General features: G+C 65.1%; 114 protein-coding genes (2 of these 114 only partly in view). 44 read left to right on the forward strand and 70 right to left on the reverse strand.

Annotated features, from left to right (window positions below):
* On the forward strand, window positions 1-53 hold the 3' portion of the coding sequence (locus tag A9513_RS26715) for a DUF4893 domain-containing protein (RefSeq protein ID WP_065086067.1). 556 nt of this gene lie to the left of the window's left edge; the window shows 53 of its 609 coding nt (coding positions 557-609); its start codon lies beyond the left edge, outside the window; it ends in the stop codon at window positions 51-53.
* A 22-nt stretch (window positions 54-75) separates the two neighbouring features.
* On the opposite strand, the gene A9513_RS26720 is transcribed toward A9513_RS26715, so the two are convergent.
* Window positions 76-699, reverse strand: a complete 624-nt coding sequence (locus A9513_RS26720; protein WP_024765954.1) for a hypothetical protein — start codon at window positions 697-699, stop codon at window positions 76-78.
* A 104-nt stretch (window positions 700-803) separates the two neighbouring features.
* Between A9513_RS26720 and A9513_RS26725 the strand changes: the two genes are divergently transcribed.
* Both A9513_RS26725 and A9513_RS26730 read left to right on the forward strand, forming a co-directional pair.
* On the forward strand, window positions 804-1526 hold the full coding sequence (locus A9513_RS26725; RefSeq protein ID WP_024765953.1) for an RNA pseudouridine synthase: 723 nt from the start codon (window positions 804-806) through the stop codon (window positions 1524-1526).
* A gap of 248 nt (window positions 1527-1774) precedes the next feature.
* Window positions 1775-2041: a hypothetical protein gene (locus A9513_RS26730; RefSeq protein WP_024765952.1), complete on the forward strand. Its 267-nt coding sequence runs from the start codon at window positions 1775-1777 to the stop codon at window positions 2039-2041.
* Window positions 2042-2060: 19 nt separating this feature from the next.
* Here the strand turns inward: A9513_RS26730 and A9513_RS26735 are convergent, their stop codons facing one another.
* The 3 genes from A9513_RS26735 to A9513_RS26745 form a co-directional block, all read right to left on the reverse strand.
* Window positions 2061-2885 (reverse strand): enoyl-CoA hydratase/isomerase family protein, encoded by an 825-nt coding sequence (locus A9513_RS26735; protein ID WP_065086068.1) that lies wholly within the window; start codon window positions 2883-2885, stop codon window positions 2061-2063.
* An 83-nt stretch (window positions 2886-2968) separates the two neighbouring features.
* Window positions 2969-4783, reverse strand: a complete 1815-nt coding sequence (locus tag A9513_RS26740) for a monovalent cation:proton antiporter-2 (CPA2) family protein (RefSeq protein ID WP_037007441.1) — start codon at window positions 4781-4783, stop codon at window positions 2969-2971.
* A 58-nt stretch (window positions 4784-4841) separates the two neighbouring features.
* The gene (locus A9513_RS26745) at window positions 4842-5555 is read right to left on the reverse strand and encodes a lipoate--protein ligase family protein (protein ID WP_065086069.1); all 714 of its coding nucleotides are present in this window, start codon (window positions 5553-5555) and stop codon (window positions 4842-4844) included.
* Between the two features lie 221 nt (window positions 5556-5776).
* Here A9513_RS26745 and A9513_RS26750 point away from each other — a divergent pair, with 221 nt between their 5' ends.
* The gene (locus A9513_RS26750; protein ID WP_065086070.1) at window positions 5777-6979 is read left to right on the forward strand and encodes a GGDEF domain-containing protein; all 1203 of its coding nucleotides are present in this window, start codon (window positions 5777-5779) and stop codon (window positions 6977-6979) included.
* Window positions 6980-7088: 109 nt separating this feature from the next.
* Here the strand turns inward: A9513_RS26750 and A9513_RS26755 are convergent, their stop codons facing one another.
* From A9513_RS26755 to ccmA, 10 genes are all read right to left on the reverse strand, one after another.
* Window positions 7089-7493, reverse strand: a complete 405-nt coding sequence (locus tag A9513_RS26755) for a hypothetical protein (protein ID WP_065086071.1) — start codon at window positions 7491-7493, stop codon at window positions 7089-7091.
* A gap of 23 nt (window positions 7494-7516) precedes the next feature.
* Window positions 7517-8728, reverse strand: coding sequence for a c-type cytochrome biogenesis protein CcmI (ccmI, locus tag A9513_RS26760; protein WP_065086072.1), 1212 nt, complete (start codon window positions 8726-8728; stop codon window positions 7517-7519).
* Window positions 8725-9195 (reverse strand): cytochrome c-type biogenesis protein, encoded by a 471-nt coding sequence (locus A9513_RS26765; protein WP_065086073.1) that lies wholly within the window; start codon window positions 9193-9195, stop codon window positions 8725-8727. The genes ccmI and A9513_RS26765 overlap by 4 nt, the downstream gene beginning before the upstream one ends.
* Window positions 9192-9734 (reverse strand): thiol:disulfide interchange protein DsbE, encoded by a 543-nt coding sequence (gene dsbE, locus A9513_RS26770; RefSeq protein ID WP_037013469.1) that lies wholly within the window; start codon window positions 9732-9734, stop codon window positions 9192-9194. Before dsbE ends, A9513_RS26765 begins: the two co-directional genes overlap by 4 nt.
* A gap of 2 nt (window positions 9735-9736) precedes the next feature.
* Window positions 9737-11710, reverse strand: coding sequence for a heme lyase CcmF/NrfE family subunit (locus tag A9513_RS26775; RefSeq protein ID WP_065086074.1), 1974 nt, complete (start codon window positions 11708-11710; stop codon window positions 9737-9739).
* A 2-nt stretch (window positions 11711-11712) separates the two neighbouring features.
* Window positions 11713-12198 carry a cytochrome c maturation protein CcmE gene (gene ccmE / locus A9513_RS26780; protein WP_024765946.1) on the reverse strand — a complete coding sequence of 162 codons (486 nt, stop codon included), beginning with the start codon at window positions 12196-12198 and terminating at the stop codon, window positions 11713-11715.
* Window positions 12195-12371 (reverse strand): heme exporter protein CcmD, encoded by a 177-nt coding sequence (ccmD, locus tag A9513_RS26785; protein WP_024765945.1) that lies wholly within the window; start codon window positions 12369-12371, stop codon window positions 12195-12197. Before ccmD ends, ccmE begins: the two co-directional genes overlap by 4 nt.
* On the reverse strand, window positions 12368-13114 hold the full coding sequence (locus tag A9513_RS26790) for a heme ABC transporter permease (protein WP_089285719.1): 747 nt from the start codon (window positions 13112-13114) through the stop codon (window positions 12368-12370). The genes ccmD and A9513_RS26790 overlap by 4 nt, the downstream gene beginning before the upstream one ends.
* A gap of 65 nt (window positions 13115-13179) precedes the next feature.
* A complete protein-coding gene (gene ccmB, locus A9513_RS26795; protein ID WP_037007440.1) occupies window positions 13180-13851 on the reverse strand; it encodes a heme exporter protein CcmB in 672 nt (223 codons plus the stop codon).
* Window positions 13848-14501, reverse strand: a complete 654-nt coding sequence (gene ccmA / locus A9513_RS26800) for a cytochrome c biogenesis heme-transporting ATPase CcmA (RefSeq protein ID WP_065086075.1) — start codon at window positions 14499-14501, stop codon at window positions 13848-13850. Before ccmA ends, ccmB begins: the two co-directional genes overlap by 4 nt.
* A 260-nt stretch (window positions 14502-14761) precedes the next feature.
* Here ccmA and A9513_RS26805 point away from each other — a divergent pair, with 260 nt between their 5' ends.
* Both A9513_RS26805 and A9513_RS26810 read left to right on the forward strand, forming a co-directional pair.
* Complete coding sequence (locus tag A9513_RS26805) at window positions 14762-16372, forward strand: flagellar hook-length control protein FliK (protein WP_065086076.1); 1611 nt, start codon at window positions 14762-14764, stop codon at window positions 16370-16372.
* Complete coding sequence (locus A9513_RS26810; RefSeq protein ID WP_065086077.1) at window positions 16369-16710, forward strand: EscU/YscU/HrcU family type III secretion system export apparatus switch protein; 342 nt, start codon at window positions 16369-16371, stop codon at window positions 16708-16710. The genes A9513_RS26805 and A9513_RS26810 overlap by 4 nt, the downstream gene beginning before the upstream one ends.
* Window positions 16711-16716: 6 nt before the next feature.
* On the opposite strand, the gene A9513_RS26815 is transcribed toward A9513_RS26810, so the two are convergent.
* A complete protein-coding gene (locus A9513_RS26815; protein ID WP_024765938.1) occupies window positions 16717-17214 on the reverse strand; it encodes a hypothetical protein in 498 nt (165 codons plus the stop codon).
* Between the two features lie 441 nt (window positions 17215-17655).
* On the opposite strand from A9513_RS26815, the gene A9513_RS26820 reads away from it, so the two are divergent.
* Entirely contained in the window at window positions 17656-19056 is a 1401-nt protein-coding gene (locus tag A9513_RS26820) for an amino acid permease (RefSeq protein WP_065086120.1), read from the forward strand.
* Between the two features lie 66 nt (window positions 19057-19122).
* Here A9513_RS26820 and A9513_RS26825 read toward each other — a convergent pair whose 3' ends face one another.
* From A9513_RS26825 to A9513_RS26915, 19 genes are all read right to left on the reverse strand, one after another.
* Window positions 19123-19530: a DUF2802 domain-containing protein gene (locus tag A9513_RS26825; protein WP_065086078.1), complete on the reverse strand. Its 408-nt coding sequence runs from the start codon at window positions 19528-19530 to the stop codon at window positions 19123-19125.
* 1 nt (window position 19531) lies between these two features.
* Window positions 19532-20011 (reverse strand): chemotaxis protein CheW, encoded by a 480-nt coding sequence (locus A9513_RS26830; protein ID WP_015476565.1) that lies wholly within the window; start codon window positions 20009-20011, stop codon window positions 19532-19534.
* 80 nt (window positions 20012-20091) lie between these two features.
* Window positions 20092-21036, reverse strand: a complete 945-nt coding sequence (locus A9513_RS26835) for a CheW domain-containing protein (RefSeq protein WP_024765936.1) — start codon at window positions 21034-21036, stop codon at window positions 20092-20094.
* A gap of 97 nt (window positions 21037-21133) precedes the next feature.
* Window positions 21134-21922 carry a ParA family protein gene (locus tag A9513_RS26840; RefSeq protein WP_024765935.1) on the reverse strand — a complete coding sequence of 263 codons (789 nt, stop codon included), beginning with the start codon at window positions 21920-21922 and terminating at the stop codon, window positions 21134-21136.
* Window positions 21923-21974: 52 nt separating this feature from the next.
* Window positions 21975-22859, reverse strand: coding sequence for a flagellar motor protein MotD (motD, locus tag A9513_RS26845; protein WP_024765934.1), 885 nt, complete (start codon window positions 22857-22859; stop codon window positions 21975-21977).
* 177 nt (window positions 22860-23036) lie between these two features.
* The gene (locus tag A9513_RS26850; protein WP_024765933.1) at window positions 23037-23777 is read right to left on the reverse strand and encodes a flagellar motor protein; all 741 of its coding nucleotides are present in this window, start codon (window positions 23775-23777) and stop codon (window positions 23037-23039) included.
* Entirely contained in the window at window positions 23777-24895 is a 1119-nt protein-coding gene (locus tag A9513_RS26855) for a chemotaxis response regulator protein-glutamate methylesterase (protein WP_065086079.1), read from the reverse strand. The genes A9513_RS26850 and A9513_RS26855 overlap by 1 nt, the downstream gene beginning before the upstream one ends.
* Window positions 24896-24957: 62 nt before the next feature.
* The gene (locus tag A9513_RS26860; protein WP_065086080.1) at window positions 24958-27177 is read right to left on the reverse strand and encodes a chemotaxis protein CheA; all 2220 of its coding nucleotides are present in this window, start codon (window positions 27175-27177) and stop codon (window positions 24958-24960) included.
* A gap of 31 nt (window positions 27178-27208) precedes the next feature.
* The gene (locus A9513_RS26865; protein WP_065086081.1) at window positions 27209-27991 is read right to left on the reverse strand and encodes a protein phosphatase CheZ; all 783 of its coding nucleotides are present in this window, start codon (window positions 27989-27991) and stop codon (window positions 27209-27211) included.
* Between the two features lie 19 nt (window positions 27992-28010).
* Window positions 28011-28385, reverse strand: a complete 375-nt coding sequence (locus tag A9513_RS26870) for a chemotaxis response regulator CheY (RefSeq protein ID WP_085988857.1) — start codon at window positions 28383-28385, stop codon at window positions 28011-28013.
* A gap of 197 nt (window positions 28386-28582) precedes the next feature.
* Window positions 28583-29332 carry an RNA polymerase sigma factor FliA gene (gene fliA / locus A9513_RS26875; protein WP_024764971.1) on the reverse strand — a complete coding sequence of 250 codons (750 nt, stop codon included), beginning with the start codon at window positions 29330-29332 and terminating at the stop codon, window positions 28583-28585.
* The gene (fleN, locus tag A9513_RS26880; protein WP_017520297.1) at window positions 29329-30156 is read right to left on the reverse strand and encodes a flagellar synthesis regulator FleN; all 828 of its coding nucleotides are present in this window, start codon (window positions 30154-30156) and stop codon (window positions 29329-29331) included. Before fleN ends, fliA begins: the two co-directional genes overlap by 4 nt.
* A gap of 164 nt (window positions 30157-30320) precedes the next feature.
* Complete coding sequence (flhF, locus tag A9513_RS26885; protein WP_065086082.1) at window positions 30321-31631, reverse strand: flagellar biosynthesis protein FlhF; 1311 nt, start codon at window positions 31629-31631, stop codon at window positions 30321-30323.
* A 15-nt stretch (window positions 31632-31646) separates the two neighbouring features.
* Window positions 31647-33770 carry a flagellar biosynthesis protein FlhA gene (gene flhA / locus A9513_RS26890; RefSeq protein WP_065086083.1) on the reverse strand — a complete coding sequence of 708 codons (2124 nt, stop codon included), beginning with the start codon at window positions 33768-33770 and terminating at the stop codon, window positions 31647-31649.
* A gap of 141 nt (window positions 33771-33911) precedes the next feature.
* A complete protein-coding gene (locus A9513_RS26895; RefSeq protein ID WP_065086084.1) occupies window positions 33912-35186 on the reverse strand; it encodes a YgcG family protein in 1275 nt (424 codons plus the stop codon).
* On the reverse strand, window positions 35186-35617 hold the full coding sequence (locus tag A9513_RS26900; RefSeq protein WP_065086085.1) for a hypothetical protein: 432 nt from the start codon (window positions 35615-35617) through the stop codon (window positions 35186-35188). The genes A9513_RS26895 and A9513_RS26900 overlap by 1 nt, the downstream gene beginning before the upstream one ends.
* A 39-nt stretch (window positions 35618-35656) precedes the next feature.
* Entirely contained in the window at window positions 35657-36805 is a 1149-nt protein-coding gene (locus A9513_RS26905; RefSeq protein ID WP_255302901.1) for a YgcG family protein, read from the reverse strand.
* A gap of 407 nt (window positions 36806-37212) precedes the next feature.
* Complete coding sequence (locus A9513_RS26910) at window positions 37213-38151, reverse strand: p-hydroxyphenylacetate 3-hydroxylase reductase component (RefSeq protein WP_065086086.1); 939 nt, start codon at window positions 38149-38151, stop codon at window positions 37213-37215.
* 100 nt (window positions 38152-38251) lie between these two features.
* Window positions 38252-39424, reverse strand: a complete 1173-nt coding sequence (locus tag A9513_RS26915) for a p-hydroxyphenylacetate 3-hydroxylase oxygenase component (RefSeq protein ID WP_065086087.1) — start codon at window positions 39422-39424, stop codon at window positions 38252-38254.
* Between the two features lie 710 nt (window positions 39425-40134).
* On the opposite strand from A9513_RS26915, the gene A9513_RS26920 reads away from it, so the two are divergent.
* Window positions 40135-41397: an OprD family porin gene (locus tag A9513_RS26920; RefSeq protein WP_083196236.1), complete on the forward strand. Its 1263-nt coding sequence runs from the start codon at window positions 40135-40137 to the stop codon at window positions 41395-41397.
* Window positions 41398-41464: 67 nt separating this feature from the next.
* Here the strand turns inward: A9513_RS26920 and hpaA are convergent, their stop codons facing one another.
* Together hpaA and hpaR are read right to left on the reverse strand one after the other, a co-directional pair.
* Window positions 41465-42382 carry a 4-hydroxyphenylacetate catabolism regulatory protein HpaA gene (hpaA, locus tag A9513_RS26925; protein ID WP_065086088.1) on the reverse strand — a complete coding sequence of 306 codons (918 nt, stop codon included), beginning with the start codon at window positions 42380-42382 and terminating at the stop codon, window positions 41465-41467.
* Window positions 42383-42415: 33 nt separating this feature from the next.
* Entirely contained in the window at window positions 42416-42838 is a 423-nt protein-coding gene (hpaR, locus tag A9513_RS26930) for a homoprotocatechuate degradation operon regulator HpaR (protein ID WP_065086089.1), read from the reverse strand.
* A gap of 270 nt (window positions 42839-43108) precedes the next feature.
* On the opposite strand from hpaR, the gene A9513_RS26935 reads away from it, so the two are divergent.
* The 8 genes from A9513_RS26935 (at window position 43109) to hpaI (ending at window position 50450) form a co-directional block, all read left to right on the forward strand.
* Window positions 43109-43774, forward strand: coding sequence for a fumarylacetoacetate hydrolase family protein (locus tag A9513_RS26935; RefSeq protein WP_065086090.1), 666 nt, complete (start codon window positions 43109-43111; stop codon window positions 43772-43774).
* A 1-nt stretch (window position 43775) separates the two neighbouring features.
* Window positions 43776-44546 (forward strand): fumarylacetoacetate hydrolase family protein, encoded by a 771-nt coding sequence (locus tag A9513_RS26940; protein ID WP_065086091.1) that lies wholly within the window; start codon window positions 43776-43778, stop codon window positions 44544-44546.
* 19 nt (window positions 44547-44565) lie between these two features.
* Window positions 44566-46026: a 5-carboxymethyl-2-hydroxymuconate semialdehyde dehydrogenase gene (hpaE, locus tag A9513_RS26945; RefSeq protein WP_065086092.1), complete on the forward strand. Its 1461-nt coding sequence runs from the start codon at window positions 44566-44568 to the stop codon at window positions 46024-46026.
* A 115-nt stretch (window positions 46027-46141) separates the two neighbouring features.
* Window positions 46142-47065: a 3,4-dihydroxyphenylacetate 2,3-dioxygenase gene (gene hpaD, locus A9513_RS26950; protein WP_065086093.1), complete on the forward strand. Its 924-nt coding sequence runs from the start codon at window positions 46142-46144 to the stop codon at window positions 47063-47065.
* Window positions 47066-47076: 11 nt separating this feature from the next.
* Window positions 47077-47469: a 5-carboxymethyl-2-hydroxymuconate Delta-isomerase gene (locus A9513_RS26955; RefSeq protein WP_065086094.1), complete on the forward strand. Its 393-nt coding sequence runs from the start codon at window positions 47077-47079 to the stop codon at window positions 47467-47469.
* 44 nt (window positions 47470-47513) lie between these two features.
* Entirely contained in the window at window positions 47514-48821 is a 1308-nt protein-coding gene (locus tag A9513_RS26960; protein ID WP_065086095.1) for an MFS transporter, read from the forward strand.
* Window positions 48822-48832: 11 nt separating this feature from the next.
* Window positions 48833-49636, forward strand: a complete 804-nt coding sequence (gene hpaH, locus A9513_RS26965; protein ID WP_065086096.1) for a 2-oxo-hept-4-ene-1,7-dioate hydratase — start codon at window positions 48833-48835, stop codon at window positions 49634-49636.
* A gap of 10 nt (window positions 49637-49646) precedes the next feature.
* Window positions 49647-50450 carry a 4-hydroxy-2-oxoheptanedioate aldolase gene (gene hpaI / locus A9513_RS26970; RefSeq protein WP_065086097.1) on the forward strand — a complete coding sequence of 268 codons (804 nt, stop codon included), beginning with the start codon at window positions 49647-49649 and terminating at the stop codon, window positions 50448-50450.
* 57 nt (window positions 50451-50507) lie between these two features.
* Here the strand turns inward: hpaI and flhB (A9513_RS26975) are convergent, their stop codons facing one another.
* The 12 genes from flhB (A9513_RS26975) to A9513_RS27030 form a co-directional block, all read right to left on the reverse strand.
* A complete protein-coding gene (gene flhB, locus A9513_RS26975; RefSeq protein WP_024764965.1) occupies window positions 50508-51644 on the reverse strand; it encodes a flagellar biosynthesis protein FlhB in 1137 nt (378 codons plus the stop codon).
* Complete coding sequence (fliR, locus tag A9513_RS26980; protein ID WP_024764964.1) at window positions 51644-52420, reverse strand: flagellar biosynthetic protein FliR; 777 nt, start codon at window positions 52418-52420, stop codon at window positions 51644-51646. Before fliR (A9513_RS26980) ends, flhB (A9513_RS26975) begins: the two co-directional genes overlap by 1 nt.
* On the reverse strand, window positions 52420-52689 hold the full coding sequence (gene fliQ, locus A9513_RS26985; protein ID WP_024764963.1) for a flagellar biosynthesis protein FliQ: 270 nt from the start codon (window positions 52687-52689) through the stop codon (window positions 52420-52422). Before fliQ ends, fliR (A9513_RS26980) begins: the two co-directional genes overlap by 1 nt.
* Window positions 52690-52723: 34 nt before the next feature.
* On the reverse strand, window positions 52724-53452 hold the full coding sequence (fliP, locus tag A9513_RS26990; RefSeq protein WP_231387635.1) for a flagellar type III secretion system pore protein FliP: 729 nt from the start codon (window positions 53450-53452) through the stop codon (window positions 52724-52726).
* A 59-nt stretch (window positions 53453-53511) separates the two neighbouring features.
* Entirely contained in the window at window positions 53512-53991 is a 480-nt protein-coding gene (fliO, locus tag A9513_RS26995; protein ID WP_024764961.1) for a flagellar biosynthetic protein FliO, read from the reverse strand.
* Between the two features lies 1 nt (window position 53992).
* A complete protein-coding gene (gene fliN / locus A9513_RS27000) occupies window positions 53993-54460 on the reverse strand; it encodes a flagellar motor switch protein FliN (protein WP_024764960.1) in 468 nt (155 codons plus the stop codon).
* Window positions 54461-54482: 22 nt separating this feature from the next.
* Window positions 54483-55454: a flagellar motor switch protein FliM gene (gene fliM, locus A9513_RS27005; RefSeq protein ID WP_024764959.1), complete on the reverse strand. Its 972-nt coding sequence runs from the start codon at window positions 55452-55454 to the stop codon at window positions 54483-54485.
* Window positions 55455-55463: 9 nt separating this feature from the next.
* A complete protein-coding gene (gene fliL / locus A9513_RS27010) occupies window positions 55464-55982 on the reverse strand; it encodes a flagellar basal body-associated protein FliL (RefSeq protein WP_024764958.1) in 519 nt (172 codons plus the stop codon).
* A gap of 368 nt (window positions 55983-56350) precedes the next feature.
* The gene (locus A9513_RS27015) at window positions 56351-57658 is read right to left on the reverse strand and encodes a flagellar hook-length control protein FliK (protein WP_065086098.1); all 1308 of its coding nucleotides are present in this window, start codon (window positions 57656-57658) and stop codon (window positions 56351-56353) included.
* A 65-nt stretch (window positions 57659-57723) separates the two neighbouring features.
* Complete coding sequence (locus A9513_RS27020; RefSeq protein WP_065086099.1) at window positions 57724-58065, reverse strand: Hpt domain-containing protein; 342 nt, start codon at window positions 58063-58065, stop codon at window positions 57724-57726.
* 57 nt (window positions 58066-58122) lie between these two features.
* The gene (locus A9513_RS27025) at window positions 58123-59820 is read right to left on the reverse strand and encodes a SpoIIE family protein phosphatase (RefSeq protein ID WP_065086100.1); all 1698 of its coding nucleotides are present in this window, start codon (window positions 59818-59820) and stop codon (window positions 58123-58125) included.
* 28 nt (window positions 59821-59848) lie between these two features.
* Window positions 59849-60154: an STAS domain-containing protein gene (locus A9513_RS27030; protein ID WP_024764954.1), complete on the reverse strand. Its 306-nt coding sequence runs from the start codon at window positions 60152-60154 to the stop codon at window positions 59849-59851.
* A 249-nt stretch (window positions 60155-60403) separates the two neighbouring features.
* Between A9513_RS27030 and A9513_RS27035 the strand changes: the two genes are divergently transcribed.
* The 3 genes from A9513_RS27035 (at window position 60404) to A9513_RS27045 (ending at window position 62899) form a co-directional block, all read left to right on the forward strand.
* Window positions 60404-61120 carry a TorF family putative porin gene (locus A9513_RS27035; protein WP_024764953.1) on the forward strand — a complete coding sequence of 239 codons (717 nt, stop codon included), beginning with the start codon at window positions 60404-60406 and terminating at the stop codon, window positions 61118-61120.
* A 305-nt stretch (window positions 61121-61425) separates the two neighbouring features.
* Complete coding sequence (locus A9513_RS27040) at window positions 61426-62229, forward strand: AraC family transcriptional regulator (RefSeq protein WP_052239105.1); 804 nt, start codon at window positions 61426-61428, stop codon at window positions 62227-62229.
* Between the two features lie 49 nt (window positions 62230-62278).
* Window positions 62279-62899: a LysE family translocator gene (locus A9513_RS27045; RefSeq protein WP_024764952.1), complete on the forward strand. Its 621-nt coding sequence runs from the start codon at window positions 62279-62281 to the stop codon at window positions 62897-62899.
* On the opposite strand, the gene A9513_RS27050 is transcribed toward A9513_RS27045, so the two are convergent.
* The 18 genes from A9513_RS27050 to A9513_RS27135 all read right to left on the reverse strand — a co-directional run bounded on the left by A9513_RS27050 (window position 62896) and on the right by A9513_RS27135 (window position 80153).
* The gene (locus tag A9513_RS27050; protein WP_196912671.1) at window positions 62896-63549 is read right to left on the reverse strand and encodes a DUF1345 domain-containing protein; all 654 of its coding nucleotides are present in this window, start codon (window positions 63547-63549) and stop codon (window positions 62896-62898) included. The two genes, A9513_RS27045 and A9513_RS27050, sit on opposite strands and share 4 nt — an antisense overlap.
* Entirely contained in the window at window positions 63537-64373 is an 837-nt protein-coding gene (locus A9513_RS27055; RefSeq protein ID WP_037007210.1) for an aminoglycoside phosphotransferase family protein, read from the reverse strand. The genes A9513_RS27050 and A9513_RS27055 overlap by 13 nt, the downstream gene beginning before the upstream one ends.
* Window positions 64374-64419: 46 nt before the next feature.
* Window positions 64420-64755 carry a Rieske 2Fe-2S domain-containing protein gene (locus tag A9513_RS27060; RefSeq protein WP_024764949.1) on the reverse strand — a complete coding sequence of 112 codons (336 nt, stop codon included), beginning with the start codon at window positions 64753-64755 and terminating at the stop codon, window positions 64420-64422.
* Window positions 64752-65066, reverse strand: a complete 315-nt coding sequence (locus A9513_RS27065) for a YciI family protein (protein ID WP_024764948.1) — start codon at window positions 65064-65066, stop codon at window positions 64752-64754. Before A9513_RS27065 ends, A9513_RS27060 begins: the two co-directional genes overlap by 4 nt.
* Window positions 65063-65935, reverse strand: coding sequence for a dioxygenase (locus A9513_RS27070; RefSeq protein WP_024764947.1), 873 nt, complete (start codon window positions 65933-65935; stop codon window positions 65063-65065). Before A9513_RS27070 ends, A9513_RS27065 begins: the two co-directional genes overlap by 4 nt.
* A 39-nt stretch (window positions 65936-65974) precedes the next feature.
* A complete protein-coding gene (locus A9513_RS27075) occupies window positions 65975-67042 on the reverse strand; it encodes a maleylacetate reductase (RefSeq protein ID WP_024764946.1) in 1068 nt (355 codons plus the stop codon).
* Window positions 67043-67050: 8 nt separating this feature from the next.
* On the reverse strand, window positions 67051-68514 hold the full coding sequence (locus tag A9513_RS27080; RefSeq protein ID WP_024764945.1) for an aldehyde dehydrogenase family protein: 1464 nt from the start codon (window positions 68512-68514) through the stop codon (window positions 67051-67053).
* A gap of 99 nt (window positions 68515-68613) precedes the next feature.
* Window positions 68614-69633 (reverse strand): hypothetical protein, encoded by a 1020-nt coding sequence (locus tag A9513_RS27085; RefSeq protein WP_024764944.1) that lies wholly within the window; start codon window positions 69631-69633, stop codon window positions 68614-68616.
* 41 nt (window positions 69634-69674) lie between these two features.
* A complete protein-coding gene (locus A9513_RS27090) occupies window positions 69675-70169 on the reverse strand; it encodes a hypothetical protein (protein WP_024764943.1) in 495 nt (164 codons plus the stop codon).
* A gap of 134 nt (window positions 70170-70303) precedes the next feature.
* Window positions 70304-71242: a LysR family transcriptional regulator gene (locus tag A9513_RS27095; RefSeq protein ID WP_024764942.1), complete on the reverse strand. Its 939-nt coding sequence runs from the start codon at window positions 71240-71242 to the stop codon at window positions 70304-70306.
* Between the two features lie 264 nt (window positions 71243-71506).
* Window positions 71507-72844 (reverse strand): outer membrane beta-barrel protein, encoded by a 1338-nt coding sequence (locus A9513_RS27100; protein WP_024764941.1) that lies wholly within the window; start codon window positions 72842-72844, stop codon window positions 71507-71509.
* Between the two features lie 192 nt (window positions 72845-73036).
* The gene (gene fliJ, locus A9513_RS27105; RefSeq protein ID WP_024764940.1) at window positions 73037-73480 is read right to left on the reverse strand and encodes a flagellar export protein FliJ; all 444 of its coding nucleotides are present in this window, start codon (window positions 73478-73480) and stop codon (window positions 73037-73039) included.
* A 136-nt stretch (window positions 73481-73616) separates the two neighbouring features.
* Window positions 73617-74954, reverse strand: a complete 1338-nt coding sequence (gene fliI, locus A9513_RS27110) for a flagellar protein export ATPase FliI (RefSeq protein ID WP_065086101.1) — start codon at window positions 74952-74954, stop codon at window positions 73617-73619.
* 1 nt (window position 74955) lies between these two features.
* Window positions 74956-75654, reverse strand: coding sequence for a flagellar assembly protein FliH (gene fliH, locus A9513_RS27115; RefSeq protein ID WP_024766277.1), 699 nt, complete (start codon window positions 75652-75654; stop codon window positions 74956-74958).
* 6 nt (window positions 75655-75660) lie between these two features.
* Window positions 75661-76701: a FliG C-terminal domain-containing protein gene (locus A9513_RS27120; protein ID WP_024766276.1), complete on the reverse strand. Its 1041-nt coding sequence runs from the start codon at window positions 76699-76701 to the stop codon at window positions 75661-75663.
* A complete protein-coding gene (gene fliF, locus A9513_RS27125; protein WP_065086102.1) occupies window positions 76679-78370 on the reverse strand; it encodes a flagellar basal-body MS-ring/collar protein FliF in 1692 nt (563 codons plus the stop codon). The genes A9513_RS27120 and fliF overlap by 23 nt, the downstream gene beginning before the upstream one ends.
* A gap of 9 nt (window positions 78371-78379) precedes the next feature.
* Window positions 78380-78727: a flagellar hook-basal body complex protein FliE gene (locus tag A9513_RS27130; protein ID WP_024766274.1), complete on the reverse strand. Its 348-nt coding sequence runs from the start codon at window positions 78725-78727 to the stop codon at window positions 78380-78382.
* Between the two features lie 25 nt (window positions 78728-78752).
* On the reverse strand, window positions 78753-80153 hold the full coding sequence (locus tag A9513_RS27135) for a sigma-54 dependent transcriptional regulator (protein ID WP_141678535.1): 1401 nt from the start codon (window positions 80151-80153) through the stop codon (window positions 78753-78755).
* 451 nt (window positions 80154-80604) lie between these two features.
* Between A9513_RS27135 and A9513_RS27140 the strand changes: the two genes are divergently transcribed.
* The 7 genes from A9513_RS27140 to A9513_RS27170 are packed head-to-tail and all read left to right on the forward strand — an operon-like array spanning window position 80605 to window position 86904.
* On the forward strand, window positions 80605-81444 hold the full coding sequence (locus A9513_RS27140) for a flagellar motor switch protein FliM (protein WP_065086103.1): 840 nt from the start codon (window positions 80605-80607) through the stop codon (window positions 81442-81444).
* Entirely contained in the window at window positions 81441-81812 is a 372-nt protein-coding gene (locus A9513_RS27145) for a FliM/FliN family flagellar motor switch protein (RefSeq protein ID WP_024767369.1), read from the forward strand. The genes A9513_RS27140 and A9513_RS27145 overlap by 4 nt, the downstream gene beginning before the upstream one ends.
* Window positions 81813-81814: 2 nt before the next feature.
* Window positions 81815-82582 (forward strand): flagellar type III secretion system pore protein FliP, encoded by a 768-nt coding sequence (gene fliP / locus A9513_RS27150; RefSeq protein WP_141678536.1) that lies wholly within the window; start codon window positions 81815-81817, stop codon window positions 82580-82582.
* Between the two features lie 19 nt (window positions 82583-82601).
* A complete protein-coding gene (locus A9513_RS27155; protein WP_045213351.1) occupies window positions 82602-82874 on the forward strand; it encodes a flagellar biosynthetic protein FliQ in 273 nt (90 codons plus the stop codon).
* Window positions 82875-82878: 4 nt separating this feature from the next.
* Window positions 82879-83679, forward strand: a complete 801-nt coding sequence (fliR, locus tag A9513_RS27160) for a flagellar biosynthetic protein FliR (protein ID WP_065086104.1) — start codon at window positions 82879-82881, stop codon at window positions 83677-83679.
* Window positions 83672-84805 carry a flagellar biosynthesis protein FlhB gene (gene flhB / locus A9513_RS27165; RefSeq protein WP_065086105.1) on the forward strand — a complete coding sequence of 378 codons (1134 nt, stop codon included), beginning with the start codon at window positions 83672-83674 and terminating at the stop codon, window positions 84803-84805. The genes fliR (A9513_RS27160) and flhB (A9513_RS27165) overlap by 8 nt, the downstream gene beginning before the upstream one ends.
* A 2-nt stretch (window positions 84806-84807) precedes the next feature.
* Window positions 84808-86904: a flagellar biosynthesis protein FlhA gene (locus A9513_RS27170; RefSeq protein ID WP_065086106.1), complete on the forward strand. Its 2097-nt coding sequence runs from the start codon at window positions 84808-84810 to the stop codon at window positions 86902-86904.
* 226 nt (window positions 86905-87130) lie between these two features.
* Here the strand turns inward: A9513_RS27170 and A9513_RS27175 are convergent, their stop codons facing one another.
* Window positions 87131-87493: a PilZ domain-containing protein gene (locus tag A9513_RS27175; protein WP_024767259.1), complete on the reverse strand. Its 363-nt coding sequence runs from the start codon at window positions 87491-87493 to the stop codon at window positions 87131-87133.
* Window positions 87494-87848: 355 nt separating this feature from the next.
* Between A9513_RS27175 and A9513_RS27180 the strand changes: the two genes are divergently transcribed.
* From A9513_RS27180 to A9513_RS27215, 8 genes are all read left to right on the forward strand, one after another.
* On the forward strand, window positions 87849-88970 hold the full coding sequence (locus tag A9513_RS27180) for a PAS domain-containing protein (RefSeq protein ID WP_024767258.1): 1122 nt from the start codon (window positions 87849-87851) through the stop codon (window positions 88968-88970).
* 10 nt (window positions 88971-88980) lie between these two features.
* On the forward strand, window positions 88981-90417 hold the full coding sequence (locus tag A9513_RS27185) for a sigma-54-dependent Fis family transcriptional regulator (RefSeq protein WP_065086107.1): 1437 nt from the start codon (window positions 88981-88983) through the stop codon (window positions 90415-90417).
* Between the two features lie 523 nt (window positions 90418-90940).
* Window positions 90941-91540 (forward strand): dimethylamine monooxygenase subunit DmmA family protein, encoded by a 600-nt coding sequence (locus A9513_RS27190; RefSeq protein ID WP_024767257.1) that lies wholly within the window; start codon window positions 90941-90943, stop codon window positions 91538-91540.
* Window positions 91537-92505 carry a PDR/VanB family oxidoreductase gene (locus tag A9513_RS27195; protein ID WP_065086108.1) on the forward strand — a complete coding sequence of 323 codons (969 nt, stop codon included), beginning with the start codon at window positions 91537-91539 and terminating at the stop codon, window positions 92503-92505. Before A9513_RS27190 ends, A9513_RS27195 begins: the two co-directional genes overlap by 4 nt.
* Before the next feature lie 14 nt (window positions 92506-92519).
* On the forward strand, window positions 92520-93536 hold the full coding sequence (locus A9513_RS27200) for a DUF3445 domain-containing protein (RefSeq protein ID WP_037014248.1): 1017 nt from the start codon (window positions 92520-92522) through the stop codon (window positions 93534-93536).
* A gap of 122 nt (window positions 93537-93658) precedes the next feature.
* The gene (locus A9513_RS27205) at window positions 93659-95188 is read left to right on the forward strand and encodes an APC family permease (protein WP_065086109.1); all 1530 of its coding nucleotides are present in this window, start codon (window positions 93659-93661) and stop codon (window positions 95186-95188) included.
* A gap of 460 nt (window positions 95189-95648) precedes the next feature.
* Window positions 95649-97796: an adenosylcobalamin-dependent ribonucleoside-diphosphate reductase gene (locus tag A9513_RS27210; protein WP_065086110.1), complete on the forward strand. Its 2148-nt coding sequence runs from the start codon at window positions 95649-95651 to the stop codon at window positions 97794-97796.
* A 17-nt stretch (window positions 97797-97813) separates the two neighbouring features.
* The gene (locus A9513_RS27215) at window positions 97814-98500 is read left to right on the forward strand and encodes an NrdJb (RefSeq protein WP_038803760.1); all 687 of its coding nucleotides are present in this window, start codon (window positions 97814-97816) and stop codon (window positions 98498-98500) included.
* A gap of 283 nt (window positions 98501-98783) precedes the next feature.
* Here A9513_RS27215 and A9513_RS27220 read toward each other — a convergent pair whose 3' ends face one another.
* Together A9513_RS27220 and A9513_RS27225 are read right to left on the reverse strand one after the other, a co-directional pair.
* Entirely contained in the window at window positions 98784-99734 is a 951-nt protein-coding gene (locus A9513_RS27220; RefSeq protein ID WP_065086111.1) for a homoserine kinase, read from the reverse strand.
* A 34-nt stretch (window positions 99735-99768) separates the two neighbouring features.
* The gene (locus A9513_RS27225) at window positions 99769-100056 is read right to left on the reverse strand and encodes a DUF2782 domain-containing protein (protein WP_024766803.1); all 288 of its coding nucleotides are present in this window, start codon (window positions 100054-100056) and stop codon (window positions 99769-99771) included.
* Window positions 100057-100130: 74 nt separating this feature from the next.
* Between A9513_RS27225 and polA the strand changes: the two genes are divergently transcribed.
* Window positions 100131-102881: a DNA polymerase I gene (gene polA / locus A9513_RS27230; RefSeq protein WP_065086112.1), complete on the forward strand. Its 2751-nt coding sequence runs from the start codon at window positions 100131-100133 to the stop codon at window positions 102879-102881.
* Between the two features lie 278 nt (window positions 102882-103159).
* On the opposite strand, the gene yihA is transcribed toward polA, so the two are convergent.
* Window positions 103160-103822, reverse strand: a complete 663-nt coding sequence (gene yihA, locus A9513_RS27235) for a ribosome biogenesis GTP-binding protein YihA/YsxC (protein ID WP_065086113.1) — start codon at window positions 103820-103822, stop codon at window positions 103160-103162.
* A 180-nt stretch (window positions 103823-104002) separates the two neighbouring features.
* Between yihA and A9513_RS27240 the strand changes: the two genes are divergently transcribed.
* From A9513_RS27240 to A9513_RS27280, 9 genes are all read left to right on the forward strand, one after another.
* Window positions 104003-104293 carry a cytochrome c5 family protein gene (locus A9513_RS27240; protein WP_024766806.1) on the forward strand — a complete coding sequence of 97 codons (291 nt, stop codon included), beginning with the start codon at window positions 104003-104005 and terminating at the stop codon, window positions 104291-104293.
* A 47-nt stretch (window positions 104294-104340) separates the two neighbouring features.
* Entirely contained in the window at window positions 104341-104946 is a 606-nt protein-coding gene (locus tag A9513_RS27245; protein ID WP_017521245.1) for a cytochrome c, read from the forward strand.
* Between the two features lie 179 nt (window positions 104947-105125).
* Window positions 105126-105767, forward strand: coding sequence for a thiol:disulfide interchange protein DsbA/DsbL (locus A9513_RS27250; protein WP_024766808.1), 642 nt, complete (start codon window positions 105126-105128; stop codon window positions 105765-105767).
* Window positions 105768-105779: 12 nt separating this feature from the next.
* Window positions 105780-106652: an endonuclease/exonuclease/phosphatase family protein gene (locus A9513_RS27255; protein ID WP_038803481.1), complete on the forward strand. Its 873-nt coding sequence runs from the start codon at window positions 105780-105782 to the stop codon at window positions 106650-106652.
* Complete coding sequence (locus A9513_RS27260; RefSeq protein WP_065086114.1) at window positions 106649-108685, forward strand: GGDEF domain-containing protein; 2037 nt, start codon at window positions 106649-106651, stop codon at window positions 108683-108685. The genes A9513_RS27255 and A9513_RS27260 overlap by 4 nt, the downstream gene beginning before the upstream one ends.
* 180 nt (window positions 108686-108865) lie before the next feature.
* On the forward strand, window positions 108866-109636 hold the full coding sequence (locus A9513_RS27265; protein ID WP_024766810.1) for a DeoR/GlpR family DNA-binding transcription regulator: 771 nt from the start codon (window positions 108866-108868) through the stop codon (window positions 109634-109636).
* A 12-nt stretch (window positions 109637-109648) separates the two neighbouring features.
* Complete coding sequence (glmS, locus tag A9513_RS27270) at window positions 109649-111484, forward strand: glutamine--fructose-6-phosphate transaminase (isomerizing) (RefSeq protein ID WP_065086115.1); 1836 nt, start codon at window positions 109649-109651, stop codon at window positions 111482-111484.
* A 145-nt stretch (window positions 111485-111629) separates the two neighbouring features.
* Window positions 111630-112457: a heteromeric transposase endonuclease subunit TnsA gene (locus tag A9513_RS27275; protein ID WP_044864179.1), complete on the forward strand. Its 828-nt coding sequence runs from the start codon at window positions 111630-111632 to the stop codon at window positions 112455-112457.
* A gap of 13 nt (window positions 112458-112470) precedes the next feature.
* Window positions 112471-112980, forward strand: the 5' end (the start) of a protein-coding gene (locus A9513_RS27280) for a Mu transposase C-terminal domain-containing protein (protein WP_013984538.1). The gene runs 1551 nt beyond the window's last position; only the first 510 of its 2061 coding nucleotides appear in the window; its start codon is at window positions 112471-112473; the stop codon falls past the right edge of the window.

Raw genomic sequence — 112980 nt, forward strand, 5'->3', positions numbered from 1 at the left:
TGCTGGTGCCCGAGCAACTGGGTGGCTACAACCTGTTCCGCTTCACTCGCTGAACCCTGCCACACCAGCAAAGGCCTAGAGCAGCGCCACCATTTCCTTGAGCGTCACCGCCCAGGTACCTTTCGCGTTGAGGTAGCGATAACCGAAGCGCGAGCCATTGGCCTGGGTGGTGAGCACCGCGTTCCAGGCCAGCCCGCGCTGCAGGTCGTGCGCCGGGTCGAGAAGGAAGAAGGCGTCGTCGCTCATCCCCACCGCCAGGCACCAGTGGCGGATATCGCTGTCCTTGCGGCCGTGGAAGCCCAGCACCACCGGGATGTTCTCGTCGAGGTGCCGCCGGGTCAGCTCGACCATCCGCGTACCGTTGCCGCGTTCGACGCGGTATTCCTTGTCGCTGATGACCTTGAGCAGCTCCAGCAGATCCGCGCCGGTGGTGCCAACGCGCACCAGGGTCTCGTGCGCGTTCAACGCCTCCATCAGCCGCCCGTAGCGGGTGCGCGAATCCACCGGCGCCAGGCCCTTGGCCGCGCGCCGGCCGAGCTGGTTGCGCGCCAGCATCGCCATCACCAGGCAGTACGGGCCGCACGCGCCGTCCATGTCGCCCTGGCGCAGGTGCACCTTCTCGCCACGCTTGTTGATCAGGCCGCCGCTGCCGTGTTCGTCCAGGTCCCAGCCCAGGCCGTCGATCAGGGTGATCCGCATCGCGCTTCCTCATTGCTTGCTCTGCAGTTGTGACCGGAAGCCGCGCGGATCATTCCGCCGGCTTGCGGTTACAATGATCGCTTTCCCCTGCCTGGTTACCCGAAATGTCCGAAGCCATCCGCCTGTCCAAGCGCCTCGCCGAGCTGCTGCCCTGTTCGCGCCGCGAAGCCGAGCTGTACATCGAGGGCGGCTGGGTCACGGTGGACGGCCAGCGCGTGGAAGAACCGCAATTCAAGGTCGACGCCCAGCGGATCGAACTGCTGCCGGGTGCCTCCGCCGACCCGATTCCGCCGGTGACCATCCTGGTGCACAAGCCGGTCGGCCTGGGCAGCGGCAACGGCGCCAACTCCGCCCAGCAACTGCTGACGCCGGACAAGCGCTGGGCCGAGGACAACCTGCAGCAGCGCCTGCTGCGCAAGCACTTCGGCCACCAGTTCAACACCACGGTGCTGGAGACCGACGCCAGCGGCCTGCTCGTCTACACCCAGAGCCGCGGCGTGCAGCGCCGGCTGGTGGACGAGGCGGACAACATCGAACACGAGTACGTGGTCGAGGTCAGCGGGCAGATTGCCGACAATGGCCTGAAGCGCCTGTGCCGTGGCCTGGTCATCGACGGCCGCGAGCTGCCGTCGCTGAAGGTCAGCTGGCAGAGCGAAAACCGCCTGCGCTTCGCCGGCAAGCAGTTCCGCCCTGGGCAGATCGGCGCCATGTGCCGGGCCGTCGGTCTGCATGCCCTGTCGATCCGCCGCCTGCGCCTGGGCGGCGTGGCCATGGGCAAGCTGCCGGTTGGCCAATGGCGCTTCCTGCAGCCGGGCGAGAAGTTCTGAGCGTCTACGAGACCAAGGTCGCAGGCGCCCGAAAATAACCTGGGCGCCTCTCTAAACTGAGGCTTCCAGCCGTTATCGATAACGTCGATAGTCACCAGTCGGCGCATTCAGTTCTCTTGATAGTCCGTGCGCGGCATCTTTGCCCCATCAACTCGCTGGCAGGAGATTCGCCGGCCCCGCAGTCGGGCCGCAGGGGCGAACGAGCTACTCGCGAGACGCCCCCAACGGATCGTCAAGAGGACACCACCATGCAAGTCATTCTCGATTTCCTGCTGCTCGTTGGCTCCCTGGTGGAGCTGCTGCTGTATGTCGCCCTGGCCAGCATCGTGCTCGCCGCCGTGGTGCTGCTCAGCGTCATTGCCGTGCTGACCCTGCGCTCGCCGGGCTCGGCCGTGGTCATCCCCGACCGTCGCCCCTCGGTCAGCCGCCAGCCGCGTCCGGCGGTCAAGCATCAATTGGCCCGGCCGATACTGGTCGCCGTGGCGAACGAGCCGATCCTGGCGAAGACCGCGTGACGCCGTCCTCGCCAGCGGTTCAGGCCGGGTAGCGCCCGAGCGCTGCCCCCAGTTCGCGTTCGAGTTCCCCGTCCTGCTGGCCACCGTTGTCCATCATCCAGCGCACCCGCTCCACCGTCGCGGGTGCGGACATGTCACCGACGAAGCGCTGCGATTCATCCACCAGCGCCGCCTGGTCCGCTGCTGTCACCTGATCCACCACCGCCTTCACATGGACGATGCCTGCCGCCGGGAAGGCCGCGATCCGTCGCGCCAGGGCCTCGCAGAATCCTTCCAGTTCCGCATCCGCCAGTGCCCGGTTGATCCAGCCGTAGCGCTCTGCCGTGTCCGCATCGAAGTCCTCGCCACCCAGGCAGACTTCCAGCGCCCTGCCCCGCCCGAGCATCTGTGCCAGGCGAACCGTACCGCCCGCGCCAGGCAACAGGCCGACCGCCACTTCCGGCTGGCCAAGCAGCGCGCGTTCACGGGAGGCGAAGCGCATATCCAGCGCCAGGAGGAATTCGCTGCCGGCGCCACGCGCGCGGCCGCGCAGTTCACCAATGGTCACCTGCGGCAACCGGCTGAAACGGCTGAGCAGCGCGCTGAGCGGGCTGGCCATGCCGGCGGGCAGCTTCATCGGCGGCGCGTCCAGCTGGCTGCCGAGATCGTAGTGGGCAAGGAAGAAGTCCGGGTTGCTGCTACGGAACAACACCACACGGATATCGGCGTTGCGCTCGAGCTCATCGGCCAGATGCAGCAGGTCAATGACCATGGCGCGGTCGATCAGGTTGATCGGCGGATGACGGAAGCTCACCACGGCTACGCCGTCGCGGTCCTCCCGGGTAAAGGTGCGGTAGTCGCTCATCGATGGGGCCTCCATTGCGAAGACCCGAGGATGCGCCGGGGCGGGCAGCCCACCCCAGCACTATCGATGCGCGGAATGGCCCGTCAGTGGTGGCCGATACCCTGGTCTTCCAGGTGGTCAGCCTCGAACAGGGTTTCCAGTTCCTTGCGTGCCTCGCGTGCAGTCTGGACCACGGCTTTCTCGTCGTCGTAGACGCGGTACTGGGCCATCAGCACCGCCTCGTCGTGACGCTTGAAGCGGCGGATGCGTGCGCCGACCTGCTCTTCGTTCAGGCCCAGGCCGGTGAGCAGCAGGCGGCTCATTTCCAGGCTCGAGTGGAAGGTTTCGCGCACCGGCGTCGCGTCGGCGTCCAGCAGGTGATAGACGTGCTGGCGGTTGCGCGCCCGGCCGATGACCTTGATGTGCGGGTAGAGCTTGCGCACCAGGCGCGCGGTCTCGATGTTGGTCTGCGGATCGTCGGTGGCGACGACGAAGAACTCGGCCTTCTCCACCTGGGCGGCGCGGAGGATCTCCGGGCGCAGCGGGTCGCCGTAGAAGATCGGGATATTGCCATAGCTGCGGGTCAGCTCGATGGTATCCACCGAGGTGTCCAGCGCGACGAAGGGCACGCCCTGGGCGCGCATGATACGGGCGACCACCTGGCCCATCCGGCCCATGCCGGCGATCACCACGCGCGGCGCGTCGTCCGGCAGTTGGCGGTATTCCGGCGGCGGTTCGCGCAGTACCGCGGGCTTGGGTTTGATGCTACGTGCAAGGGCCAGCACCATCAGCGGCGTCATCGCCATGGACAGCGTGATGCCCAGCACCAGCAGTGAATGCATGTCGGCGTCCATCAGTCCCTGCGCCGCCGCCAGCTTGAACACCACGAAGGCGAATTCGCCGCCGGCGCCGAGCAGCACGCCCAGGCGCAGCGCCGATACCTTGTCCAGGCCACCGGCCAGACGGCCGATGACGAACAGCAGCGGCAGCTTGATCGCCACCAGCAGCAGGGTCAGGCCAATGACACGGAACGGCTCGTTCTTGAGCAGGCCGAGGTCAGCGCTCATGCCCACGCTGATGAAGAACAGCCCCAACAACAGGCCCTTGAAGGGCTCGATCTGCGCTTCCAGTTCATGGCGGTACTCGGAATCCGCCAGCAGCAGGCCGGCGAGGAAGGCGCCCAGCCCCATGGATACGCCGGCCTCCTCCATCAACCACGCCGTACCGACCACCACCAGCAAGGCAGTGGCGGTGGACAGGTCCGCCTGGCCGGTGCGCGCCACCGAGCGGAACACCGGGCGCAGCAGGAAGCGCCCGCCGATCACCACCACGGCGATGCTGCCCACCACTTCGATCACATGGGCGACATCGCCACCGGGCGCGAGGGTGTCGGCGCGGGCGCCCAGCAGCGGGATCATGGCGATCAGCGGGATCGCGGCGATGTCCTGGAACAACAGGATGGCGAACGCCAGGCGTCCATAGGGACTGTTGAGTTCCTTGCGCTCCGCGAGGATCTGCAGGCCGAAGGCGGTGGACGACAGCGCCAGGCCGCCACCGATCACCACGGCGGTATTCACCGGCAGCTCGAACACCAGCACGGCGAGGCTGCCCAGTGCCAGGGCAGTCAGCAGCACCTGCGCCAGGCCCACACCGAATACCTGCTTGCGCATCACCCAGAGGCGCTTGGGCGACAGCTCCAGCCCGATGATGAAGAGCAGCAGCACCACGCCAAGCTCGGAAAGACTGGCGACGCTTTCCGGGTTGTCGATCAGGCCCAGCAGGTATGGCCCGATGATCACCCCGGCCAGCAGGTAGCCCAGCACAGCACCGAGCTGCAGGCGCTTGGCCAACGGCACCATGAACACCGCGGCGATCAGGAAGACCACCGTGGATTGCAGGTAATTCGTCCCATGTTCCATGTATCAAGACTCCTTGGAAGGGTTGGGGCGAAGCGAAGATCCACCCACGTCGTTCGTATCACACATCCAGCGCCACACCCTCGGCCAGCAAGTGCCGCTGGAACTGCCCGGCCAGGGCGTCAACCTGGTCCCAGGGCTGTTCGTACAACTCATCCAACGCCACGTGGCTGGTGGCGCGCACGCGGGCGTCGAGCCCACAATTCTCGTAGAAGGCGTTCACCGCATCGACCATCGGCTCGCGCTGGTTTTCCATCAGGATCGCGCCGTGGGCCAGGACCACATAACGCCCGTCGCTGGGCCGGCGACGCCAGCGCTGGGCGGTGCCCACCAGCTTGCGACCGCCCAGGTTGACGTTGTAGCGGCCATCGCAGAAGGCGCCCTCCACTTCCCCCAGGCCCGGATCGAGGCCGAGGGCGGCCAACCAGTCGCACAGCGGCTGGCACAGGCGCAGGTAGGCGGTTTCGATACGCGTCTGCTCGTTATCGCCCGGCGGGATCGCATAGACCAGTGCGACATTGAGCACGCCAGGGGACTGCGGTACCGGTTCGCCACCGGTGTCGCGCAGGGCAATTGGCCACCCCAGCCCGGCACACGCGGCCTCGGCGGCAGAAAAGCCTTCCAGTCGGCTCAGCCGGCGCGGCATCACCAGGGACTGCTCCAGTGGGCGCCAGAGCAGCAGGCCGCTGTCACGCTGGCCGGCAAAGGTGGCGTCCAGCAGCGTGCGCTCAGCATCCAGGCCCTGCTCCGTCGGCAGTCTTTGCACTCTATTCATGACGCATATCCTTGAGCGAACCGGGTTGCGGACTATGCCCGCAGAGGGCTTATCCGACAATGTTCCAGGCCAATTCGTTGCCAGGGTCGGAAAATTATCGATAGCGGTCTGTGACTCCCTCAATGCGAGGCCAGGTCACGTCAGCCTCGATCGCCACGACAGCGTGGCAGCGGCTGACTATTCTGCAACTGCCCGACACTTTGCGCAGGAGGCCAGAGCCCGTGTCCAGGACGTTGCTCCAGCGACTGCACCACGCCATCGCGGTCAACGACGCGCTGGCGCTGCCGATCGCCCGGGAAAACCTCAGGCGGCTGTATCTGTCGGCACCGCTGGCCGTGCTGTTCGATCTGATCCACATCATCGTGTTCAAGCTCAATCTGCAAGGGGCGAGCGCGGCGCACGACGGCTGGAGGATGGACATCATCCGCGTGCATGCCACGGTCGCGGTGCTCTTCTCCCTGCTCGGGCTGCTGGCATGGCTCGCCTTACCCCCCAGGCGCAGCGCGCCGCTGTGGTACATGCAACTGCTGACCATCCTGGGCAGCGCCTTGTTGCTGGGCTTCGGCGTCGCCATAACCGGCGCAGACCAACAGGTCACCAGCAGCATCACGCCCTTCCTGATGGCCTCGGTGGCCGCCGCCCTGATCCTGCTGATGCGCCCCCGACTGGCGGTCACCCTCTACATTCTCGCCTTCGCCGCCTTCGAACTGACGATCGGCCTGACCCAGGCTGATCCGCAGCTGCGCCTGTCCAACCAGATGGGCGGGCTGACCATCTGTGGCATCGGCGTGATCCTTTCGCTGATCCTCTGGCACGGCCATGTGCGCAACCTGCGCCAGCGCGAGTTCCTCCGCCAACAGCGGCTGGAACTGGAGGAAAAGAACCGCCAGCTGGAATACCTCGCCGGCCACGACCCGCTGACCGGGTTGTTCAACCGCCGCCAGTTCGACCAGCTGGTGAGCATGGAACTGTCCCGCGCCGCGCGCCAGCCGGCGCCCATCAGCCTGCTCATGGTGGACCTGGATCATTTCAAGTTCATCAACGACCGCTATGGCCATCCACTGGGCGATGAAGTCATCCGCCATACCGCCACGCTCCTGCGCAACTACACACGCACCGGCGACAGCGTGGCGCGCCTGGGCGGCGAGGAGTTCCTGCTGCTGTTGCCCGACACCTCGCAGCCGCAGGCGCGCACCATCGCCGAAAAGGTGCGCCGCCTGCTGGAGGAAACCCCGTTGCCGATGAAGGACGGCCTGCTCTACCTCACCGCCAGCTTCGGCATTGCCTGCCTGGAAGCGGGCGTTCCCGGCACCTACGAGGGACTTTACGCAGCAGCGGACAAGGCGATGTACAAGGCCAAGGCGAGCGGACGGAATCGGGTGGAAGTGATCGAACTGGGGACGGAGATGGGGACGTTCGATTGAGCGCCGCCTCGGTGGAACCTGTAGGAGCGAGCTTGCTCGCGAACGAGACTCCCGGCGACACCGGCGTCAAGCGGTTCGCGAGCACGCTCGCTCCTACGAAAAGTCCGCGTTATGGCGCGTACTTGCGCGTCAGCCCCGGCGGCACGCCGCTGCTGTCGGTTTCGGTCCATGGGCCTTGCGGGCCGACGCTCCAGTACCAGCCGTTGTCCCAGTGGTAATAGGTACGCTGGCGGTAGTAGAGGTCCTTCTGACCCTGGATCACGTAGACGCCCAGGCTGGCATCCCAGCGCCCCTTGCCACCGGGCGGCGGGGCGAACTGGGTCGGGCGCTTGGCAGCCGGTGCGGAGCTCGGCTGCGGGGTGATCGGCGAAGACGACTGCTTGGGCGGCGGTGTCGGGGTAGTCGGATGCGCAGGCGGAGACGTCTGTTGTGGCGGCTGCTCAGGTTGCTGCGGCTGCACCACGCAACCACCCAGTACCAGCATGGCGCCCAGCGCCAGCACTCTGCCCTTCATCGCTCAACCCTCTCTTGTTCGTCTTACTTCTGATCCGGGCTGTCGATGGTGATGCTCTGCTCGCCCGCATTGGCAGTAGACAACGCTTCGCTGCGTCCGATCCATTCGCCAGTGATGGCATTGCCGGCGCGGGAGATGCGGGCGACCAGTTGCACCTGCGGGTGCTGCGACAGCTTGAGCTGCGGCATCATCGCGTCGGCGTCGCTGAGCGACACCTCGGTGGGCAGGTCGGCGACGGTCAGGCGCTTCACCGCCAGCGGCATCGGCGGGCCGCTCACTGCGCGGGCGAAGACGAACACGCTGTCGTCCGGCTTGACCTGGCCCTTCACGGCAGCGGTCAGGTCGACCTTCACTTTCAGGGTCACGCCGGCAGTCTGCGCAGCGGCAGGAGCCTCCGGCGGGATCTCGCCCTTCTCGACCATGCGCTGGCGGGCGCGCTCGATGCCACCGGCAATGGCGCTGCGGGACGGATCGTCCTGCGGCAGCACGGCAACCAGGCGGCCCCAGTAGTCGATGGCGTCGGCGTACTTCTCGTCCTCGAAGGCGGCGATGCCGAGCAGACCGAGGGTGGTGACTTCCTGCGGGTCCTTCTTCAGGGCTTCGTCGGCCAGCTCGCGGACCTGCTGGGTCAGCGCCTTGTCACCGGCGAAATACAGCGCCTGGGCCCACTGGCCGAGCACTTCCGGCTGGCGCCCGGAGAGGCGCGCGGCCTGCTCGAAAGCCTTGGCAGCGTCGCCGGCGCGGTTCTGGGTCATGTAGGTGCGGCCGAGGAAGTACCAGCCCTCGGCGGAATCCGGCTGGGCCTGCACAGCGCGCTCCAGGCGAGTAGTCATTTCTTCCATGGAATGCGGCGCGGTGGCAAATTCGCGGGCCAGGGCGACCTTGTCGCTGGCGCCCCAGTGCAGATACAGGCCCAGGGCGAGGAATGGCAGGACCAGCGCGACGATCATCGGCGCCGCACGGCCCAGGCGCGAGCGACGGTCCTCGCTGGCACCGTCGGTATCGGAGAGCAGCTCGCGGGCCGCTTCGGCGCGGCCGGCTTCGAGCTGAGCGTCGTCGAGGGTCCCAGCGTCACGCTGGGCGGTCAGCTCTGCCAGACGTTCCTGGTACAGGGCGACGTTGAGGGCGGTGCGGTCTTCCTCGGCCTGGGCCTTGCGGCCACGCAGCAGAGGGACGAGGAGAAATGCCAGGGCTACCAGCAACAGCAGGCCGGCAGCGAGCCAGAAATCGATCATTTGTCTTGGTTATCCAGCAATTGGTCGAGACGCGCCTGCTCCTCGGCGGACAGCGTGGTGGAAGTGGCAGCGGCCGGGCGACGGCGGCGCACGACGATGGCGCCGATGATGATCACGCCCAGCCCCAGCAGCGCGGCGGGGCCGAACCAGAGCAGCCAGGTGCGCTCGCTGACTTCGGGCTTGTAGCGCACGAACTCGCCGTAGCGGTCGACCATGTAGTCGACGATCTGCTGATTGCTCTTGCCGGCCGCCATCTGGGTGTAGATCTGCTTGCGCAGGTCGGCGGCGATCGGCGCGTTGGAGTCGGCGATGTCCTGGTTCTGGCACTTGGGGCAACGCAGTTCGGTGGTCAGGTCGCGGAAACGTTCACGCTCGGCGTCGTTGGCGAACTCGTAGGTGTCGATGGCCGCGTGGGCGATACCAGTGAGAGCGAGGCCCAGCGCTACGGCGGCAAGAAGTCGCTTCATTTGCCTTGCGCCTCGTCGACCAGCCCCTGGTAGATCGGCGCCAACTGCTCGCGCCAGACCTTCTCGTCGACGGCACCTACCAGCTTGTGGCGAATGATGCCGTCCTTGTCGATGATGTAGGTCTCCGGCGCGCCGTAGACGCCCAGGTCCAGGCCGAGGGTGCCCTGTGCGTCGGCGATGTTCAACAGGTAGGGGTTGTGCAGCTCCTTGAGCCACTTCTGCGCGGCGGCGCCGTCATCCTTGTAGTTGATACCGTAGATCACCACGCCCTTGGCGGCGAGGTCGGTCAGCACCGGATGCTCGAAGCGGCAGGTCGGGCACCAGGTGCCCCAGACGTTGACCAGCGCCGGCTTGCCCTTGATATCGGCCTCGGTGTAGGTCTTGCCCGGCTCGGTGACGCTGGGCAGGGAGAACGCCGGGAACGGCTTGCCGATCAGCGCCGAGGGCAGCTCGCTGGGGTCCAGCCACAGGCCACGGAAGAGGAATACCGCGACGACCAGGAAGATCGCCAGGGGCAACAGCAGGATCGCACGCTTCACACTCAGGCTCCCTGTCCGGCGAGGCCCAGGGCCTCGCGTACACGCGTTTTCACTTTCAGCCGGTAGCGACGGTCGAGCGCCGCCAGCACGCCGCCCAGGGCCATCAGCAGGCCACCGAGCCAGATGAAGCGCACGAAGGGCTTGATGTGCACGCGCACGGCCCAGGCGCCGTTATCCAGCGGCTCACCCAGGGCGACATAGAGGTCGCGGGTCAGGCTGCCGTGGATGCCGGCCTCGGTCATCATCGAGTTCTGCACGCTGTACAGGCGCTTCTCCGGGTGCAGCGTGGCGACTTCCGAACCATTGCGGGTCACGACGATGGTGCCCTTGTCGGAGGTGAAGTTCGGCCCTTCGAAGTGATGGGTGCCCTCGAAGCGGAACTGGTAGCCGGCCAGCTCGACCGACTCGCCCGGCGCCATGCGCAGGTCGCGCTGGGCGCTGAACTGGCTGGTGAGCACCACGCCGATGGCGCAGATGGCGATACCGAAGTGCGCCAGCTGCATGCCCCAGTAGCTGCGGTTCAGGCCCGCGGCACCGGCGATCACGCCCTTGTGGCGGACCTTGTCGAAGAAGTCACGCACACCGGCCAGCACCACCCAGGCCGCCAGCATGAACACGGCGAGCACTTCCCAGTGCAGCTCGCCATACAGGAAGCTGCCGAGGCCACCCAGCACCACGGTGCCGATCAGCACCGGGGTGAGCATGTTGCGCAGCCAGCGGGTCGGAGTGTCCTTCCAGCGCACCAGCACACCGACCGCCAGGGCCAGCATGAGGATGGCGATCAGCGGCACGAACAGGGCGTTGAAGTACGGCGGGCCGACCGACAGCTTGGCGCCGCTGATGGCGTCGAGCACCAGCGGGTAGAGGGTGCCCAGCAGGATCATCGAGGCGGTGACCACCAGGATCAGGTTGTTCAGCAGCAGCAGGGTCTCGCGGGACCACAGGGCGAAGCCGACCTGGCTCTTGACCACCGGCGCGCGCAGGGCGAACAGCGTCAGCGAGCCACCGACCACCACCAGCAGGAAGGCCAGGATGAACACGCCACGCTCGGGGTCCGAGGCGAAGGCGTGTACCGAGGTCAGTACACCGGAACGGACCAGGAAGGTGCCCAGCAGGCTCAGCGAGAAGGCCGCGATGGCCAGCAGCACGGTCCAGCTCTTGAACACGCCGCGCTTCTCGGTCACCGCCAGCGAGTGGATCAGCGCGGTGCCCACCAGCCAGGGCATGAACGAGGCGTTTTCCACCGGGTCCCAGAACCACCAGCCGCCCCAGCCCAGTTCGTAGTAGGCCCACCAGGAGCCCAGCACGATACCGACGCCGAGGAAGGTCCAGGCCACCAGCGTCCAGGGCCGCGACCAGCGCGCCCAGGCGGCGTCGAGTCGACCGCCGAGCAGCGCGGCAATAGCGAAGGCGAAGGCCACCGAGAAGCCCACGTAGCCCATGTAGAGCATCGGCGGGTGGATGATCAGGCCCGGGTCCTGCAGCAGCGGGTTGAGGTCGTTGCCGTCGGCCGGCACCTGCGGCAGCAGGCGGCTGAAGGGGTTGGAGGTGATGATCAGGAACAGCAGGAAACCGGTGCTGATCATGCCCATCACGGCCAGCACGCGGGCCAGCATCACTTCCGGCAACTGGCGGGAGAACACCGAGACAGCGAAGGTCCAGCCGCCGAGGATCAGCGCCCAGAGCAGCAGCGAGCCTTCGTGGGCGCCCCACACGGCGCTGAACTTGTAGTACCAGGGCAGCGCGCTGTTGGAGTTGCTGGCGACGTAGGCCACCGAGAAATCATCGTGGAGGAAGGCCCAGGTCAGGCAGCCGAAGGAGAACAGCAGGAAGGCGAACTGCCCCCAGGCTGCCGGGCGCGCCAGGCTCATCCACTGGCGATCGCCGCGCCAGGCGCCGATCAGCGGGAAGAACGACATCACCAGCGCCATGCACAGCGCGAGGATCAGCGAGAGGTGGCCGAGTTCGGGGACCATCGTCAGTTGCTCCCTTGTTGCGGCGCGGCATTGCCGTTCTGGCTGGCTTCGTAGTGCTCCAGCTTGCCGCTGTCCTTGAGTGCCTTGGTGACTTCCGGCGGCATGTATTTCTCGTCGTGCTTGGCCAGCACTTCATCGGCGGTCAGCACGCCGGCCTCGTTGATCTTGCCGAGGGCGACGATGCCCTGCCCTTCACGGAACAGATCAGGAAGGATGCCGCGGTACTTCACCGTGACTTCCTTGGCGAAGTCGGTGACCACGAACTCCACGTCCAGCGAATCCGCCGAACGCTTGAGCGAGCCCTTCTCCACCATGCCGCCGGCGCGGATACGCGTGTCGTGCGGCGCTTCGCCGTTGGCGATCTGGGTCGGGGTGTAGAACAGGTTGATATTTTCCTGCAGGGCCGACAGCGCCAGGCTGACGGCGACACCGACACCGGCAACGATGGCGAGAACGATGTACAGACGCTTCTTGCGGACCGGATTCACTTGCTGGCCTCCCGGCGCAGACGACGCGCCTCTTCTTGCAGGTAACGCCGGCGCGCCACGATGGGCGAGACGACGTTGATCGCCAGGACCACCGCGCAGATGGCGTAGGCGGACCACACGTAAGGGCCATGGTGCCCCATGGCGAGGAAATCGGAGAAAGACTCGAAACTCATAGCACGCGCTCCACCTCGGCCTTCACCCAGCTCGCGCGGGCTTCGCGCTTGAGCACTTCCAGGCGCATGCGCATCAACAGCACCACGGCGAAGAAGCAGTAGAAACCGGCGACCATCATCAGCAGCGGAATCCACATCTCCGGCGGCATTGGCGGCTTTTCGGTCAGGGTGAAGGTGGCCGGCTGGTGCAGGGTGTTCCACCAGTCCACCGAGTACTTGATGATCGGGATGTTCACCACGCCGACGATCGCCAGCACGGCGCAGGCCTTGGCGGCGCTGTCGCGGTTGGTGATGGCCTGGCCCAGGGCGATGATGCCGAAATACAGGAACAGCAGGATCAGCATCGAGGTCAGGCGTGCGTCCCAGACCCACCAGGCGCCCCAGGTCGGCTTGCCCCAGATGGCCCCGGTGACCAGCGCGACGAAGGTCATCCAGGCACCGATGGGCGCGGCGCACTGCACAGCGACGTCGGCGATCTTCATTTTCCAGATCAGGCCGATGGCGCCGGCCACGGCGAGCATGACGTAGCAGGACTGGGCGAGGAACGCCGCCGGTACGTGGATATAGATGATCCGGAAGCTGTTGCCCTGCTGGTAGTCCGGCGGTGCGAAGGCCAGGCCCCAGACGGTGCCGGCAGCCATCAGCACGATTGCAGCGACGGCGAACCACGGCAGCCAGCGTCCGCTGATCTCGTAGAACCACTTGGGCGAGCCAAGTTTGTGAAACCAAGTCCAGTTCATCATCAGGCTCTGTATTTCAAAGCTCTAGTCTGCCGCCGGTGCCGCTTCCCAGCCCGGCGATCGTTCGTTCACTCGCCGACGCTGATCTTCAGCCCGGCGGCGATGGCAAAGGGCGTCAGCGTCAATGCTAACGCCGTCAGGCTGGCCAGCCACAACAGGTGCCCGGCGGTGGGCAGCCCCTGCAGCGACGCCTGAAGCGCTCCGCTGCCCAGGATCAGCACCGGAATGTAGAGCGGCAGAATCAGCAAGGCCAGCAGCAGGCCGCCACGCTTGAGCCCGACGGTGAGTGCAGCGCCAACGGCGCCCAGCAGGCTCAGCACCGGCGTACCCAGCAGCAGCGACAGCAGCAGGTCCGCCAGGCAGCGCGCCGGCAGGCCCAGCATCAGGGCGAACAGCGGCGACAACAGCACCAGGGCCAGCCCTGAAACCAGCCAGTGTGCCAGCACTTTGGCCAGGACCAGTAGTGGCAGGGGGTGCGGCGAAAGGACCCACTGCTCCAGGGAACCATCCTCGAAATCGCTGCGGAACAGGCCGTCCAGCGACAGCAGCACCGCCAGCAATGCCGCGACCCAGACGAGGCCGGGCGAAAGGTTCTTGAGCATTTCCGATTCGGGGCCGACCGCCAGCGGGAACAGCGCGATGACGATGGCGAAGAACACCAAAGGATTAGCCAGCTCCGCCGGACGGCGGAACAGCAGGCGCGCTTCGCGGGCGAGCAGCAGGGTGAAGACGTTGCTCATCGCGCCGCCTCCCGTGCGTGCTGACCCAGGTCGAGGGCGCGATAGCCTGAAGGCATACGCTCCAGGGTGTGGTGGGTGGTCAGCACCACCAGGCCACCGCGCTCGCAATGGCCGGCGAGGTGTTCTTCGAGCTGCGCCACGCCCTGTTTGTCCAGGGCCGTGAAGGGTTCGTCGAGGATCCACAGCGGCGGCGCGTCGAGGTAAAGACGCGCCAGGGCCACGCGGCGCTGCTGGCCGGCGGACAGGGTATGGCAGGGAACGTCCTCGAAACCGCGCAGGCCGACGGCCTCCAGCGCTTGCCAGATGGCATCGCGGTTGGCCGGCTGGTGCAGCGCACAGAGCCAGGCGAGATTCTCTTCGGCGGTGAGCAGGCCCTTGATGCCGGCGGCGTGGCCGATCCACAACAGCAGCCGGGCCAGCTCGTGGCGTTGCTCGGCGAGCGGCTTGCCGTTGAGCAGCACCTCACCGGCGGTGGGCTGCATCAGCCCGCTGAGCAGGCGTAGCAGGCTGGTCTTGCCGCTGCCGTTGGGGCCGACGATCTGTAGCATCTCGCCCGCGCCCAGTCGCAAATCGAGACGCTCGAACAGCATGCGCCAGTCCCGCTCGCAGGCGAGCGCCACGGTTTCGAGGAGGGGATGGTTCAAGGGCATCGGCAACCGTCGGGCAGAAAACAGTCAGTGGTGCAAAAAAGCGGCCATACCGTCCGGACCGCCAAGCGCAGCCTCGGGCGGCGCATTATACACAGCCGTTCCTAAGCCCGACGTCAGGTTTTTCGACAGGGTGTAACGTCAAATCAGCGCACCCTGCCAGCCTCAAGCGCCCTGCCCCGCGGCCGCCGGACGGTCTAAAGTCCCTGCAATCGCCGCCGATACACTGGGCGTAATCCCGTCACGCCGCCTACAGGTCCCCGATGCCAAGCGAAATTGGCGCTTCCCGTCCGCTACCGCCTACGCCGTCGCTGCGCAGCACGCAGAACGCCGCCGAGCTGACGCTCAAGCTCGCGCAAAGCCTGGGCGATCTGCTGCCGCCGGGGGAAAAGGCCCATGCGGAAGTGCTGGCGGTACGTGACGGGCAGGTGAGTTTCCAGTTGCTGCTGCGCCTGACCATGGCCAGCGGCCAGCAGGCGCTGGTGGTGGCGGAAAGCTCCCAAGCGCTGCCCAAGGGCAGCACCCTTCAGCTGTCGACTCTGAACCAGACCAGCCTCGCCGCCACCCTGCTGACCCAACCAAGCCTGGGCTCGCTGGGCCTGGGCGGCGCCAGCCAGACACCGCTGGGAAGCCTCGACCTCGACGTATTGCCGGTCGGCACGCTGATCCAGGGCAAGGTCGATGCCAGCCAGTTGGTCGCCCTCGGCAAGGCCGAACAGGTGGTTTACAAGGTCCTGGTGACGCTGCTCAACACTCCGCTGGCCGGGCGCCAGCTGAGCATCGAATCGCCCAACCCGCTACCGCTCAACAGCCTGCTCAGCGCCCGTGTGCAGGACCAGCAGGCCTTGCAGTTCCTGCCGATGAATGCCCGCCTGGAACAGCTCGACCTGAGCCTGCAACTCAGCGCCCAGCAGAGCCGCCAGGGCCCGCTGGACGGACTGCTCAAGGCGCTGCAGGGCGCTGGCAGCAACCCGGACATCAGCCCAGAACTGCGCCAGTCAGTGGATAAGTTACTGGGGGCGCTGCCGGACGTGCGCCAGCTCAGTGACGCCAAGGGCGTGGCCCAGGCCTTCCAGCAGAGCGGCGCGTTCCTCGAAGGTCAGATGCTGCGCGGTGTCGAAAGCCTTCCCCTGGACCTCAAGGCCAACCTGCTACGGCTGATCGCCCAGTTGCTGCCTGCCGTGCAAGGCGGCACGGCGGCGGCCGTGCTGAACAATCTGCCGGGCAACGCCATGGCCGGTGCCAGCAATCTGGCGCAGGCCATGCCGGCCTTCGTGCGCAACGCCCTGGGTGTCATCGGCCAGACCAGCGGGCGCACGCCGTCAGCGATCAGCTTTCCGCTCCCCAGCCGGCTTGCCAGTGAACTGGAGCAGGAGGGTGATCTCGAATCGCTGCTCAAGCTCGCCGCGGCCGCGGTTTCGCGCCTGCAGACACACCAGTTGGGCAGCCTGGCGCAAAGCGACGTTCTCCCCGACGGTACGGTGGTGAATACCTGGCAGCTGGAAATCCCCCTGCGCCATCAACATCAGATGGTGCCGATCCAGGTGCGTATCCAGCAGGAAGAAAAGGACAGCCCGGCCAGCGAGCGCGAGCAGCAGACCCGCGACATGCTCTGGCGCGTCGACCTGGCATTCGACCTGGACAGCCTCGGCCCGCTGCAGGTCCAGGCCACCCTGGCCCACGGCAGCATCGGCACCCAGCTGTGGGCCGAGCGCGACACCACCGCCAACCTCATCGATGGCGAACTGGGCACCCTGCGCCAACGCCTGAGCGACGCCGGCCTGACCGTGGGCGAGCTGAGCTGCCGCCAGGGCAAGCCGCCCCAGGGGGCGCGGACGGCCGTGGAACAGCGCTGGGTGGATGAGACCGCATGAAGAAGGCCAGGAAAGCCCCACACCAGGTGATCGCGCTCAACTATGACGGGCAGAGCGCGCCGACCCTCACTGCCAAGGGTGACGACGAACTGGCGGAAACCATCCTCGCCATCGCCCGCCACCATGAGGTGCCGATCTACGAGAATGGTGAACTGGTGCGCCTGCTGGCGCGCCTGGAGCTGGGCGACGCGATTCCCGAGGCGCTCTACCGCACCATCGCCGAAATCATCGCCTTCGCCTGGTATCTCAAGGGCAAGAGCCCGCTGAACGACACGCCAGGGGCGCCGCCGGACGCGATGCCCCTGTTGCTGGAAGGACCGGACTTCCGGCGCCAGTGACCAGCCTCAGCTGCGACACTCGCAGCCGAGCTGGGCCGGCGGATGATCGCCTGCCGGGGCGAAATCGCAGAACTCGCGAACCGATTGACGGATTGGCTGCCGGTCCTCGCTGTGATAGAGCACCATGCCGCTGGTCACTTCGCGCAACTGCGCCAGCGACAGCGGCTTGTCCAGCACATCCAGCAGCGGTACGCGGTTGGCCCAGGCCCATTGCATCAGCCCGCGCTTTTCCTCGGCACTGTAGTGCCCGACCAGCAGGAACTGGCGGAAGGTATTGCTCTGACTCAGCGCCTTGAGGCTCAGCAGCTCGCCGGGCCCCGGGCGGAAGTCGTCATGGATGAACAGGCTGTAGCGTTGCCGGGTGGCGAGCGCCTTGCGTACTTCATCCAGGTTCAGGCACAGGCTCAGGTGATAGAACTCCAGACGATTGAGCAGCACGCTGTAGTTCAGCAGCCGACCGGGATGCGAGCACAGCACCATGGCACGTCGGGAAATGGTCGCCATATCGATGGCCTCGGGAGAAGTTTTGACGAGGCCAATTTAGCGACGATTTGACGCCTTTCTTATCAGATAAATCCGAATCACCCGTCAGCTTAATCCCACAAAATCCTGATCAGATGGATGGTAGTCCGCCGCTATCGCCCAACATCGGCACGGAACTGCCCCCCAGCTTTCGCCATCCATGCAGTCCGGATCGGAATATGGAACCTGTTCAACTTTGAGAGCCAGCCCGGCGACAGGTGGGCAAAAGCACATGAAGTCGCCGTTCTCTTCGGCTACACACAACCGTCAAGCTGTGCAGTGACCGGAACCGAACCGGCAGTCACCAGTGTCAATTGGACGACGGGGCGCCGGAAGGACGAGTTCTCGGTGATTCGATTGGCAAGCACCTCCATCCGTTCATGCCGTCCACCGTGCGGCAAGGGAAGTCTGATTTTGAGCAAGATGAATGATCTGGCCAGCGAGGCCCCCAGCACCGAACTCAAAGGCGGCCTGAAGTCCCGCCATCTGACCATGATGTCCATCGCAGGAGTGATCGGCGCGGCGCTTTTCGTCGGCTCCGGTAAGACCATCGCCATGGCGGGGCCGGCTGCGGTACTAGCCTACCTGGGCGGCGGCATTCTGGTGGTGCTGGTCATGCGGATGCTCGGCGAAATGGCCGTCTCGCAGCCCGATACCGGATCGTTCTCCACCTACGCCGACCGCGCCATCGGACGCTGGGCCGGTTTCACAATCGGCTGGCTGTACTGGTACTTCTGGGCTCTCCTGATGGGCTGGGAGGCCTTCGTCGCCGGCACCATCCTCAACAGCTGGTTCCCGATGATTCCGGGCTGGAGCTTCGCCCTGATCGTCACGCTGGCGTTGATGCTGGTGAACTTCATGAACGTGCGCAACTACGGCGAATTCGAGTTCTGGTTCGCCCTGATCAAGGTCGTTGCCATTGTCCTATTCATCTGCATCGGCGGCTTGGCGATCGCCCACCTGTGGCCATGGGGGAACACCAGCGGATGGTCGAACCTGACCGCCGTCGGTGGCTTCATGCCCAATGGCGGGCAGGCCGTGGTGGTAGCCCTGCTAGGCGTGATGTTCGCATTCCTCGGCGCCGAGATCGTCACCGTAGCCGCAGCCGAGTCGGCCAATCCCGGCAAGGAAATCATCAAGACGACTAGATCGGTGGTCTGGCGCATCTGCCTGTTCTACATCGGCTCGATCTTCATCGTGGTGGCCCTTGTGCCCTGGAACAACCCGCACCTTGGCGATCCGACCTGGGGTTCGTATCGCGTCACCCTGGATATGCTGGGTATTCCCCACACCGGTCTGATCGTCAATTTCATCGTCCTGACCTCGGTGTGCAGCTGCTTCAACTCGGCGCTCTACACGGCCTCGCGCATGCTCTACTCGCTGTCGCGACGCGGCGATGCCCATCGCATCATGCAGATCACCGGGCGCAGCACCGGCACCCCCTACGTGGGCGTGATGATCTCCAGCATCTTCGCCCTGGTGGCGATATTCCTGTCGGCCATGCACTGGATGGACGTGTATGACGTGCTGATGCAGGCCACCGGCACCATCGCCCTGTTGGTCTACCTCGTCATTGCGTTCTCCCAGTTGCGCATGCGCCGAAAGCTGGAAGCCGAGGGCCGGGACATCCAGCTCAAGGTCTGGCTGTTCCCGTGGCTGACCTATGCAGTGATCGTGTTCATCATCGGCGCCTTCATCATCATGGTCTGGGAAGGAACCTACTTCTACGAAGTCGTCTACACCCTGCTGCTGGCAACAGTCATCGTCGTCATGGGCATCGTCGCGCAGACGTTCAACATCGGCACGAACAGTCGCAAGCACTGAGTACGGCGACAATCACCACGCCCCACTTCCGGGGCCTGATTCATTTTCGGGCTAGATGCCCGGCACTCAGTCGCGCACCTTGCCCTGATGCAGGCGGGCGACCAGCTCGGCCTCGGCCTGGGACAGGCCGCAGCTCTGGGTCAGGTCTTCGGGGCTGGCGCCCATGCCGACCAGGCGCGCGGCCTGGCTGAAGGACAGGCTGGTGGGGTCGCGCTGCTCGATGCGCACCAGGCGCTCCGGCAGCGGCGCGACCTGTTTGGCCAGCTCGCGCAGCTCTTCGCCCATGCGGATATTGATCTGCTGGTACGACTCGATGCGCTTGCCCTGCTCTTTCAGGCGCTGCTCGAACACTGCCAGCTGCTTGGCCAGTTCGGCGGCCTGCGCCTGCTGTTCGCGCTGCCGGCCGGACAGCCAGACGCAGGCCAGCGCCAAACCGGCGCAGACGATACCGAGTACCACCAGGGCGATCAGCACCTCAGATGCTCTCCAGCTCCGACCACTCTTCCTCGGTCATCATCTTGTCCAACTCGACCAGGATCAGCAGCTCGCCGTTCTTGTTGCAGACGCCCTGGATGAACTTGGCCGACTCCTCGTTACCGACGTTCGGCGCGGTCTCGATCTCGGACTGGCGCAGGTAGACGACCTCGGCAACGCTGTCGACCAGGATGCCCACGACCTGCTTGTCGGCCTCGATGATGACGATGCGGGTGTTGTCCGAGACCGGCGCCGGGTCCAGGCCGAAACGCTGGCGGGTGTCGATCACGGTGACCACGTTGCCGCGCAGGTTGATGATGCCCAGCACGTAGCTCGGGGCACCGGGGACCGGCGCGATCTCGGTGTAGCGCAGCACTTCCTGGACCTGCATCACGTTGATGCCGTAGGTCTCGTTGTCCAGGCGGAAGGTGACCCACTGCAGAATCGGATCTTCGGCACCTTGCGCTGACGTTTTCTTCATATCCCCTCGCCTCTTCTGGTACCGCGCCGCCTGCGGCGCGATGGTTGTCTTTCAATAAGGTAGCGCCCGGCCTCAGGGCCTCAGGGCTTCAGGTGCTTCGCCGCGCCGCTGGCGATCAGTTCGGCCAGGGCCGAGACATCCAGCAGCGCGCACATCTGGTCGATCACCGTGCCGGCCAGCCACGGGCGCTGCTGGCGCTGGCTGCGCCACTTCACCTCGGACGGGTCGAGGCGCACCGAGCGGCTGACCTGGTGCACGGCCAGCCCCCACTCGTAGCCCTGCACGGAAATCACGTACTGCAGCCCCTCGCGGTAGTCGTCGCGGTAACGCTCGGGCATCACCCAGCGCGCGGTGTCGAGTACCTTCAGGTTGCCGTTCTGGCCCGGCAGGATGCCGAGGAACCAGTCGGGCTGGCCGAACAACGGGGTCAGGTCGTGCCCCGCCAGTGGATAAATGGAGCCCAGGCAGACCAGCGGCACTGCCAGGGTCAGCCCGGCGACGTCGAACAGCAGGCACTCGAACGGCTCGGCAGCCCATACCGGACGACCATCGTCGAGCAGCTTCAGCGGCGCAGCGGGCATCTCGGCACTGCCGGGCTGGTGCAGGTCGATGACCTGGCCGATCTGCGCCGGCGGCTCGTCGGCGATCGGCGCCTCGATGACCGGGGCGACCGGTTCAGGCAGCAGGGCTTCGATGACCTTGGGTTCAGCAACTGACGCGCGGGCGACGCCGCTCAGGCGCGCATCACGAACCTGCTCTTCGAGCACGGCCGCTTCGAATTCGTCGAGGCTGACGCTGGTTTCCGGCGCCTGCATCACCGCTGCCTGAGGTTCGGCGGTGAGTGGCTCCACCGGCTCGCTGACCACCAATGCCACCGCGGCGACCGGAACCGGTGCAACGGGTGCGGCAACGGGCTGCGCCAGCGGTTCCACGGCGAAGTCTTCGAAAGTGGCCTCCTGCAGCAGCGCGTCCAGGTAGGACTGCAGCGCGAGCTGGGGGCGAGTGGCGGTAGCGGAACGACTCATGATGGATAACCGCGCAAGGTAACTGTCCAGCCTATCGGCAGCGGATGCGCAGGACTTGAACGCATCCGTCGGATTCTTCTGTGGGTGCCAACCATGCTCAGGCTACCTGGCTCGCCGGCACATGGGCCAGCAGATGCTTGAGCAACGCACGGTAGGCGATCACGCCCCGGCTGTTGCTGTCGTTGCGCGATGGCACCATGCCCAGGCGGCTGGCGTCGCGCAGCTTGGTGTCCACCGGGATGAAGGCTTGCCACAGCGTGTCCGGGTAGGTATCGCGCAATACCCGCAGGGTGCCCAGGGAAGCCTGGGTCCGGCGGTCGAACAGGGTCGGCACGATGGTGAACGGCAGCGCCTGCTTGCGCGAGCGGTTGACCATCTTCAGGGTGTTGACCATGCGCTCCAGGCCCTTGAGGGCGAGGAACTCGGTCTGCACCGGGATCACCAGGTGCTGGCTGGCCGCCATGGCGTTGACCATCAGCACACCCAGCAGCGGCGGGCTGTCGATGATCGCGTAGTCGAATTCGTTCCACAGTTGCGCCAGGCTCTTGGCGATCACCAGGCCCAGGCCGTTCTGCCCCGGCGATTGGCGCTCCAGGGTGGCCAGCGCGGTGCTCGATGGCAGCAGACGGATGTTCTCGTGGCTGGTGGGCAGCAGCAGTGACTCGGGCAGTCCCTCGGGCACGTTGCCCTGGTGCAGGAACAGGTCGAAAACGCTGTGCTCCAGGCTGTCCGGGTCATGGCCGAAATAGCTGGTCATCGAGCCGTGGGGGTCCAGGTCGACGATCAGCACGCGCTTGCCGGCATCCGCCAGCAGGCCCGCCAAGGCGATGGAGGAAGTGGTCTTGCCGACGCCACCTTTCTGGTTGGCTACCGCCCAGACTTTCATAGTGCGCGCTCCCCGGTGGCACAGCATCGGCTCAGGATCGTAGTCATGGTTCTCATTGCCCTGTGGCCGATGACGAAGAATTGACGGCACCACTGGCGGGCGCCTCACTGGCAAGCACTGGTGCAGGTTGCGTGCCAGCATGCCGCAAGGCCGGATCGGGCTGTGCCTTGCCGCTACCGACGCCGCTGATGCTGCGGCGCACCTCCAGGTTGCGGGAGATCACCAGCACCACCCGGCGATTGCGAGCGCGGCCATCCGCCGTGGCATTGTCCGCCACTGGCTGGAATTCGCCATAGCCCACCGCCGCCAGCCGACCGGCGTCGAGGCCGTCCTGGGCGAGCATGCGGACGATGCTGGCGGCACGGGCCGCGGACAACTCCCAGTTGGTCGGGTACTGCGAATTATGGATCGGCACGTTGTCGGTGAAGCCTTCGACATGCACCGGGTTGCGGTAAGGCGCCAGAATCCTGGCGACCTTCTCGATGATGGCGAAGGCAGCGTCATTGGGGATCGCGTCACCGCTGGGGAACAGCAGGCTGGAATTGAGGGTGATCTCGATCCAGAACTCGTTGCCGCGCACCGACAGCTGTTCACTGGAGATCAGGTCGCCGAACGCCTGGCGCACGCTGTCGCTGATCTGCTGCAGGGTATCGGGGCTGCCCTGGGCCTGCCCCTCGTCCTGCGGCTCGGTGATCGACTGGTCCGGCTGCTGGGTGCGCGGGCGCTCCTCGCCGACGGGAATCGGGCGGATCGAACGGTCCGGCTGATTGAACACGCCGGTCAGGGTTTCCGAAAGGATCTTGTACTTGCCCTCGTTGATCGACGAGATCGAGTACATCACCACGAAGAAGGCGAACAGCAGGGTGATGAAGTCCGCATAGGACACCAGCCAACGTTCGTGATTCTCGTGTTCCTCGTGGCGTCTGCGGCGAGGCATGTCAGTGGCCTGCGCGATCGATTGACGAGATCAGCGTTGGATGCCTGGGGCTTCCAGACAGGGCGGCGAGACGAGCCATAGTTACTCTATGGCGAGGAGCGCCAACGCAGTATGGGAGACTCTGGCGCCGAAGATGGCTTGGCGAATCGGTCAAGCAGGCCACTTTGTCCCTCCCCCTCAGCCGACGAAGCCTTGCAGCTTCAGCTCGATGGAGCGCGGGTTCTCGCCTTCGGCGATGGACAGCAGGCCCTCCATCAACATTTCGCGGTAACACGACTGACGCAGCACGATGCTCTTGAGCTTGTTGCCGATGGGCAGCAGCAGGAGGTTGGCCAGGCCGACGCCATAGATGGTGGCGACGAAGGCCACGGCAATGCCGTTGCCCAACTGGCTGGGGTCGGCGAGGTTGCCCATCACGTGGATCAGGCCCATCACCGCGCCGATGATGCCGATGGTCGGCGAATAGCCACCCATGGCTTCAAATACTTTGGCCGCCGCGAGGTCGCGGCTTTCCTGGTTGTACAGGTCGACTTCGAGGATGCTGCGGATGGCCTCGGGCTCGGTGCCGTCCACCAGCAGTTGCAGGCCCTTGCGCGCATAGGGGTCACGCTCGGCGTCGGCGACGGTTTCCAGGCCCAGCAGGCCTTCCTTGCGCGCCGTCATGCTCCAGCCGACCACCTGGTTGATGCCGCCGACCAGGTCCACCTTGGGCGGCAGGACCATCCAGCGCAGCATGGTCAGCGCCCGCTTGAGCACTGCCACCGGGGTCTGCAGCAGCGCGGCGGCCAGGGTGCCGCCGACCACGATCAGCGCCGCCGGGCCGTTGGCCAGGGCACCGACGTGCCCGCCCTCGAGGAAGTTGCCACCGATGATGGCAACCAGCGCGAGGATCAGGCCGACCAGGCTGAGGACATCCATCAGCCGCAGGCCTCGGTCAGGTGGCGACCGATGTCGTCCAGGCTGTACACCGCATCGGCCAGGCCGGCCTTGGCGATCGCCATGGGCATGCCGTAGATCACGCAGCTGGCCTCATCCTGCGCCCAGACCTGGGCGCCGCCCTGCTTGAGCATGCGCGCACCTTCGCGGCCGTCGGCGCCCATGCCGGTGAGAACCACCGCCAACACCTTGTCGCCATAGGCCTTGGACGCGGAACCGAAGGTCACGTCGACACAGGGCTTGTAGTTCAGGCGCTCGTCGCCGGGGAGAATGCGGATAGCGCCGCGAGCGTCGACCATCATCTGCTTGCCGCCGGGAGCTAGCAACGCCACGCCGGGACGCAGTATGTCGCCATCCTCGGCTTCCTTGACGGTGATCTTGCACAGCTTGTCCAGGCGCTCGGCGAAGGCCTTGGTGAAGGCCGCCGGCATGTGCTGGATCAGCACCAGCGGCGCGGGGAAGTTGGCAGGCAGCTGGGTCAGGACCCGCTGCAGCGCCACCGGCCCACCGGTGGACGTACCGATGGCTACCAGCCGGTAGGGCTTACGCTTTGGGGCGGCGGAAGTCGTCGGCGCCGGAGTCGCTGGCGCATGGCTGCTGCCCGAGGAAGCGGGAGCGACATGGCGCGCGGCGCTGCTGGCCGCCGGTGCGGCTGAAGTCGGCGTGCTGGAGGAATAGGACGAGTACGCGGCAAAGCGGCGATTGCTCTTGGCGATGGTGTGGACCTTCTCGCACAGCAACTGGCGGACCTTGTCCGGGTTGCGCGAGATGTCCTCGAAGTTCTTCGGCAGGTAATCGACGGCGCCGGCGTCCAGCGCATCCAGGGTCACCCGCGCGCCCTCGTGGGTCAGCGAGGAGAACATCAGGACCGGTGTCGGGCAGCGCTGCATGATGGTTCGCACGGCGGTGATGCCATCCATCAGCGGCATCTCGTAGTCCATGGTGATCACGTCGGGCTTGAGCGCCAGCGCCTGATCGATCGCCTCGCGGCCGTTGGTCGCCGTGCCGACCACCTGGATCTGCGGATCAGCCGAAAGAATCTCCGAGACGCGGCGGCGGAAGAACCCCGAATCGTCCACCACCAGGACTTTGACAGCCATAGACACTCCTGAAAAAAACTTCTTCCATCACGGGCGCGGGCCTCGCGGCTCGCGCACGGTGGTCAGATACGACGGGCGTAGCGCTTGAGCATGCTCGGCACGTCGAGGATCAGCGCGATGCGCCCGTCCCCGGTGATGGTCGCTCCGGCCATGCCCGGCGTGCCTTGCAGCATCTTGCCCAGCGGCTTGATCACCACCTCTTCCTGGCCCACCAGTTGGTCGACCACGAAGCCGATGCGCTGGGTGCCCACGGAGAGGATCACCACGTGGCCCTCGCCCGGCTCGTCATGCTGCGCGCCCGGCACCAGCCAGCGCTTGAGGTAGAACAACGGCAGCGCCTTGTCGCGGACGATCACCACTTCCTGGCCGTCGACCACGTTGGTGTTCGACAGGTCGAGGTGGAAGATCTCGTTGACGTTGACCAGCGGGAAGGCGAAGGCCTGGTTGCCCAGCATCACCATCAGGGTCGGCATGATCGCCAGGGTCAGCGGGACCTTGATGACGATCTTCGAGCCCTGTCCCTTCGTCGAGTAGATGTTGATGATCCCGTTGAGCTGGGAAATCTTGGTCTTCACCACGTCCATGCCGACACCGCGGCCGGAGACGTCGGAAATCTCGGTCTTGGTCGAGAAGCCCGGCGCGAAGATCAGGTTGTAGCAGTCCGACTCGGACAGGCGATCGGCCGCGTCCTTGTCCAGCAGGCCCTTCTCCACCGCCTTGGCGCGCAGCACGTCCGGGTCCATGCCTTTGCCGTCGTCGGAGATCGACAGCAGGATGTGGTCGCCTTCCTGCTCGGCGGACAGCACCACCTTGCCCGAGCGCGACTTGCCGGCGGCTTCGCGCTCGTCCGGGCCTTCGATGCCGTGGTCGACCGCGTTGCGCACCAGGTGCACCAGCGGGTCGGCCAGGGCTTCGACCAGGTTCTTGTCCAGGTCGGTTTCTTCGCCGATCAGCTCGAGGTTGATCTCTTTCTTCAGGTTGCGCGCCAGGTCGCGGACCTGCCGCGGGAAGCGGCCGAAGACCTTTTTGATCGGCTGCATGCGGGTCTTCATGACCGACGACTGCAGGTCGGCGGTGACCACGTCGAGGTTGGAGACGGCCTTGGCCATCGCCTCGTCGCCGCTGTTCAGGCCCAGGCGCACCAGGCGGTTACGCACCAGCACCAGTTCGCCGACCATGTTCATGATCTCGTCCAGGCGGGCGGTGTCCACGCGCACGGTGGTCTCCGCTTCGTTGGCCGGCTTCTCTGCGGCGGCGGCCGTGCTGGGCTTGGCCGCGGCAGGCTTGGCGGCAGCAGCCGGTGCGGGCGCGGCGGCGGGCTTGGGCGCCGGCGCAGCAGGCTGGGCAGCCGGCTTGGCGGCCGCAACCGGCTCTTCCTTCGCGCCGGTGAACTGGCCCTTGCCGTGCAGCTCGTCGAGCAGCTTCTCGAATTCGTCGTCGGTGATGTTGTCGTCGCCGGAGGCCGCCGGGCCTTCCTCGGCCCTGGTCGCGGCAGCAGCCTCGACGGGAGCGGCGGCTTCTTCCTTCGCGCCGGTGAACTGGCCTTTGCCGTGCAACTGGTCGAGCAGCGCTTCGAACTCATCGTCGCTGATCTCGTCACCGCCACTGGCGGCCGGAGCCTCGGCCAGCGGAGCCGGGGCGGCCTTGGCGGCTTCCTTGGCGCCGGCACTGAACTGGCCCTTGCCGTGCAACTGGTCGAGGAGTGCTTCGAATTCGTCGTCGGTGATGTCGTCGCCACCCGCGCCAACCGGTGCGGCAGGCGCATCAGCGGTGGGCTCGAGGGCATCCATCAGTTGCTCGAACTCGGCGTCGGTGATGTCGCCGTAGGCGGCTGGAGCTTCTTCCGCAACTGGCTCTTCCACGGCCGGAGCAGGAGCTTCGGCCGGGGCGGCGTTCGGGTCGGCCAGGCGCGACAGGGCAGCGAGCAGCTCGGGCGTCGCCGGAGTCGGCTCCTGCGCGTCACGCACCTGCTGGAACATGACGTTGACGGTATCCAGCGCCTGCAGCATCACGTCCATCAGCTCGGCATCCACGCGGCGTTCGCCCTTGCGCAGCATGTCGAACACGTTTTCGGCGATGTGGCAGCACTCCACCAGCGCGTTCAGCTGGAGGAAGCCGGCACCACCCTTGACGGTGTGGAACCCACGGAAGATGGCATTGAGCAGGTCCATGTCTTCCGGGCGGCTTTCCAGCTCGACCAGTTGCTCGGACAGTAGCTCGAGAATCTCGCCGGCCTCCACCAGGAAGTCCTGGAGGATTTCGTCATCGGCGTCGAAGCTCATTCGGTGCTCCCTCTACAGCGTCAGGCGACGCTTAAAAACCAAGGCTGGACAACAGGTCGTCGACATCGTCCTGACCGGACACGACGTCCTTTCTTGTATCGGCAGCAATCTGCGGACCTTCACCCTTGGACGATCTTTCTTTTTCCACCGCGTCGCGCATGCCGTCGTGGTCATGCTCGATACCGGCGTAGCGATCGACCTGACCCGCCATCCAGACCAGCTTGACCAGGTTCGACTCGACCTCGGTCACCAGCTTGGTGACGCGCTTGATCACCTGCCCGGTGAGGTCCTGGAAGTCCTGCGCCAGCAGGATGTCGTTCAGGTGGGCGGAGAGCTTGCGGCTGTCCTGGGCGCTGATGTAGAGGAACTGCTCGACGCGCTTGGCCAGGTCGCGGAAGGCCTCGGCGCCCAGCTCGCGGCGCATGAAGCGCGACCAGTCTTCCTGCAGCTCCTTGGCCTGGGTCTCGATGTGCATGACCACCGGAGTGCACTCCTCCACCAGGTCCATGGTGCGATTGGCCGCTTTCTCGGTCATCGTCACCACGTAGGACAGGCGGTCGGTCGCGTCGGCGATCTGCGACATCTCCTCGGCGTGCCGGGAGTTGGGATCGATCTGGAAGTTGACGATGGCGTTGTGCAGCTCGCGGGTGAGCTTGCCGACCTCCTGGTAGAGGCCTCGGTCGCGCGCCTGGTTAAGCTCGGAGATCAGTTGCACGGCGGTCTGAACGTCGCCGCGTTCGAGGCAGTCGACCAATTCGCGCGCGTGTTTTTTCAGGGTCGACTCGAAGTCACCCGCGGATTCGTTGAAATCCATGACGCCCTCTATGCCGGCCTTAGCTGCCGACCCGCTCGAAAATCTTCTCGATCTTTTCTTTCAGCACCTGAGCGGTGAAAGGCTTGACCACATAGCCGTTGACCCCGGCCTGGGCCGCTTCGATGATCTGGTCGCGCTTGGCTTCGGCGGTGACCATCAGCACCGGCAGGTGCTTGAGGCGCTCGTCGGCGCGGACCGCACGAAGCAGGTCGATGCCGGTCATGCCGGGCATGTTCCAGTCGGTCACGAGGAAATCGAAGTTGCCGCTGTGCAGCATCGGCAGCGCAGTGGTGCCGTCGTCGGCTTCTGCGGTGTTGGTGAACCCCAGGTCTCGCAGGAGGTTCTTGATGATGCGCCTCATCGTGGAAAAGTCGTCCACGATGAGAATTTTCATGTTCTTGTCCAAACCTGCCTCCATCGATACCAAACGCGCCTTGGCGGGCGTGCCGTCAATTCATTGAGCGCCGTGCGCTCTTTGGGGTGGATGCGTCAAAGGAACGTCACCCAAAAATTCGTAAGCCTATAACTTGCCTAAGGAAATTCCTTTCAGGCTTTACGCTCAGAACAAGCAGCCGCGAAACTACCCGATGCTCAGCGCGCGCGCCACTCCGCCAGTCGCGAGCGCAGGCGCGCGGCGCACTGGCTGTGCAGCTGGCTGACGCGGGACTCGCTGACGCCCAGTACTTCGCCGATCTCCTTGAGGTTGAGCTCCTCGTCGTAGTACAGCGCCAGGACCAGCCGCTCGCGCTCGGGCAGCTTGGTGATGGCGTCGGCCAGCGCCGCCTGGAAGCGTTCGTCTTCCAGGCCGTGGGACGGCTCGTTGTCGTGATGCGAAGCGTCTTCGGCAAGGCCACCGCCCTGTTCACCGTCCTGCAACATGTCATCGAAGCTGTACAACCGGCTGCCCTGGGTGTCGCTGAGGATGCCGTAATAATCTTCGAGGCTCATATTGAGTTCGGCAGCAACCTCCTGATCTTTAGCGTCACGTCCGGTGCGCGCCTCGACGGCGCGGATGGCGTCGCTGACCATACGGGTGTTGCGGTGCACCGAACGGGGCGCCCAATCGCCCTTGCGCACCTCGTCGAGCATGGCGCCACGGATACGGATGCCGGCGTAGGTCTCGAAGCTCGCGCCCTTGCCCGCGTCGTACTTCTTCGCCGCCTCCAGCAGGCCGATCATCCCGGCCTGCATCAGGTCCTCCACCTGCACGCTGGCCGGCAGACGGCCCAGCAGGTGGTAGGCGATGCGCTTCACCAGTGGTGCGTGTTTCTGGATCAGCAGTTCCTGGGAGTTATGCGCCTGTGCCTTGCTGTACATACGCGCTCCGGAGGCCGCGGTCATACGGCCGAACCCGTGGGATGTTGCACCAGGCGCTCGACGAAGAACTCCAGGTGCCCTCGTGGGTTGGCCGGCAGCGGCCAGCTGTCGACCTTCTGCGCCACCGCCCGGAAGGCCAGGGAAGCCTTGCTGCGCGGGAACGCCTCATACACCGAACGCTGCTTCTGCACCGCCTTGCGCACCGACTCGTCGTAGGGGATGGCGCCGACGTACTGCAGCGCCACGTCGAGGAAACGGTCGGTGACCTTGGTCAGCTTGGCGAACAGGTTGCGGCCCTCCTGGGGGCTGTGGGCCATGTTCGCCAGCACGCGGAAACGGGTCATGCCGTAGTCGCGGTTGAGCAGCTTGATCAAAGCATAGGCATCGGTGATGGACGTGGGTTCATCGCAGACGACCAGCAGTACTTCCTGGGCCGCGCGAACGAAGCTCACCACCGAGTCGCCGATACCGGCGGCGGTGTCCACCACCAGCACGTCGATGTTGTCGCTGATGTCGCTGAAAGCCTGGATCAGGCCGGCATGCTGCATCGGCGTGAGGTGCACCATGCTCTGGGTGCCCGAGGCCGCCGGGACGATGCGGATGCCGCCGGGCCCCTGGAGGATCACGTCGCGCAGGTCGCATTCGCCTTCGATCACGTCGGCCAGCGTGCGCTTGGGCGACAGGCCCAGCAGCACGTCGACGTTGGCCAGGCCAAGGTCGGCGTCCAGCAGCATGACGCGGCGACCAAGATCGGCCAGCGCCAGCGACAGATTCACCGACACGTTGGTCTTGCCCACGCCACCCTTGCCACCGGTGACTGCGATTACCTGAACGGGATGCATGCCCATATCAATACCTTGTCTCGTCGTTCGACCGTCACGCTTCTGGCGTTTCGGCTAATCCGGCTGCGGTGCTCCACCGCTTCCGGTGCTCGCGGATCATCTTGCAGAGCATCCGCATCGCTTGGGCGGCCCAACCGGCCGCCCCACGCCCCACCCGGGGCTCACAATCCTCAGCTGGCGCGACGCACCGGCTGCTGGTAAAGGCCGGCGAACATGTCGGCCATGGCGTCCTCGCTGGGCTCTTCCGGCGACTGCAGGCTCACCGCACGGCTGACCAGTTGGTGCGCGCGTGCCACATGCAGGTCATCCGGGATCTTCGGCCCGTCAGCCAGATAGGCTACCGGGAGATGCTGGCTGATAGCCAGAGCCAGAGCTTCGCCGAGGCTTCCCGCTTCGTCCAGCTTGGTCAGGATGCACCCGGCCAGCCCACAGGAACGATAGTTCTGCCAGGCGGACTTGAGCACCTGGCTCTGGCTGGTCGCGGCCAGCACGAGGTAATTCTTCACGTTCAGGCTCAGCGACGACAGCGCTTCGAGCTGCATGCGCAGCGCCGGATCGTTGGCCGGCAGGCCGGCGGTGTCGATCAGCACCAGACGCTTGCGCGCCAGCGGCGCCATCGCCTGGATCAGCGACTGGCCAGGATCGACCAGGGTCACCGGCACATTGAGGATACGGCCCAGGGTCTTGATCTGCTCCTGGGCGCCGATGCGGAAGCTGTCCATGGACACCAGGGCAATGCTCTGCGCGCCGTACTTGAGTACGTAGCGGGCAGCCAGCTTGGCCAGGGTGGTGGTCTTGCCCATGCCGGCCGGGCCGACCAGGGCGATCACGCCGCCCTGCTCCAGCAGGTCGGTTTCCGGGGTGTTGATCGAGCGCGCCAGGTGCGCCAGCAGCATGCGCCAGGCCTGCTTCGGATCGGCGATGGAGGCTACGCGCTCCAGCAGGCTGCGCGACAGGTCGGCCGGCAGGCCCATGCGCTGCAGGCGACGCCACAGGTTGGCCTGCTTCGGGCGCTGGTTCTGCAGCTGGTTCCAGGCGATGGAGCCCAGTTGCACTTCAATCAGTTCACGCAGGCCGTTGAGCTCGAAGCGCATGGCTTCCAGCGCCTGCTGGCCGGCGGCAGCCGGCGTCGGGGCGGCCGGCGCGGCCATGGCTTCGGCCAGGGTCTCGGCAGCACTGCGGCGCGGCGATTCGGTGCCGTACATTTGACGGTCCTTGCGCACGCCATCGGTTGCGCGGGCCGGGGCCGACAGGTCCGCCTTGGCCTGGGCGATCTTCGCCTGGGTCTTGCGCAGCTCGGCTTCCAGCGCCGGGTTCGGCTTGCTGGCGGCCACCGGTGCCTGGTAATCCAGCGCGGCGGTCAGCTCCACGCCGCCGGCGACACGGCGGTTGCCGATGATCGAGGCATCCGGGCCCAGCTCGTCACGGACCAGTTTCATGGCCTGACGCATATCGGCGGCGAAGAAGCGTTTTACCTGCATGGCCTAGGACCTCAATCAGTTCTGCCCAACAGTGGCGACAATCGTGACTTGTTTGTTGTCCGGGATTTCCTGGTAAGCCAGCACGTTCATGGTGGGAACCGCCATCCGGGCGAATCGCGACATCATCGCGCGGATGGGACCTGCCACCAGCAGAATCGCCGGCTTGCCGAGCATCTCCTGACGCTGCGCCGCTTCAACCATCGAGCGTTGCAGCTTTTCGGCCATTCCGGGTTCCAGCAACATGCCGTCTTCGGAGCCCTGTCCGGCCTTCTGAAGACTATTGAGCAATATCTGTTCCAACCTGGGTTCCAGAGTGATCACAGGCAGCTCCGGCTCTAGTCCCACAATGGTTTGCACGATTGCGCGGGACAGCGCGACGCGGACCGCCGCCACCATCGCGGCGGGATCTTGACTCTTCGCCGCCACGTTGGCGATGGCCTCGGCGATGGTGCGGATATCGCGTACCGGCACCTGCTCCTGCAGGAGTGCCTGAAGCACCTTGAGCAGGGTCGACAGGGAAATCAGCCCCGGCACCAGCTCCTCGGCGAGCTTGGGCGAGGTCTTGGCCAGCAGTTGCATCAGTTGCTGGACTTCCTCGTGGCCGAGCAGCTCGTGGGCATGCTTGTGCAGCACCTGGTTCAGGTGAGTGGCAACCACGGTGCTGGCGTCCACCACGGTGTAGCCCAGGGACTGCGCCTGGTCGCGCTGCGAGGCCTCGATCCAGACGGCTTCCAGGCCGAAGGCCGGGTCCTTGCCGGCGATGCCGTTGAGGGTGCCGAACACCTGGCCGGGGTTGATCGCCAGGTCGCGGTCCGGATAGATCTCGGCTTCGGCCACGCTGACACCCATCAGCGTCAGGCGATAGGCGTTGGGCAGCAGGTCGAGGTTGTCGCGGATATGCACCGACGGCATCAGGAAGCCCAGGTCCTGGGACAGCTTCTTGCGTACGCCCTTGATCCGCGCCAGCAGCTGGCCGCCCTGGTTGCGGTCCACCAGCGGAATCAGGCGGTAGCCCACTTCCAGGCCGACCATGTCCACCGGAGTCACGTCATCCCAGCCCAGTTCCTTGGTCTGCTCGGCGCGCTGGGCGGGCAGCAGTTCCTGCTGGGTCTGGGCTTCCTGCTCGGCCTTCTGGCTGGCCTTGCGCTGGCGGCTCCAGATCATCCAGGCGCCGCCGGCAGCCAGGACACCCAGGCCGACGAAGGAAACGTGCGGCATGCCGGGCACCAGGCCCATGGCGATGAGGATGGCGGCAGAGATGGCCAGCGCCTTGGGCGAGGCGAACATCTGACGGTTGACCTGGGCCCCCATGTCCTCGGAGCTGGACACACGCGTCACCATGATCGCGGCGGCGGTGGACAGCAGCAGCGAGGGCAACTGCGCCACCAGACCGTCACCGATGGTCAGCAGGGCGTAGACCTTGCCGGCATCGCCGAAGCTCATCGAGTGCTGGATCACCCCGATGGCCACACCACCGATGAGGTTGATGAACAGGATCAGCAGGCCGGCGACGGCGTCGCCGCGGACGAACTTGCTGGCACCGTCCATGGAGCCGTAGAAGTCGGCTTCCTGGGCCACTTCGGCGCGGCGCTTCTTGGCTTCCGCCTGCTCGATCAGGCCGGCATTGAGGTCGGCATCGATGGCCATCTGCTTGCCGGGCATGGCGTCGAGGGTGAAACGCGCACTCACCTCGGAGATACGCCCGGCGCCCTTGGTGACCACCACGAAGTTGATGATCATGAGGATCGCGAAGACCACGATGCCGACGACGTAGTTGCCGCCGATCACCACCTCGCCGAAGGCCTGGATCACCTTGCCGGCGGCCGCGTGACCGTCGTGGCCGTGCAGCAGCACGACGCGGGTGGACGCGACGTTCAGCGCCAGGCGCAGCAGGGTGGCGACCAGCAGGATGGTCGGGAAGACGGCGAAATCCAGCGGGCGCAGGGCATACACGCTGACCAGCAGGACGACGATGGACAGCGCGATGTTGAAGGTGAACAGCACATCCAGCAGGAACGGCGGGATGGGCAGGGTCATCATCGCCAGCATCGCCAGCAGCAGCAGCGGCACGCCGAGGTTGCCTCGGCTGAGCCCTACCAGGTTGCTGCGAACAGTGCCGATCAGTTGCGTACGATCCACCCGAATTTCCCCTGCGCGTGGGTGGCCGAGGCAGCCACCGGATCAAACTTTTGACGCCGAGACCGGCGTCCGCACAGGGTTTTGCAGGAAGCGTTCCAACTTCTTCGAACCGCGATAAATGCCCGACTCAGAGCGGCCGGATCACCAGCTTCCGGAAGCGCCGCCACCGCCGCTGGAACCGCCACCGCCGGAGTAACTGCTGCCGCCGCTGGACGACGAACTGCTGCCGCCGGAGCTTGAATCCGAGCCGGGCCCGGAACCGGAGCTGCCGCCGGCCAGGAAAGCGACCAGCATCGGCACGTACAGCATCGGAATCAGCGCCAGCGAATCGGGAAGCACCCAGGGCCACAGCGGAACTCCCGTCGCATAGACCACGAACCCGGCGATGCCGCCGGCCAGCGCCAGGCGAATGCAGAATTCCAGACGACTGCGCTTCCAGGTGCCGTAGGCGAGGAAGAACGGCAGGCACAGGAAGATCAGCGCGACGGTCCCACCAATGGGAGCCGCCAGGCCGTAGAGCGCGACGTCTCCCCCGTCGAAATGCGAGGCGAGCAGCATCAGCGCCACCAGGTAACCGATGAGCCCGCACACCACCCAGGCTGCCTTGCGCGAAGAGGCAGCCAGGGCGCCGATGCCGCCACCGGTGAACAGGCAGAACGGCAGGACGAAGAGCAGCATCGGCGCGGCGTCCAGGCCGGAGCTGAACGCCAGCAGCAGCGCCAGGCACGTGGACGCAAGCAGCACGGCGCGAACGCTGAACCAGCGCCGGCGCAAGGCAATGCCTGCTACGGCGCCGGCGCCCAGGCCGATCAGCAGCAGCCAGCCCTCAAGCGTCAGGCCGCCCTGCTGGCGTTCCTCCGGCAGTGTCTCGCCATCGATCAGACGCTCCAGGACCTCGACCGCCCGCTGGATGCCGCCGGCGAAGTCACCGTCGCGGAAAGACGGAACCATGTATTCCCGGATGATCCGCGCGGCACTCACATCCGGAATCGCGCCTTCCAGCCCATAGCCGACCTCGATGCGCATAGTCCGGTCGTCCTTGGCCACCAGCACCAGCACGCCATCATCCACCCCCTGCCGCCCCAGGCGCCATTGCTCGAAGACGCGGGTGGCGTACTGCTCGATGCTGTCCTCGCCGGTGCTGGGTAGCATCAGAATGGCGATCTGCGAGCCCTTGCGCTGCTGCAGCGCCAGCAGGCGCTGACGCATCGAGGCGACCCAGTCGCTATCCAGCGTGCCGGTGAGGTCGGTGACCGGGCTTGCCAGCCGAGGCACGGCCACCGCGGCAGGCGCTTGCTCCTGCAGCGCATCGGCGACATCTACGCTGGCCGCAGCCCTATCAGCCTGGACAGCCTGCGTGAGCGGCACGCCCGACAGGAGGAACAGGCACAGGAAGCCGAGAATCCAGGTTCTCATCAGGCAGCCGCCCTCGGCCGTCCGCGCAGGGCCTGCAGAATCCCCATGGACAGCTTCGGATCGTGCAACTGGCCGCGCCAGGCGCGAACGACGCTGAAGGCAGAGCTGACGAGGACGTATCCCGTGATCAGCAGACTGAACACAAGCACCAGCACGGACTTGATCTGAGGCCAGAGCTTGATCTCGCCATCGTTGGCAACCACACCCAGCGAACCGATCAACAGCACGACAGCCACGAAGATCAGCGCCAGGGACAAGTACAGGTCCAGCACTCGCAGCGTCACTTCGCGGACCAGCGGCGGAGCCCTGCGCCCCAGCAACAGATAGCCCAGCACCAGCAAGGGGATGAACCACAGCGAAACGTAGATCACCGGTAGCGTGACAAGGGGAATGGCGGCAGCAATGCGGCGGTCGCGAACGGTGCTGTCCATGGCGTGCTCGGTGCCTCCTGGCAAATGGGTGTCGAGATGCTAGTTGAATGCGCTCAACGCGCAAAGCCGCGGGGCGCTGCGCCACCAGCTGCCGGACGCCCCGCCGCCGCCGCTCGACCCGCCACCGCCGGAGAAACCGCCACCGCTGGAGCCGCCACGGGACGAGCCGCTGCCCGAGCCGGAGCCACCAGCCCCCTTGCCCGAACCGAATATCAGCAGCCCGGGGAGCGCCATGAACGGCAGCACCGCCAGCCAATTCAGCGGCACGGCCGGTGCGCCCGCGAAGAACGCCACCACCAGGTAGAGCCCCGCCAGGATCAGCAAGCGCAGATAGAAGCCCCGGCGGCCCTTGCGCCAGGTATCGCGCATCATCGAGATAACCAGCCACCAGAGGCCAAGCACGAACAGCAGGCCCACCGGCGCGGCCAGCGCATAAATCCACAGCACGCCGCCAAAGCGCGGCGTCAGGAAGCCGAGCAGGATGCAGTAGACGATCAGCCCGAGCACCCCGTAGAACATCACGCGAACCGTCCACAGCGCGCCGAAGGTGGCGCCACCCATCAGCAAGCAGAGCGGCGAAATCGCCACGGTCACCAGGGCATCGGTGCCGCTGGCGAGTACCGCCACCAGCGCAACGATTGCGGCGCCGATCGTCAGGGCACCACGCCAGCGCAGGCGATGGGCGGCCAGCAATACACCGCCAATCCCACCCGCCACGAAGGCCACCAGCAGCAGCCAGGCTTCCAGCGGCACCCGCAACGGGGCGGGCGCGGCCAGCGGTTCGCCGTCGACCAGCCCGATCAGCGCATCCACCGCCGCGTCGAGACCGCCGGCGTAATCCCCTTCGCGGAACGCCGGCGCCATGCGCTCGCGGATGATGCGCCCGGCCAGCACATCGGGAATCGTCCCTTCCAGGCCGTAGCCCACCTCGATGCGCATCAGGTGGTCGTCCTTGGCCACCACCACCAGCACGCCATCGTCGATGCCCTTGCGGCCGAGCTTCCACAGGCTGAACAGTTTGTTGGAAAACGCCTCGATGCCCATCTTGCCGACCGAGGGCAGCATCACCACGGCGATCTGCGCACCGCGCCGCCCCTCCAGGGCCGTGAGCTTGTCGATCAGGCGGCCCTTGGCGGAGGGGTCGAGCGTGCCGGTGACGTCGACCACGCGTTCGCCCAGCGGCAGCACGATTGCGCTTTCGGGGACCGACTCTGCAGCTACACCGCACAACGGTATTGCACCGAAGAAGAGCGCCAGCAACAAACCACCGAGCCAGTCTCGGCGGAGCGTATTTCCAGACACGAAGTGGCGCCCCCATTGCCAACGACAAGACGGCAAGGCTGCCATAGGCGCTTTACCGTCGCCACACCTCCATCGTCACCGATTCACCGCATTTCGCCCCTCCTGAAACAGTTCCGCGGGCAGGCACCTTCTCGTCACGCGTTAACATCCATTCAAAGCACGCTCGCCGGGCACTCCTTTGACGTTGGCGAGCGCCAGTTACCTGGCGTCGCTAACTGTCACGGATACAAAGGAATGGGCTCACCCTCGATGCGCCACCAAGGCCGACTACTCCGGCCAGCGACGGCAAGCTGCTACAGGGGCTGCGCCAACGCCCGAAGCACATCCTTGAACGTCTCGATCTGTTGCTGGTTGAAACGCCCGAATATCTTCGCCTGCTGCTCCTCGGCGATACTCCATAACGCTTCCGCCTGCTCAACGCCCGCCACCGTCAAACCACAAGCATCCCCATGCCCGCGCAACAACCCCTTGCGCTCAAGGTTGGCGCGAGCCTCCTCGATCTCGCGCTGGGGCATTGCCACCAGTTGCAGCAAGGCCGACACCGCCAGGCTGGCGTCCTTCTCCATGACCATCAACATCCGCGCCTCGCTGGTACGCAAGCCACTGGCCAACTGCCGGGGCTGATAGTCGGCCTGGTAGCAGCGCAATGCCTGGGTCATCAGGTAATAGAGATTATGGTTGAGTCGCCCCTGGAAGGCGGTTCGCGGCACGCCGGCCTCCACCTTGCGCAAACGGGGATGCGGCAGCACGGTGCTGTACACTCCTTGGTGATACAACAGAGGCGCGCGCCCCAGGTCATCGAATGCCAGCACCCGGCCAATCAGGATCCAGTGGTCGCCGCCGTCGAGCTGCTGATATTTCTCGCACTGGAAGCGCGCCGCACAGTCGGCTAGCAACGGCGCACCACCCGCCCCCACCTCCCAGGCCACACCGCTGAACCGGTCAGCGCTGGGACGAGCGAACTGATTGGACAGGTCCACCTGATCAGCGGCGAGAATATTCACCGCGAAGTGCGTCGCGCAGTGGAAAACCTCATAGCTGCCAGAACGCTTGTCGATACTCCAGAGCACCAGCGGCGGGTCGAGCGACACCGAATTGAAGCTGTTGGCGGTCACACCAACGCGCCGGGCATCGGCATCAGCGGCAGTCATCACGGTAACTCCTGTGGCGAAGTTACCCAGAGCACGGCGAAAGGCGCGCGAGTCAAACCCCGCTGCATTATTGTCAGTCATGGCGAATCCTCCGCGCCGACCGATCGGCCGGCGGGCAAAAGGCAATCAAGAAAAAGGAGTGTGGTGCCAACCCGAGGTGTGGCGCGCAGACGTGCGCAACTCAGACCATGCTGGGGTCGGGCTCCAGCCCCATCAGCTCACGGCCGAGGATCTGCGCGCAGACGTCATAGTCGGTGTAGGCATGAGCGCCGGTCATGTGCGAGTCGCGGAACAGACGCTGCAGTTCATTGTTGTCGAACCAGGCCGTACCGCCGGCAGCGGCGAACAGCCGATCCACTGCAGCGATGCACATTTTCACCGCGTAGGCTTGGTTGGTCCGCCAGTGCGCCAGCGTCCGGCGCTCCGGGTAACGATGCGCACGCGCGTATTCGGCATGCTGCTCCCAAGTCTTTTCGAGGAAGGCACGGGCGGCGGCCACCTGGTGGGTGGATTCCGCCAGGCGCATCAAGGCCGGGGTTGCAGCGCCAACGGCGGCCCCCGTGTAGGCACGCACGCGATTGCGGGTTTTCTCGGTGAAGGCAGCGAGCATACGCTCGGCGATGCCCAGGCTGATCGCGGCAAAACCACTGGCAAAGTACGGACGATAGGGGGCGTAGAAGATCTGGCTGTCCGGGTACAGGCCAAAACCGGCGGAGCGACCCTCCATCATGTCCTTGGCAGCTTCGATGCGATGATTGGGGATGAAGGCATCCTGGATGATCAGTGTCTTGGTACCGCTACCGCGCATCCCGGCAACGAACCAGTCATCGCGGATGTCGTAGTCGGCGCGCGGCACCACGGCGAAACAATAGATCGGTTCGCCGCCATCCTTGCTTTGTCGACGGAAACCGACGATGGCCCATTCGGCGTAATCGCAGCCGCTGCTCCACCCCATCTCGCCGTTGAACAGTATGCCGCCTTCGACCTCCTGAACCTTGCCGAACGGAGCAATGCTGCTACTGGCAGTTGCGTCGGGGTTTTCGCCCCAGACGTCGTCTTGCAGGCGTTTTGAGAACATCGCCAGTTGGTGGCTATGGGTACAGAGCAGGCTGAAAGCCCAAGCCGTGCCGGCACAGGCGCCTGCCAGCGCCACCACGCATTCGGCGAATTCGGGCAGCGAGATTTCCATGCCGCCATAGGCTTTCGGCTGGAAAGCGCGGTGCAGGCCGATGCCTTTCAGCAGGGCGATGTTCTCGGCCGGCGCCATGCGCTCCCGCTCGCCACGCTCAGCGTTGGCAGCGATGTCCGGGAGGATGGAGCGAAGGTCTTCAAGCAGTGAATTCGGCTTTTTCATGATAGGCCCTGAATTGTTATTGGAAGTCTGCGGAGGCACTGCATGCACAGGCGCAGGGCTTCCGGACGGGCTCTCGAAGGGTTCGACGAGAGGGACGGGCGGATTATGTAAGCCCATCGACACTCGACTGAATGTAAGTTACGCAGTCTCTCTTGTACTTTTCATTGAACATTCCAAGGAGCACAAAAAACCCGAAATCCACGCTACAAGCCCCTAACCCAATGATTTTCACGTTATTTCATTAAGATAGAAATGAATCGACGGATTTTCATTTTTCATACCTCCTTTCATCCCTACCCCTCAGTGCATCGACACTCGCTTGGTGCCCTTCGCCCTGTACCTGGCCAGCCATGGAATTTCCGCTTGGTGGAACCTGCACAAATCGCCGGAGAGCCTGGGATGGCGCCGTTACAGGTATGCCTTCGGCCGTTCCCCTTGGCAGAGAACAGGTTAATAAGTTAATTGACTGTGATCACAATTGTGCAAAATTCCGCACGAGCCAAATCGTCGACTCGACGGTTATGAAATAAATATTTCATTTAAAATCAATAATTTGTGAAATTATAAAATTCTCCATACGAACTGGATATCTGAGATACGGCTACACAGGCATATTGTTAATATCTTAACAAGACCCTAGATTAGGCACGCCACATCCCCGCAACAGAGGGACCATGGCGCCAACCTCCCTTTTCCTAGAGACAAGAACAATGATCAGGAAAAACCGCAGCCTCTCTCATCTCCCCTGTCTGCTCACCACCGTCTGGGGCATCAGTTCCGGCGCCCAGGCCGATCTGATCAGCGACAGCACGGCCAGCATCGAGGCCCGCAACATGTACATGAACCGTGACTTCCGTCAGAGCGGTGCGCCACAGTCCAAGGCAGAGGAATGGGCTCAAGGTTTCACGGCTCGCTTTGTCTCCGGCTTCACCGATGGCACCGTGGGCGTCGGTCTGGATGCCATCGGGGAAACGGCGATCAAACTCGACTCCAGCCGTGATCGACACGGCACCGGTCTCCTGCCCTACGACAGCCATGGCGAACCGGAGGACACCTACAGCGAATTGGGGCTGACCGCCAAGCTGCGTGCCTCGAACACCGTGCTGCGCGTCGGCACGCTGCAGCCACAATTGCCGGTGGCTGCCTACAACGACACGCGGCTGCTTTCGTCCACCTATGCCGGCGGTCTGCTCACCTCGCAGGAGATAGAAGGACTGACACTCAATGCCGGACGCCTGGAAAAGATCAACCGCAGAGACTCGTCGCACAACGAGGAGATGAACTACACCGGCGTGGACAGCGCGCACCTCGACCTGCTGGGCGGAACCTATGCCGTCACACCGAATTTGAGTCTGAGCTACTACTACGCGCAGATGGAGGATATCTATCAGCAGAACTACGCAGGCCTGGTACACAACGCCAGCCTCGGCGAAGGCATCAGCCTGAAAACCGATCTGCGCTACTTCGATACCGTAGAGGCTGGCGACCACCGCTACCGCAGCGCAAACCGGGTGGATGGAGGGCGCATCGACAACCGCTTTTTCAACGGCATGCTCACCCTCGGTGTCGGGGCGCACAAGTTCGGCGTCGGCTACCAGAACCTCTCCGGCGATGGCGACTTCGCCTATCCCGGGCTGGACCCGTACTCGGTGAACCTGGTCACGATCAACGTCTTCACCAAGGCCGGCACTGACGCCTGGCAGGCACGCTATGACTATGATTTCGCGGCGCTAGGCATGCCTGGACTGACCTTCATGACCCGTTACGTCTACGGCAAGAACGTGCAGACGGCGACAGTGCGTGACGGTAGCGAGTGGGAGCGTGACACCGATCTTGCCTACGCATTCCAGGATGGTTATCTGAAGGGTTTCAACGTTCGCCTGCGCAACGCCACCTTCCGCTCCGGCGACGGCCTGCGCACGGATATCGACGAAAACCGCATCATCCTCGGCTACACACTCCCACTGTTCTGACCCAACTGGCCGACCATCTGCGGATACCCTCTGGCGGCGGCCACTGCCTACCACGGCATGGCGTCGGCTAGCGCCAAGCGTCTTCCTTGTCATTGAGGCGACGCTGGCGATATTCCCCTGGCGCCAGACCCGCATTGCGGGTGAAGAAGCGGCTGAAATAGCCAGGATCCTTGAAGCCGAGCTGGTAGCAGATCTCATTGATCGACAACCCGGTGAACAACAGCAGGCGCTTGGCCTCCTGCATCAATCGGTCATGAACCAGACGCTTGGACGGAAGCCCTGACACCCGTCGACAGATATCGTTGAGTCGCGCTTCGGTGACGCCGATCTGCGATGCATAGACGGACAACGAGCAGTGTTCAGCGTAGCGCTCCTCGATCAGCACGTTAAAGCGCTGGAAGAACTGCAAGTCGTCGCGCCGTGTCGGTTGTGCCTGTAGCGAGCGGCTCGACAGACGCAACAGGCTGATGAAGATCAGGCGGGTCAGCAGGCTCAGCCCGGCATCGCGGCCCGGGCGCTGGGCGCGAAACTCGTCACGCAGCAATTCGAACAAGCTATCCAGGCGCCGTGCCTCGGCCTGGAAACTTTCCTCCAATTCGCTGAAAGCAACGCAAAGCGGTGCAATCTGCGGCCCGCTGGCAAGCCCCTGCTCCGGCTCGAGCAATGGCCAGATCAATTGCTGGCGCACGGTCAGGACGTGACCATCACTGCCAGGCTCGGTGACGAACGCATGGGCAACGGTCGGCGGCGTGAGGAAGAACAGCGGGCCCTGCTGGTGGTACTGTTGCTCATCGAGAAAAACCCGAACAGCCCCACTCTTGACGTAGTGCACCTGGAAGTAGCGGTCGTGACGATGCACCGGCATGTTGCGACCGAAGAAATCCGCCAGCTTGCCCAACTCTTCGTAATGAACCTCCGAGTCGGCGTAACGCAGGTCGTAGACCTGACCGATATCGATATTGGGAATCGGTGGGCGTCGTGCCATCTCGGACCTTCCTGCCGGTAAGACGCGACCCAGTCAGGGCTCGATCTTCTTCAGATCATCCAGTAGCGCCAACAGCTGCTGCAGCTTCTCGGCCCCAAACTGATCTTGGATTTTCTGGTAGTTGCTTTCCATACCCTCGCTCATCGCCACGAACGCCTGCTGCCCCTGCTCGGTCAGGCAGACGTAGACGCGACGCTGGTCCTGCGGCGACTTCCAGCGCTTGACGATTCCGTCACGCTCCAGCCTCACCAGCATACCGGTCATGCTCGGCTTGAGGATGCAGGCCTGGTCGGCCAGTTGGTAACTCTCCATCTCGCCGTTCTGGCGCAGGATTCGGATCACCCGCCACTGCTGCTCCGTCAATCCATGCTGATTGAGCATTGGACGGAAAAACGCCATGGCCGCTTCGCGGGCCTGAAGCAGCGTGAGGGTCAGAGAAGGACGAGGACTTGGCATATAGCGCCTGTTCGAATCGATAAAGGCTGGATTTAACCAACAAGGTGTCAGCCCGCGCAACGCTGTCATCCATCCCAAGGATCGCAAAGCCCGAGGTCACGCCAGTAACTCGCAACGGCAAAAACCTCCGCGCCCTTTCACGCAGCTATCGATGCTCAGGGCTTGACCATTGTTAACATGTTAATTATAACATTCACATATTAACGAAATAGCCATTCCTATCGCACCGCGACATCTGCGGCCCCGACAAGCAACCCAGGAGCGAACACCATGCGTCGCGCAGCAAGTGAAGTCGCCAACGGCACCCTGTTCGGCGTCGCGCTGAACTACCAGGGCCTGTTGCACAGCCGGCTGGAAGAGTTCCAGCAAGCTCCCTACCAACGGCCGCCGCTCAAGCCGGTGCTGTTCATCAAGACCCCCAACACCCGCAACGGCGATGGCCAGGCGGTGGTCTTTCCCGCCGGAGTCGAGCGTCTGCAACCGGGCCCAGCGCTGGGTGTCGTGCTCGCTCGTGACGCCAGCCGCGTCAGCGAAGACCAGGCCATGGACTATGTGGCCGGCTATGTGATCGTCAACGAGTTCAGCCTGCCGGAAGACAGTTACTACCGCCCGGCGGTCAAAGCCAAATGCCGCGACGGCTTCTGCCCGTTGGGCAGCGAGGTGGTCGGCCGCGACGAGATCGCCGACCCACATGCCCTGCCGATCCGCCTGCTGGTCAACGGCAAGGAGCGCCAGCACAACAGCACCGCCAATTTGCTGCGCAGCATTCCTCGGCTGATCGCCGAGATCAGTGAGTTCATGACGCTTCACGCCGGCGATGTGCTCCTCACCGGCACCCCCGAGGGCCGCGTCGATGTGCAGCCCGGTGACGAGGTAGTAGTGGAAATCGAAGGGCTGGGCCGTCTGGTCAATCACATCGTGGCGGAGGAAGCCTGAGATGAAACACGCACGTATCCGCTATCAGGGCGCCATCCACGCAGTCACCGTGGAAGCTGCCAACGCCGTGCGCCTGGCCGATGGCCAACTGCTCGGCGAACACCAGGTGGAGTGGCTGCCACCGGCCACCGGCAGCATGTTCGCCCTTGGCCTGAATTATGCCGACCATGCCGCCGAGCTGGCCTTCAAGGCACCCACCGAGCCGCTGGCGTTCATCAAGTCGCGTGGCACCTACACCGGCCACAACCAGGTTACCTGGCGGCCGGATGGCGTCGCCTACATGCACTACGAGTGCGAACTGGTGGCGGTCATCGGCAAGCCGGCGCGTAACGTCAAGCGTGAGGACGCCCTCGCCTACCTGGCCGGCTACACCGTCTGCAACGACTACGCCATCCGTGACTACCTGGAGAACTACTACCGACCCAACCTGCGGGTGAAGAACCGCGACGCCACCACCCCGGTCGGTCCCTGGATCATCAGCGCCGACAAGGTGCCCAATCCCTCGCGGTTGACCTTGCGTACCTGGGTCAATGGCGAGTTGAAGCAGGAAGGCAGCACCGCCGACATGATCTTCGACATCCCCTACCTGATCGAATACTTCTCCAGCTTCATGACCCTGCAGCCGGGCGACATGATCGCCACTGGCACACCCGAAGGCCTGGCCGACGTGATGCCGGGCGATGAAGTGGTGGTGGAAGTAGAAGGCGTCGGCCGCCTGGTCAACCACATCGTCAGTGAGGCCGAGTTCTTCGCGAACCGCGCCCGCGCCTAATCGAGACAGAGATACCCGCATGATCAAGCACTGGATCAACGGCCGCGAGGTCGAGAGCAAAGAAGCCTTCACCAACTACAACCCGGCTACCGGCGAAGCCATAGGCGAAGTCGCCAGCGGCGGCGCCGAGGAAATCGCCCAAGCCGTGGCAGCGGCCAAGCAAGCCTTCCCGAAATGGGCCAACACCCCGACCAAGGAGCGCGCCAGGCTGATGCGCAAGCTGGGCGAACTGATCGAAGCGAATGTGCCCAACCTCGCCGAACTGGAAACCCTCGACACCGGCCTGCCGATCCACCAGACCCGAAACGTGCTAATCCCCCGCGCCTCGCACAACTTCGAGTTCTTCGCCGAGGTCTGCACGCGCATGGACGGCCACAGCTACCCGGTGGACGATCAGATGCTCAACTACACGCTGTACCAGCCGGTGGGTGTCTGCGCCCTGGTATCGCCGTGGAACGTGCCATTCATGACCGCCACCTGGAAGACCGCGCCGTGCCTGGCGTTGGGTAATACCGCAGTACTGAAGATGAGCGAGCTCTCGCCCCTGACCGCCAACGAACTGGGCCGTCTGGCCCTGGAGGCCGGCATCCCGCCCGGCGTGCTCAACGTAGTGCAGGGTTACGGCGCCAGCGCGGGTGACGCCCTGGTGCGCCACCCGGACGTACGGGCCATCTCCTTCACCGGCGGTACCGCCACCGGCAAGAAAATCATGCAGACCGCCGGCCTGAAGAAGTACTCGATGGAACTGGGCGGTAAGTCGCCGGTGCTGATCTTCGATGATGCCGACCTCGACCGGGCCCTTGACGCCGCGCTGTTCACCATCTTCTCGCTGAACGGCGAACGCTGTACTGCCGGCAGCCGCATCTTCATCCAGGAAACGGTCTACGACCGGTTCGTCGCCGAATTCGCCGCCCGTGCCAAGCGCCTGATCGTCGGCGACCCGCAGGATCCGAAGACCCAGGTCGGCTCGATGATCACCCAGGCCCACTATGACAAGGTCACCGGCTACATCCGCCTCGGCATCGAGGAAGGCGCCAGCCTGCTGGCCGGCGGACTGGAACGCCCGGCCAACCTGCCAGCGCACTTGGCCAGAGGACAGTTCATCCAGCCCACGGTGTTCGCCGACGTGGACAACCGCATGCGCATCGCGCAGGAAGAAATCTTCGGCCCAGTGGTCTGCCTGATGAAGTTCAAGGACGAGGCCGAAGCGCTAAAGCTGGCCAACGAAACCGAGTACGGCCTGGCCTCCTACATCTGGACCCAGGACATCGGCAAGGCACATCGCCTGGCACGCGGCATCGAAGCCGGCATGGTGTTCATCAACAGCCAGAACGTCCGCGACCTGCGCCAGCCATTCGGCGGCGTGAAGGGTTCGGGCACTGGCCGTGAAGGCGGGCAATACAGCTTCGAGGTCTTCGCCGAGATCAAGAACGTCTGCATTTCCATGGGTAGCCATCCCATTCCCCGCTGGGGCGTCTAGGAAACGGCTCGACGATAGAGCGGCCACCCAAGGCCGCCAGCATCGCCGGCGTGCAGAGAACAATCACAAGAATCCGGGTGCCCTACAGGCGGCACCCCGCACCAGGAGAACCACCATGGGCACAGTCGCGCTGGCTGCCAAGATCACCCACGTCCCGTCGCTATACCTCTCCGAACTGCCCGGCCCACGCCAGGGAAGCCGCCAGCCGGCGATCGACGGACTCCACGAGATCGGTCGCCGCTGCCGCGAGTTGGGTGTCGATACCATCGTCGTGTTCGATACCCACTGGCTGGTCAACGCCGGTTACCACATCAACTGCGCGCCACACTTCCAGGGGCTCTACACCAGCAACGAACTGCCGCACTTCATCGCCAACATGGCGTACGAGTTCCCCGGCAACCCTGAACTCGGGCGCATCCTCGCGCAGAGCTGCAATGCCCTGGGTGTCAACGTACTGGCCCACGACGCCACCACCCTCGGGCCGGAGTACGGCACTTTGGTGCCGATGCGTTATATGAACCAAGACCGCCACTTCAAGGTGATCTCGGTCTCAGCGCTATGCACCGTGCACTACCTCAACGACAGTGCGCGACTGGGCTGGGCCATGCGCAAGGCGGTCGAGGAGCACTACGACGGCACAGTGGCCTTCCTCGCCAGCGGCTCACTGAGCCATCGCTTCGCCCAGAACGGCCAAGCCCCGGAATTCGCCGACAAGATCTGGAGCCCGTTCCTCGAAACCCTCGACCACCGGGTGGTAGAGATGTGGCAGCAGGGTGATTGGTCAACCTTCTGCGACATGCTTCCGGAATACGCGGCCAAGGGCCATGGCGAAGGCTTCATGCACGACACCGCGATGCTCCTCGGCGCGCTGGGCTGGTCGGCCTACGACGGCCGTGCCGAAGTGGTGACGCCCTACTTCGGCTCCTCCGGTACCGGGCAGATCAACGTGGTGCTCCCGGTGACCGCACAGGACGGCTCGGCGATTCCCGCCGCACAAGCCGGCAATCCTGCCGGCGGCCCTTCCGCCAGCCGACTCTGAGGGCCCTCTGGATGCCGCACTTCATCGTCGAGTACACGCACAACATCGAAGCCGAGGCGAACCTACCCAGTCTGTTCGAGAAGGTCCACGCGTCCCTTGGTGCGAGCGGTATCTTCCCTCTCGGCGGAATCCGCAGCCGCGCCATACGCCTGGATACCTGGCGCATGGCCGACGGCCAACAGGACTACGCCTTCGCTCACATGAGCCTGAAAGTGGGAGCGGGACGCGACCTGGAAACTCGCCGACACGTCGCGGAGGCGCTCTTTCAGGTCATCACCGCGCACTTCGCGACGCTCCAGCAGCGTCGGCTACTGGCCTTGTCGTTCGAAATGAGCGAGCTGAACGCCGAGCTCAACTACAAGCAGAACAACGTCCACGCCTTTCTCTCGGGGCAGACGAGCTGACGCTCGTTGCCCTTATCGGCCACTCACACAATAAAGACAACATCATGAGCACAGCCACTCCCGTTACCACCACTGCCCCATCCTCCCGCGCCACTGCCACTCACCAGAAAGTGCTCTGGCGACTGATGCCGCTGCTGCTGGTGTGCTACGTCTTCGCCCATCTGGACCGCATCAACATCGGTTTCGCCAAGCTGCAGATGAGTACCGACCTGCACTTCAGCGACACCGTCTACGGCCTCGGTGCCGGGTTGTTCTTCGTCGCCTATGCGCTATTCGGCGTGCCCAGCAACCTGATGCTAGAACGCGTCGGCCCACGCCGCTGGATTGCTTTCCTGATGGTGACCTGGGGCCTGCTCTCCAGCGCCATGCTGCTGGTACAGAGCGCCTCCGGATTCTACGCCCTGCGCCTGCTGCTGGGGGTGGCCGAGGCGGGCTTCTTCCCTGGCATCCTGGTGTTTCTCAACCGCTGGTTCCCGGCCAACCGCCGCGCCCAGGTCACCGCCCTGTTCGCCATCGCCGTGCCCATGGCGGGGGTCATCGGAGGACCGCTGTCCGGCGGGATTCTCGAAGGCTTCCATGACTTCCTCGGATTACGCGGCTGGCAATGGATGTTCCTCATCGAAGGCCTGCCAGTCGTGCTGCTGGGCATGGTGGTCTGGCATTGCCTGCCGGAAAGCTTCGAGCGCGTGGGCTGGCTGAGCGAGGTGCAGAAGGCAGAGTTGCGCGAGCAACTCGACAGCGAGGAACAACGCAAGCAGATCACCTCCTTCAGCGGCATCTTCCGTGATCGCCATGTCTGGCTGCTGGTGGCCATCTACTTCGCGGTGATGCTCGCGGTGAACACCCTGGCGTTCTGGATGCCCAGCCTGATCCACGGTACCGGCATCGCATCCGATGGTCGCGTCGGACTGCTCAGCGCCCTGCCTTACCTGGCTGGCTGCGTGTTCATGATCGGCCTCGGGCGCTCCTCGGATCGCCGCCGCGAGCGGCGCTGGCATCTTGCCGTGCCGTTGTTGATGGCTGCCGCCGGCCTGACCCTCACCGGCCTGCTGCCCAGCAACACCACGCTGGTACTCAGCGGGCTGGTGCTCACCGGGATGGGCGCCAGCGCAGCGCTACCGATGTTCTGGCAACTGCCGCCGGCCTTTCTCGCCGACCGCACCCAGGCGGCCGGCATCGCCCTGATCAGCTCCTTCGGCAGTATCGCGTCCTTCGGTGCCCCCTATTTCATCGGCTGGATGCGCGACACCACCCACAGTTCCAGCCTGGCCCTGTTCGTCCTGGCCAGCCTTATCGCCATCGGCGCCGCCCTGGTCCTGCGGGCCCCGGCCGCCGTGGTCAACCCTCGCTGAGAAACCCCACCATGCTCGACGCCACACTCATTCAGAAAGCCGCCGCCCGCCTCGATGCCGCCGAGCGCTCGCGCCAGCAGGTACGGCAATTCTCCCTCGACTACCCCGACATCAGCCTCGACGACGCCTATGCCATCCAGCGCATGTGGGTTGAACGCAAGATCGCTGACGGCCGCGTGCTCAAAGGGCACAAGATCGGCCTGACATCACGCGCCATGCAGGTCTCATCGAACATCAGCGAACCCGATTACGGCGTGCTGCTCGACGATATGTTCTTCGACGAAGGCAGTGACATCCCCTTCACCCGCTTCATCGTGCCGCGCGTGGAAGTGGAGCTGGCATTCATACTCGGCAAGCCGCTGAAAGGTCCGAACGTCACCTTGTTCGACGTCCTAGACGCCACCGAGTGGGTGATCCCCGCACTGGAGATCATCGACGCACGCATCCAACAAGTGGACCCTGACACCCAAGCCACACGCAAGGTTTTCGACACCATTTCCGACAACGCCGCCAACGCCGGTGTAGTGATGGGCGGCCGTGCGGTGCGGCCCAGCGATATCGACCTGCGCCGGGTACCTGCGATCCTCTACCGCAACGGCGTAATAGAGGAATCCGGAGTCTCGGCCGCCGTGCTCAATCATCCGGCCAAGGGCGTGGCCTGGCTGGCCAACAAACTGTCGCCCTACGACGTCACCCTGCTGCCCGGCCAGGTGATTCTTGGCGGCTCCTTCACCCGCCCGGTGGCCGCGGCGCCAGGGGACACCTTCCATGTCGATTACGACCAGCTCGGCAGCATCTCTTGCCGCTTTGTGTGAGGTGAGGCCCATGCACACGCCCATCAATGTCTTCAAACAACGCCTGCAATCCGGTGAGCCACAGATCGGCCTGTGGCTTGGCCTGGCCGACCCCTATTGCGCGGAGCTGTCGGCCAACGCCGGCTTCGATTGGCTGTTGATCGACGGCGAACACGCCCCCAACGACCTGCGCAGTCTGCTCGGCCAACTGCAAGCGGTGGCGCCCTACCCGGTACAGCCGATCATTCGTCCGGCACTCGGTGATACGGCATTGATCAAGCAGTTGCTCGACATCGGAGCGCAAACCCTTCTGGTCCCCATGGTCGACTCCGCCGAGCAAGCGGGCGAACTGGTGCGCGCCATGCGTTATCCACCCTTTGGCGTACGGGGTGTTGGCAGCGCCCTGGCCCGCGCCTCGCGCTGGAACAATATCCCTGCCTATCTGGACGAAGCCGACGCGCAGATGTGCCTGCTGGTACAGGTGGAAAACCTCGAGGGTCTGGCCAACCTCGACACCATCGCCGCCGTGGACGGTGTCGATGGTGTATTCATCGGCCCAGCGGACCTCAGCGCAGCCATGGGCCATCGCGGCAACCCCGGGCACCCGGAAGTCCAGGCCGCCATCGAGGATGCCATCACATGTATCCGGCGAGCCGGCAAGGCCGCCGGCATCCTCAGCGCCGATGAGCGGCTCGCCCGGCGCTACCTGGAGTTGGGCTGCAACTTCGTCGCCGTCGGCGTCGATACCAGCCTGCTGATGCGCTCGCTGCGTGAACTCGCCGGGCGCTTCAAGGGGCAACCGTTAGCGGCCCCAAGCACCTCTGCCGTGTATTGAGAATGGCAAGCGGCGCCTCACGAGACTGCTGCACTTCACTGTTGCAGCACTTCACCCTCACTCGTCGCGGCGCAGATCCGGCGGAATCGGCAGGTCCGGCATCGGCCCCGGGCGTTTGCCCTTGCCGGCGCGGTACTGCTTGAGCTGGTAGACATAGGCCAGCACCTGGGCGACCGCCAGGTAGAGGCCGGCGGGAATCTCGTGATCGAGTTCGGTGGAGTAGTACACCGCCCGCGCCAGCGCCGGGGATTCGAGCACGGTGACCTTGTGCTCCTGGGCGATCTCGCGAATCTTCAGGGCCATGAAGTCGTTGCCCTTGGCCAGCAGGCGCGGTGCGCCGCCCTTCTCGGCGTCGTACTGCAGGGCCACGGCGAAGTGGGTCGGGTTGGTGATCACCACGTCGGCCTGGGGCACCGCCTGCATCATGCGTCGGTTGGCCATCTCGCGCTGCATCTGGCGGACCTTGGCCTTGACCTCCGGCTTGCCCTCGGAGTCCTTGTACTCGTCCTTGACCTCCTGCTTGGTCATCATCAGCTTCTTGCGGTTGTCCCAGAGCTGGAACGGAACGTCCGCGGCGGCGATGAAGATGATGCTGCAGGCCAGCCAGAAGGCGCTCCAGCCCACGACCTTGGCGCTGTGCACCATGGCCTGCTCCAGCGGCTCGTGGGACATCGCCAGCAGGTCGTCCTGGTCGGACTTGAGCACCAGTATCGCCACGATCAGCACCAGCACGAACTTGGCCAGCGCCTTGAGCAACTCGGTCAGCGAGCGCAAGGAGAACATGCGCTTGAGTCCCGCCAGCGGGTTCATCCGGCTGAACTTGGGCGCCAGCGCCTCGGCGGAAAACAGCCAGCCGCCCAGGGCCACCGGCCCGATCAGCGCAGCCACCAGCAACACGGCGAGGATCGGCCAGACGCCGTCGGCGCCGATCTTCGCACCCGCGATCAGCAGGTTGAGCATGCTCTCGCTGTTCATCGCCGTGGCGCGGTCGAACTCGAAGCTGCCGCGCATCAGGCGCAGCAGCGCATCGGCGAGGCTGGCGCCGAACATCAGCAGACCACCGGCGCCGGCGAGCAGCACGGCCAGGGTGTTCAGCTCCTTGGACCTGGGTAGCTGCCCTTTCTCGCGCGCGTCGCGGCGCCGTTTCTCTGTAGGTTCCTCTGTCTTGTCTTCGCTACTGTCGTTCTCGGCCATCAGCGGGCCCCCACGAGTTCGCGAAGCAGGCGCAGGCCTTCACTGGCCAGTGCCTGGTACTGAGTCAGAATGTCGGCACTGCCAATCCAGACAATGACGAACCCCATGACCAGGGTCAGGGGGAAACCGATGGAGAAGATATTCAGCTGCGGCGCGGCGCGCGTCATGGCGCCGAACGCGAGGTTGACCACCAGCAGCGCGGTGATCGCCGGCAAGGCGATCATCAGCCCGGCCCCCAGGACCCAGCCGAGCTTCCCGGCCACGGTGATGAAATGGTTGCTCGACAGCCCCTCGCCCACCGGCAGCGTGTTGAAGCTTTCCGCCAGCACCTCGAACACCACCAGGTGGCCGTTCATGGAGAGGAACAGCAGCGTCACCAGCATGGTGAAGAACTGCCCCAGCACCGGCACGGAAATGCCGTTGGTGGGGTCGACCATGGAGGCGAAACCCAGGCCCATCTGCATGGAGATGATCTGCCCGGAGATGACGAAGGCATGGAACATCAACTGCAGGACGAAGCCGAGCATGGCGCCGACGAGGATTTCCTGGGCGATGTAGACCATCGCCTTGAGGCTCAGCGCGTCCACCTGCGGCATCGGCGGCAGGTTCGGCACCAGGGCCACGGCGATCGCCACGGACAGGTAGAGGCGCACACGGGTGGGCACCAGCTGGGTGCCGATGATCGGCATCACCATCAACATCGCTGCGATGCGGAACAGCGGGAACAGGAAGGCCCCGATCCAGCCGCCGATCTGCGCGTTGCTGAGCTCGAGCATCAGCCGATCAGCGTCGGGATGCTGGTGATCAGCGACTGGGTGTACTCCATCAGCTGCCGCAGCAGCCAGGGCCCCAGCACGATCAGGGTCATCAATACCACCAGCAGGCGCGGCAGGAAGCTCAGGGTCTGCTCGTTGATCTGAGTGGCGGCCTGGAACATCGCCACGATCAGGCCCACCAGCAGACTGGGCAACACCAGAACGCCGACGATTACGGCGGTCAGCCAGAGCGCTTCACGGAACAGGTCGACGGCGACTTCGGGGGTCATGGCTGCTCCTGTCGTTCAGCAGAGAGGTTCATCGCTAGACCGTCCCGAAACTGCCGGCGAGCGTACCGATGATCAGTGCCCAGCCGTCCACCAGGACGAACAGCATGATCTTGAACGGCAACGAGATGATCAGCGGCGAGAGCATCATCATGCCCATCGCCATCAGTACGCTGGACACCACCAGGTCGATGATCAGGAACGGAATGAAGATCATGAAACCGATCTGGAAGGCCGTCTTCAACTCCGAAGTGACGAACGCCGGCACCAGGATGGTCAGGGGCGTGGCGTCGGCGCTGGCGATGTCGGTGCGCTTGGACAGCCGCACGAACAGCTCCAGATCCGATTGCCGGGTCTGCGCCAGCATGAAGGCCTTGAGCGGCACCTCGGCGCGGGTGATCGCTTCCTGTGCCGGGATCTGCTCGTTCAGATAGGGCTGCAGCGCGGTGCTGTTGATCTTGTCGAACACCGGCGCCATCACGAACAGCGTCAGGAACATGGCCAGGCCGATCAGCACCTGGTTCGACGGCGTGCTCTGCAGGCCCAGCGCCTGGCGCAGGATGGAGAAGACGATGATGATCCGCGTAAAGCTGGTCATCAGCATGACGAACGCCGGGATGAAGCTCAGCGCCGTCATGATCAGCAGGATCTGCAGGCTGACCGAATACTCCTGCTGCCCCTGCGGGTTGGTGGTCACGGTGATCGCCGTCAGTTGCGTCGGATCAGCGGCGAAGGCCTGGGGCGCGGCCAGCGCCAGCAGGGCCAGGAGCAGCGGCGCGAAACGCTTGAGCGCGCCGATCAGCACGGAAGAAGTCGGCGAACGGGTCACTGCGGGCGGCCCTTGTCCTTGTTCAGCAATTCCAGCAGGCGCTGGGCGAATTCCGGCTGCGCGGGCTCCGTCTCGGCGGCATGCACCGGCTGGCGCATGACGTGCAGCGGAGTAATGCGGCCCGGCGTCAGGCCCAGCAGCACCTGCTCCTCGCCCACCTGCACCAGCACCAGACGATCGCGCGGGCCGAGCGCCTGGCTGGAAATCAGGCGGATCGACTGATTGCCGCGCGGCACCACCTGCTGCACGCGGCGCACCAGCCAGGCGAGCAGGAAGATCAGGCCGACCACCAGCACCAGGCCCAGCAGCAGTTGCATCAGCTGGGCGCCGGCGCTGCCGGTGATCAGGCTCGGCGTGGAGCTGGCGTGGACGATGGCCGGGTTGGATGCCGGAACCTTGCCGGCCTCGTCGGCCATCGCCAGGAGGGACAGCCCCGCCAGCGGCAGGACGGACAGTTTCGCGAGCAGGCGGGCCATGTCAGCGCAGCTTCTTGATGCGTTCGCTGGGGCTGATCACGTCGGTGAGGCGGATGCCGAACTTCTCGTTCACCACCACCACTTCGCCGTGGGCGATCAGCGTGCCGTTGACCAGCACGTCCAGCGGCTCGCCGGCCAGGCGATCGAGTTCGATCACCGAGCCCTGGTTGAGCTGCAGCAGGTTGCGGATGCTGATGTCGGTGTGGCCGACCTCCATGGAAATGGTCACCGGAATATCCAGGATCACATCCAGGTTGGGGCCTTCGAGGCCGGCAATGGTCGGCGCCTTGGGCGCCATGCCGAACTCTTCCATCGGCGCGCGCGGCGCGGCGGGCACGGCCGGAGCGGCGGCGCCGGCCATCATCGCATCGATGTCGTCCTGGTTGGCGTCGCCCGATTCGGAGAGCGCCGCAGCCCATTCGTCGGCCAGTGCCTGTTCTTCGGGAGTCACGTTTTCTTCGTCTGACATGGTGGGTCCTCTTGGGATTCGCTCAGCGCGGGCGCACGAGCGGATCGAGAATCTGCAAGGCCAGGTTGCCCTTGTGCGAACCCAGCTTGACCTTGAAGGAAGGCACGCCGTTGGCGCGCATGATCATGTGCTCGGGCAGTTCCACCGGGATCACATCACCCGGCTGCATGTGCAGGATGTCCCGCAGCTTGAGCTGGCGGCGCACGACGGTGGCGCCCAGCGGCACGTTGACGTCGAGGATGTCCTCGCGCAGGGCGTTGATCCAGCGCTCGTCCTGGTCGTCCACGTCGGACTGGAAGCCGGCGTCGAGCATCTCGCGGATCGGCTCGATCATTGCGTACGGCAAAGTGATGTGCAGGTCGCCGCCGCCGCCGTCCAGTTCGATGTGGAAGGTGGAGACCACCACCACTTCGCTGGGGCTGACGATGTTGGCCATCGCCGGGTTCACCTCGGAGTTCACGTACTCGAAGGTGATCGGCATCACCGCTTGCCAGGCTTCGGCGAGATCGACGAAGGCCTGCTCGATGACCATCCGCACCACGCGCAGCTCGGTGGGGGTGAACTCGCGGCCCTCGATCTTGGCGTGGCGCCCGTCGCCGCCGAAGAAGTTGTCCACCAGCTTGAACACCAGCTTGGCGTCGAGGATGAACAGCGCGGTGCCGCGCAGGGGTTTCATCTTCACCAGGTTGAGGCTGGTGGGCACGTACAGCGAATGCACGTACTCGCCGAATTTCATCACCTGCACGCCGCCCACGGCGACGTCCGCCGAGCGGCGCAGCAGGTTGAACATGCTGATGCGGGTGTAGCGGGCGAACCGCTCGTTGATCATCTCCAGGGTCGGCATGCGGCCCCGGACGATGCGGTCCTGACTGGTCAGGTCGTAGGACTTGATCGCCCCCGGCTCGACGTCGGACTCGGTTTCCACCAGGCCATCGTCCACGCCGTGCAACAGCGCGTCGATCTCGTCCTGGGAAAGTAGATCCTGCATGGCCATGGCGGGTACCTACTGCAATACGAAGTTGGTGAAAAGCACTTGCTCCACGGTCAACTGACCGGTCGCCTTCTTCGCCAGTTCCTGAAGACTGGAAGTCGCCTGCTGACGCAGCATTTCCTTGCCCACCGGCGTCACCAGCGTGTCGAAATTCTGACTGGAGAACAGCATCACCAGCTGGTTGCGCACCAGCGGCATCTGCTCGCGCAGCGCGTCCATCTGCGCCTGGTCGCGGCCCATCAGGGCGACGGCCACCTGCAGATAGCGCTGGCGACCGTTCTGATTGAAGTTGACCACGAAGGCCGGCGCGAGAATCTCGTAGACCGCCTGCTTCTTGGTCGGCTCCGCGTGCTCGGCGCTCTTGGCTTCGGCTTCCTCGGGCTTGGCGCTCTTGTGCAGGAAGAACCAGGTGCCGCCCACCGAGGCACCGACCGCCAACAGAAAGGCCAGTACGATAATGATGATGAGTTTCAGCTTGCCCTTGGCGGGCGCTTGTCCATCGGGAAGCGGAGGCTGTTCTTTCTTGGCCATGCCAAATATCCGTCACTATTCCGGCGCAATGCGCTGATACAGGGGGTATCAGCAAGGGCTGTGCCAGTTCGACTGGCGCCGCCGCGGATATTACAGGCTAGACGGAGGATGTCACGGGGAGCGTAAGAATTTTCCTGTGCACCATGAAGATCAGGCGTTGGGGCGACTAACAGGGAAACTCACTGCTCGGGCAATTCCCTCACCCCAGCCCTCTCCCAGAGGGAGAGGGGGCCTCCCGTACCTTTAACAGCGAAGGTGCTTGCCGGATGGCTGCGGACTGCCCAACCCTCAGCACAGTCCCCTCTCCCCTTGGGAGAGGGTGAGGGCGCTCTCAGGCGCGCCGCGCTGCCCCGCAAGCCGCACAGGAATCACGCGTAGTAATCCACCAATCCCCTGCCCTGCGCCGTCGATGCCGGGCGAATCTCCGATACGCCACTGATCATCGGCTCGTCGTCGCCACTGTCGGAACCGGCCACGCGCCGCGAACCGCCGCGCTCATCACCCTGCTGTTGCTGCTGCCAGCCACGGGCGGACTGGTCCGAGACGTTGACGTCCAGCTGGCCCATGCCCTGCTGGCTGAACATTTCGCGCAAGCGGTGCTGCTGGCTGTCCAGCGCTTCACGCACGCCGGCGTTGGCGCTGACGAAGTTCACCTGGGTCTGGTCGGCGGTCATGTGGATGCGCACCTCCAGGCGACCGAGGTCGGCCGGGTCCATCTGAATCTCGGCGGACTTGAGGTTCTGTGAGGACATCCACATCACCCGGTCCACCACCTGGTCGGTCCAGCCATTCTGCTGCATCGACACCGCCTGGCCGGGCACCAGCGGGTTCACCGGGCGAGTGGTCATGGCCTGTGGCGTGTTCAGCGCCTGGGTCAGGGACTCCAGACGCGCAGCGAAGGTCTCGTTGCGCGGCATCTCCGGCTTGGCGTCGGTCTGCACATCCGCCAATTGCTGGGTCAGGTCGGGAGCATCCTTCAGCGCGCCTTCGGCGAGCTTCGCTTCACCGCCCTTGGCGGCTGAATCCGGGTTCAGCGCGGCCAGGGCAGCGGACAAGTCGTTCTTCGCGTCGACGTTCGCCTTGCCGTCGGCCTTGGCTACCAGGTGGCCGGCCAGCTGCGTCTGCTGAACCTGCGGTGCCTGATCCTCGCCACCCAACCCCAGGGCCAGGCTCACGCCAGGGATCTCGTTGAGCTTCTGCAAGTCGCCATCGCTGCTGGCATCCGTCAGCTGGCTGGCCCCGCTGCTGACCACCAAGGGTGGCGCCTCGGGCTCCGGCAGTTGCCCGGTCATGCCCAGCATCAGCAGCGGGTCGAGGGTCGCGTCGGTCTTGGCTTCGGTATCGGCTGCCGTGCTGTCCTGCGCCTTGCTGGCGCCATCGGCCGGCAAGGCCTTGCCGTCCTCGGCAACCTTTGGCTGGTCGGCGGCAGCCGGCGCAGCAGAATCCTTGCTCGCGGTGCCCTTGTCGGCAGTGTCCCGAGGCTTGTCGGTCTTCGCCTTGACGGGCTTGTCCGGGCGCTCGCTGGCCGCCGGACGCTGCTCCTTGGCATAGACATCGGCGAAGCTGGAACCCTTGTCGTTGCTGCTGTTCGACGAATTCTGGGCAGACTTGGAGAGCGCCGCCTTGGGCCTGGTGTCAGGCGTCGACGTCAATAACATATCCGGGGCGACAGCCATCGGAGTTCTCCGTTGATGTGAATATCCAACACGGAGATAGCAAGGCGCGGGCCAACTCGGAAAACTCAGGGGCGACCGGGCACCAGCAGGGTACGGACGATGGAGAATTCGTGCTCGACCTTGCCGATCAGGCTCTGGGCGCTGGCCAGGTCATTCTGCCGTGCGGCCTCTTCCAGGCGCTTGCACAGGCTGCTCAGTACGGAAGCGCCCATGTTGCCGCAGCTGCCCTTGAAGCTGTGCGCAGCGTGGCGCAGGGCTGGCGCATCGCTGACGGCGGATGCCTCGCGGATGCTGCGCAGGCGCTCTTCGGAGTCGCTGAGGAAGGTCTCCACCAGGAGCGGGTACTCGTCTTCCATGATCGACAGCAAATTGCTCAGCACGGCGCCATCGAGATGCGGCTCGGACATGGGGCACTCCCTGGAGGACGGCTCGCCACCCTGCGGGGGGGGACAAGAAGGCCCCGATTATGCCTGAGCCGACCAGAAGAACTCCACGGCCACGGTCTTGCCGTCGCTCGACCACTGGCAGCGGTCGGCCAGTTGCCGGACCAGCGTGAGGCCGCGCCCGCAGAGACTGCCGGCAGCCTGCTGCGAAGCGAGCACCGCGCCGACGTCGAAACCCTCGCCACTGTCCTCCACCCGCATCAGCAACCGCCCGCCATCGCCGTGGGGCGCGAGGTCGAGGTGGAAACGCACGAAGCCGTCGTGCAGCTCGTGGAGACGCTGGCTGCGCTCCTGGTAATAGCGGGCGAAGCCGGCGGCATCGCACTTGAGCGTGGAGTCCAGGCCCATGACGCCGTGCTCCAGGGCGTTGGAGTACAGCTCGGCGAGTACGGTGTAGAGCGCGCCGCCGCGCGGGCGCAGGTCGTGCACTTCCATCAGCAACTGCAGCAGGAAAGGCAGGGGATTGAAATTGCGCAGGGTCGGCGCGCGGAACTCGAAACTGGCGGACCAGTCCAGCGGGCTGCTCAGGCCATTGTCGGAGAACGCCAGCGGCGGGCGCTGCAGCGAGTCCTCGGGGACCAGCGCGACCTCCAGCATGCTGACGTCATCCTGGGCCTCGCCGCGGAAGCGCGCCAGGGCGGCCTGGATACCATCGAACAGGCGCGCGGAGCTTGGCTCGCTGTCGTAGACCTCGCGCAGGCGCTGCTCCCCGAACACTTCGCCGGCGGCATTGCGCGCTTCCAGCACCCCGTCGGAGAAGAGAAACACTCGGTCGCCCTCCTCCATGGCGTAGACCTCGCAGTGGTCGCTGAAGGCAGACGCCTCGAGTATCCCCAACGGCAAGTGCCGCGAAACCAGCGGAACGATCTCGCGCGGCTGCTGGCGCAGCAGGTAGCCATTGGGCAGGCCGCCGTTCCACACCTCCACCAGGCCGCGCTGGAAACTCAGGTTGAGCACCGCGGCGCAGCAGAACACCCCTACCGGGAGGATGCGCTTGAGCTTGGCATTCATCTCCCGAAGGATGTCCGCCATCGGGTAGCCCTTGGCGGTCATGCCGTAGAACACCTCGGCCAGCGGCATGGCACCGATGGCCGCGGGCAAGCCATGGCCGGTGAAGTCACCGAGCAGCACGTGCATGCCGCCGGAAGGCTTGAAGGCCGCCAGCAGCAGGTCGCCGTTGAACAAGGCAAAGGGTGATTGCAGATAGCGGATATTCGCCGCATTCAGGCACCCCGAATGCGCCACCTTGTCGAACACCGCCTTGGCCACCCGCTGCTCGTTGAGCAGGTGTTCGTTGTGCCGGGCGATCAGGTCGCGCTGCTCCAGCACCATCCGCTGCAGGTGATGCAGGCGCCCCATGGCGCGGATCTTGGCTTCGAGGATGATGCGGTTGTAGGGCTTGGAGAGGAAGTCGTCGCCGCCCGCCTCCAGGCTCTGCACCAGCGCCTCGGGCTCGCTCAGCGAGGTGAGGAAGATGATCGGCACCAGCTCTTCGCCGGCCTGCCGGCGAATCCGCCGCGCCGCCTCGAAGCCGTCCATCACCGGCATCAGTGCATCCATCAGCACCAGCTGCGGGCGCTCCTGGGCGAACAGCGCCAGGGCTTCCAGCCCGTTGGCGGCGGTGAGCACGCGATGACCCTGGCGGCTGACGATGGTCGACAGCAGCAGGCGGTCGGCGGCGTTGTCGTCGGCGATCAGTACCGTGAGGAGTTCGGACATGGCCGTTGCCACTGCGGACCGGGCCGCGTCAGCTGATCTTGAACAGCTGCTCGAAGTTGGAAATGGCCAGCACCTTGCGCACATCGGGGTTGCAGTGTACCAGGCTGACCTGCGCGCTCTCGCCACCGGCATGGTCGCGCAGCAGCAGGAGCATCCCCAGCGCCGAGCTGTCCAGATAGGTGGCGCCCTTCAGGTCCACCACGTAGCGCTTGGGAGTGGTCTCGACGCGCTCGTAGGCGTTGCGGAACTCCTGGTGTGCGCCGAAATCGAAACGCCCCTGGACCACGATGGTGAGCTCCTGCCCGTCAGCGGAGGGAACGGAAGTGATGGCCATGGGATTCTCCTTATCGATCAATGGTCGCGCACGAGCTTGAAGATGTAGCAGTTAGCGATGACAGCGGCAACCTCGGCGAGCGATGGGAAACCGCCGGGCCAGGCCCGTCTGGCCCTCGCCGCGCCAGTCGATTAATGGACCACCGGTCGACACAGGCATGGCGAATGCCTTTACCCTTTTACGCGTGCGACGCGGGGTGAAGGCTCGCAAGAAGCCATGTAAGGCTCGCAGCCGCAAGAAGGGGGGAGTATGACCAAGTCCATTCTCATCGCGGCCTGCATGTTGTGTGCAGCGCCGTATGCAGCCGCCCAGGTGATGCAGCGCGAGCTGGGTGACTTCGAACTCAAGTTCGCCAACTCGCCGACGCGCAGCATGGCCCAGGGGCTGGTCCAGCCGGGCCAGGCCAGCAGCGCCCAGGGTGGCCTCGACATCACCCACGACAGTGGGTGGTATGTGGGCAGCTGGACATCGAACCTGGAGCAGGAGAAGCCCCTGGAGATCGACAGCTACGCCGGCTTCAAGCATCCGCTGGGTGATGGCAAGCTGGGCTACGAAGTAGGCACCCTGCGCTACAGCCGCCCGGAGCAACCCGACTACGACAGCCAGGCGCTCTACGGTGGCCTCTCGGTGTTCGGCAGCCGCCTCGGCGCGGCCTACAGTGCCCAGGCCGGGCGCAGCACCGCGACGCTGTTCACCGACCTGGGCGTACAGTCCGACCTCGGCTTCGACGTGACCTTCAAGTACTCCGCCTACAGCCTCGCCTCCCCCGTGAGCCTGAGCAGCGGCGGCAGCGTCAGCGAGTACGGCGACTGGTCGTTGAACTTCAGCCGACCGTGGAAAGGCATCGACCTGAACTTCTCCTACAGCGGCAGCAGCCTCACCGGCGGCGACTGCAGTGCCTACTCCGGGCACAACGCCTATTGCGACTCGGCATTCATGTTCAAGGCGTCGCGGCCGTTCTTCTGAGCCTGGACATTCTCAGTCCCCGGAGCCCCCTCACCCCAGCCCTGGCTGCGCGCCCCGCTCCTGAGGCAGAGGGGGTAGTCCGTGCCAGGGCTGAATCCACCGTTTTTCCTGCGCCATCGCTTCCCGCTGAGACCGGCCCACCCGCCTACACCGAACGGCCCTCTCTCCCTCGGGAGAGGGTGGGGGTGAGGGGCAAACCGAGTACCGATGGTCGGCAGCGGCGAAAGAGTCAATTTCATTCAAGAGCACCGCTGCACAAGGGGCTACTCTGCCAGTCACCACCCCACGCCCGCAGGCTCTGACCCATGCTGCACCGAGTGAACTGCACCTCCACTGCCCTGCCCGGCCTGCGCACCGTCGAGATCCTCACCCAGCGCAGCTTCCCGCGTCATGCCCACGACGAGTACGGCATCGGCGTGATGCTGGAGGGCGGCCATCGTTCGTGGAGCGGCCGCGGCCAGGTCGAGGCCGGGCCGAGCGACATCATCACCGTGAGCCCCAATGAACTGCACGACGGCATTCCCCTGCGCAGTGCGCCCCGCCGCTGGTGGATGCTGTACGTCGAGCCGACGCTGATTGCACGACTGGCCGGCCGGGAGATGGCAGGCCGGGAGTTTCCCCTGCCGACGCTGGCCGACCCGCGACTCGCCCGACGCATCGCCAGCCTGTTGCAGCGCCTGCCGGACGCTTGCGCCGATGAAGCCAGCGAAGGCCTGCTCGACCTGTTCGGCGATCTGCTCGACCGGCGTACCGCCACGACAGCGGCCGCCCTGCCCTCCCGGAGCGTGGCGCGCATGCTCGAACGGATTCATGATGACCCACGCCACGCTCCCACACTGGCCGAGCTCGCCGGCCTGGCCGGGCTGACCCCCTTTGCGGCCCTGCGCCGCTTCCGCCGCGAACTGGGCACCACGCCCCACGCGTACCTGCTGCAGTACCGCGTGCGAGTGGCCCACAAGGCCATCGGCGAGGGCCGCTCGCTGGCCGAAGCGAGCCTGCTCGCCGGGTTCGCCGACCAGTCCCACATGACCCGCGCCTTCGCCCGCCAGCTCGGGCCGACGCCAGGACAATGGCGCTCCTCGCTCAGGGCACCACTACCAGCCCCCTGAGTTCGCCGGCCTCACGGCCTCACTTCTTGCAGACAGGAAACCCACGGGAATGAACGCAGAATTCCTGCTGACGGCGTTCGTCGTCGTTTTGCTGCCCGGCACCGGTGTGCTCTACACGCTGGCCGTCGGCCTCGGTCTCGGTGCCCGCGCGGCCACCCTTGCGGCACTGGGCTGCACACTGGGCATGGTCCCGCAATTGCTGCTCGCGACCTTCGGCCTGTCGCTGATCCTGCAGGCCAGCGCGGCCAGCTTCCAGGTCATCAGATGGCTGGGCACCGCCTACCTGCTGTTCATCGCCTGGCAGGTATTGCGCGGCAACGGCGCCCTGGCGCTGGACTCGGCCGGCAGCCCGCGCAGCACCACCCAACTGGTGGGCACCGGGCTCTGGCTCAACCTGCTCAACCCCAAGCTCGGGCTGTTCTTCCTGGCCTTCCTGCCGCAGTTCGTGCCGGCCGGCAGCGCGGACGCCAAGGCCCTGTTCCTGGTGCTCGGCCTGGCATTCGCACTGATGACCTTCCTCGTCTTCATCGGCTATGGGCTGCTGGCTGCCCGGGTGCGCGACCACGTGATCGGCCGACCCGCCGTGATGAAAGGGATTCGCTGGGGCTTCTCGCTGGCCTTCGTCGTGCTTGCGCTGCGCCTGGCCGCCGAGACGCTGCCGCCCACCTAGCCGACCAAGCCGGCGCCCATGTTGATCGCCAGCCCCAGGATCGCGGTATTGAACAGGAAGCCGATCACCGAGTGCGCCAGCACCACCTTGCGCATCGAACGCGAGGCGACTTCCACATCGGAGGTCTGCACCGCCACGCTGAGGGTGAAGGAGAAGTAGAGGAAGTCCCACAGGTCCGGATGCTGTTCGCCTTCGGGAAAGCGCAGCACCGGCTTGCTCTCGTGGGCGGCATAGAACATCCGCGCGTAATGCATGCTGAACATGGTGCCGATGAGGAACCAGGAACCGAGCACGGTGCTGGCCGTGAAGGCATAACGCACCAGCTTCTCGCGGTCACCGGCGTGGGATGCGGTGGCCAGTTCGACGATGATCGCCCCCAGGCTCGCCAGCGCCGCCACGATGATCAACACCAGCACTGCTTCGGCGTTCTCGTCCTCGATGCTCGCCACGCGCTTCACCTGAGCGGCATCGGCGCGCCAGGCCAGCCAGCCGATCAGCAGCACGTACAGCCAGGCCATGCCGTTCCACCCCACCAGCACCCGCGTCATGGGTGACAGCCAGTAGCAGGCCAGCCCCGCCAGAACGCCGAACAACCCGGCCCCCAGCAGGCGTGGATGCGCTCGCAACAACGTGCGATTCACGCGCAGCATGCGCTGCGGTCCAGTTCGGCGGCCGCCAGTTGCGCGACGGTGAGATCGCTCTCTGCGGCCATGCCGTCGTCGAGGAACCAGGCGGCGGAGAGACCGGCGAAAGCCAGAACCCACTCCAGCAGGCGCCGCCGATCGACACGGGCGTGCTCGACGATCACATCCAGCTGGCGGAGAAATCGCGCGCGCTCGCGAGAGGTGGGCAGGTCCGGGTTGCACAGCAGGTTGGCGTAGTCGAACAGATGCTCGCCATACAGACGCTTGGGATCGATGGCGCGCCAGCCGCGCTCGCCGAAATCCAGGATGTTGTCGTGATGGACGTAGCCGTGCAGCACGCCCCGATCATGCTCGCTGGCGAGCAACGCTTCGGCGGTTTCCAGGCAGCGCGGGAACAGGCCGCCGTAACGCGCCGCCGCCGGCGCGAGGTCACGGAACCATTCGCGCAGCCCCAGCAGTGGCGGCAGCGGTTGTTCCTGCGGCCAGTGCAGGCGGCGCACGACATCACAGACGATGCGGCTGGCCTGGTCGTCCTCGCCGTTGAGCGCCATGTGCATCAGCGATCGAGTTCCCTCGGCTCGCTCCATCAGGAGGGTGTCACCGTCAAAGGCGTAGACCAGCGCGGCGCCCTCGCCATTCCACCAGTTCATCACCTGCGCGCCGACCTGCTCGTCGATGTCCAGCGCACGCTTGACCATCGCTGCCCGGCCGCGCCAGCGCACCGGCAGGAGGTGGCTGCTGGGCGTGATAATGGGCTCGCCTTCGGGAGTGAGCTGCCACAGGTCCAGGACACGGTCGAAATCCACAGGCACAGGCGCAGGCAACGGCATGGAGAGATTCCACTGGTGGGGGCTGCCTGGAGGCTAGCACGCGATATCAGCCCTGTAGATAGACCCCGCCCGCTTCCATGCGCATCGCCAGCGCCTCCAATTGCCGCCCCTTGCACGGCCCTTCGACGCAAACACCGTCGTCGAAGCGGAACATGGCACTGTGGTGCGCGCACATCAGCACCTCGCCGCGGTAGGTGCTGAAGGTCCCCGGATAGACATCGAGCTTCACGGAAAAATGCGGGCAGCGGTTACGGTACAACCAGACCCGGTCGCCCCTGCGTACCGCTACCACGGCCAGGGGCTTGCCATCGAGCTCCACCTCGAACCCCCGTCCGCCACCGTCCACCAGATCGCCCAGCCGGCACAGCTGCAATTCGCTCATGATGCCGCCTCCTGCACAGGCTGGCCCAAGCCCCACAGCCAGGGACGCACTTCCAGGTGGGCAAACAGATCATTGCGAATGTACGGATCATCCTGAAGGAACGCCTCCACCTCGGTCCGGGACGCCGCCTGTACCACCAGCAGGGTTCCGTTCATCCGCTGGCCCTCGCTATCCAGCGTTGGCCCACCGAGGCATACCCGCACACCATGCGGCTGCGGGCAACGCAGATACTCGCGATGGGCCGGACGCAGGCGCTCGCGCCTTTCGTCCATGCCGGGCCGGTCGGTAGCGAACACGACGAAATAGCTCATGCCGGCTCCAGGACGAAGTCATAGTCCGCCATGCGGAAGGCCGTGTCGAAGCCAAACCGGGCCGCCAGTGGATCGTCCGCGGCGCAGGATCGGTAAGCGACGCGCAGGGCGTCCTTGACACCGAATACCGCATCCGAATCCAGATACGGATCCCCCTCATTGAACAGGTGCGTGACCAGCCGCCGATGGCCCGGCGCATCGATCATGAAGTGCAGGTGCGCGGGACGCCACGGATGGCGGGCGGTAGCGTTCAGCAGCCGCCCCACCGGCCCATCGGTGGGAATCGGATAGCTCACCGGCAACGTCGAGCGAATGGCATAACACCCCTGTTCGTCGGTGTGATAGCGACCGCGCAGGTTGCCCTCGGCCTGTCCGATATCCTGCCCCGAATACATGCCATTGGCGGCGCACTGCCAGACATCCAGGCAGGCACCGACCAGCGGCCGCCCCAGCGTATCGAACACCTTCCCCCGCACCAGTATGGGTTCACCGGATGTCAGGGCCATGTTTTCGCCGTAGGCCCGCTCCGGCATGCCGGCGATGTAGAAAGGGCCGAACACCGTGGTCGCAGTGGCCTCCTGGGAGTATCGGTGGTTGATCGCATCCACCAGCATCGACACACCCAGCACGTCGGACAGCAGGATGAACTCCTGACGGATTCGCCCATCGCACTTCTGTCCCGTCTCGGTGAGGAAACGAATACCTTCGAACCACTCCTCCTCGCTCAGCTCGACCTCGCTGACGAACGCGTGCATGTGCCGCACCAGCGCCTGCACCAGGTGTCGCAGGCGCCGATCGGGTGTGGCCTCAAGGCTGTGTAGCACCTGCCCGGTGATCGTCGCTTCGTCGATGTCGCTATGACTGTTCATTGGCGCACCTCATGGATTCTTGTTTTGGTTTGCCGGCACTCAGGCCGGCGGCATGCCGGCGCGGGCGCGCTCGAGCAGCGCTTGGATGGCGTCGGCCTCGAAGGGACGCGGGTTGTAGTACGGATTGGAGCAAGCGATGCGCGCGGTTTCCGCCGGCCCTTCGGGTGGGAAGCCGATCTCGGCGAGGGACGTTGGAACGCCGATCCGCCGGTTCAGCGCATACAGCAGGCCGCCGACTTCCTCCGCCTGACTGCCGCCCAGCGCTCGCGCGGCCCGTTCCAGTGCCGGCCGTGCCGCGTCGCGGTTGTAGTTCACCGAGTACGGCAGCAGTACCGCATGGCTTTGCGCATGCGGCAGGTTGAAGGTGCCGCCCAGCGTGTGGCAGAGCTTGTGATGGATGGCCATGCCTACCGATCCCAGGCAGATACCCGCCAACCAGGCGCCATACAGCGCACGGCCACGGGCCTGGCGATCCTGCGGATCGTCGACGATCGTCGGCAAGGCCTCGGCCAGCGCACGGATCGAGTCTTCAGCCATCAGGCTGACGATGGGGTTGGCGTCTTCGGCATAGAGCGCCTCGATGGCGTGGGCCATGGCGTTCATCCCCGAGCAGGCGGAGATGTCCGCGGGCAGGCTGAGGCTGAACTGCGGATCGTAGATCACCGTCCTGGGCAGCACGCGGACATCGCGTCCGGTCCTCTTCAAGCGATTCTCGGTAAGGCCGTAGATCGGCGTCATCTCGGAGCCGGCATAAGTGGTCGGAATCGCCAGAATCGGCAGGCCGAACTCCAGCGCGATGGCCTTGCCCAGGCCGATGGTCGAGCCGCCGCCGACCGCCACGCAGCAATCCGCGCCCAGCCGCTTGGCTTCCTCGCAGGCCGCCTGGGCAACCTCCACCGGTACATGCATCACTGCCTGCGGATAGACGCCCGCCGAGCGCTCACCCAGCAGCCCGGCGATCCGTTCGCCTAGCTCGCGCTGCTCCGGCGTGGTGAGGATCAGCGCGCGTCTTGCGCCCAGCCGCTCGATCTCTTCGGCCAGCGCATCAATCCTGTTCCAGCCAAAGATCACGCGGATCGGCAGGCTCTGGTAAACGAAAGCATCCATGGTGCGCCTCAACGTTTGAAATGCGGGGGAATGCGAGCATCGACGTTGACCCACACCGAATGCGCCTCGGTGTAATCGTGGATCGCCTCGAAGCCCATTTCGCGGCCGTAGCCCGACTGGCCAACGCCACCGAAGGGGCTGCCGGGGCTGACCCGCTTGTAGCAGTTGATCCAGCACATGCCGGCGCGGATGCCTGCGGCCATGCGGTGCGCCCGCTGCAGGTCGCGCGTCCACAGGCCGCTGCCCAGGCCGTAGGGCGTGGCATTGGCAATCGCCAGCGCCTCTTCGTCGGTACGGAAGCGCAGCACGGTGACGAAGGGACCGAAAACCTCCTCCTGGGCCACGCGGTCGTCCACCTTGGCCTCGACCACGGTTGGTTCGACGTAGTACCCATTGGCGAGACTCGGCGCACTGGGTGCCTTGCCGCCGGTCAGCACCCTGCCGCCCTGCTGGCGAGCAATATCGACGTAGGCCAGCACGCGGTCACGGTGCAGCGCCGAGGTCAGGGGGCCCATCTCGGTCTGCGGGTCGCTCGGATTGCCCAGGCGGATGGAGCGCGCCAACGCAATGAAACGCTCGAGGAAGGCATCGGCGATGTCCTCGTGCAGCACCAGGCGCGAACCGGCGATGCAGGCCTGCCCCTGGTTGTGGAAGATGGCCCAGGCCGCCCCGTTGATGGCGGCTTCCAGGTCAGCATCGGCGAAGACGATATTGGCGCCCTTGCCGCCCAGTTCCAGTTGTACGCGCTTGAGGTTGCCCTGGGACGCTTCGACGATGCGCCGGCCAATGGCGGTGGAACCGGTGAAGGCGATCTTGCCCACATCGGGATGCTCGGCCAGGCGCTGGCCGGCAGTGTGGCCATAGCCGGGCACCACGTTGACCACCCCGGCAGGGAAACCGACCTCGTGCATCAGTTCGGCAATGCGCAAGGTCGACAGCGGCGTGATCTCCGACGGCTTGATCACCACGGTATTGCCGGCGGCCAATGCCGGGCCCATTTTCCAGCTGGTGAACATCAGCGGGAAGTTCCACGGCACGATCTGCCCGACCACGCCGATGGGCTTGCGCTGCACGTAGTTGAGGAAGCCAGCCTCCACCGGGATTACCGAGCCCTCGATCTTGTCCGCCATGCCGCCGAAGTAGCGGAAACAGGCGGCAGTGCGCGGGACATCCAGGCCACGGCAATCGCGGATCGGATGCCCGGTATCCAGCGACTCCAGCTGAGCCAGTTCGTCGGCGACGGCCTCGATGCGATCGGCCAGCTTCAGCAGCAGGCGCCCCCGCTCCGCGGCCCCCAGCGCAGCCCAGGCAGGAAAGGCTCGGTGCGCGGCGGCTACGGCGAGGTCGACATCCGCCACCTCGGCGGCGGCGATCGAGGTGATCAGTGAGCCATCGTGGGGGGACAGGACATCCAGGGTGCCTCCGTTGATCGCCGGAACGAAACGGCCATCGATGAACAGCTGATTTTGCATAGGGGTACTCCTCACGGCGCTGTGGCGCCATGACAGAACGGAAAGCGGTGCGGAAGTACCGGCCCCGGTGGCGCAAACCACCGGAGGACCGGTCAGGTGTCAGAACTCGACCGGATAGGGCGCCAGCTCGCCACGGGCGTAGCGCTGCGGCAGGTCCGGCGTGGCGTTCTCCCACACCAGCAGCATCGAGCGTTTGGTCGAATAGCCCTGGTGCTGGATGTCGGCCGGCATCGCCGCGATATCGCCCGCCTTCATCACCACGCGCGCCATGGGTTCGCCGGTGTCCTTGTTGGCGATCTCCCAGTCGATCTGGTCGGAAAGTTGGAGGAACCACTCGACCCGGTCGTTACCGTGGAAGATCGGCAGGATGTACTCCTCGGTGGTCGGGCAGAACAGGCTGCCCTTGCACACCGAGGTCACCGACGGATTCCAGGTGACGTCCGAACGAGACAGATACTTGAACAGGTTGAACGCATGCAGTTGCCCTTCGAAGCCCGGCTCGGCATGCACCATCGGCTCGTCCTGCGACACATCGGCGAAGTGACGGTTCACCGGCAGGTCGTCGCGCAGCGGCGAGTCGCCGGGGATGCCCGGCATGCGGTCGGTGCCAACCCGGTAGCGGTCGATCGCCTCGATGTTGTCACCGGCCTTGCGGCCGAAGGCGCTGCCGGTTTCCTGGGGCGCGGCAAAGGGGTCGAACTCGGCGTTGGTCCAGTCGGCCAGGATGGCCTTGAAGGTCGCCATGATCAGCGGCGTTTCGAAGCGCTCGGTGTAGTTGACGCCCGAAGCCTTGAGCACGCCGTTGAAGGTGCCGGCGTACAGGTCGACGCTGCCGTAGTGGTTCTGCGTGCCGATCACCGTGTCGAAGTTCACCCAGCCGTAGAAGAACCCCCAGGCCACATCGCGCATCAGCGCGCGCAGGAAGGCATCGGCCGACATCAGGTGGGAGTGGGTCTCGCCCTTGGCGGGCCAGGAAATCTTGGCGAAATACTCGTCGCGGCTGAAGCTGAAGGCGCCCAGCGTGAAGCGGCGATAACCGGTGATGGGGTCCTTGTCGCTGGCCTGGACAAGGTCGGCGGCGAAGCTGGCAGATTTGGCTTTTTCTTGAGTCATGGCCATGGTCGAAATCCTCGAAAATGCTCGAACGCGGGTCGAATGGGTTACTTCAGGCAAATGTCCGCCCACTTCTGTACCGACAGCGGGCCGAGGATGGTCTGCAGCAACAGCACACCGGGCTTGGCGCTTTCGAAGCGATAGGCGCAGCCAACCGGCAACAGGCACTGGTGGCCACGCTTGAGCAGCACATAACCCATCGGCTTGCCCTTGGGCGACTCACCGGCCAGGCGGGTGCCCTCGCCTTCTACCAGCGGTGTATCGAGCTTGAGGAAATCGACGCGGATGTCGCCGTCCATGGAGATGGCGAACTCGTCGTGGGCACAGGTGAACCAGGGGGAGCGCCCTTCGGCGCGGAGGGTTTCGATGACGTAGTCGAGATTCTTGCCGACTACCACCTTCTCATAGGGCGCCGAACGCTCGGCGACCTCGAATACGTTGGAGAACACGTAATGGCTGGCCTTGCCCTTGACGATTTCGACCGAGCCTTTCTGGTAGTTGTCCAACGAACCGAAGACGGTCTTGAAAGCAGTTGAAGTCATTGCCGATCACCGTTGTCTGATTGTTGTTGTGCGAGTGGGTGAGGCACACGTTACGAGCCCATTCGGGGTCGCCACAATCCAACATCGGCCGACAACAGTGTTCGCGGAACACGAACACTTGTCTTGAAAATCAGCTAATCAGCCAGCTTTAGCCAACCCTTTTCGAACAATGGCCGATCCCATACCGGTTCGCCACCGATGCCGTCGAGCAGAAAATCCACCAGTGTGCGCACCTTCAACGCCTGCCGCTGGGTAGCGGGATAGACCGCGGAAAAGTCGAACGACGACAACGCATAGTCGGTCAGCACCGGCACCAGCCGCCCCGCCAGCAGGTCGTCGCTGGAAACCAGGGTTGGCAGGCAGACCACGCCGCCGGCATCCAGGGCGTAGTCGCGCAGCAAATGCACAGAGTTCGAACGCAACTGGCCATGCAGGCTGAGCTCCATCAGTTCGTCTTCGCCGTGGAACTGCCAGCGATTGCGCGAGGGATAGCCTTCATAGAGGCCAATCTTGTGCTGCAAAAGGTCCCGCGGATGTTCCGGTATGCCATGGCGCTCCAGGTAGCCGGGGGCCGCGCAGAACAATCGCCGCACTCGGAACAGACGTCTCTCGATCAGCGTCTCCGCCTGCGGCGGAAACATCTGGAAGGCCACGTCGAAGCCTTCCTCGATCGGATCGACCACGCGGTCGTTGACCACCACGTCAATCTCGATGTCCGGGTAGCGATGGGTGAAGTCCGCCAGCAAGGCGCCGAAATGACCGATGGCGAAACCAGGCAACATCTGCATCCGCAGCTTGCCGGTGGGCTGGGTGCGCATGTCCTGCATCTGCTCGGTCAGCGCATGGAAGCTGGCCACCATCTCCGCGCATTCCTTGTAATAGGTCTCGCCGACCTCGGACAGGCGGACATGACGGGTGCTGCGGTGGAACAGCGGCGCGCGGATCAGCTCTTCCAGTTGCTGTATCCGGTGAGTGATGACCGAGCGCGTCACCCCCAATTGCTGCGAAGCCTTTGAGAAGTTGCCGGTCTCGGCGACCCGGACGAAGGCTTCAAGGCTCAATAGACGGTCCATCACGGCTCCTCATAGTCGGCATCGCTCGCCCATTACGGCGAGGGGCACTCGCCAGCCACACTCAAGGTACCCAGACCAGGCGCCAACATGCCATTCCCAGCGTGGTCGTGTCCCGGAGTTCCTGGGCGCCGTGAACTGCGACGCTACAGAGAGAGTCCTGTAGCGGCCGGGCCACTGTGCTTTTTCTCGTTCATGGCTTTCTCCAGCCCGAACGCTCCCGCCGCCGCTCTGCGGAGCGCGGTGGCGCGGACGGGCAAACGGGGGTCAGAAGTAGAAGGTGACGTCGACCGAGGTCAGCAACTGGCGCTCAGAACGACCGTCGCCATAGGCCTTGCGGCCATCGCCGTCATGGATGTCGTAGCGCAGTTCCGGACGCAGGCGCACGTTGGCCACCGGCGTATAGACCAGGTTGGTGGTGAAGCCGTAGAAGCTGCCCCAACTGGGATCGGGAATGCCGGTGGCCGGGTCGATGTACGCCATCACCACGTGGATCGGCGCGTCGGTGTAGAACCATTCGGCGCGGCTGTTCCACATCAGCTTCTCGCCCAGGCGGTGGTACCAGTTGAGGTTGCTGCCGTACCAGGTGCCGTCCTGCTTGCCGGCGAATCCGGCCAGCGCCGCATCCTTCTGCCGTCCCCAACCGGTTTCCAGGGCCAGGCGGTTGTCGCCGTTCAGCGCATGGGAAACGGTCAGGTAGGTTTCATAGCGCATCTGCCGGTCGTGCGCGTTGCCCGTGGTCGGGATCGGCGAGCCGCAGGCGCATTCGGCGAAGCTGTCGTCCGCGCCGTTGCCATAGATGTTTTCCCAGTCCACCCAGGTGCGGAAATCCGCCGAGCGCCAGCGCAGGTTGGCGATCAGGTGCGGATCGTGGTTTTCCGACTGCAGGTTGTTCCAGCCTTGCACCAGCCCCAGCTCGAAGCCGAGCATGGACTCGTCCTTGGCGCTGGGCAGCTTGAACGAATAGAGCGCGCCGGCATGCTTGGCCGGACCGTGCATGAACGAATAGGTATGGGTGTAGAAGTCCGCCGGAGCGGGCGTCGGCAAGGGGAAGCCGATCTCGTTCTCCAGCGGCGTGTGGAAGATCCCCAGCATCAGGTCGGAACCGCCCAGCACCGGGAAGTAGAAGTCCAGGTAAGCCTGCGCAATGTTGAAGTTCTCGTCCTCGGGGCCGGCGGCGCGGTTGACGCCCAGGTCCTCGTCCCAGCCGTAGGTCTTGAAGAAGCGCGCATCCTTGCCATAGAGCGCGGTGACGTTGAAGCCCCAGTCGGCCTCCTGCGGCATCGTTCCAGGGAAGGGGCCGACCCGGCCGATCACGTTGCTCCCGGGCTGACGCTCCACCGCCAGGGCGAACTGATTGAGGTTGAAGCCCTCGCGGGAGTTGAAGAAGCCCTGGCCGGCGACATCGCGGCTGCCGTTGTCGTTATACATCAGCCCGGCTTGCGCCCAGCCGCCGACACGGATGCCGTAGTCATCCTCCAGTTGCGGGCCGAACAGGTTCCGCGCCAGCGAGCCAATGGGGCCGTCGGCGGCATTGCCTGCCAGCGGCACAACGGACAGGGGCGCCAACAGCGAGGTGCAGAACAGCAATGGACAAAGGTTCATGCCGCAGTCCTTTTATTGTTATTGGATGGCGTTGAACCGACGGCGGAAAAGCGGAACATTCCCTCTCCCGCCTCGACACACACAGCGGCGTGCCCGGCGGGGGTGGACGTTACGCAGCGGGAATTGTTGCAACAATCGCCATTTAAGCGACTTCAGTGTTCGTGCATGCAGAACAATGCGTTAAGCGACGGGCTAGGGAGTAGGAGGTCGCAAACGCTGGGCGAACTCATCGAGTTGCTTCTGCTCGTATTTGTCGGCGGCCAGGCGCGCTTCCTCGCGGTAGCGCTCCACCAGTTTGCGCAGGCCTTCCAGGCGCGCGTACTTCTCCTGCCAGACGGCCCGCGCCTTGTCGGCGGTGTCCTGGTGCCAGCTGACGGAGCGGTTCTGCTGCTCCACCGCGCCTTCGAGCTGGGAGAGGAAGCGCTGGTAGTTGATCAGCCACTGGCCACTGACGCCCTGCTGGCCATTGCGGATCCACTGCTGCTGGTAGTCGAAGCGGTAGCGTTCCAGCTCGGCAAGTTTGCGCTGCGCCTGCTGTAGCTGACCCTGCACCAGACCGAGCTGGCGCGCGGCTTCGCGCTCGGCCTTGAGCGCCATCTCGACCACCGGAGCCAGGCGTTCGGCGCGGCGGTTCACAAGCGCTTCTCCCGCTGCGTTTTCCGTGGGATGGGTGCAGAGCAGCGATACCCATGCTGCGATTCGCCGCAAGCTGAAAGACGATGGGTATCGCAAGCTCCCCCCATCCTACCAACAGCTTCGTGGAGACCGGGCATCAGCCGGCCTTGCCGCTGACCACGGCGTCCAGCAGCAGGCGGCTGTCGTCGAGGTTCTGGCTTTCGTCCAGCCCCTGGCGGAGGAACTGGCGCATGATCGGGAAGCGCTGGATCGCCAGGTCGGTTTCCGGGTCGCCACCGGCCACGTAGGCGCCAACGCTGATCAGGTCGCGGCTCTGCTGGTAGCGCGACCACAGTTGCTTGAAGCGCTGGGCATCGCGCAGGTGCTCCGGCGAGGTGACCTGCGGCATCACCCGGCTGATGGAGGCTTCGATGTCGATGGCCGGGTAATGGCCTTCCTCGGCCAGCCGGCGCGACAGCACGAAGTGGCCGTCGAGCACACCCCGCGCGGCGTCGGCGATCGGATCCTGCTGGTCGTCGCCTTCGCTGAGCACGGTGTAGAACGCGGTGATCGAACCGCCGCCCTTTTCACCATTGCCGGCGCGCTCAACGAGACGCGGCAGCTTGGCGAACACCGACGGCGGRTAGCCCTTGGTCGCCGGCGGCTCGCCCAGGGCCAGGGCGATCTCGCGCTGGGCCATGGCGTAGCGGGTCAGCGAATCCACCAGCAGCAGCACGTCCTTGCCCTGGTCGCGGAAGTAGGCGGCGATGCTGTGGCACAGCTCGGTGGCCTTCAGGCGCATCAGTGGCGATTCATTGGCCGGCGCCACCACCACCACGGCCTTCTGCAAGCCTTCCGGGCCGAGGGAGTGTAGGATGAACTCCTGCACCTCGCGGCCGCGCTCGCCGATCAGCCCGACGACGACCACATCGGCCTTGGTCTGCCGGGTGATCATGCCCAGCAGCACGCTCTTGCCCACGCCGCTGCCGGCGAACAGGCCGACGCGCTGGCCCTTGCCCAGGGTCAGCAGGCCGTTGATGGCGCGCACGCCAACGTCCAGTGGCTCGGACACCGGGCGCCGGCGCAGCGGGTTCACCTGCGGCAGCTCGGTGGGCAGGGGATGTCGGCCAGCAAGCTTGCCGAGGCCGTCCAGCGGTTCGCCGAGGCCGTTGACCACGCGCCCCAGCCAGGAATGATCGATATGCAGCACGGCTTCGTCCGGCGCCGGGAAGACCCGCGAGCCGGAGGTCAGGCCGACGGGCTTCTTGAAGGGCATGAGGTAGGTGATGTCACGGTTGAAGCCGACCACCTGCGCCTCCAGGCGCTCGCCGTCGGCGACTTCCACGTAGCAGCGCTGGCCGGTCATGCGCCGGCAGCCGAGGCTTTCCAGCAGCAGGCCGGAGACGCGCACCAGGCGACCGCTGACCCGCGCCAGCTGGACCGAATCCAGCGAGCGCAGCGCTTCTTCGAGCTTGAAGCCGTCGCCCAGGGCCACGTCAGTCTTCGTCCTGCAGGTGCGCGCTCAGCGCTTCCATGCAGCTGTCCAGGCGCTGCTGGCAACCGATATCGGCTTCCGCCTGGGCGGTGACCACACGGCACTCGCCCAGCGCCAGGCGCTCGTCCGGCACCAGGCGCCACCTGGCGGCACGCTCGGGGTTCAGCTCGCGGATGCGCGCGCACTCTTCCGGGTTGAGCAGGATCTGCACCTCGCCCTGCTCGCCCGGCATGGCGGCAAGGGCTTCCTCGGCCAGCGTCAGCAACTGCGTGGGATTGAGCGTGAGTTCGACGCGGATGACCTGCCTGGCGACTTTCTGCACCAGCTCCAGCAGCTCTTTCTGCCGCGCGTGCTGGAAGGCCTGGTGATAGTCGGTGAAGGCAGCGACGGCGGCCTGCAATGGCGCACTGGCTTCGTCGAACACTTGCCGGCCAGCGGCTCGACCTTCCTCGCGGCCCTTGCGCAGGCCGTCCTGGCGACCGGCTTCGAAGCCTTCGCGCAGGCCTGCCTCGCGGCCTTCGCCGACGCCGTCCTGGTAGCCCTTCTCCAGGCCTTCCTGGAAGCCTTCGGAGATGGCGCGCTGGCGCGCGGCCGGGTCGCTGTCCCAGCCGTGGTTGTCGGCGCTGGCGGTCGCGCAGCGCGGCGGGAAGCGGTACGGGCGCCAGGCGCGGCTGTCGGCCTTGATGACTTTGATCGCCATGCGCGGTTACTCCACCGTCTGCTCGCGGAACAGCTGCACCTGCAGGTCGCCCTCGGCGGCGAGATCGCGCACAACGCCCATGATCTCCTTGCGCACCTGCTCCACGCGGCTCAGCGGCACCGGGCCCTGGCGGCGGTTGATCGATTCCATCTGCTGCATCTGGCGCTTCGGCATGGCGCCCTGGATGGCGCGCACCAGCTCGGGTTCGGCGCCTTTCAACGCGACCACCCACTCGTCCAGCGGGATGACTTCCAGCAGGGTCTGCAGCACTTCCTGGTTCTGCCGGGAGAGGATGAAGAAGTCGTACATCTCATCCTCGATCCTGCCGACCAGGCTGTCGTTGTGGGCGCGCAGCAGCTCGAACATCTGGTTCCGGTCGCCCTTGAAGCGGTTCATGATGTCCGCCGCCTGCTTGACCCCGCGCACCTGCGAACCCTGGGTGGAGAGCACGCGCAGGCTGCGGTCGATCAGCTGCTCCAGCTCGGCGATGACGTCGCTGTTCACTTCGCTGAGGTTGGCGATGCGGAACAGCAGCTCGTCCTGGCGCTCGGCCGGCATGGCTTCGAGCACGTCGGTGGCCATGCCCGGCGGCAGGAAGGCGAGGAACACCGCCTGCATCTGCGCGTGTTCCTTGGCGATCAGCGCGGCGAACTGCTTGGGGTCGATCCACTCCATGCGCGCCATCTTGGCGCGGATTTCCTCGCCGTAGATGCTGTCCAGCAGGTTGCGCGTGATGTCGCTGCCCAGCGCCTTGCCGAGCATGCCGGCGAGGTAGGAGCGCGAGGCGCCCTTGATGCTGGACTGCAGCTTGTAGTCGTCGAAGAAGCGCCCGATGACGTCGGAAACGGTGTTCTGCTTGACGTTGGACAGCCGCGCCATCGCCTGGCTGATGCTGACGATCTCCTCGCGGCTGAAGTTGCGCAGGATGCCCGCGGAGGCTTCGTCACCCATGCTCAGCATGAGGATCGCCGCCTGTTCCAGCGAGCTCACGGCGCGCATCTGCGGGCCGCGCTTTTTCGGTTCTTCAGGCAGGCTCGTGTCGGTCATTGCGGCCAATCCAGTGCTTGATCACTTCCGAGACCCGTTCCGGGTCGTTCTTCGCCAGCATCTGCAGGTGCTCGATCTGGTGTTCCAGCCCCGACCCCGGCGCCGGCAGGCGGATCTCCGAGAGCGGGTTCAGCTCGCCGAGGACGTTGAGCCCGCCGACGGTTTCGTTGGAAAGCGCCAGGCGGCGCTCGGCATCCAGGGCCAGCGGGTGGTCGCCAGCGCCTTCGGGTAGCGTGGCGGTAGCCGCCGGCTGCGCGCGCTGGGTCAGGCCGCGCACTGCCGGGCGCACGCCGAACAGCAGGAACAGCAGCGCGATCAGGCCAAGCACGCTGTAGCGCACCATGGATTGCAGGGCGCTGCTTTCCCACCAGCTCGCCGCGGACTCTTCCACCGCGGTGGCGGCGAACGGGAACACGCTGACGGTGATCAGGTCGCCGCGCTGGGCGTTGAAGCCCACGGCGCTCTTCACCATGGCCTCCAGGTCGGCGCGGGCCTTGTCGGTCCAGCCGCCTTCGGGCGCCGTGCTGGCGTTGATCACCACCGCCACGCTCTGCTGGCGCAGGGCAAAGGCCGGGTACTTGATGTGCGTGACGCTCTGGTCGAAATCGTTCTGCCGGGTGGTCTCGTTGCGGGTCGAGGTCGCGGCCTTGTTGTCGGTGCCGGCGACCTTGCCGTTGCCGGCCGGGGCGTTGGCGTTCTGCGCCTGGCCCTGCTGCGCCTGCGGCGGCGGCTCCGGCGGACGGTTGCTCAGCGAGCCGGGTACGCCGAGGGCCAACTGGTCGAGGGTGGTCTCGTTGCGCAGCGATTCACTGCGCAGGCGCGGCGCCTCGCCGTAGGCCTGCAGGGTCTCTTCCTTCTGGCTGAAGTCGATGTCGGCGGAGACGCTGATGCGGTAATTGCCCAGGCCCAGCACCGGCGCCAGCACTTCCTCGACATTGCCCACCGCCTTGCGCTGGTACTCGTCCACCGCCTGCCAGTTCTGCGACGGGCCGCCAGCACCGTTGATGCCGCGCGACAGCAGCACGCCGTTCTGGTCCACCACGCTGACGTCCTCGGGCTTGAGCTGCGGCACGCTGCCGGCCACCAGGTTGACGATGGCGCCGACCTGCTCCGGGCTCAACCGCTGGCCGGGCGCGAGTTGCAGCAGCACCGAGGCCTTGGCCGGATCGCGACGGCCCACGACGAAGGAGTTGCTGTCCTCGCGGGCGACGTGCACACGCGCCTGCTCGATGCCCTTCAGGCCCATGATGGTCCGCACCAGCTCGCCTTCCAGGCTGCGCTTGAGGCGCACATCCTGGAGGAAATGGCTGGTGCCCAGCGGCTCGTCCTTGTCGAACAGCTCGTAGCCGGCCGGCACCGATACCTTCACGCCCTTGGCCGCCAGCAGCATGCGCGCGCGGGCCAGGTCCTCCTCGCGCACCAGCACCTGGCCGCTCTGCGGGTGCAGGCGATAGTCGAAGGCTTCGGCGTCGAGCACCTGCATCACGTCGGCGGCCGGATAGGCTTCGCCGGCGCCGTACAGCGGGCGATAGGCCCCCTGGTCGCGCCACAGGTAGAAGACCACGGCGGCGGCCAGCAGCGCGGCGCCCAGGGCAATGCCGAGCAGCCCCAGGCGCGGGTCGAGCTTGAGTTTGTCGAGCGGCAGGCGCCCTTTGAGTTTCTGCAGCACTGTCAGTCCTTACAGCGGCATGCGGATGATTTCGTCGAAGGCGCCGGTGAGCTTGTTGCGCACCTGCAGCAGCGCGGAGAACGACACGCTGGCCTTCTGGCTCTGGATCATGGCGCCGACCAGGTCGTCGCTCCGGCCGCTGTCCACCGCGGCCATGGCGGCGCTGGACTGGTGCTGCTCGGCATCCACCGAGCGCAGCGCCTGCTCGAAGCTGGCGCCGATGCCCTGTACCGGCGCACTCTCGTCGAGTTGCGTGGCGAACTGCGCGGCGGGCCGCACGGCCGGGCCGCTGGCCAGGTCGGCGTAGCGGTTCATCCGGTCCAGCATGTCCTGCTGCACCTGCATGATCGAACTCATGGAAGGTCTCCCCCGGAAGACGAAATCAGAAGTGCACCTGCACGCCCTGCTCACGCATCGCGTTGAGCCGGTAGCGCAGTGCGCGGGTGGTCATGCCCAGGCTCTCGGCGGCCTTGGTCTTGTGCCCGCCGAAACGGCGGATGGTGTCGATCACGTGCTGGTACTCGGCGAGCTTGCCGCTGGCGCGCAGCGCGGCGCGGCCGCCCTCGGCCGCCAGCGGGATCACCGCGGCAACGCTGGCCATGGGCGCTTCCGGCGCGGCCAGGCCGAGGTCGCGGGGCTGGATGAACAGGCCGTTGCGCAGCACCAGGGCGCGTTGCAGGGTGTTCTCCAGCTCGCGCACGTTGCCCGGCCAGTCGTGCTGCAACAGCGCGCGGCTGGCGGACTCGGTGAGCAGGTCGTGCTCGGCGTCCTGCGGGGCGTACTGGCGGATGAAGCGCCGCGCCAGCGGCAGCACATCTTCCTTGCGCTCGCGCAGGGGCGAGATGTGCAGGGGCAACACGTCGAGGCGGAACATCAGGTCGGCCCGGAAGCGCCCTTCGTTGACCTCGGCCTGCAGGTCGCGGTTGGTGGCGGCGATGATGCGCACGTCCAGTTCGATCTCGCGGCGCCCGCCCAGGCGCTCCACGCGCTGCTCCTGCAGTACGCGCAGCAGCTTGGCCTGCAGGGCCAGCGGCAGTTCGCCGATCTCGTCCAGCAGCAGGGTGCCGCCGTTGGCCAGTTCGAACTTGCCCGGCTGGGCATTCACCGCGCCGGTGAAGGCGCCGCGTTCGTGGCCGAAGAGGATGGATTCGAGCATCGCCTCGGGGATCGCCGCACAGTTCACTGCGATGAAGGGCGCGTCCGGGTTGGCGATGCCGTGTATGTAGCGGGCCAGCAGTTCCTTGCCGGTGCCGGTCTCGCCGGTGATCAGGATCGGCGCGCGGGTCTGCGCTACGCGTTGCGCCATCGCCAGCAGGCGGCGGCCGGCCTGGGAGCGCGAGACGAACAGTTCCTGGGCGGCGCTGGAGGCTTCCTGGCGACGCAGCAGCGCGGCCAGCTGGCCGGCGCCAAAGGGTGACAGCAGGTAGTCGACGCAACCGAGGTCGAGCAGGGTGGCGGCCTTGTCCTGCTCTTCATAACCGACGATGGGCACCACGTCGCGCTCGCGGCCATCGCTGAGCAGCGCGCCAACCTGCGCATAGAGGTCGGGAGCGGGGAAAGCGCCGGCGAGGATGAACAGCAGCGCAGCGTCGCTGCGCGCACGGGCCAGTTCGGCGAAGCCGGAGAAGCGTTCGACACGGCAGCCTTCGGCCAGCAGCGTCTGCAAAAGGAGGGCGTGAGCGGCGTCCGCGGACGGCCCGATGATCGCAACTTTTTTCTGCGCCGGCCGCTCTACGAGCAGCGTTTCACATAATTGATCGATCGACTGGCTTACACTGTTCACCGCAACTTTCCATTCGCTAGTGCGTTCGAAAAGCCTTTCGTTGGTCAATCGCCAGCGTCTGCCGATCAAATTCTCGGCGACTGCGAAACCTTTTAACGAAATGGCTATCTCACGGGTGGCATTGCAACAACTTCGTCACACATGAAGTTACTGCAACCTGTAACTAACCCACCCACACTAACAAGTGCCAGCACTACGCCATAGCTTCTCGCCGATTAATTAAGATCAATAGACAAAAAGTTCCGTCAAAAACAGCATTTGATATCTATTGATTTAATCGGGCGACCTCAGATCGCTATCATTGCGCCACGTCAGCAGCCTGTGATGCAGCAATTTCAGGCCCTGGCAGACAGAGCATGCCGCGAGCAACGATCAGCCGACCCCGGCGGTCACGACACTTCCCGTGTCCTTGGGCAGATGGCAGATCGAACCTGGAAGTACGACGCTGAGCATGACTGGCAAATCAAAAGTCCACCATGGTGTGCCCGCCGACAGTCTGATCCGACTGAAACCGCAGAAACTCGGCCGGCATTATCACAAGATTCCGCAGTACATCAAAGAGATCTCCGGAAAGTATCCGCGGATCATCAGCGACTATTTCCTGCGGCATTATCGAATCAATCTCGAACTGGATAACCTGCGTATTCACGAGGAACTTCCCCGTGAACTGGAATGCCTCTTCGATTCGCCCCTGGGCAAGTTCGGTTTCGCCATGGACCGCGCCCTGCTGACCGAAGTCATCGAGTGTTACTACGGCGGCACCCTGGTCGCCAATCGCGACACGCCGCCGATCAGCAGCTCCGAGCAACGCATGCTCGACCGCCTCGGCCTGGACGTAGTCGACCTGTTCGGCCGCGCCCTGCTGATGGGCGAGTCGGTGGGCCGCCTGCAGCAGATCGACCCCACCTACGAAGAGGTGCAGTGGGAGTACGTGGCCGAGTTCAGCTACGTCAGCCACCTGACTGGCGAACGCTCCTCGCTCTACCTCTACCTGGACAATCCGCTGGCGGACGAACTGACCCGCCGCCTCGCCGGCCCGCCACCGCCGCGAGTGACCGGCAACCCGGTCGAGCACATCAAGCACCTGCCGCTGCGCCTGGATTGCGTGGTCGCCGCCGCCAGGATGCCGCTCTCGCAGGTGCTCGGCCTGGAGCCTGGCGATGTGCTGACGATCCGCCCGCTGGACCGCGTCGAGGTCCGCGTGAACCAGCAGAAGCTGTTCCGCGGCGCCATCTTCGAAGACGACGGCACCCTCTTCCTCTCCTCCCTGGAAAGCGTGAAAAACCCATGACCGGTTCTCTCTCCGACTCCGAGTTCGAGTCGCTGATCAACGATGGCGACCTCGACCTGACCCAGGATGCCGCCGACATTCCCGCCGAGCCCGTGCGCGCTTCGCTACCGCAACAGGACCTGAGCTTCTTCGGCAAGATTCCGGTGAACGTCACCCTGGAAGTCGCCTCGGTGGAGATTTCCCTGAAGGAGCTGATGGATGTGGACGCCAACAGCGTGATCATCCTCGACAAGCTCGCCGGCGAGCCGCTGGACGTGAAGGTCAACGGCGCGCTGTTCGCCAAGGCCGAAGTGGTGGTGATGAACGGCAACTACGGCCTGCGCGTGCTCGAACTGTGCGGCGCCAGCCTCGACGCCCTGACTGCCTGATGATGCGGCGCCGCTCCCTGACAGGCAGATCGCTGGCCACGCTGGGCCTGCTCATCGCCGCACTCTGCCCGCTCTACGCGCAGGCAGCCGGCGGCGAGGTCACGCTGTTCAACCTGCACGACACGGCGGACGGCCAGGCCTTCAGCGTCAAGCTGCAGATCCTCATCGTCATGACGCTGCTGGGCTTCCTCCCGGCGATGCTCATGCTGATGACCTGCTTCACCCGCTTCGTCATCGTGCTGGCGATCCTCCGCCAGGCCATCGGCCTGCAGCAGAGCCCGCCGAACAACGTGCTGGTGGGCATCGCGCTGATCATGACGCTGCTGGTGATGCGCCCGGTGTGGCAGGACATCTACGCCAACGCCTACCAGCCCTTCGAGGCCGACCAGATCAGCCTGGAAGACGGCCTCGGTCGCGCCAAGCAGACGCTGAGCCGCTTCATGCTCGCGCAGACCAACCGTACCTCGCTGGAAACCATGGTCTCGCTGGCCGGCGAAACCCTGCCGGAGAAACTGCAGGACCTGGACTTCTCCCTGCTGCTGCCGTCCTTCGTGCTCAGCGAGCTGAAGACCGCGTTCCAGCTGGGCTTCATGATCTTCATCCCGTTCCTGGTGATCGACCTGGTGGTGGCCAGCGTGCTGATGGCGATGGGCATGATGATGCTCTCGCCGATGATGATCTCGCTGCCGTTCAAGCTGATGATCTTTGTGCTGGTGGACGGCTGGGCCCTGATGATGGGCACGCTGACCAGCAGCGTGCAGCCGTTCTAGCGGCCTTTCGGAGAACGCCATGCTCACCCCGGAAAGCGCCGTCGATATCGTTTCCAACGCCGTGCACATCACCGCGCTGATCGTCTGCGTGCTGATTGTGCCGAGCCTGATCGGCGGCCTGCTGGTGAGCATTTTCCAGGCGGCCACGCAGATCAACGAGCAGATGCTCAGCTTCCTGCCGCGCCTGCTGATTACCCTGGGGATGCTGGTGTTCGCCGGGCACTGGATCCTGCGCACCCTCTCCGAACTGTTCATCGAGTCGTTCCATCAGGCAGGCCGCCTGGTCGGCTGATGCCATGCAGCAAGGTGCATCCATTCTGCAGGCGTTCGACACCCTGCAACTCCTGCAGGCCTGGTGGTGGCCCTTCTGCCGGATCATGGCGGTGTTCGCCCTGACGCCGATCTTCAGCCACAAGGCGATCCCCATGCGCCTGCGCATTCTCCTCGGCCTGGCGCTGACCGTCGCCCTCGGTGCCGCGCTGCCGCGCCCGCCGGCCATCGATCCGCTGTCCGCCCAGGGCCTGCTGGTAGCGCTGGAGCAGATCGCCTTCGGCCTGATGCTGGGGCTTTCGCTGATGCTGGTGTTCACCGTGTTCACCCTGGTGGGCGACGTGATTTCCACCCAGCTCGGCCTGAGCATGGCGGTGTACAACGACCCCATGAACGGCGTGTCGTCGTCCTCGATCCTCTACCAGCTGTACTTCATCCTGCTGGTCTTCCTGTTCCTCTCCATCGACGGCCACCTGCTGGTGGTGAGCATCCTCTACCAGAGCTTCATCTATTGGCCGGTGGGCAGCGGCCTGCATTACCTAGGGCTGGAGTCGGTGGCCGGCAGCCTGGCCTGGGTGTTCGCCGCCGCAGTGCTGATCACCCTGCCGGTGGTGTTCTGCATGACCCTGGTGCAGTTCTGCTTCGGCCTGCTGAACCGCATCTCGCCGGCACTGAACCTGTTCTCCCTGGGCTTTCCCATGGCGATCCTGGCGGGCCTTGCGTGCATCTGGCTGACCCTGCCGGACATCCCCGAGAACTACCTGAAGCTCACCCGCCAACTGCTCGACGCCATCGGCGTGATCTTCCGCGAGGGCGGCCATGGCTGAGCAGCACAGCGCCCAGGAAAAGACCGAAGAGGCCTCCCAGCAGAAGCTCAGGAAGAGTCGCGAGGACGGCCAGGTCAGCCGCTCCAAGGACCTCTCCACCACGCTCTCGCTGCTGGCCACGCTGATCGCGCTGAAGTTCTGCGTGGAGCATTTCTACGACGGCCTGAAGCAGGGCTTCGCGCTGTCCTTCATCGACCTGAGGAACAGCGAGATCGGCCTCGACGACCTGCCGCTGGTGCTCGGCCACCACCTGGTGCTGTTCATCACCACGCTGCTGCCGCTGCTGGTCACGCCGCTGCTGGTGGTGCTGTTCTCGATGATTCCCGGCGGCTGGATCTTCTCCAGCAAGAACTTCATGCCCAAGCTGTCCAAGCTCAATCCCATTACCGGGCTCGGACGCATCTTCTCGCTGCAGAACTGGACCGAGCTGGCCAAGTCGCTGCTGAAGATCGCAGTGCTGATCGCCGTCGCCCTCTACCAGCTGCACGGCGCCCTGCCCGGCCTGCTTGCCTTGCAACGCGGCGATGTACGCAGTGCCATTTCCACGGCTTTCAGCACCTTCTACGACATCACGCTGTCACTGCTGGTGGTGTTCATCCTGTTCTCGGTCATCGACATCCCGATCCAGTACTTCTTCTTCAAGAAGAAGCTGCGCATGACCAAGCAGGAGCGCAAGGAAGAGCACAAGAACCAGGAAGGCCGCCCGGAAGTGAAGGCGCGCATCCGCCAGTTGCAGCGCCAGCTGGTGCACCGGCAGATCAGCAAGACGATCAGGACCGCCGACGTGGTGATCGTCAACCCGGTGCACTTCGCCGTGGCGCTGCGCTACGACCCGAAGAAGGCCCAGGCGCCCTACGTGGTCGCCAAGGGCCTCGACGAGACCGCACTGTACATCCGCAAGATGGCCAAGGCCCACGACCTGGAAGTGCTCGAACTGCCGCCGCTGGCCCGTGCGATCTACGCCACCACCCAGGTGAACCAGCAGATCCCGGCGCAGCTGTACAAGGCCGTCGCCCACGTCCTCACCTACATCCTCCAGCTCAAGGCCTGGCGCTCCGGTCGCCGTGAACGCCCGGAGCTGATCCAGAACGTCCCCATTCCCGAAGAACTGCTGAACAGAGTCTGACCATGCGCCTACTGCAGTCACTATTGCCGACCTTCCAGAGCGGCCGCATCGGCATCCCGCTGATCATCCTGTCGATCCTCTCGATGATCATCCTGCCGCTGCCGCCGCTGGTGCTGGACGCCCTGTTCACCTTCAACATAGTGGTCGCCATCCTGGTGCTGCTGGTCAGCGTGTCGTCGAAGAGCCCGCTGGACTTCTCGCTGCTGCCCACGGTGATCCTGGTCACCACGCTGCTGCGCCTGACCCTCAACGTCGCCTCCACCCGCGTGGTGCTGCTCGACGGCCACACCGGCACGGGCGCGGCGGGCAAGGTGATCGAGGCCTTCGGCCACGTGGTGATCGGCGGCAACTTCATCGTCGGCCTGATCGTCTTCGTGATCCTGATGATCATCAACTTCATGGTCATCACCAAGGGCGGCGAGCGCATCTCCGAGGTCACCGCGCGCTTCACCCTGGACGCCCTGCCCGGCAAGCAGATGGCCATCGACGCCGACCTCAACGCCGGCCTGATCGACCAGAACGAAGCCAAGCGCCGACGCTCGGAAGTGGCCAAGGAAGCCGACTTCTACGGCGCGATGGACGGCGCCTCGAAGTTCGTCCGTGGCGACGCCATCGCCGGCATCCTGATCCTGCTGATCAACCTGTTCGGCGGCCTGGCCATCGGCGTGTTCGTCTACGACCTGCCGGCCGGCGCAGCCTTCCAGCGCTACGCCCTGCTGACCATCGGCGACGGCCTGGTGGCGCAGATCCCGGCGCTGCTGCTGTCCACCGCCGCGGCGATCATCGTCACGCGGGTCAACGAGTCCGCGGAAATCACCAGCCTGGTGCGCCGGCAGATGCTCGCCTCGCCGTCGCTGCTGTACACCGTCGCCGGCATCCTCGTGGTGCTCGGCCTGGTGCCGGGCATGCCGCACACCGCCTTCTTCGCCTTCGCCGCGCTGGTGGCGTTCATCGCCTGGCGGCTGTCGCTGGCCGGCCCGCCCATCGAGGCGCAGACACTGGAGCAGACCCAGGCCCTGACGCACGCGATGGACCAGGAAACGGCGCAGCAGCTGGCCTGGGAAGACATTCCGCTGGTGGAGCGGCTGTCGATCTCGCTGGGCTACAAGCTGGTCAGCCTGGTCAACGAGGCCAGCGGCGCGCCGCTGCCGCAGCGGATTCGCGGCGTGCGCCAGACGCTCTCGGAGAACCTCGGCTTCCTCCTGCCGGAAGTACAGATTCGCGACAGCCTGCGCCTGAAGGCCTCGCAGTACGCCATCCACATCAACGGCGAGCGCATCGACGGCGCGGAAATCCACGCCGACCGGCTGATGGCGATTCCCTCGCCGGAGCTGTACGGCGAGATCGACGGCATCCTCGGCGTCGACCCGGCGTACCGCATGCAGGTGGTGTGGATTCTGCCGGCCGACAAATCCCGCGCGCTGAACCTGGGCTACCAGGTGATCGACTGCGCCAGCGTGGTTGCCACGCACCTGAACAAGGTGGTGCGCGAGCACCTGCCGGACATCTTCAAGCACGACGACGTCGAACACCTGATGCAGCGCCTGACCCTGCAGGCGCCCAAGCTCGCCGAATCGCTGAAGGCGCAGCTCACTTATTCACAGCAGCACCGGGTGTTCCGCCAGCTGCTGCAGGAGGAAGTGCCGCTCAAGGACATCGTCACCATCGCCAGCGCCCTGCTCGAAGGCAGCGAGACCACCAAGGACCCGGTTCTGCTGGCCTCCGACGTGCGCTACGCGCTGCGCCGCAGCATCGTTTCGTCGATCGCCGGCGACCGCCCGGAGCTGACCGTGTTCGTCCTGGAGAACGCCCTGGAAAACACCCTGCTCGGCGCCCTGAGCATCGCCCAGCAGGCCGGCCCGGTGAGCCTGGACAACATCCCGGTGGAACCCAGCCTGCTCAACCAGCTGCAGCACAGCATGCCGGTGGTGAAGGAAAAACTGCGCAAGGAAGGCCACCCGCCGATCCTCACCGTGATGCCGCAACTGCGGCCGCTGCTGGCGCGTTATGCGCGGGTGTTCAGCCCGGGGCTGCACGTGCTGTCGCAGAACGAGATTCCGGAGCGGGTGGGGGTGCAGATACTGGGGACGCTGGGGTGATGGGGTCTGGCGGAGCGGGTGCTTTTCTGTGCGTTCGCCGCGGGGTCTCCCCCTCACCCTAACCCTCTCCCAATGGGAGAGGGGACTGTCTGCAGCGGGCTGATATTTCCACGCTCGCCGACTGACTCCGGAATAGCCACAACACACCGATCGGCCCCCTCTTCCCCTGGGAGAGGGCTGGGGTGAGGGCCCGCCCGAGCGCCGAACTACCCCTCCTGAAGATCCATCACGATAACCGCGCCCGCCCCAACAGACTGCGGTTGAAGCTCACCGACATCGACGTCACCAGCTCGGTAAACGCCGCACTCGGCCGATCCAGCTTGAACCCCTGCTCGAAGCGCGCGTTCTTGGCATCCTTCTTCGACCACTGGCAGATCGCAGTGATATCCACCGAACGGGTGTGATCCTCACGTACCGGAATCTCCAGGCGCATGTCGTAGCAACTGCCCGGCGCCAGCGGTTCCTCCGTCACCAGCCGCAACCCGCCCATCGAGACATCGAGTACCGTCCCCATGGCATCGCCGCTCAGGCGGTTGGTCACGTTGATCTGGCCGATGTGGCGGAAGGTCAATCGACGGTGCTTGCGCATGCTGGCCTCTTGTAGGGATCGGGCTCTGGGACGGACGGGGAAGAAAACGCGCGCGCATCCTAGCAGCGCCAGTCGCTCAAACGAACTCAAAAGCTATCAACTGGCCAGTATTTGCGACAGATCCCACTCGCCTTCCATCGCCGCGCGCGCCGCTGCAGCAATTCAACGGATATTCTGCAAACTGCGCTGCACGCTTGCATGGAGTGCTGCGATTTTGCACACACCCCTTCAGCACCCCCGCGGCGCACGGGCGTTTCAGGCTGGCATGCAACATGCCTTGCTCTCCCTGCGGGCCGCCGAGTGGCCGCACCGTCGTGTTGGGAATCTGCATTGGAGATCTGCCTTGGAGGGAGAAATGGACCCGCTAAAACTGCTGCTGGACAGAGGCCTGTTGCTGTCCGACAGCCTGACGTCCCAGGGACGCTTCATCGAAGTCTCCGCCGAGCAGACCGACCAGCTCGGGTACCCGCCTGGCTCGCTGGACGGCCAGGGTGCCGAACTGATCTACACCGCCGACTCGCTGAACGCGCTGATGCAGCTGTTTGCCAACCCGCCGGCCGATGAGCGCGTGCAGGACCTCGAGTTGACCCTGATCCGCCACAGCGGCGGCCTGCTGCCGGTGCTCGCCAGCGGCGTGCTGCAATGGCGCGACGGCGAGCCGGCGCGCCTGCATCTGGTGAAGATGCCGCTGGGGCCGGTCAGTCGTCGCCTGGGCGAGCTGCAGAGCGCCAATGAAGTGATGAGCCAGATGCTCTTCAGCGCGCGAGTGGCCTACTGGTGCATCGAGTTCGCCGAGTCGGTGGACGTGCGCGAGACGCCCGACGAGATCGTCCGCCAGGTGTTCGAGAACCGCTCCTACTGGCGCATGTGCAACCGCGCCATGGCCAACATCTACGAGATGCCCGCCGACGTCGATTTCAGCGAACAGCCGGTGCGCCTGTACTGGCCGCGCAGCCCGGCCAACGAGGAGTTCGTGCGGCGCCTGATCGAGGCGGAATTCCACGTCGATGGCGCGCTGTCGGTGGACCGCCGTCATGACGGCTCGCCGGCCTACGTGGAGAACGACGTGCGCGCCAGCATCCACAACGGCCGCCTGCTGCGCATGTGGGGCAGCCTGCGCGACGTCAGCCAGGAGCTGCGCATGCAGCACGACGCCGAGCAGCGTATCGAAGCACTGCGCCGGGTGTTCGACGCGGTGCCCGACGCGGTGCTGGTGATCGACGAGGCGGCCCAGCCGCAATGGCGCAACGCGGCCTTCGAGCAGACCTTCGGCATCACCCGCGCCGCCGGCCTGGCCTCGACACTGAACCGCATGCCGCTGCCCGAACGCACCTGGCAGGTGCTCGACCTGCCGGACCAGTTCGGCAACTACCAGTCCTTCAACAGCCACTGCTCGCGTATCCTCATCCGCGAGGGCGTGGCCTGGCGCGTCTTCGTGCTGCGCTTGGCGAACAAGGCGACGGAGCTACATCCATGAGCAAAGAAGCATGAGCGAAGAAGGCTTCTTCGCGCCGCTACGGATGGGCATGCGCTCCTCGGTCAGCGCGTCCGGGGAGATGCTCTCCGCGCTGCTGGAGACGCCGGCGTTGCATGCCCTGCTCGACAGCTTCAGCGAGGCGCTGATCGTCTGCGACGGCGACTCGCGGGTGCGCTTCATCAACCTGGCGGCAGAGCGGGTCAACCGCGTCACCCGCGTCGATGTGCTGGGCCTGCCCGACGTGGACTTCTTCCAGCGCTCGGCGCTGCAGTTCGACGATTTCCAGCAGGCTCTGCGCCGTGGCGGCAAGAGTGCACTGACCCGCTCCCGCGATGGCCGGGTGTTCCTCACCCGCGCCCAGGCCGTGCCCACCGGTGCCTACGAGAAGCCCTACAACCTGCTGATCCAGCGCGAATACGAGCCGGGCACCGCCGGCAGCCTGCGCAGCCCCTCCGGGCGCGCCTCGACCACCGACCTGCAGGGCCTGGGCGACCCGCAGGACAATGCGCTGCACATGTCGCCGCTGCTCTCCTCCATCGCCGACATGGGCGTTCGCGCCTTCCGCCGCCGCGCGCGCCTGCTGCTGCTCGGCGAGCCCGGCGTCGGCAAGACCGCCATCGCCCGGCACATCCACCGCGCCGCCGGCTGGGGCGACCGGCCCTTCATCGACGTGAACTGCGCGAGCATCCCCGAGACGCTGTTCGAGTCGGAGATGTTCGGCTACGAGCGCGGCGCCTTCACCGGCGCATTGCAGTCGGGCAAGCGCGGCTATATCGAGAGCGCCTCGGGCGGCACGCTGTTCCTCGACGAGATCGGCGAGATCCCGCTGCAGGTACAGGCCAAGCTGCTCAAGTTCCTGGAAGACGGCACCATCCAGCCGGTGGGTTCACCGCTGTCGAAACAGGTCCAGGTGCAGGTGATCGCCGCCACCAACAAGGACCTGCGCGCCCAGGTCGCGGCCGGCGAATTCCGCGCCGACCTCTACTACCGCCTGGCCGTGCTGCCGGTGGAAATCCCGCCGCTGCGCGCCCACCGCGACGACCTGCCGGTGCTGATGGACATCCTCCTGGCGCGGATCAACCGCGACCGCCAGCCGCCGCTGCGGTTGTCCTCGGCATGCCGCGAACGCCTGCTGGGCTATGACTACCCCGGCAACATCCGTGAGCTGGTGAACATCTTCGAACGCCTGGCGGTACTGGCCGACGATGTCGCCGATGAACTGCACCTGCCGCCGGAGCTGCTCGGCGCACCGCCGGCCGGCAGCCCCGTCGCGCTCGACGAACCGGCTGCGACCATCGACGACCAGCCGCTCAAGGCCCAGGTGCAGCGCTACGAACGCCAGGTCATCCTGCGCGCGGTGCGCCTGTGCGGCAGCAAGCGCAAGGCGGCGATCCACCTGGGCATCGACGTCGGCACGCTGATCCGCAAGTTGCAGCGCGACGACTGAGCGCCGCCTGACACAGCGTGCCCTGTACCGAAGCCCCTCACCCTAACCCTCTCCCAGAGGGAGAGGGGACTGATCGGCGCGAGCTTCACCTAACGAGCTCGCCGGCTACCCCCCAGCTTTCAGAGCGCTCCAGACGGCCCCCTCTCCCTCTGGGAGAGGGCTGGGGTGAGGGCAGCCGCAGGCACCGAGGTACGACAAGGTTCGCGAACAAGAACTAAGCGCTCCCTTCTCTCCTGCAAAAGCCCACCATCCATGCATCCGCGGGACTACCCGGTCACGCGGCTTTTACGCATCCAGCACAAATGCCCCTGCGACAATCCACCGCTGCATCCCTGCCTACAGCCGTTGTCATTTCTGCTTACACCTCTGATCTCGTATTTTTACTTTTCCTTTAAATTTCAATTACTTAATTATTTGGCACAGTCTGTGCCCTGTCTCCTTCGACCCGTGACCGTGCGCGGGTCCTCGAATCGCGCTGGCGCTCCTGACCGAGAGAGCCGGCAGTTCTGGAGGCACAAGAATAATGCTCATCACAGGTATCAAGAGCCGGCCGGTCTACGACCAGTTGCGCCCGCTCGCCGGTGGCAACCACCACATCATCGCCGGCCAGGGCAGCGGCGGCAGCGCCATGCTCCGTCTGCTCGCCGAAATGCCGCGCACCGCACCCATCCGCGTGCTGTATTCCAGCGAATCCTTCTCCGGCCAGGATCACCTCGCCGCCCTGCGCGACATCACTGACGTCGAGCTCTCGATCTACCCGAGCAACCGCGCGCTGGTCGATGACCTGCACGCCCTGCTGGGCCAGTCGCGCATGGGCACCCGCCTGTACCTGGCCGGCTCCGAGAGCTTCATCGGCACCGCCATGCAGGCCGCCGACGCGATCAACCTGAACAAGGACGAAGTGCTGCGCGAGCACGCCGGCTCCTTCGTCCGTCGCGTCTGGTGCGTGCATTGCGACGGCTACACCGAGAACGTCACCCAGCGCGTCTTCGACTGCCCGCATTGCGCCCGCACCCTGGTGGTCCGCGACCACTATTCCCGCCGCCTCGCCGCCTTCCAGGCCGTGAAGGCTGACGCCGAAGTCCCCGGCGAACTGCCGGAAGCCGAGGAGCTCGACACATGAGCCAGTCCAACGGAACCCTGAATGTCCGCGTTACCCATATCGAGCAGGTGACCCCGGAGATCAAGCGCTTCACCCTGGCCTCCACCGACGGCGCGCACCTGACCCCATTCTCCGGCGGCAGCAACGTCGTGGTGCTGATGCCCCACGCGGCCGGCACCTACCGCAACGCCTACTCGCTGATGAGTTCGCCCTACGACGCCAGCGCCTACCAGATCGCCGTGCGCCGCGTGGAAGAAGGCCGTGGCGGCTCGAAGCACATGCACGACGTGGTGAAGGAAGGCGACGAGCTGGAAATCCTCCGCCCGGTGAACCTGTTCCCGCTGAGCAAGCACGCGCGCCTGCACCTGTTCATCGCCGGCGGCGTGGGCATCACCCCGGTGTGCTCGCAACTGGCCGAACTGCGCCTGCGCGGCACGCCCTTCGAAGTGCACCTGGCGGTGCGCGGCGACGCCCACGCGCGCCTGGGTGAAGAACTGCTGCAGGAATACGGCGACGCCGTGCGCCTGTACCGCGACGAGCGAGGCGAGCGCCTGGACATTTCGGCGGTGCTGGCCGACCGGCCACTGGGCAGCGACGTCTACGTCTGCGGCCCCGAGGGCATGATCCAGGCAACCATCGATGCCGCCCACGCCCATGGCTGGACCGACAGCCACATCCACTTCGAGCGCTTCCTCGAACAGGGCAGCGTCGGCGAGGCGTTCCAGGTCACCCTGGCGCGCAGCGGCGCGACCATCGACGTGTCGCCCGACCAGAGCCTGCTGGAGGCCGCCGAGGCTGCCGGCCACGACATCCCGTACCTGTGCCGCGGCGGCGCCTGCGGCATGTGCGAGACCAACGTCCTCGAACTGGAGGGCGAAATCCTCCACACCGACGACTGGCTGTCCGACGAGGACAAGGCCGCCAACAAGAAAATCATGCCCTGCGTGTCGCGTGCCAAGTGCTCGCGGCTGGTCATCGACTGCTGAGCCGGAGAACGACCATGACCATCCAATTCCGCCCCGACGAAACCTACCGCGACGATTACACCTACGCCAACAGCCAGGCCTGCATCGACCGCGCGCCCTGGCCCTTCCCGGACGACGAGTACATGTACTCGATGAACCTGGAGCCGCACGTCAGCGTGGGCAACGATGCCTTCCGCGCGGTGTTCGACATCGACGAGCACTACATCAGCGAATGCCGTGACCGTGCGATCACCCTGGAGAAAGACCCGGGCATGCATTACGTCTCCGCGCCGCACATGATGGAGGCGCAGTGGGACCTGCTCGAGCTGATCATGGAGTCCTATGCCAAGGACTACCCGGAGTACTTCTCCCTGGAGAAGGACGGCACCCGCTGGCACTGGACCAACAAGCTGCTGAACATCGACGACACCTTCACCTTCGGTGATCCGGCGACCCTGCCCTACGAGCCGATGGAGTACGTCACCCGCCAGGCCCAGGGCGACTGGGTATTGCAGGAAGAACGCGACGGCACCCTGTACTGGGGCGCGGGCATCGCCACCCAGCGCGCCGACTACTCGCTGCGCTTCAACCTGGGCATGGCCTGGCACGAGTTCCACGGCCCGGTGCCGCTGGTGAAGGAAACCGGCATGCTCGACCGCGCGTTGAAGTTCCTCCTGCGTCTGCGCAACGGCCACCCGGTGCGCCGCCTGAACTGGTCGCTGACCGTCAACCCGCGCCTGGACGTGTCCGCCGAGTCCCTGCCCGAGTGGGCGCCGGACCGCACCACGGTGACCGCCGAGAACGCCGGGAAAAAGGTCTACTTGCGCATCGAGCTGCAACCGCTGCACCGTCTGCCGCGCAGCAACGCCATCGTGTTCCCGATCCGCACCTACCTGCTGAGCCTGGAAGACATCGCCACCAACCCGGCGTGGGCCAAGCGCATGCACCGCGTACTCAAGTCCCTCAACCAGGAACTGGTCGACTACAAGGGCTTCACCCGCTACCACCAGCAGGCGGTGGAGTGGCTCTCGAAGTACGACGACGGCCAGTAATACCGCAAAGAGCACCGTCGCTTTGCACACCTAAAAAACCAACCCGAAAAGGGAACCGGCGGGCGTCGTGAGGCCCGCCGGACGAATGCCTTCTGCCCATCAACCCCTGAGAGGAAACAACGATGAGTGGGTCCCCTGCCAAGCGTGCCGCTGGCGTTACCGATCAAGACGCCGAGCAGCTCGCTGCCCTCTGCTACAGCTCCAACTTCGAACGCAGCATGGGCCTGTGGGAGAACTTCTCCCTGGGCTTCACCTATCTGTCGCCCGTGGTGGGCGTCTACACCCTGTTCGGCCTGTGCCTGGCCGCCGGTGGTCCGCCGATGTTCTGGACCTACCTGCTGATCGGCCTGGGCCAGTTGCTGGTGTGCCTGGTGTTCTGCGAAGTGGTCTCGCAATTCCCCATCTCCGGGGGCGTCTACCCCTGGGCCCGTCGCCTGGTGGGCAAGCGCTGGGCGTGGATGGTCGGCTGGGTGTATGCCTGGGCGTTGTGTACCTCCATTGCCGGCATCGCCGTGGGTGCCAGCCCGTACATGGCCGCCATGCTCGGTTTCGACATGCACGGCAACGCCGCCATCGGCATCGCCCTCGGCCTGATCGCCCTGTCCACCGTGCTCAACCTGTCCGGCACCAAGCTGCTCGCCCGCGTCGCCATGTTCGGCTTCATCTGCGAGCTGGGCGGTGCGCTGCTGGTGGGCGGCTACCTGCTGATCTTCGAACGCCACAACGACTTCAGCGTGCTGTTCAACACCTTCGACATCAAGGTCGACGGCAGCTACTGGCCGGCCTTCCTCGCCGCATCGCTGGCGGGCCTGTTCCAGTACTACGGCTTCGAAGCCTGCGGTGACGTCGCCGAGGAGACCCCGAACCCCGGCAGGATGATTCCCAAGACCATGCGCATGACCATCTATATCGGTGGTGCGGCGGCGATGTTCGCCTGCCTGGCGCTGATCCTCTCGGTGCCGGATATCCAGCGCGTGATCAACGGCGAAGACACCGATCCGGTGACCACCATCCTCGCCAACGCCTTCGGCCCGGTGGGTTCGAAGCTGGTGATGGCGGTGGTGATGGTGTCGTTCGTCTCCTGCGTGCTGAGCCTGCAGGCCGCCGCCAGCCGCCTGCTGTTCGCCTATGCCCGCGACGAGATGATCGTCGGCAGCAAGGCCCTGTCGAAGCTCAACAGCAACCACGTACCGGCGGTCGCGCTGATGGTGGCGGGCGTGATGCCGGCAGCCATCGTCTGCCTGGGCCTGTTCATGGCCGATGCAGTGGCCACCATCGTCGGCTTCGCCGCGATCGGCATCTACATCGCGTTCCAGTTGATCGTCGTCGCCGCGCTGATCGCCCGCGCCAAGGGCTGGGCACCGGGTGGCCAGTTCACCCTGGGCAAATGGGGCGTGCCGGTGAACGTCGCGGCACTGATCTATGGCGTGGCGGCGATCACCAACATGGTCTGGCCGCGCACCCCGGACGCGCCCTGGTACATGAACTACTCGATGATCCTCACCACGGTGATCGTGCTCGGCGCCGGCCTGCTCTACATGCTGCTGGCCAAGCCCTACGACAAGGGCACTGCGCCAGCGGGCGACGCCCACCGGATTTCCCGCCGCCAACCATCCGTGCGCGCTGCGGGCGCGCTGACCGAACCGGCTTGATCGCAACGTTGACGCAATTCGGGCCATACGCCTGAGGGGCTGCGTCTGGAGCGCCACCTTTCCCGGGTGACGCTCCCCTGCGTTTGCGCAACGGACCCTCCATCCCCGCGATGGCCGGTCCGTTTTTTTATGGGCGAGGTAAAACACTTTTGCAGGAGCGGACTCCGTCCGGGCTGTTCCACCGGCCAGCTCGGAACCGATGATGCTGTGCTGCGTCTTCGCCGCGCCTGATCGTCGCACCATTCCTGCCTGAAATTTCCCCACGTGATTTGCGGCCGACGCCCCGCCAATCGTCGCTTTCGTGCATCTTTTTCAGCGTCTTCCGATCAACCGTCTATCGTGTGTAATGGTGCGAGCCAGGCACAAGATATTGATACCGGTCAGTCTTCTGTGTCTACATATTGGGTCTACTCGCGCTCCTTTGCGCCTGCCACCCAACCGACAGGAGGTTATTTCTCGGATGGCCAAGACCGATGCGCGCCCCCGTGGCGCCGACCAAGGAGTTCTCGCCCTACAACCTGCCTCGCAGGACATCTGGGACAGCAAGTACCGCCTCAAGCACAAGAGCGGGAAACCCATCGACGGCAGCGTCGACGAGACCTGGCAGCGGGTCGCCCGTGCCCTGGCCGACGTCGAGGCGAACAAGGCCCTGCGCGAGCACTGGTACGAGCGCTTCCTCTGGGCATTGCGCAATGGCGCGATCCCTGCCGGGCGGATCATCTCCAACGCCGGCGCCCAGGGACACAAGCCGGCCACCTCGACCATCAACTGCACCGTGTCCGGAATCATCCGCGACTCCATGGACGACATCCTGGAGAAGGTCCACGAGGCCGGCCTGACCCTCAAGGCCGGCTGCGGCATCGGCTACGAGTTCAGCACCCTGCGCCCGCGTGGCGCCTACGTTTCCGGCGCCGGCGCGCACACCAGCGGGCCGCTGTCGTTCATGGATATCTACGACAAGATGTGCTTCACCGTCAGCTCCGCCGGCGGCCGCCGCGGCGCGCAGATGGGCACCTTCGACGTCAGCCATCCGGATGTACGCGAGTTCATCCGCGCCAAGCGTGAAGACGGCCGCCTGCGCCAGTTCAACCTCAGCCTGCTGATCACCGACGGCTTCATGGCGGCGGTGGAGAACGACGAGGACTGGCCGCTGATCTTCCCGATCCATGAGAAGGAGCGCGACGAGGTCGACCTCAAGGCCCCGGACGAAGTCGTCTGGCGCGACTGGCCGGTGCACGACAACTACCTGGTCGGCGACGACGGCCGCGTGGCGTGCAAGGTCTACGGCCGGGTCAAGGCGCGGCACCTGTGGGACATGATCATGGTGTCCACCTACGACTACGCCGAGCCCGGCTTCATCCTCATCGACCGGGTCAACGAGATGAACAACAATTGGTGGTGCGAGGCGATCCGCGCCACCAATCCGTGCGGCGAGCAGCCGCTGCCGCCCTACGGCTCCTGCCTGCTGGGCTCGGTGAACCTGACCACCTTCGTGGTGGATGCCTTCGGCGGCAACGCACGCTTTGACTGGGAGCGCTACCGCGAAGTGGTCCGCGTCTTCACCCGCATGCTCGACAACGTGGTGGAGATCAACGGCCTGCCGTTGGAACAGCAACGTGCGGAAATCCTCGGCAAGCGTCGCCACGGCATGGGCTTCCTCGGCCTGGGCTCGGCGCTGACCCTGCTCAAGCTGCGCTACGGCAGCCCGGAAGCCTGCGTGTTCACCGAGGAAGTGGCGCGCGAGATGGCCCTGGTCGGCTGGGAAGTGGCGCTGGAGTTGTCCCGCGAGAAAGGCCCGGCGCCGGCGCTGGTCAAGGAATACGAAGTCACCGCCGAGATGCTGCGCAAGCGGCCGGAAATGAAGGCCGATGGCTTCAAGGTCGGCGACAAGGTCGCAGGACGCGTGCTCCACGCCAAGTATTCGCGCTACATGCAGCGTGTCGCCGAGCATGCGCCGCAGCTGATCGAGGAACTGGCCCAGCACGGTGCGCGCTTCACCCACCACAGCTCCATCGCGCCCACCGGCACCATCAGCCTGAGCCTCGCCAACAATGCCTCCAACGGTATCGAGCCGAGCTTTGCGCACCATTACTCGCGCAATGTGATCCGCCCGGGCCGCAAGACCAAGGAGAAGATCTCGGTCTTCAGCTACGAGCTGCTGGCCTACCGCGACCAGATCGACCACCACGCCGTGCCGGGCGCGGAGGAGGAGAAGCACCGCCTGCCGGACTACTTCATCACCGCCGACGACATCACCCCGCAGCAGCACGTGGACATCCAGGCCGCCGCGCAGAAGTGGATCGATTCGTCGATCTCCAAGACCGCCAACGTCCCCACCGACTATCCGTTCGAAGACTTCAAGGACATCTACCTCTATGCCTGGCGCCAGGGCCTGAAGGGCTGCACCACCTTCCGCTTCAACCCGGCGGCCTTCCAGGGCGTGCTGGTCAAGGAGTCGGACCTGGAGAAGACGGTGTACCGCTTCGAGCTGGAAGATGGCAGCGTGGTGGAGCTCAAGGGCAACGAGGAAGTGGAGTACGACGGTGAGATCCATACCGCCGCCAACCTCTTCGACGCCCTGAAAGAAGGCTATTACGGCAAGTACTGATACCCCTGGAGAATGCTATGAGCGTCAAGATCAACCAGAAGATCAAAGGCTTCCAGGTGGTGGACGTGGCCGAGGAAAAGGCCCGTGTGGAAGCCGCCGCGGCCGCCGCCGTGGTGAAGATGGACGAAACCCTGCAGCGCCCCGAGCTGCTGGTGGGCGCCACTTACAAGATCAAGTCACCGCTGTTCGAGCACGCGCTGTACGTGACCATCAACGACGTGGTGCTCAACCCGGATACGCCGTATGAGCAGCGCCGGCCCTTCGAGATCTTCATCAACTCGAAGAACATGGACCATTTCCAGTGGATCGTCGCGCTCACCCGGATCATGTCCGCGGTGTTCCGCAAGGGCGGCGACTGCACCTTCCTGGTAGAAGAAATGAAGGCAGTGTTCGACCCACGCGGCGGCTACCTGAAGCGCGGCGGCATCTATATGCCGTCGATCGTCGCCGAAATCGGCGCGGTCATCGAGCGCCACATGGTTGCCATAGGCCTGATGGAAGGCCCGCAGCTGGACGAGGAACAGCGCCTGTACCTCGCTGAAAAGCGCGCCGCCTACGAAGCCGCCCAAGGCACTAACAAGGCCGAACCCGGCGAAGGCTTCCCCGCCGGCGCTCAGCTTTGCGGCAAGTGCAACACCATGGCGGTGGTGCAGATGGACGGCTGCGCCACCTGCCTGAACTGCGGGCATTCGAAGTGTGGGTGAGACGGAGCGACGCGACGTATACGTCGCGCCGGCGAACGCCTGGCCATGGATGGCCAGGCTGGGGTTGAACTTGAGCAGAGGAGCAACGGCAAGGATGCCAGCTCCGAATTAGATCTTTACGACGCCCGCACTCGTCGCCCGGCGAACGACCGACCATGGATGGCCGGGCCGAGGCTGACCTTGAGCAGAGGAACATCGGCAGGGATGCCAGCTACGAGTTAGATCTTTACGCCACCCGATTCACGCCGGGTTGTTCTTTTGTAGGAGCGAGCCGTCGGAGCGTTTACAGCGCAAATGGCAAATGAATAGCCACCTTCTGCCGTTGCACCAGGCGTCGCTCGAACTCGCTCGGGTCGTGAATCAGCACGTCCTGCCCGGCGAATGCCTCGGCGGCAATCAGCCGCGACAGCCAGAAGCGCACACACGCCACGCGCAGCATCTCCGGCCACAACTCGGCTTCCAGCGCAGTGAACGGCCGCTTCGCCGCGTAGGCTGCCAGCAGCGCGCGAGCGCGCGGACCGTCAAGGGCGCCGTCGTCGTTGGAACACCAGTCGTTCACGGTGATCGCCAGATCGTAAAGCATCCAGCCGGAGCTGGCGTTGTAGAAGTCAATCACCCCCGCCAGGTGCGGGCCATCGAACAGCACGTTGTCGCGGAACAGGTCGGCGTGCAGGTTGGCGCGCGGCAGTGCCGGTTGTTCGGCAAGCAGGCGGGCAATCTCTTCGAGTGCATCGCCCAACAGCGTGGCCGCAGCACCGGAGAGGTGCGACTGCATCGCCTCGCCCTCGTGCAGCATCCAGCTCAGGCCACGGTCGCTGGGGCGCTCGATGATCCGCTCGCGGGTCGCCAGATGCAGGCGCGCCAGCAGGTCGCCGACTTCCTGGCAGTGATGGTTGTTCGGCGAGCGCTCGTGGCGGCCGGCCAGGCGCGGTTGCAGCAGCGCCGGTTTGCCTTCGAGCTGGCGCAGGGCTTCGCCGTCCTTCGTGCGCAGTGCATAGGGCACCGGCAGGTCGGCTTCGTGCAGCACGTCGAGCAGTTCGATGAAGAACGGCATCTCCTGCACCGGGCCGCGCTCCACCAGGGTCAAGACGAATTCGCCCTGTTCCAGGCTGACGAAGAAGTTGCTGTTCTCCGATCCTTCCGCGATTCCACGAAAGTCGCGCAGGCGGCCGAGGCCGTAAGGAGCGAGGAAGTCTTCGAGAACCGGACGTTCCAGAGGCGTGAATACCGACATGCTCAATCCTCTGGAGCGTCGTGGTGGGAAGGGTTTACCAGCTGAAGATCTGCCACTGCGGAATCAGCTTGTCGGGCTGGTCCGAGCGGATGAAGTTGCCGTCGCTGCCGTCCTGGCGCACCAGGAAGTACGGCTTGCCGTGCTTGGGCACGACCTTGATGGCGTAGAGGAAGCCGTTCACGCGGTATTCCTGGATGGTCTTGTCGCCCTCCTGGCGGATGGTCACATCCGGTTCCGGCGTCGGGGCATCGTCCGCCGCCATGACGGAAGTCGCGCCAAGACCCAGTAGAGCGGCGAGCAACAGGCGGTTCAACGTACGCATGATAACCTTGTCCCTTTGTCGAATTGGCTACGGACATTTTAGCCCGAGCCCTTCTGAAAAGGTTGATTCCCCTCATGAGCCAAGCACCCCTCGTCCTCGTGGACGGCTCGTCCTACCTGTATCGCGCCTTCCATGCCCTGCCGCCGCTGATGACCTCCACCGGCATGCCCACGGGTGCGGTGAAGGGCGTGCTGAACATGCTCAAGAGCCTGCGCAAGCAGTACCCGGACAGCCCTTTCGCGGTGGTCTTCGATGCCAAGGGCGGAACCTTCCGCGACGAGATGTTCGCCGAATACAAGGCCAACCGCCCGTCGATGCCGGACGACCTGCGAGTGCAGGTGGAGCCGTTGCACGCCACGGTACGCGCCCTCGGCCTGCCCCTGCTCTGCGTGGAAGGAGTGGAAGCGGATGACGTGATCGGCACCCTCGCCCGGCAGAGCGCGGCTGGCGGTCGGGCGGTGGTGATCTCCACCGGCGACAAGGACATGGCGCAGCTGGTCGACGGGCACATTACGCTGGTCAACACCATGACCGGTAGCGTGCTCGACGTGGATGGCGTGAAGGAGAAATTCGGTGTCGGTCCTGAGCTGATCATCGATTACCTCGCGCTGATGGGCGACAAGGTCGACAACATTCCCGGCGTGCCCGGCGTCGGCGAAAAGACCGCCCTCGGCCTGCTCACCGGCGTGGGTGGCGGCCTGGATGTGCTCTACGCCAGCCTGAACAAGGTGCCCGAGCTGCCGATCCGCGGCGCCAAGGGCCTGCCGGCCAAGCTCGAAGAGCACAAGGACATGGCCTATCTGTCCTACAAGCTCGCGACCATCAAGTGCGATGTCGAACTGAACATCGAGATCGATGCCCTTCACCCCGGCGAGCCAGACCGTGAGGCGCTGACCGAGCTGTACCGTACCCTGGAGTTCAAGACCGGGCTGGATGACCTGCAGCGCCAGGCGGCCAAGGCCGGAAGTCCGCAACTGGCGCTGGAAGAGGCCCCGGCTGCGACGGCGGAGAAGCGTTACGAGACTGTCCTGGAGCAGAGCCAGTTCGATGCCTGGCTGAAGAAGCTGGAAGCTGCCGACCTGATCGCCTTCGACACCGAGACCACCAGCCTCGACCCGCAGCAGGCGCAGGTGGTGGGCGTGTCCTTCGCGGTCACGGAGGGTGAAGCCGCCTACGTACCGCTGGCGCACAGCTACATGGGGGTGCCGGCCCAGCTGGACCGCGATGACGTGCTCAAGGCGCTCAAGCCGCTGCTGGAGGATCCGAAGAAGCGCAAGGTCGGCCAGCACGCCAAGTACGACATGAACGTCCTGGCCAACGCCTCGACGCCCATCGCCGTGCAGGGCATCGCCTTCGACACCATGCTCGAATCCTACGTGCTGGACTCCACCGCGACCCGTCACGATATGGACAGCCTGGCGCTGAAGTACCTCGGCCACAGCACCATCCGCTTCGAGGACATCGCCGGCAAGGGCGCCAAGCAGCTGACCTTCGACCAGATCGCCCTGGAACAGGCCGGCCCCTACGCCGCGGAAGACGCCGACGTCACCCTGCGCCTGCACCAGACCCTGTGGCAGAAGCTGGAGGCCATCCCCTCGCTGGCCAAGGTCCTGACCGAGATCGAGATGCCGCTGGTGCCGGTGCTGGCGCGTATCGAGCGCAACGGAGCGCTGGTCGATGCCAACCTGCTGGGCAAGCAGAGCGTCGAGCTGGGCGAGAAGATGGTCGAGCTGCAGCGCCAGTCCTTCGACCTGGCAGGCGAAGAGTTCAACCTCGGCTCGCCCAAGCAGCTGGGCGCCATCCTTTATGAAAAGCTCGGCCTGCCGGTTCTGTCGAAGACCGCCACCGGCCAGCCGTCCACCGCCGAGAACGTCCTCGCGGAACTGGCCGAGCAGGATTACGAACTGCCCAAGGTGATCATGCAGTACCGCTCCCTGAGCAAGCTCAAGAGCACCTATACCGACAAGCTGCCAGACCAGATCAACCCGCGCACCGGGCGCATCCACACCAGTTACCACCAGGCGGTGGCGGCCACCGGCCGGCTGTCCTCCAGCGACCCGAACCTGCAGAACATCCCGATTCGAACCGCCGAGGGCCGGCGCATCCGCCAGGCCTTCGTCGCGCCCCAGGGCTACAAGCTGCTGGCGGCGGACTACTCGCAGATCGAGCTGCGCATCATGGCTCACCTGGCCAAGGACGAAGGCCTGCTGGACGCCTTCCGCCATGATCGCGACGTGCACCGCGCCACCGCCGCCGAAGTCTTCGGCGTGCCGCTGGATGACGTGACCTCCGACCAGCGCCGCAGCGCCAAGGCGATCAACTTCGGCCTGATCTACGGCATGAGCGCCTTCGGCCTGGCCAAGCAGATCGGCGTCGAACGCAAGGAAGCCCAGGCCTACATCGACCGCTACTTCGCTCGCTATCCGGGCGTGCTGGCCTATATGGAGCGTACCCGCGCCCAGGCCGCCGAGCAGGGCTTCGTCGAGACCCTGTTCGGCCGTCGCCTGTACCTGCCGGAAATCGCCTCGAAGAACGGCGCCATGCGCAAGGCCGCCGAGCGCACCGCGATCAACGCGCCGATGCAGGGCACGGCGGCGGACATCATGAAACGCGCCATGGTGGCTGTGGATAACTGGCTGCAGGAAAGCGCCATCGATGCCCGCGTCATCCTTCAGGTTCACGACGAACTGGTGCTGGAAGTGCGCGAGGACCTGGTCGACCAGGCTCGCGATGGCATTCGGCCACTTATGAGCGGTGCGGCGGAACTGGACGTACCGCTGGTCGTCGAAGCAGGTGTGGGAGCGAACTGGGACGAGGCCCACTGATCGGCTGGACGAGCGGTCGGAAAGCACGCCAGCCGGGCTTTCCGGCTCGATTTGCCGAGCGCTTTCGGGCCTGCCGGAAAAAATCTTTTGTGACCTGCTGAACTTTCCCACAAAGAGCTGAGTCAGAACTCGTGAATGGCTGGTGAAGCCCTTCGATGCTCCTTTGCAGTGTTTAGTGTTGGCAGATTACTGGACCCCGCCCTAGCGGTCCGGACTTAAACCCCGAACTTCCCCCTCCCCATACGAAGCTCGGGGTTTTTTTTGCCTGCGATTCGGCCTCAGGCCTGCTCGCCGGCCTCCTCTTCTTCCTCATCCAGCAGCCCCAGCCAGCCGGCCAGGACCAGTTGCGCCTCTTCCACACCCTGGCGCTTGGGCGCCGAGAACAGTTGCAGGGTGGCGACATCGCCCCAGCCGTCGAGGATTTCCTTGCGGGTCTTGAGCAGTGCGTTCTTCGCCGCGCCGTAGGCCAGCTTGTCGGCCTTGGTCAGCAACACGTGGATCGGCAACTGGCTGGCCTGGGCCCAGTCGAGCATCAGGCGGTCGAAATCGGTCAGCGGATGACGGATATCCATCATCAGCACCACGCCGGCTAGCGCATTGCGGCTGGAGAGATAAGCTTCCAGGTGCTGCTGCCAGTGCAGCTTCAGCGGAATCGGCACCTTGGCGTAGCCGTAGCCGGGCAGGTCGACCAGGCGGCGCTGGTCATCCAGGCGGAAGAAGTTCAGCAACTGGGTGCGGCCGGGGGTCTTGGAGGTGCGCGCCAGGTTCGCGTGGGTCAGCGCATTCAACGCGCTGGACTTGCCCGCGTTGGAGCGGCCGGCGAAGGCGACTTCCAGGCCGGAGTCTTCCGGGCACTGGTTCACCTTGGCGGCGGAAATGAGGAAAGTGGCCTGTTGGCAGAGGCCGAGAATCGGGTTTTTCGTAGCGTTATTCGAGGACATGGGTAACTTCGCGGCGGGTGCGACGCGGTGTCGCGGGGGGCGGTTTCGTTTCCGTTTGGGCATCTGAAGTATATAATGCCGCGGATTTTGTGTGCGCTTTATCCCCCAGGGTCGAGCCACACGGGAACGTTGGAGTCCGCGCAATCAAGAACGCGGATGTTCCCTGCGATGAGGATAATCATGAAGAAACTGCTGTTCGCAGCCATCGTTGCAGCGCTGGCGTCCAGCGCCCTGGCGGCCCAGGATCCGGAAGCCGTTTTCAACAGAGCCTGTGGCGCCTGCCACAATGGTCAGTTGCCAATGGCGCCGAAGAAGGGCGACGCCACCGCTTGGAAGCCGCGCCTGGACAAAGGCATGGACACGCTGGTGCAACATGTGACCAACGGTTTCAACGCGATGCCGCCTCGCGGCCTGTGCACCGACTGCAGCGCCGAGGATTACCAGACAATTATCCAGTGGATGTCGAAGTAACTTCTCAGGCCTTACTCTTTCACCCTTAGCCGTTATTGGATTAGCTGATGAACAAATTGATCGTGAGTCTGCTGTTGACCCTGGGTCTTGTCGGTGTGGCGCACGCCGCTGGCGATGCCAAGGCCGGTCAGGCGAAAGCTGCTGTCTGTGGTGCCTGCCACGGCGCCGATGGCAACAGCATGGCGCCCAACTTCCCGAAACTGGCCGGGCAGGGTGAGCGTTACCTGCTCAAGCAGATGCACGACATCAAGGACGGCAAGCGCACCGTGCTGGAAATGACCGGCCTGCTGACCAACCTGAGCGATCAGGACCTGGCCGACATCGCCGCCTACTTCTCCAGCCAGAACGGCAGCGTCGGCGCCGCCGATCCCAAGCTGGTCGCCCAGGGTGAAGCCCTGTTCCGCGGCGGCAAGCTCGCCGAAGGCATGCCGGCCTGCACCGGTTGCCACAACCCGGCTGGCCAGGGCAACGCCGAAGCCGGCTTCCCGCACCTGGGTGGCCAGCACGCGGCCTACACCGCCAAGCAGCTGACCGCCTTCCGCGAAGGCGAGCGCACCAACGACGGCGACGCCATGATCATGCGCAGCATCGCCGCCAAACTGTCCAACAAGGACATCGCTGCGATCTCCAGCTACATCGAAGGTCTGCACTAAGCAGCCGTCCGGCTTCAACGCCGGATCGAAAAACTGCTTCGAAAAAAAGGGTGGCCTCGGCCACCCTTTTTTGCATCCTCCGCCACTACAATGCTGGAACCGTGTCTGGCCCTTCCGGTCAAACCGCTTCACCCCGCCGCGCGGCAGCGCGGCGGTTCCGCTCAGCCAAGGAGTGAACCATGCGTAACCTGATTTTCACCGCCGCTCTTGCCTTCGCCGGCCTGTTCGCCGTCAACGCGAACGCCGCCGACTTCGAAGCGGGCAAGAACTACACCGAGCTGAACCAGGCCGTCCCGGTCTCCCAGCCCGGCAAGATCGAGGTGGTGGAGCTGTTCTGGTACGGCTGCCCGCACTGCTATGCGTTCGAACCGACCATCAACCCGTGGGTCGAGAAGCTGCCGGCCGACGTTCACTTCGTGCGTATCCCGGCCATGTTCGGCGGCCTGTGGAACATCCACGGCCAACTGTTCCTGACCCTGGAATCCATGGGTGTGGAGAAGAAGGTGCACCACGCCATCTTCGAGAAGCTGCACAACAATCCCAAGGCCCTGACCACTCCGGAAGAAATGGCTGACTTCGTCGCCGAGCAGGGCGTGGACAAGGACAAGTTCCTCAGCACCTACAACTCGTTCGCCATCAAGGGCCAGATCGAGAAAGCCAAGAAACTGGCGATGGCCTATCAGATCAGCGGCGTGCCGACCCTGGTGGTCAATGGCAAATACCGCTTCGACATCGGCTCGGCCGGTGGCCCGGACGAGGCGCTGCAGCTGGCTGACCAGCTGATCGCCAAGGAACGCGCCAGCGCCAAGGCCGCTCAGTAAGGGCCGATGACGATGCTGCGCCGGCGGACTCGTGAGCGTGTCGCGGGAGCCTGCGTCCCTCGGGTGAATACGGCCCAGGGGACTTCCGCCGGCCTGCCCGACGACGGCCGGCTGCGCCTGCTCAGCTTCAACATCCAGGTCGGCATCAGTACCGAAAGGTACCGTCACTACCTGACCCGCGGCTGGCAGCACCTGCTGCCGGCCGCCGGTCGCGCTACCAACCTGCAGCGCATCGGCGAACTGCTCTCCGACTACGACGTGGTCGCCCTGCAGGAAGCCGACGGCGGCAGCATCCGTTCCGGCAACATCAACCAGGTCGAGCACCTGGCACAGCTCGGTGCCTTCCCCTACTGGTACCAGCAGCTCAACCGCAATCTCGGGCGCATCGCCCAGCACAGCAACGGCCTGCTCAGCCGCCTGCAGCCCACTGCGCTGGAAGACCACCCGCTGCCCGGCCCGCCCGGCCGCGGCGCGATACTCATGCGTTTCGGCGAAGGCAAGGACGCGCTGGCCGTGGTGATGATGCACCTGGCTCTCGGCGCGCGGACCCGCACCCGCCAGCTCGCCTATATCCGCGAGTTGCTGCAGGACTATCGCCACCACGTGCTGATGGGCGACATGAACACCCATGCCACCGACCTGCTGGAAAGCTCGCCATTGCGCGACCTCCAGCTCATCGCCCCGCAGGTCGAGGCCACCTTCCCCAGCTGGCGTCCGCAGCGCTGCCTGGACCACATCCTGCTCAGTTCCGAGCTGGCGCTGGAACGCGTCAGTGTCCTCCCGCACCCGATTTCCGACCACCTGCCCGTGGCCGTGGAAATCCGCCTGCCGGATGCCCTGCGTTCGTCCTCGTCGCTCGCCTTGCGCGGCGAGGCCCCTGAATGAGTCGCGACGACGACCAGCGCTGGAAACAGAAGTACCTGGATAACCTCGAACAGCAGGAGAAGCTCGAGCGCCGCTGGGATGCTCGCCTCGACCTGCTGCGTCGCGGCCTGGTGCGCAGCAGCCTGGCGGCCGAAGGCAGCGACAAGGCGGTGGACGCCTGCATGAAGGAGCTGCGCGAAGTGCTGCGTCGCGACGACATGGACGCCGGCCTGTCGCGCCTGATCCCGCAGCTGGAAAAGGCCGTGCTCGACTCCGAGCAGCGCCGCCAGCAGCGCATCGAGCAGAACGTCGCTGCGCTCAGCCAGCTGTCGCAGCAACTGCTGTCCCTGGACATGCCGGGTGACGTGCGCAAGCCGCTCAAGCGCCTGTCCAAGGACATTCCCAGCCGTGGCAGTTCCTCCCGCGAGCTTCCCGCTCTGCTGGGCGAACTGAGTCGTCTGCAGCGCCAGGTGCTGGATCATTTCGGCAACGGTGGCGGGGAGCAGCGCCCCGGTTTCCTGCAGCGGCTGTTCGGCAGCCGTGACGGCGATGAGGTGGATGAGCCGAACTCGGCATCCAGCACACCAGCCGCCCCGGCAGACAGAACGCCGGTGACGGAAGCGGCGGTGGATCTTCCACCGGCCAGCGAAATTCCATCTGCTGCACCTGCACCTGCACCTGCACCTGCACCTGCACCTGCACCTGCACCTGCACCTCCACCTGCGGAGGCGGCCGGCGCTGCAACGGTGATCGAGCACGTCGTGGCGCCAGTCGAGGTGGCCTCACGGGCGGTAGCGCCGGAGCCTGCCGCCGCGCCTTCGCCGGTCGTGCGATCGGAGCCTGCCGCCGCTGCGCAGGTCATCGACAGGCCGACTGCAGTAGAGTCAGCCCGCCACGATGATTCCAGCCTGCTCGACAGCCTGCCGGTACCGCCGGGGTTGTTCGGCACGCCCGAAGACGCGCGCCAGGCCAATGACCCCTACGCCTTGCCGCCTCGTCCGGAGCCCGGCTACAGCGCGGTGGCGCCGCATATCGAGGCGAGCCTGCTACGCCTGCTGGACGAGATGCACCTGCCGGCCGCCCAGCAGGTCCAGGCCGAGGCGCTGCGTTCGCGGATCCACGGCAGCCTCAACTGGTACGAACTGGTGCCGGTGCTGGATGACCTGGGCGTCCTCGTACTCTCGCTCAACGACAGCGGCCAGCACGAGTTCGAAGGCTACCTGCACCAGCTCAACGAACGCCTGGGGGCTTTCCTGGACGGCCTGCAGGCCGTCCAGGAGAACCACAGCGGCTCCAGCTCCAGCGCCCGCGATCTGGACGATAGCCTGCGCGAGCAGGTCAGCGGGCTGCAGGAAAGCGTGCTGGAGGCCACTGACCTGGAGGGTCTCAAGCGCCATGTCGAGTCACGCCTGCAAGGCCTGGTCGGCACCATGGACCGCTTCCGGGAGGAGCGCGAGGTCCGTGAGCGCGAAGTAAGCGAGCGCATCCAGTCACTGGTGACCCGTGTCGCCAGCATGGAAGAGGAGGCCCGCACCTTCCAGGCGAACATCGAGGACCAGCGCCAGAAGGCCATGACCGACGCCCTGACCGGCCTGCCAAACCGCGCCGCGCTCACCGAGCGGTTGGACCTGGAAGTGGCGCGCTGGCAGCGCTACGGCGGCGACCTGCTGCTGGCGGTGCTGGACGTCGATCATTTCAAGCGGATCAACGACGACTTCGGCCACCTCGCCGGCGACAAGGTGCTGAAGATCATCGCCAACGAACTGGCCAAGCGCGTGCGCAAGACCGACTTCATCGCCCGCTTCGGCGGTGAGGAGTTCGTCGTGCTGCTGCCCGCCACGCCGCTGGAAGGCGGACAGCAGCTGCTCGACGTGCTGCGCGGCGCCATCGAAGCCTGCCCGTTCCACTTCAAGGGGGAACGGTTGAGCATCACCTGCTCGGCGGGCCTCACGGCCTTCCGCGAAGGCGAGCGCGCCGAAACGGTATTCGAGCGAGCCGACCAGGCGCTGTACCGTGCCAAGCGCGGCGGGCGTAACCGTCTCGAAGTCGACTGAGCACACTGCGTTTTTTGCAGGAGCGAGCTTGCTCGCGAACCCCGACACCGCCGGTGAGTATCGCGAACGGGGCTCGCTCCTACAGAAGATCGCTTCCGTTCGTGCCAGAAATTCTTGACGAACGAAACAACATAGGTTTTGATTCGCACACTTATCTTTCGAATCGAAACTTAATCGTTCATGTCGAAACGCAATACCCCCCAACGCCGCCACGACATCCTGGCGCTGCTCGCCGACCAGGGCGAAGTCAGCGTGGACGATCTCGCGCGCCGCTTCGCCACCTCCGAGGTGACCATCCGCAAGGACCTGGCCGCCCTGGAAGGCAACGGCCTGCTGCTGCGCCGCTATGGCGGCGCGGTGCCGATGCCCCATGAGCTGATCGCCGAGCCGAGCCAGCCGCTGTCGCGCTACAAGCAGGCCATCGGCCGCGCGGCGGCCGCCTGCATCCGCGAGCACGCGCGGATCATCATCGACAGTGGCAGCACGACGGCCGCGCTGATCCCGGAACTGGGCCGCAAGCCCGGCCTGGTGGTGATGACCAATTCCCTGAGCGTGGCCAATGCCCTGCGCGAGCTGGAGCGCGAACCGGTGCTGCTGATGACCGGCGGCACCTGGGACCCGCATTCCGAATCGTTCCAGGGCCAGGTGGCCGAACAGGTGCTGCGCTCCTACGATTTCGATCAGCTGTTCATCGGCGCTACCGGGCTGGACATCGAGCGCGGCACCACGACCTTCAACGAACTGCTGGGCCTGAGCCGGGTCATGGCCGAGGTCGCCCGCGAGGTGATCGTCATGGCCGAGGCCGACAAGCTGGGCCGGCGTATTCCCAACCTGGAGCTGCCCTGGAGCAGCGTCCAGACCCTGATTACCGACGAACGCCTGAGCGATGAAGCGTTCGAACTGATCCAGGCGCGCGGGGTGAAAGTGATCCGTGCGCGCTGCGAAGACTAAGGAGACCAAACCATGTGTGGAATCGTAGGCGCCATCGCCGAGCGCAATATCACCCCGATCCTCGTCGAAGGCCTCAAGCGTCTGGAATACCGTGGCTACGACAGCGCCGGCGTGGCGGTGATCCAGGCTGACGGTGCGCTGGACCGCCGCCGTCGCGCAGGCAAGGTTTCCAGCCTTGAGCAGGCCCTCGAAGAGCAGCCGCTGCTCGGTCGTTTGGGGATCGCCCACGTTCGCTGGGCCACCCACGGCGCGCCGACCGAGGCCAACGCCCACCCGCACTTCTCCCGTGGTGAAGTGGCCGTGGTGCACAACGGCATCATCGAGAACTTCGAGCCCCTGCGCGAAATGCTCAAGGCGCGTGGCTACGAGTTCACCTCGCAGACCGACACCGAGGTCATCGCCCACCTGTTGCACCTGCGCCTGGGCGAGCTGGGTGACCTGACCGTCGCGCTCAAGGCCGTCGTCAAGGAACTGCACGGCGCCTACGGCCTGGCGGTGATCAGCAGCAAACAGCCGGACCGCATCCTGGCCGCCCGCAGCGGCAGCCCGCTGGTGGTGGGCCTGGGCCACGGCGAGAACTTCCTCGCCTCCGACCAGCTGGCGCTGCGTCAGGTGACCGACCGCTTCATCTACCTGGAAGAGGGCGATATCGCCGAGATTCGTCGCGACGGCCTGCAGCTGTGGGATGTGAACGGCAACCCGGTGCAGCGCGAGGAAGTGCGCTACCACGAGGGCGCCGAGGCGGCCGACAAGGGCGGCTACCGCCACTTCATGCTCAAGGAAATCCACGAGCAGCCGGCCGTGGTGCAGCGCACCCTGGAAGGCCGCCTGGGCAGTGGGCAGGTGCTGGTGGACAACTTCGGCCCGCAGGCCCGCGAGCTGTTGGCCAAGGTGCGCACCGTGCAGATCGTCGCCTGCGGCACCAGCTATCACGCCGGTATGGTCGCCCGTTACTGGCTGGAAAGCCTGACCGGCATTCCCTGCCAGGTCGAAGTGGCCAGCGAGTTCCGCTACCGCAAGGTCGCGGTGCACCCGGACTCCCTGTTCGTCACCATCTCCCAGTCCGGCGAAACGGCCGATACCCTGGCCGCGCTCCGTTACGCCAAGGAGCTGGGCTTCCTCGCAAGCCTGGCGATCTGCAACGTCGCCACCAGCTCGCTGGTGCGCGAGTCGGACATGACCCTGCGGACCAATGCTGGCCCGGAAATCGGCGTCGCCTCCACCAAGGCCTTCACTACCCAACTGGTCGCCCTGCTGCTGCTGACCCTCGGCATCGGCCAGGTGCAGAAGCGCCTGAACGACGGCGTCGAGGCCGAGCTGGTGAACGAGCTGCGCCGCCTGCCGACCCATCTGGAAGAAGCCCTGTCCATGGACAAGATGGTGGAGAAGATCAGCGAGCTGTTCGCCGAGAAGCACCACACGCTGTTCCTCGGTCGCGGCGCCCAGTACCCGGTGGCAATGGAAGGCGCGCTGAAGCTCAAGGAGATCTCCTACATCCACGCGGAGGCCTACCCGGCCGGCGAGCTGAAGCACGGCCCACTGGCCCTGGTGGACGCCGACATGCCGGTGGTGACCGTGGCGCCGAACAACGAGCTGCTGGAGAAGCTCAAATCCAACCTGCAGGAAGTGCGCGCCCGCGGCGGTGAGCTGGTGGTCTTTGCCGAAGGTGGCAGCGGCATCAGCGACGGCGAGGGTACCCACGTGGTGGGCATGCCGGCGATCCACGACTGCCTGGCACCGATCCTCTACACAGTGCCGCTACAGTTGCTGTCCTACTACGTCGCCGTGCTCAAGGGCACCGACGTCGACCAGCCGCGCAACCTGGCCAAATCCGTGACGGTGGAATAAGCGCGCAGGCGCCAGGAGAAAGGTCTGTGGGATGCAAATAAAGGTTCATCCGTACAAATAAAGTTTCATCCTTATAAATAAAGTTTCATCCTGAGCCTGCATCCGCTATGTTGATGTCATCGACACAGCGGGGGCAGGCTTTCTCATGTCTGGAACATTCAAGGGGCTGACCCAGGCCCAGATCGATAGAAGGCTCAAGGACGGGCGTGGCCAAGGCCAGGGATCAGACTACAAGCCGTTCATCTACACCAGGGACGTGTCCTCGCTGGGTCGCTCCCACCGCCTGCCTGGCAGCAAGACCCGGCGTTTACACCATCTTCTATCCGATCTTGAACTGGCCATCTTCCTGACCTTGGATCGGTCTCCCCATGTCACCGATATCCGTGAACAGTTTCCGATGCGGGTCGAAGATACGGTGCGCATCGCCGAGGAGCTTGGCCTGCCCCACGGTCGTTACAAGGGTACCCCGCAGGTACTGACCAGCGACTTTCTGGTGGATTTCGAAGATCCTCAGCGCCCGAGTATCGCGATTCAGGCCAAGTACAGTACCGACCTGCAGAAGCCTGAAGTTATCGAGAGGCTTGAGCTTGAAAGGCGCTACTGGCAGGAAAAAGGTATTCCCTGGGTCATCGTCACGGAGCGCGAGGTATCCAAGGTGGCATTTGCCAATATCCAATGGCTCTATCCTGCCCATGCTGAAGACGACATCGCTCAGGACGATATCGCCCATTACCAGCAGCTGTTTCTGCTCGAATTTCAGCGTCACCCAGACCGGAAGCTGACCGCTATTGCCCAAGGACTGGATACCTCCTGCCAACTGGAGGCCGGTCAGGCGCTCTATTGGCTACGCCAGTTGCTGGCCCGGCACTGTTTCCTTTTCGATCTTGACACTCCTTACCGGGAGCTGAAGCCGAAAGACGTGGTTGCCAACTCTCATAAAATGCATCAGGAGCTGAGCAGTGTTGCCCGTTAATCAGGTGTTCCGGATGGGGGAACTGCGAAAGCGCCTGCTCTGGTCAGGTACCGAGCAGGCAATCTGGATCGATATCGATTCGGACACGGCGTTGCCCGAACCGATATCGATTGCAGAGCTGGAGCGTCTGCTCATGGAGCGGGAGCTGGAGAGCATTGCCGATCCCTTCGAGGAGACAGTCCTACGGGAGGTTGAGGAGGGTTCCCTTGATCAGCAGAAGCGTGATGAAGCTTGGGCAATGCTGGCGGATTTTATGCACGATCCCCAGCTTTTCGTGCGGCGCCCCAGAGGGCTCATTGTCAGAGGCATCATGGAGCGCCATGGTGTCACCAATCAGACGGTGTACAGGTTACTGAGGCGCTACTGGCAGCGAGGCATGTGCAGGAATGCCCTCTTGCCGGACTATGTCAACTCGGGCGCCCGTGGCAAGCGCAGAAAGCCGAACCAGGCCAAGCTGGGCAGGCCCAGAGTGGTGATGGAGGGGAAAGGGAGCAATGTCACGCCGGACATCGAGCGCATTTTT

Source organism: Pseudomonas sp. AU12215 (assembly GCF_001675465.2).
In the GTDB taxonomy this organism is placed as follows: domain Bacteria; phylum Pseudomonadota; class Gammaproteobacteria; order Pseudomonadales; family Pseudomonadaceae; genus Pseudomonas; species Pseudomonas nitroreducens.

Coding starts and splice junctions, on each gene's coding strand:
- A9513_RS27100 (WP_024764941.1), bottom strand. CDS start 72,844: ATGAACCTTTGTCCATTGCTGTTCTGCACCTCGCTGTTGGCGCCCCTG.
- A9513_RS26815 (WP_024765938.1), bottom strand. CDS start 17,214: ATGGCGACCATTTCCCGACGTGCCATGGTGCTGTGCTCGCATCCCGGT.
- ccmA (WP_065086075.1), bottom strand. CDS start 14,501: ATGCCCTTGAACCATCCCCTCCTCGAAACCGTGGCGCTCGCCTGCGAG.
- A9513_RS26955 (WP_065086094.1), top strand. CDS start 47,077: ATGCCGCACTTCATCGTCGAGTACACGCACAACATCGAAGCCGAGGCG.
- polA (WP_065086112.1), top strand. CDS start 100,131: ATGAGCCAAGCACCCCTCGTCCTCGTGGACGGCTCGTCCTACCTGTAT.
- A9513_RS26915 (WP_065086087.1), bottom strand. CDS start 39,424: ATGAAAAAGCCGAATTCACTGCTTGAAGACCTTCGCTCCATCCTCCCG.
- A9513_RS27015 (WP_065086098.1), bottom strand. CDS start 57,658: ATGGCTGTCGCCCCGGATATGTTATTGACGTCGACGCCTGACACCAGG.
- fleN (WP_017520297.1), bottom strand. CDS start 30,156: ATGGGCATGCATCCCGTTCAGGTAATCGCAGTCACCGGTGGCAAGGGT.
- A9513_RS26830 (WP_015476565.1), bottom strand. CDS start 20,011: ATGAAGAAAACGTCAGCGCAAGGTGCCGAAGATCCGATTCTGCAGTGG.
- A9513_RS26960 (WP_065086095.1), top strand. CDS start 47,514: ATGAGCACAGCCACTCCCGTTACCACCACTGCCCCATCCTCCCGCGCC.
- A9513_RS27195 (WP_065086108.1), top strand. CDS start 91,537: ATGAGCCAGTCCAACGGAACCCTGAATGTCCGCGTTACCCATATCGAG.
- A9513_RS27060 (WP_024764949.1), bottom strand. CDS start 64,755: ATGAGCGAATTGCAGCTGTGCCGGCTGGGCGATCTGGTGGACGGTGGC.
- A9513_RS26900 (WP_065086085.1), bottom strand. CDS start 35,617: ATGGACAGCACCGTTCGCGACCGCCGCATTGCTGCCGCCATTCCCCTT.
- A9513_RS27090 (WP_024764943.1), bottom strand. CDS start 70,169: ATGACTTCAACTGCTTTCAAGACCGTCTTCGGTTCGTTGGACAACTAC.
- fliO (WP_024764961.1), bottom strand. CDS start 53,991: ATGGCCCGCCTGCTCGCGAAACTGTCCGTCCTGCCGCTGGCGGGGCTG.
- A9513_RS27265 (WP_024766810.1), top strand. CDS start 108,866: ATGTCGAAACGCAATACCCCCCAACGCCGCCACGACATCCTGGCGCTG.
- fliR (WP_065086104.1), top strand. CDS start 82,879: ATGCAGCAAGGTGCATCCATTCTGCAGGCGTTCGACACCCTGCAACTC.
- A9513_RS26835 (WP_024765936.1), bottom strand. CDS start 21,036: ATGAGTCGTTCCGCTACCGCCACTCGCCCCCAGCTCGCGCTGCAGTCC.
- hpaH (WP_065086096.1), top strand. CDS start 48,833: ATGCTCGACGCCACACTCATTCAGAAAGCCGCCGCCCGCCTCGATGCC.
- A9513_RS27140 (WP_065086103.1), top strand. CDS start 80,605: ATGACTGGCAAATCAAAAGTCCACCATGGTGTGCCCGCCGACAGTCTG.
- A9513_RS27025 (WP_065086100.1), bottom strand. CDS start 59,820: ATGTCCGAACTCCTCACGGTACTGATCGCCGACGACAACGCCGCCGAC.
- hpaD (WP_065086093.1), top strand. CDS start 46,142: ATGGGCACAGTCGCGCTGGCTGCCAAGATCACCCACGTCCCGTCGCTA.
- flhF (WP_065086082.1), bottom strand. CDS start 31,631: ATGCAGGTAAAACGCTTCTTCGCCGCCGATATGCGTCAGGCCATGAAA.
- A9513_RS27245 (WP_017521245.1), top strand. CDS start 104,341: ATGAACAAATTGATCGTGAGTCTGCTGTTGACCCTGGGTCTTGTCGGT.
- A9513_RS26855 (WP_065086079.1), bottom strand. CDS start 24,895: ATGGCTGTCAAAGTCCTGGTGGTGGACGATTCGGGGTTCTTCCGCCGC.
- A9513_RS26840 (WP_024765935.1), bottom strand. CDS start 21,922: ATGAAAGTCTGGGCGGTAGCCAACCAGAAAGGTGGCGTCGGCAAGACC.
- A9513_RS27055 (WP_037007210.1), bottom strand. CDS start 64,373: ATGCCGTTGCCTGCGCCTGTGCCTGTGGATTTCGACCGTGTCCTGGAC.
- A9513_RS26755 (WP_065086071.1), bottom strand. CDS start 7,493: ATGAAGGGCAGAGTGCTGGCGCTGGGCGCCATGCTGGTACTGGGTGGT.
- A9513_RS26730 (WP_024765952.1), top strand. CDS start 1,775: ATGCAAGTCATTCTCGATTTCCTGCTGCTCGTTGGCTCCCTGGTGGAG.
- A9513_RS27095 (WP_024764942.1), bottom strand. CDS start 71,242: ATGGACCGTCTATTGAGCCTTGAAGCCTTCGTCCGGGTCGCCGAGACC.
- fliM (WP_024764959.1), bottom strand. CDS start 55,454: ATGGCCATGCAGGATCTACTTTCCCAGGACGAGATCGACGCGCTGTTG.
- yihA (WP_065086113.1), bottom strand. CDS start 103,822: ATGTCCTCGAATAACGCTACGAAAAACCCGATTCTCGGCCTCTGCCAA.
- A9513_RS26850 (WP_024765933.1), bottom strand. CDS start 23,777: ATGGATGTCCTCAGCCTGGTCGGCCTGATCCTCGCGCTGGTTGCCATC.
- A9513_RS26735 (WP_065086068.1), bottom strand. CDS start 2,885: ATGAGCGACTACCGCACCTTTACCCGGGAGGACCGCGACGGCGTAGCC.
- A9513_RS27205 (WP_065086109.1), top strand. CDS start 93,659: ATGAGTGGGTCCCCTGCCAAGCGTGCCGCTGGCGTTACCGATCAAGAC.
- A9513_RS27215 (WP_038803760.1), top strand. CDS start 97,814: ATGAGCGTCAAGATCAACCAGAAGATCAAAGGCTTCCAGGTGGTGGAC.
- A9513_RS27075 (WP_024764946.1), bottom strand. CDS start 67,042: ATGGATGCTTTCGTTTACCAGAGCCTGCCGATCCGCGTGATCTTTGGC.
- A9513_RS26720 (WP_024765954.1), bottom strand. CDS start 699: ATGCGGATCACCCTGATCGACGGCCTGGGCTGGGACCTGGACGAACAC.
- A9513_RS27120 (WP_024766276.1), bottom strand. CDS start 76,701: ATGACCGACACGAGCCTGCCTGAAGAACCGAAAAAGCGCGGCCCGCAG.
- A9513_RS27170 (WP_065086106.1), top strand. CDS start 84,808: ATGCGCCTACTGCAGTCACTATTGCCGACCTTCCAGAGCGGCCGCATC.
- A9513_RS27040 (WP_052239105.1), top strand. CDS start 61,426: ATGCTGCACCGAGTGAACTGCACCTCCACTGCCCTGCCCGGCCTGCGC.
- A9513_RS26910 (WP_065086086.1), bottom strand. CDS start 38,151: ATGACTGACAATAATGCAGCGGGGTTTGACTCGCGCGCCTTTCGCCGT.
- fliP (WP_141678536.1), top strand. CDS start 81,815: ATGCGGCGCCGCTCCCTGACAGGCAGATCGCTGGCCACGCTGGGCCTG.
- hpaI (WP_065086097.1), top strand. CDS start 49,647: ATGCACACGCCCATCAATGTCTTCAAACAACGCCTGCAATCCGGTGAG.
- A9513_RS26820 (WP_065086120.1), top strand. CDS start 17,656: ATGAATGATCTGGCCAGCGAGGCCCCCAGCACCGAACTCAAAGGCGGC.
- flhB (WP_065086105.1), top strand. CDS start 83,672: ATGGCTGAGCAGCACAGCGCCCAGGAAAAGACCGAAGAGGCCTCCCAG.
- motD (WP_024765934.1), bottom strand. CDS start 22,859: ATGCCTCGCCGCAGACGCCACGAGGAACACGAGAATCACGAACGTTGG.
- A9513_RS26810 (WP_065086077.1), top strand. CDS start 16,369: ATGAAGAAGGCCAGGAAAGCCCCACACCAGGTGATCGCGCTCAACTAT.
- A9513_RS27065 (WP_024764948.1), bottom strand. CDS start 65,066: ATGAGCTATTTCGTCGTGTTCGCTACCGACCGGCCCGGCATGGACGAA.
- A9513_RS26860 (WP_065086080.1), bottom strand. CDS start 27,177: ATGAGCTTCGACGCCGATGACGAAATCCTCCAGGACTTCCTGGTGGAG.
- A9513_RS26870 (WP_085988857.1), bottom strand. CDS start 28,385: ATGAAAATTCTCATCGTGGACGACTTTTCCACGATGAGGCGCATCATC.
- A9513_RS27200 (WP_037014248.1), top strand. CDS start 92,520: ATGACCATCCAATTCCGCCCCGACGAAACCTACCGCGACGATTACACC.
- A9513_RS26745 (WP_065086069.1), bottom strand. CDS start 5,555: ATGAATAGAGTGCAAAGACTGCCGACGGAGCAGGGCCTGGATGCTGAG.
- hpaR (WP_065086089.1), bottom strand. CDS start 42,838: ATGCCAAGTCCTCGTCCTTCTCTGACCCTCACGCTGCTTCAGGCCCGC.
- A9513_RS27255 (WP_038803481.1), top strand. CDS start 105,780: ATGCTGCGCCGGCGGACTCGTGAGCGTGTCGCGGGAGCCTGCGTCCCT.
- A9513_RS27240 (WP_024766806.1), top strand. CDS start 104,003: ATGAAGAAACTGCTGTTCGCAGCCATCGTTGCAGCGCTGGCGTCCAGC.
- A9513_RS26775 (WP_065086074.1), bottom strand. CDS start 11,710: ATGGTCCCCGAACTCGGCCACCTCTCGCTGATCCTCGCGCTGTGCATG.
- A9513_RS27175 (WP_024767259.1), bottom strand. CDS start 87,493: ATGCGCAAGCACCGTCGATTGACCTTCCGCCACATCGGCCAGATCAAC.
- A9513_RS27020 (WP_065086099.1), bottom strand. CDS start 58,065: ATGTCCGAGCCGCATCTCGATGGCGCCGTGCTGAGCAATTTGCTGTCG.
- A9513_RS26740 (WP_037007441.1), bottom strand. CDS start 4,783: ATGGAACATGGGACGAATTACCTGCAATCCACGGTGGTCTTCCTGATC.
- A9513_RS26805 (WP_065086076.1), top strand. CDS start 14,762: ATGCCAAGCGAAATTGGCGCTTCCCGTCCGCTACCGCCTACGCCGTCG.
- A9513_RS26790 (WP_089285719.1), bottom strand. CDS start 13,114: ATGATGAACTGGACTTGGTTTCACAAACTTGGCTCGCCCAAGTGGTTC.
- A9513_RS27130 (WP_024766274.1), bottom strand. CDS start 78,727: ATGAGTTCGATCATGCAGGTGCAGCAGGACATGCTGGACCGGATGAAC.
- A9513_RS26865 (WP_065086081.1), bottom strand. CDS start 27,991: ATGGATTTCAACGAATCCGCGGGTGACTTCGAGTCGACCCTGAAAAAA.
- A9513_RS27250 (WP_024766808.1), top strand. CDS start 105,126: ATGCGTAACCTGATTTTCACCGCCGCTCTTGCCTTCGCCGGCCTGTTC.
- A9513_RS27070 (WP_024764947.1), bottom strand. CDS start 65,935: ATGAACAGTCATAGCGACATCGACGAAGCGACGATCACCGGGCAGGTG.
- A9513_RS26725 (WP_024765953.1), top strand. CDS start 804: ATGTCCGAAGCCATCCGCCTGTCCAAGCGCCTCGCCGAGCTGCTGCCC.
- ccmI (WP_065086072.1), bottom strand. CDS start 8,728: ATGATCGATTTCTGGCTCGCTGCCGGCCTGCTGTTGCTGGTAGCCCTG.
- hpaE (WP_065086092.1), top strand. CDS start 44,566: ATGATCAAGCACTGGATCAACGGCCGCGAGGTCGAGAGCAAAGAAGCC.
- A9513_RS27225 (WP_024766803.1), bottom strand. CDS start 100,056: ATGCGTACGTTGAACCGCCTGTTGCTCGCCGCTCTACTGGGTCTTGGC.
- A9513_RS27155 (WP_045213351.1), top strand. CDS start 82,602: ATGCTCACCCCGGAAAGCGCCGTCGATATCGTTTCCAACGCCGTGCAC.
- fliL (WP_024764958.1), bottom strand. CDS start 55,982: ATGGCCAAGAAAGAACAGCCTCCGCTTCCCGATGGACAAGCGCCCGCC.
- A9513_RS27275 (WP_044864179.1), top strand. CDS start 111,630: ATGTCTGGAACATTCAAGGGGCTGACCCAGGCCCAGATCGATAGAAGG.
- fliA (WP_024764971.1), bottom strand. CDS start 29,332: ATGACCGCGGCCTCCGGAGCGCGTATGTACAGCAAGGCACAGGCGCAT.
- fliR (WP_024764964.1), bottom strand. CDS start 52,420: ATGCTCGAGCTCAGCAACGCGCAGATCGGCGGCTGGATCGGGGCCTTC.
- ccmB (WP_037007440.1), bottom strand. CDS start 13,851: ATGAGCAACGTCTTCACCCTGCTGCTCGCCCGCGAAGCGCGCCTGCTG.
- A9513_RS27030 (WP_024764954.1), bottom strand. CDS start 60,154: ATGGCCATCACTTCCGTTCCCTCCGCTGACGGGCAGGAGCTCACCATC.
- fliQ (WP_024764963.1), bottom strand. CDS start 52,689: ATGACCCCCGAAGTCGCCGTCGACCTGTTCCGTGAAGCGCTCTGGCTG.
- glmS (WP_065086115.1), top strand. CDS start 109,649: ATGTGTGGAATCGTAGGCGCCATCGCCGAGCGCAATATCACCCCGATC.
- A9513_RS27210 (WP_065086110.1), top strand. CDS start 95,649: ATGGCCAAGACCGATGCGCGCCCCCGTGGCGCCGACCAAGGAGTTCTC.
- flhB (WP_024764965.1), bottom strand. CDS start 51,644: ATGGCCGAGAACGACAGTAGCGAAGACAAGACAGAGGAACCTACAGAG.
- A9513_RS26940 (WP_065086091.1), top strand. CDS start 43,776: ATGAAACACGCACGTATCCGCTATCAGGGCGCCATCCACGCAGTCACC.
- ccmD (WP_024765945.1), bottom strand. CDS start 12,371: ATGAGTTTCGAGTCTTTCTCCGATTTCCTCGCCATGGGGCACCATGGC.
- A9513_RS26920 (WP_083196236.1), top strand. CDS start 40,135: ATGATCAGGAAAAACCGCAGCCTCTCTCATCTCCCCTGTCTGCTCACC.
- A9513_RS27190 (WP_024767257.1), top strand. CDS start 90,941: ATGCTCATCACAGGTATCAAGAGCCGGCCGGTCTACGACCAGTTGCGC.
- A9513_RS27185 (WP_065086107.1), top strand. CDS start 88,981: ATGAGCGAAGAAGGCTTCTTCGCGCCGCTACGGATGGGCATGCGCTCC.
- A9513_RS27260 (WP_065086114.1), top strand. CDS start 106,649: ATGAGTCGCGACGACGACCAGCGCTGGAAACAGAAGTACCTGGATAAC.
- A9513_RS27180 (WP_024767258.1), top strand. CDS start 87,849: ATGGACCCGCTAAAACTGCTGCTGGACAGAGGCCTGTTGCTGTCCGAC.
- A9513_RS27145 (WP_024767369.1), top strand. CDS start 81,441: ATGACCGGTTCTCTCTCCGACTCCGAGTTCGAGTCGCTGATCAACGAT.
- fliN (WP_024764960.1), bottom strand. CDS start 54,460: ATGTCAGACGAAGAAAACGTGACTCCCGAAGAACAGGCACTGGCCGAC.
- A9513_RS27080 (WP_024764945.1), bottom strand. CDS start 68,514: ATGCAAAATCAGCTGTTCATCGATGGCCGTTTCGTTCCGGCGATCAAC.
- A9513_RS26765 (WP_065086073.1), bottom strand. CDS start 9,195: ATGAAGCGACTTCTTGCCGCCGTAGCGCTGGGCCTCGCTCTCACTGGT.
- A9513_RS26935 (WP_065086090.1), top strand. CDS start 43,109: ATGCGTCGCGCAGCAAGTGAAGTCGCCAACGGCACCCTGTTCGGCGTC.
- A9513_RS26895 (WP_065086084.1), bottom strand. CDS start 35,186: ATGAGAACCTGGATTCTCGGCTTCCTGTGCCTGTTCCTCCTGTCGGGC.
- A9513_RS27035 (WP_024764953.1), top strand. CDS start 60,404: ATGACCAAGTCCATTCTCATCGCGGCCTGCATGTTGTGTGCAGCGCCG.
- A9513_RS27050 (WP_196912671.1), bottom strand. CDS start 63,549: ATGCTGCGCGTGAATCGCACGTTGTTGCGAGCGCATCCACGCCTGCTG.
- fliH (WP_024766277.1), bottom strand. CDS start 75,654: ATGGCGATCAAAGTCATCAAGGCCGACAGCCGCGCCTGGCGCCCGTAC.
- A9513_RS27085 (WP_024764944.1), bottom strand. CDS start 69,633: ATGGCCATGACTCAAGAAAAAGCCAAATCTGCCAGCTTCGCCGCCGAC.
- A9513_RS27220 (WP_065086111.1), bottom strand. CDS start 99,734: ATGTCGGTATTCACGCCTCTGGAACGTCCGGTTCTCGAAGACTTCCTC.
- A9513_RS27045 (WP_024764952.1), top strand. CDS start 62,279: ATGAACGCAGAATTCCTGCTGACGGCGTTCGTCGTCGTTTTGCTGCCC.
- hpaA (WP_065086088.1), bottom strand. CDS start 42,382: ATGGCACGACGCCCACCGATTCCCAATATCGATATCGGTCAGGTCTAC.